General features: G+C 37.8%; 94 protein-coding genes, 13 tRNA genes and 2 riboswitches (2 of these 109 cut by a window edge). Of the genes, 29 read left to right on the top strand and 78 right to left on the bottom strand.

All coding sequences use genetic code 11. The annotated features are described in order from the left end of the window. The 3 genes from AC27E9_RS13610 to AC27E9_RS13600 all read left to right on the top strand — a co-directional run. Positions 1–814 carry the 3' portion of a NupC/NupG family nucleoside CNT transporter gene (locus AC27E9_RS13610; protein ID WP_487131026.1) on the top strand. Its footprint begins 431 nt before the window's first position, so the window shows 814 of its 1,245 coding nt (coding positions 432–1,245); its start codon lies off the left edge, out of view; it ends in the stop codon at positions 812–814. A gap of 80 nt (positions 815–894) precedes the next feature. Further along, positions 895–1,668 carry a deoxyribose-phosphate aldolase gene (deoC, locus tag AC27E9_RS13605; RefSeq protein ID WP_487131024.1) on the top strand — a complete coding sequence of 258 codons (774 nt, stop codon included), beginning with the start codon at positions 895–897 and terminating at the stop codon, positions 1,666–1,668. Positions 1,669–1,712: 44 nt separating this feature from the next. Further along, on the top strand, positions 1,713–2,288 hold the full coding sequence (locus AC27E9_RS13600; protein ID WP_487131022.1) for a thymidine kinase: 576 nt from the start codon (positions 1,713–1,715) through the stop codon (positions 2,286–2,288). Positions 2,289–2,372: 84 nt separating this feature from the next. Here the strand turns inward: AC27E9_RS13600 and deoA are convergent, their stop codons facing one another. The 3 genes from deoA to AC27E9_RS13585 all read right to left on the bottom strand — a co-directional run bounded on the left by deoA (position 2,373) and on the right by AC27E9_RS13585 (position 7,424). Beyond that, positions 2,373–3,689: a thymidine phosphorylase gene (gene deoA, locus AC27E9_RS13595; protein WP_487131020.1), complete on the bottom strand. Its 1,317-nt coding sequence runs from the start codon at positions 3,687–3,689 to the stop codon at positions 2,373–2,375. 12 nt (positions 3,690–3,701) lie between these two features. Then, entirely contained in the window at positions 3,702–4,121 is a 420-nt protein-coding gene (locus AC27E9_RS13590) for a cytidine deaminase (RefSeq protein ID WP_487131018.1), read from the bottom strand. Positions 4,122–4,277: 156 nt separating this feature from the next. Continuing rightward, positions 4,278–7,424 (bottom strand): TonB-dependent receptor, encoded by a 3,147-nt coding sequence (locus tag AC27E9_RS13585; RefSeq protein ID WP_487131016.1) that lies wholly within the window; start codon positions 7,422–7,424, stop codon positions 4,278–4,280. A 685-nt stretch (positions 7,425–8,109) separates the two neighbouring features. Here AC27E9_RS13585 and AC27E9_RS13580 point away from each other — a divergent pair. From AC27E9_RS13580 to AC27E9_RS13570, 3 genes are all read left to right on the top strand, one after another. Beyond that, positions 8,110–8,742, top strand: a complete 633-nt coding sequence (locus AC27E9_RS13580) for a TetR family transcriptional regulator C-terminal domain-containing protein (RefSeq protein ID WP_487131014.1) — start codon at positions 8,110–8,112, stop codon at positions 8,740–8,742. Positions 8,743–8,745: 3 nt separating this feature from the next. Continuing rightward, positions 8,746–9,957, top strand: coding sequence for an endonuclease/exonuclease/phosphatase family protein (locus AC27E9_RS13575; RefSeq protein WP_487131320.1), 1,212 nt, complete (start codon positions 8,746–8,748; stop codon positions 9,955–9,957). Between the two features lie 66 nt (positions 9,958–10,023). After that, complete coding sequence (locus AC27E9_RS13570; protein ID WP_487131012.1) at positions 10,024–11,412, top strand: alkaline phosphatase; 1,389 nt, start codon at positions 10,024–10,026, stop codon at positions 11,410–11,412. Between the two features lie 145 nt (positions 11,413–11,557). Here the strand turns inward: AC27E9_RS13570 and AC27E9_RS13565 are convergent, their stop codons facing one another. Together AC27E9_RS13565 and AC27E9_RS13560 are read right to left on the bottom strand one after the other, a co-directional pair. Continuing rightward, positions 11,558–12,745, bottom strand: a complete 1,188-nt coding sequence (locus AC27E9_RS13565) for a cystathionine beta-lyase (protein WP_487131011.1) — start codon at positions 12,743–12,745, stop codon at positions 11,558–11,560. A 171-nt stretch (positions 12,746–12,916) separates the two neighbouring features. Beyond that, on the bottom strand, positions 12,917–15,409 hold the full coding sequence (locus AC27E9_RS13560) for a DNA polymerase II (RefSeq protein ID WP_487131009.1): 2,493 nt from the start codon (positions 15,407–15,409) through the stop codon (positions 12,917–12,919). A gap of 63 nt (positions 15,410–15,472) precedes the next feature. Here AC27E9_RS13560 and dinG point away from each other — a divergent pair, with 63 nt between their 5' ends. Continuing rightward, complete coding sequence (gene dinG / locus AC27E9_RS13555) at positions 15,473–17,587, top strand: ATP-dependent DNA helicase DinG (protein WP_487131007.1); 2,115 nt, start codon at positions 15,473–15,475, stop codon at positions 17,585–17,587. Positions 17,588–17,731: 144 nt separating this feature from the next. Further along, complete coding sequence (locus tag AC27E9_RS13550; RefSeq protein WP_487131005.1) at positions 17,732–18,607, top strand: LysR family transcriptional regulator; 876 nt, start codon at positions 17,732–17,734, stop codon at positions 18,605–18,607. 29 nt (positions 18,608–18,636) lie between these two features. Here AC27E9_RS13550 and AC27E9_RS13545 read toward each other — a convergent pair whose 3' ends face one another. The 5 genes from AC27E9_RS13545 to pdsO form a co-directional block, all read right to left on the bottom strand. Further along, entirely contained in the window at positions 18,637–19,152 is a 516-nt protein-coding gene (locus AC27E9_RS13545; RefSeq protein ID WP_487131004.1) for a DUF6841 family protein, read from the bottom strand. A gap of 147 nt (positions 19,153–19,299) precedes the next feature. Then, on the bottom strand, positions 19,300–19,671 hold the full coding sequence (locus AC27E9_RS13540) for a VOC family protein (protein WP_487131003.1): 372 nt from the start codon (positions 19,669–19,671) through the stop codon (positions 19,300–19,302). Between the two features lie 89 nt (positions 19,672–19,760). After that, entirely contained in the window at positions 19,761–19,919 is a 159-nt protein-coding gene (locus tag AC27E9_RS13535) for a YqaE/Pmp3 family membrane protein (protein WP_487131001.1), read from the bottom strand. Between the two features lie 126 nt (positions 19,920–20,045). After that, positions 20,046–20,585, bottom strand: a complete 540-nt coding sequence (locus tag AC27E9_RS13530) for a DUF924 family protein (RefSeq protein ID WP_487130999.1) — start codon at positions 20,583–20,585, stop codon at positions 20,046–20,048. A 245-nt stretch (positions 20,586–20,830) separates the two neighbouring features. After that, positions 20,831–21,670, bottom strand: a complete 840-nt coding sequence (gene pdsO / locus AC27E9_RS13525; RefSeq protein WP_487130997.1) for a sortase-associated OmpA-like protein PdsO — start codon at positions 21,668–21,670, stop codon at positions 20,831–20,833. Positions 21,671–21,701: 31 nt separating this feature from the next. On the opposite strand from pdsO, the gene AC27E9_RS13520 reads away from it, so the two are divergent. The 3 genes from AC27E9_RS13520 to pdsS all read left to right on the top strand — a co-directional run bounded on the left by AC27E9_RS13520 (position 21,702) and on the right by pdsS (position 24,853). Continuing rightward, a complete protein-coding gene (locus AC27E9_RS13520) occupies positions 21,702–21,839 on the top strand; it encodes a hypothetical protein (protein ID WP_487130995.1) in 138 nt (45 codons plus the stop codon). 71 nt (positions 21,840–21,910) lie between these two features. Beyond that, positions 21,911–22,627: a proteobacterial dedicated sortase system response regulator gene (gene pdsR / locus AC27E9_RS13515; RefSeq protein WP_487131318.1), complete on the top strand. Its 717-nt coding sequence runs from the start codon at positions 21,911–21,913 to the stop codon at positions 22,625–22,627. Positions 22,628–22,633: 6 nt separating this feature from the next. Beyond that, complete coding sequence (gene pdsS / locus AC27E9_RS13510; RefSeq protein ID WP_487130993.1) at positions 22,634–24,853, top strand: proteobacterial dedicated sortase system histidine kinase; 2,220 nt, start codon at positions 22,634–22,636, stop codon at positions 24,851–24,853. Positions 24,854–24,891: 38 nt separating this feature from the next. On the opposite strand, the gene AC27E9_RS13505 is transcribed toward pdsS, so the two are convergent. The 3 genes from AC27E9_RS13505 to queE all read right to left on the bottom strand — a co-directional run bounded on the left by AC27E9_RS13505 (position 24,892) and on the right by queE (position 26,458). Continuing rightward, positions 24,892–25,323, bottom strand: a complete 432-nt coding sequence (locus AC27E9_RS13505) for a nuclear transport factor 2 family protein (RefSeq protein WP_487130991.1) — start codon at positions 25,321–25,323, stop codon at positions 24,892–24,894. Positions 25,324–25,386: 63 nt separating this feature from the next. After that, positions 25,387–25,635: a DUF3297 family protein gene (locus AC27E9_RS13500; RefSeq protein WP_487130989.1), complete on the bottom strand. Its 249-nt coding sequence runs from the start codon at positions 25,633–25,635 to the stop codon at positions 25,387–25,389. Between the two features lie 148 nt (positions 25,636–25,783). Then, the gene (queE, locus tag AC27E9_RS13495) at positions 25,784–26,458 is read right to left on the bottom strand and encodes a 7-carboxy-7-deazaguanine synthase QueE (RefSeq protein WP_487130987.1); all 675 of its coding nucleotides are present in this window, start codon (positions 26,456–26,458) and stop codon (positions 25,784–25,786) included. Positions 26,459–26,527: 69 nt separating this feature from the next. Between queE and queC the strand changes: the two genes are divergently transcribed. Beyond that, positions 26,528–27,187 carry a 7-cyano-7-deazaguanine synthase QueC gene (gene queC, locus AC27E9_RS13490; protein WP_487130985.1) on the top strand — a complete coding sequence of 220 codons (660 nt, stop codon included), beginning with the start codon at positions 26,528–26,530 and terminating at the stop codon, positions 27,185–27,187. A gap of 191 nt (positions 27,188–27,378) precedes the next feature. On the opposite strand, the gene lysC is transcribed toward queC, so the two are convergent. Next, the gene (lysC, locus tag AC27E9_RS13485) at positions 27,379–28,755 is read right to left on the bottom strand and encodes a lysine-sensitive aspartokinase 3 (RefSeq protein WP_487130983.1); all 1,377 of its coding nucleotides are present in this window, start codon (positions 28,753–28,755) and stop codon (positions 27,379–27,381) included. Positions 28,756–29,019: 264 nt separating this feature from the next. Further along, positions 29,020–29,211: riboswitch (Lysine riboswitch) on the bottom strand. Between the two features lie 286 nt (positions 29,212–29,497). Between lysC and AC27E9_RS13480 the strand changes: the two genes are divergently transcribed. Continuing rightward, entirely contained in the window at positions 29,498–30,250 is a 753-nt protein-coding gene (locus AC27E9_RS13480; RefSeq protein WP_487130981.1) for an ElyC/SanA/YdcF family protein, read from the top strand. A gap of 90 nt (positions 30,251–30,340) precedes the next feature. Here the strand turns inward: AC27E9_RS13480 and AC27E9_RS13475 are convergent, their stop codons facing one another. After that, a complete protein-coding gene (locus AC27E9_RS13475) occupies positions 30,341–31,099 on the bottom strand; it encodes a Nif3-like dinuclear metal center hexameric protein (protein WP_487130979.1) in 759 nt (252 codons plus the stop codon). 65 nt (positions 31,100–31,164) lie between these two features. Next, entirely contained in the window at positions 31,165–31,917 is a 753-nt protein-coding gene (locus AC27E9_RS13470) for a methyltransferase domain-containing protein (RefSeq protein WP_487130977.1), read from the bottom strand. Between the two features lie 59 nt (positions 31,918–31,976). Between AC27E9_RS13470 and gloB the strand changes: the two genes are divergently transcribed. Together gloB and AC27E9_RS13460 are read left to right on the top strand one after the other, a co-directional pair. Continuing rightward, positions 31,977–32,786, top strand: a complete 810-nt coding sequence (gene gloB, locus AC27E9_RS13465) for a hydroxyacylglutathione hydrolase (protein WP_487130975.1) — start codon at positions 31,977–31,979, stop codon at positions 32,784–32,786. Positions 32,787–32,865: 79 nt separating this feature from the next. Then, positions 32,866–34,518 carry a LysM peptidoglycan-binding domain-containing protein gene (locus tag AC27E9_RS13460; RefSeq protein ID WP_487130973.1) on the top strand — a complete coding sequence of 551 codons (1,653 nt, stop codon included), beginning with the start codon at positions 32,866–32,868 and terminating at the stop codon, positions 34,516–34,518. Positions 34,519–34,602: 84 nt separating this feature from the next. Here AC27E9_RS13460 and AC27E9_RS13455 read toward each other — a convergent pair whose 3' ends face one another. Then, positions 34,603–35,796 (bottom strand): hypothetical protein, encoded by a 1,194-nt coding sequence (locus AC27E9_RS13455; RefSeq protein ID WP_487130971.1) that lies wholly within the window; start codon positions 35,794–35,796, stop codon positions 34,603–34,605. A 371-nt stretch (positions 35,797–36,167) separates the two neighbouring features. On the opposite strand from AC27E9_RS13455, the gene asnB reads away from it, so the two are divergent. Then, the gene (asnB, locus tag AC27E9_RS13450) at positions 36,168–37,832 is read left to right on the top strand and encodes an asparagine synthase B (RefSeq protein ID WP_487130969.1); all 1,665 of its coding nucleotides are present in this window, start codon (positions 36,168–36,170) and stop codon (positions 37,830–37,832) included. A 179-nt stretch (positions 37,833–38,011) separates the two neighbouring features. Then, positions 38,012–38,788 (top strand): hypothetical protein, encoded by a 777-nt coding sequence (locus AC27E9_RS13445; RefSeq protein ID WP_487130967.1) that lies wholly within the window; start codon positions 38,012–38,014, stop codon positions 38,786–38,788. Positions 38,789–38,930: 142 nt separating this feature from the next. Here the strand turns inward: AC27E9_RS13445 and pyrD are convergent, their stop codons facing one another. The 34 genes from pyrD to yceD all read right to left on the bottom strand — a co-directional run bounded on the left by pyrD (position 38,931) and on the right by yceD (position 81,644). Further along, positions 38,931–39,941 (bottom strand): quinone-dependent dihydroorotate dehydrogenase, encoded by a 1,011-nt coding sequence (gene pyrD, locus AC27E9_RS13440; protein ID WP_487130966.1) that lies wholly within the window; start codon positions 39,939–39,941, stop codon positions 38,931–38,933. A gap of 116 nt (positions 39,942–40,057) precedes the next feature. Next, entirely contained in the window at positions 40,058–44,899 is a 4,842-nt protein-coding gene (locus AC27E9_RS13435) for an NAD-glutamate dehydrogenase (protein WP_487130964.1), read from the bottom strand. 247 nt (positions 44,900–45,146) lie between these two features. Next, positions 45,147–47,489 (bottom strand): efflux RND transporter permease subunit, encoded by a 2,343-nt coding sequence (locus tag AC27E9_RS13430; RefSeq protein WP_487130962.1) that lies wholly within the window; start codon positions 47,487–47,489, stop codon positions 45,147–45,149. A gap of 5 nt (positions 47,490–47,494) precedes the next feature. Next, entirely contained in the window at positions 47,495–48,517 is a 1,023-nt protein-coding gene (locus AC27E9_RS13425) for a WD40/YVTN/BNR-like repeat-containing protein (protein WP_487130960.1), read from the bottom strand. A gap of 201 nt (positions 48,518–48,718) precedes the next feature. Further along, on the bottom strand, positions 48,719–50,107 hold the full coding sequence (locus AC27E9_RS13420; protein ID WP_487130959.1) for a DUF1329 domain-containing protein: 1,389 nt from the start codon (positions 50,105–50,107) through the stop codon (positions 48,719–48,721). A gap of 22 nt (positions 50,108–50,129) precedes the next feature. Continuing rightward, on the bottom strand, positions 50,130–52,175 hold the full coding sequence (locus AC27E9_RS13415; protein ID WP_487130957.1) for a DUF1302 domain-containing protein: 2,046 nt from the start codon (positions 52,173–52,175) through the stop codon (positions 50,130–50,132). Between the two features lie 310 nt (positions 52,176–52,485). Continuing rightward, positions 52,486–52,701 (bottom strand): DUF2835 domain-containing protein, encoded by a 216-nt coding sequence (locus tag AC27E9_RS13410; protein WP_487130955.1) that lies wholly within the window; start codon positions 52,699–52,701, stop codon positions 52,486–52,488. A 9-nt stretch (positions 52,702–52,710) separates the two neighbouring features. Further along, entirely contained in the window at positions 52,711–55,266 is a 2,556-nt protein-coding gene (pepN, locus tag AC27E9_RS13405) for an aminopeptidase N (protein WP_487130953.1), read from the bottom strand. Positions 55,267–55,400: 134 nt separating this feature from the next. Further along, positions 55,401–56,852, bottom strand: coding sequence for a Na+/H+ antiporter NhaC (nhaC, locus tag AC27E9_RS13400; RefSeq protein WP_487130951.1), 1,452 nt, complete (start codon positions 56,850–56,852; stop codon positions 55,401–55,403). Between the two features lie 241 nt (positions 56,853–57,093). Continuing rightward, positions 57,094–59,130, bottom strand: a complete 2,037-nt coding sequence (gene prc / locus AC27E9_RS13395) for a carboxy terminal-processing peptidase (protein WP_487130949.1) — start codon at positions 59,128–59,130, stop codon at positions 57,094–57,096. Between the two features lie 15 nt (positions 59,131–59,145). Beyond that, the gene (gene proQ / locus AC27E9_RS13390) at positions 59,146–59,871 is read right to left on the bottom strand and encodes an RNA chaperone ProQ (RefSeq protein WP_487130947.1); all 726 of its coding nucleotides are present in this window, start codon (positions 59,869–59,871) and stop codon (positions 59,146–59,148) included. 21 nt (positions 59,872–59,892) lie between these two features. Further along, a complete protein-coding gene (locus tag AC27E9_RS13385) occupies positions 59,893–60,180 on the bottom strand; it encodes a hypothetical protein (RefSeq protein WP_487130945.1) in 288 nt (95 codons plus the stop codon). Continuing rightward, a complete protein-coding gene (locus AC27E9_RS13380; protein ID WP_487130943.1) occupies positions 60,180–60,656 on the bottom strand; it encodes a GAF domain-containing protein in 477 nt (158 codons plus the stop codon). Before AC27E9_RS13380 ends, AC27E9_RS13385 begins: the two co-directional genes overlap by 1 nt. A 94-nt stretch (positions 60,657–60,750) precedes the next feature. After that, positions 60,751–61,539, bottom strand: coding sequence for an SIMPL domain-containing protein (locus AC27E9_RS13375; RefSeq protein ID WP_487130941.1), 789 nt, complete (start codon positions 61,537–61,539; stop codon positions 60,751–60,753). Between the two features lie 20 nt (positions 61,540–61,559). Continuing rightward, a complete protein-coding gene (locus AC27E9_RS13370) occupies positions 61,560–62,249 on the bottom strand; it encodes a DUF2057 family protein (RefSeq protein WP_487130939.1) in 690 nt (229 codons plus the stop codon). Between the two features lie 225 nt (positions 62,250–62,474). Then, positions 62,475–63,653, bottom strand: coding sequence for a 2-methylaconitate cis-trans isomerase PrpF (gene prpF / locus AC27E9_RS13365; RefSeq protein WP_487130937.1), 1,179 nt, complete (start codon positions 63,651–63,653; stop codon positions 62,475–62,477). Between the two features lie 169 nt (positions 63,654–63,822). After that, positions 63,823–66,441: a Fe/S-dependent 2-methylisocitrate dehydratase AcnD gene (gene acnD, locus AC27E9_RS13360; protein ID WP_487130936.1), complete on the bottom strand. Its 2,619-nt coding sequence runs from the start codon at positions 66,439–66,441 to the stop codon at positions 63,823–63,825. A 183-nt stretch (positions 66,442–66,624) separates the two neighbouring features. Beyond that, entirely contained in the window at positions 66,625–67,749 is a 1,125-nt protein-coding gene (prpC, locus tag AC27E9_RS13355; protein ID WP_487130934.1) for a bifunctional 2-methylcitrate synthase/citrate synthase, read from the bottom strand. A gap of 83 nt (positions 67,750–67,832) precedes the next feature. Beyond that, on the bottom strand, positions 67,833–68,738 hold the full coding sequence (gene prpB, locus AC27E9_RS13350; protein WP_487130932.1) for a methylisocitrate lyase: 906 nt from the start codon (positions 68,736–68,738) through the stop codon (positions 67,833–67,835). Positions 68,739–68,803: 65 nt separating this feature from the next. Beyond that, positions 68,804–69,484 (bottom strand): GntR family transcriptional regulator, encoded by a 681-nt coding sequence (locus AC27E9_RS13345; RefSeq protein WP_487131316.1) that lies wholly within the window; start codon positions 69,482–69,484, stop codon positions 68,804–68,806. Between the two features lie 315 nt (positions 69,485–69,799). Next, positions 69,800–71,029 (bottom strand): nucleoside recognition domain-containing protein, encoded by a 1,230-nt coding sequence (locus AC27E9_RS13340; RefSeq protein ID WP_487130930.1) that lies wholly within the window; start codon positions 71,027–71,029, stop codon positions 69,800–69,802. Positions 71,030–71,475: 446 nt separating this feature from the next. Next, a complete protein-coding gene (locus AC27E9_RS13335) occupies positions 71,476–72,252 on the bottom strand; it encodes a TatD family hydrolase (RefSeq protein WP_487130928.1) in 777 nt (258 codons plus the stop codon). Positions 72,253–72,326: 74 nt separating this feature from the next. Then, the gene (locus AC27E9_RS13330) at positions 72,327–72,653 is read right to left on the bottom strand and encodes a PilZ domain-containing protein (RefSeq protein ID WP_487130926.1); all 327 of its coding nucleotides are present in this window, start codon (positions 72,651–72,653) and stop codon (positions 72,327–72,329) included. 2 nt (positions 72,654–72,655) lie between these two features. Beyond that, positions 72,656–73,603 (bottom strand): DNA polymerase III subunit delta', encoded by a 948-nt coding sequence (locus AC27E9_RS13325; protein ID WP_487130924.1) that lies wholly within the window; start codon positions 73,601–73,603, stop codon positions 72,656–72,658. After that, positions 73,604–74,242, bottom strand: a complete 639-nt coding sequence (gene tmk / locus AC27E9_RS13320) for a dTMP kinase (RefSeq protein WP_487130922.1) — start codon at positions 74,240–74,242, stop codon at positions 73,604–73,606. 31 nt (positions 74,243–74,273) lie between these two features. Then, on the bottom strand, positions 74,274–75,338 hold the full coding sequence (gene mltG / locus AC27E9_RS13315) for an endolytic transglycosylase MltG (protein WP_487130921.1): 1,065 nt from the start codon (positions 75,336–75,338) through the stop codon (positions 74,274–74,276). Beyond that, complete coding sequence (gene pabC, locus AC27E9_RS13310) at positions 75,331–76,146, bottom strand: aminodeoxychorismate lyase (RefSeq protein WP_487130919.1); 816 nt, start codon at positions 76,144–76,146, stop codon at positions 75,331–75,333. Before pabC ends, mltG begins: the two co-directional genes overlap by 8 nt. Positions 76,147–76,299: 153 nt before the next feature. After that, positions 76,300–77,532: a beta-ketoacyl-ACP synthase II gene (gene fabF / locus AC27E9_RS13305; RefSeq protein WP_487130917.1), complete on the bottom strand. Its 1,233-nt coding sequence runs from the start codon at positions 77,530–77,532 to the stop codon at positions 76,300–76,302. 164 nt (positions 77,533–77,696) lie between these two features. After that, complete coding sequence (gene acpP / locus AC27E9_RS13300) at positions 77,697–77,930, bottom strand: acyl carrier protein (RefSeq protein WP_077286054.1); 234 nt, start codon at positions 77,928–77,930, stop codon at positions 77,697–77,699. A gap of 164 nt (positions 77,931–78,094) precedes the next feature. Continuing rightward, positions 78,095–78,829 carry a 3-oxoacyl-ACP reductase FabG gene (fabG, locus tag AC27E9_RS13295; protein WP_487130915.1) on the bottom strand — a complete coding sequence of 245 codons (735 nt, stop codon included), beginning with the start codon at positions 78,827–78,829 and terminating at the stop codon, positions 78,095–78,097. A gap of 6 nt (positions 78,830–78,835) precedes the next feature. Further along, entirely contained in the window at positions 78,836–79,771 is a 936-nt protein-coding gene (gene fabD, locus AC27E9_RS13290) for an ACP S-malonyltransferase (RefSeq protein WP_487130913.1), read from the bottom strand. Between the two features lie 107 nt (positions 79,772–79,878). Beyond that, a complete protein-coding gene (plsX, locus tag AC27E9_RS13285; RefSeq protein WP_487131314.1) occupies positions 79,879–80,910 on the bottom strand; it encodes a phosphate acyltransferase PlsX in 1,032 nt (343 codons plus the stop codon). 12 nt (positions 80,911–80,922) lie between these two features. Continuing rightward, complete coding sequence (gene rpmF, locus AC27E9_RS13280) at positions 80,923–81,093, bottom strand: 50S ribosomal protein L32 (protein WP_487081764.1); 171 nt, start codon at positions 81,091–81,093, stop codon at positions 80,923–80,925. A 38-nt stretch (positions 81,094–81,131) separates the two neighbouring features. After that, positions 81,132–81,644 (bottom strand): 23S rRNA accumulation protein YceD, encoded by a 513-nt coding sequence (gene yceD, locus AC27E9_RS13275; protein WP_487130911.1) that lies wholly within the window; start codon positions 81,642–81,644, stop codon positions 81,132–81,134. A 119-nt stretch (positions 81,645–81,763) separates the two neighbouring features. Between yceD and AC27E9_RS13270 the strand changes: the two genes are divergently transcribed. Beyond that, positions 81,764–82,351 carry a Maf family protein gene (locus tag AC27E9_RS13270; protein WP_487130909.1) on the top strand — a complete coding sequence of 196 codons (588 nt, stop codon included), beginning with the start codon at positions 81,764–81,766 and terminating at the stop codon, positions 82,349–82,351. Between the two features lie 145 nt (positions 82,352–82,496). On the opposite strand, the gene AC27E9_RS13265 is transcribed toward AC27E9_RS13270, so the two are convergent. Then, entirely contained in the window at positions 82,497–83,144 is a 648-nt protein-coding gene (locus tag AC27E9_RS13265; RefSeq protein WP_487130907.1) for an HAD-IA family hydrolase, read from the bottom strand. An 18-nt stretch (positions 83,145–83,162) separates the two neighbouring features. Continuing rightward, positions 83,163–84,122 carry a 23S rRNA pseudouridine(955/2504/2580) synthase RluC gene (gene rluC / locus AC27E9_RS13260; RefSeq protein WP_487131312.1) on the bottom strand — a complete coding sequence of 320 codons (960 nt, stop codon included), beginning with the start codon at positions 84,120–84,122 and terminating at the stop codon, positions 83,163–83,165. A gap of 649 nt (positions 84,123–84,771) precedes the next feature. Between rluC and rne the strand changes: the two genes are divergently transcribed. After that, positions 84,772–87,795: a ribonuclease E gene (gene rne / locus AC27E9_RS13255; protein WP_487130905.1), complete on the top strand. Its 3,024-nt coding sequence runs from the start codon at positions 84,772–84,774 to the stop codon at positions 87,793–87,795. A gap of 122 nt (positions 87,796–87,917) precedes the next feature. Here rne and AC27E9_RS13250 read toward each other — a convergent pair whose 3' ends face one another. After that, positions 87,918–88,400: a low molecular weight protein-tyrosine-phosphatase gene (locus AC27E9_RS13250; RefSeq protein ID WP_487130903.1), complete on the bottom strand. Its 483-nt coding sequence runs from the start codon at positions 88,398–88,400 to the stop codon at positions 87,918–87,920. Positions 88,401–88,793: 393 nt separating this feature from the next. Here AC27E9_RS13250 and AC27E9_RS13245 point away from each other — a divergent pair, with 393 nt between their 5' ends. Then, positions 88,794–91,331: an EAL domain-containing protein gene (locus AC27E9_RS13245; RefSeq protein ID WP_487130901.1), complete on the top strand. Its 2,538-nt coding sequence runs from the start codon at positions 88,794–88,796 to the stop codon at positions 91,329–91,331. An 8-nt stretch (positions 91,332–91,339) separates the two neighbouring features. Here the strand turns inward: AC27E9_RS13245 and AC27E9_RS13240 are convergent, their stop codons facing one another. The 6 genes from AC27E9_RS13240 to AC27E9_RS13215 form a co-directional block, all read right to left on the bottom strand. Then, positions 91,340–92,239, bottom strand: coding sequence for an ABC transporter ATP-binding protein (locus AC27E9_RS13240; protein WP_487130899.1), 900 nt, complete (start codon positions 92,237–92,239; stop codon positions 91,340–91,342). Continuing rightward, on the bottom strand, positions 92,236–93,051 hold the full coding sequence (locus AC27E9_RS13235) for a hypothetical protein (RefSeq protein WP_487130897.1): 816 nt from the start codon (positions 93,049–93,051) through the stop codon (positions 92,236–92,238). The genes AC27E9_RS13240 and AC27E9_RS13235 overlap by 4 nt, the downstream gene beginning before the upstream one ends. Before the next feature lie 129 nt (positions 93,052–93,180). Further along, on the bottom strand, positions 93,181–95,586 hold the full coding sequence (locus AC27E9_RS13230; RefSeq protein ID WP_487130895.1) for a DUF748 domain-containing protein: 2,406 nt from the start codon (positions 95,584–95,586) through the stop codon (positions 93,181–93,183). Positions 95,587–95,731: 145 nt separating this feature from the next. Next, positions 95,732–96,406, bottom strand: a complete 675-nt coding sequence (locus AC27E9_RS13225; RefSeq protein ID WP_487130893.1) for a DUF2959 domain-containing protein — start codon at positions 96,404–96,406, stop codon at positions 95,732–95,734. After that, on the bottom strand, positions 96,403–96,633 hold the full coding sequence (locus tag AC27E9_RS13220; RefSeq protein WP_487130891.1) for a hypothetical protein: 231 nt from the start codon (positions 96,631–96,633) through the stop codon (positions 96,403–96,405). Before AC27E9_RS13220 ends, AC27E9_RS13225 begins: the two co-directional genes overlap by 4 nt. Positions 96,634–96,911: 278 nt before the next feature. After that, a complete protein-coding gene (locus tag AC27E9_RS13215) occupies positions 96,912–97,724 on the bottom strand; it encodes a PEP-CTERM sorting domain-containing protein (RefSeq protein WP_487130889.1) in 813 nt (270 codons plus the stop codon). Between the two features lie 398 nt (positions 97,725–98,122). On the opposite strand from AC27E9_RS13215, the gene prsT reads away from it, so the two are divergent. Continuing rightward, on the top strand, positions 98,123–100,966 hold the full coding sequence (gene prsT / locus AC27E9_RS13210; RefSeq protein WP_487130888.1) for an XrtA/PEP-CTERM system TPR-repeat protein PrsT: 2,844 nt from the start codon (positions 98,123–98,125) through the stop codon (positions 100,964–100,966). Positions 100,967–101,128: 162 nt separating this feature from the next. On the opposite strand, the gene AC27E9_RS13205 is transcribed toward prsT, so the two are convergent. The 14 genes from AC27E9_RS13205 to AC27E9_RS13140 form a co-directional block, all read right to left on the bottom strand. Next, positions 101,129–102,448, bottom strand: a complete 1,320-nt coding sequence (locus AC27E9_RS13205; protein WP_487130886.1) for an outer membrane protein transport protein — start codon at positions 102,446–102,448, stop codon at positions 101,129–101,131. A 195-nt stretch (positions 102,449–102,643) separates the two neighbouring features. Then, positions 102,644–102,719, bottom strand: a tRNA-Gly gene (locus tag AC27E9_RS13200). Positions 102,720–102,761: 42 nt separating this feature from the next. Next, positions 102,762–102,846, bottom strand: a tRNA-Leu gene (locus AC27E9_RS13195). 58 nt (positions 102,847–102,904) lie between these two features. Next, a tRNA-Gly gene (locus tag AC27E9_RS13190) sits at positions 102,905–102,980 on the bottom strand. A 40-nt stretch (positions 102,981–103,020) separates the two neighbouring features. Then, positions 103,021–103,105, bottom strand: a tRNA-Leu gene (locus tag AC27E9_RS13185). A gap of 64 nt (positions 103,106–103,169) precedes the next feature. Next, a tRNA-Gly gene (locus AC27E9_RS13180) sits at positions 103,170–103,245 on the bottom strand. A 49-nt stretch (positions 103,246–103,294) separates the two neighbouring features. Then, positions 103,295–103,370 (bottom strand) — tRNA-Gly (locus tag AC27E9_RS13175). A 67-nt stretch (positions 103,371–103,437) separates the two neighbouring features. Next, positions 103,438–103,522: transfer RNA gene (locus AC27E9_RS13170), tRNA-Leu, on the bottom strand. Positions 103,523–103,526: 4 nt separating this feature from the next. Continuing rightward, a tRNA-Cys gene (locus tag AC27E9_RS13165) sits at positions 103,527–103,600 on the bottom strand. Positions 103,601–103,657: 57 nt separating this feature from the next. Beyond that, positions 103,658–103,733: transfer RNA gene (locus AC27E9_RS13160), tRNA-Gly, on the bottom strand. A gap of 157 nt (positions 103,734–103,890) precedes the next feature. Next, on the bottom strand, positions 103,891–104,469 hold the full coding sequence (gene pgsA / locus AC27E9_RS13155; protein ID WP_487130884.1) for a CDP-diacylglycerol--glycerol-3-phosphate 3-phosphatidyltransferase: 579 nt from the start codon (positions 104,467–104,469) through the stop codon (positions 103,891–103,893). A 93-nt stretch (positions 104,470–104,562) separates the two neighbouring features. After that, positions 104,563–106,416: an excinuclease ABC subunit UvrC gene (uvrC, locus tag AC27E9_RS13150; protein ID WP_487130882.1), complete on the bottom strand. Its 1,854-nt coding sequence runs from the start codon at positions 106,414–106,416 to the stop codon at positions 104,563–104,565. A gap of 2 nt (positions 106,417–106,418) precedes the next feature. Then, positions 106,419–107,063, bottom strand: coding sequence for a UvrY/SirA/GacA family response regulator transcription factor (gene uvrY / locus AC27E9_RS13145; protein WP_487130880.1), 645 nt, complete (start codon positions 107,061–107,063; stop codon positions 106,419–106,421). 137 nt (positions 107,064–107,200) lie between these two features. Continuing rightward, on the bottom strand, positions 107,201–107,455 hold the full coding sequence (locus AC27E9_RS13140) for an anticodon-binding domain-containing protein (RefSeq protein ID WP_273208095.1): 255 nt from the start codon (positions 107,453–107,455) through the stop codon (positions 107,201–107,203). Positions 107,456–107,632: 177 nt separating this feature from the next. Between AC27E9_RS13140 and fabA the strand changes: the two genes are divergently transcribed. After that, a complete protein-coding gene (gene fabA / locus AC27E9_RS13135; protein ID WP_487130878.1) occupies positions 107,633–108,148 on the top strand; it encodes a bifunctional 3-hydroxydecanoyl-ACP dehydratase/trans-2-decenoyl-ACP isomerase in 516 nt (171 codons plus the stop codon). A 177-nt stretch (positions 108,149–108,325) separates the two neighbouring features. On the opposite strand, the gene gltX is transcribed toward fabA, so the two are convergent. Further along, a complete protein-coding gene (gltX, locus tag AC27E9_RS13130) occupies positions 108,326–109,738 on the bottom strand; it encodes a glutamate--tRNA ligase (RefSeq protein WP_487130876.1) in 1,413 nt (470 codons plus the stop codon). Positions 109,739–110,018: 280 nt separating this feature from the next. Between gltX and AC27E9_RS13125 the strand changes: the two genes are divergently transcribed. From AC27E9_RS13125 to AC27E9_RS13110, 4 genes are all read left to right on the top strand, one after another. Next, positions 110,019–110,094 (top strand) — tRNA-Val (locus tag AC27E9_RS13125). Between the two features lie 32 nt (positions 110,095–110,126). Further along, positions 110,127–110,202: transfer RNA gene (locus AC27E9_RS13120), tRNA-Val, on the top strand. 30 nt (positions 110,203–110,232) lie between these two features. Beyond that, positions 110,233–110,308: transfer RNA gene (locus AC27E9_RS13115), tRNA-Val, on the top strand. Between the two features lie 30 nt (positions 110,309–110,338). Next, positions 110,339–110,414, top strand: a tRNA-Val gene (locus tag AC27E9_RS13110). Between the two features lie 317 nt (positions 110,415–110,731). Here the strand turns inward: AC27E9_RS13110 and AC27E9_RS13105 are convergent. Beyond that, the gene (locus AC27E9_RS13105; protein WP_487130874.1) at positions 110,732–111,076 is read right to left on the bottom strand and encodes a DUF3718 domain-containing protein; all 345 of its coding nucleotides are present in this window, start codon (positions 111,074–111,076) and stop codon (positions 110,732–110,734) included. 59 nt (positions 111,077–111,135) lie between these two features. Continuing rightward, a riboswitch (cyclic di-GMP riboswitch) is annotated at positions 111,136–111,219 on the bottom strand. Between the two features lie 188 nt (positions 111,220–111,407). Between AC27E9_RS13105 and AC27E9_RS13100 the strand changes: the two genes are divergently transcribed. Further along, positions 111,408–111,791: an RNA-binding S4 domain-containing protein gene (locus tag AC27E9_RS13100; protein WP_487130872.1), complete on the top strand. Its 384-nt coding sequence runs from the start codon at positions 111,408–111,410 to the stop codon at positions 111,789–111,791. Between the two features lie 28 nt (positions 111,792–111,819). Here the strand turns inward: AC27E9_RS13100 and AC27E9_RS13095 are convergent, their stop codons facing one another. Together AC27E9_RS13095 and AC27E9_RS13090 are read right to left on the bottom strand one after the other, a co-directional pair. Continuing rightward, positions 111,820–112,683 carry a DMT family transporter gene (locus AC27E9_RS13095; protein WP_487130870.1) on the bottom strand — a complete coding sequence of 288 codons (864 nt, stop codon included), beginning with the start codon at positions 112,681–112,683 and terminating at the stop codon, positions 111,820–111,822. A 22-nt stretch (positions 112,684–112,705) separates the two neighbouring features. Then, on the bottom strand, positions 112,706–113,188 hold the full coding sequence (locus tag AC27E9_RS13090; RefSeq protein ID WP_487130868.1) for a GNAT family N-acetyltransferase: 483 nt from the start codon (positions 113,186–113,188) through the stop codon (positions 112,706–112,708). A 255-nt stretch (positions 113,189–113,443) separates the two neighbouring features. On the opposite strand from AC27E9_RS13090, the gene AC27E9_RS13085 reads away from it, so the two are divergent. Beyond that, entirely contained in the window at positions 113,444–114,526 is a 1,083-nt protein-coding gene (locus AC27E9_RS13085; RefSeq protein WP_487130866.1) for a Kelch repeat-containing protein, read from the top strand. Positions 114,527–114,650: 124 nt separating this feature from the next. Next, positions 114,651–115,343 carry the 5' end (the start) of a proline--tRNA ligase gene (locus tag AC27E9_RS13080; protein WP_487130864.1) on the top strand. Its footprint extends 1,020 nt past the window's final position, so only the first 693 of its 1,713 coding nucleotides appear in the window; it begins with the start codon at positions 114,651–114,653; its stop codon lies beyond the right edge, outside the window.

The raw sequence follows: 115,343 nt of genomic DNA, 5'->3' as shown, positions 1-115,343 counted from the left end.
TTCTGCTACAGCTAATATTTTTGTAGGACAAACTGAAGCACCTTTAGTTATTCGTCCTTACATCGCCAAAATGAGCCAATCAGAATTATTTGCAATTATGGTGGGTGGTTTAGCATCTGTCGCTGGCTCGATATTGGCAGGCTATGCGGGGTTAGGCGTTAAATTAGAGTACTTAATTGCCGCATCGTTTATGGCGGCACCTGGTGGCTTGTTAATGGCAAAAATATTGCTGCCAGAAACCGAAGAAATTAAAAATGATTATTCCGACGTTGAGGTTGACAACGAAGGTGACAAACCTGCTAACGTTATTGATGCTGCGGCGTCTGGCGCTGCTTCAGGGTTAAAGCTTGCAGTAAATGTTGGCGCAATGTTACTAGCCTTTATCGCTATTATTGCCCTGCTAAACTCTATGGTGTCTGGCTTTGGAAGCCTACTAGGCTTTGAAGGCATCACCATTGAATGGATTCTAGGTTACTTATTCGCACCTTTTGCTTTCCTTATTGGTGTACCGTTTGACGAAATGTTACAAGCCGGTAGTTTTATTGGGCAAAAAATTGTTGTAAATGAATTTTTTGCCTATGTAAACTTTGTCGAAATAAAAGATACCTTATCACCAACAACACAAGCAATCATTACCTTTGCTTTGTGTGGGTTTGCTAACTTATCGTCAATTGCAATTCTACTAGGTGGTATCGGTTCGATGGCACCAAATCGCCGCCCAGACATCGCTCGTTTAGGCATGAAAGCGATGTTAGCGGCAACAATGGCAAACCTTATGAGCGCAGCAATCGCTGGGCTGTTTGTTAGCCTATAACCAAAACTACAAAACTTTTATTAGCCTAAATCAACTCGTTTAGGCTAATTAATACTCTCTTTTATAATATGAGGCATATCATGAGTACAATTGAAAACTACGCCCAACGCGCACTTCATATGATGGACTTAACAAGTTTAACCGATAGCGAAAGCGCCGATGATATAATTTCACTTTGTAAAAATGCAAAGTCAGCAAAAGGTAACACTGCCGCTATTTGTATCTTCCCTCGTTTCATACCCTTGGCAAAGAAAACACTTGCGGCACAAGGAACACCAGAAGTAAAAATTGCCACTGTAACCAACTTTCCACATGGCAATGATGATATTGATATTGCCGTTGCTGAGACTAAAGCAGCGGTTGCCTATGGTGCCGATGAAGTTGACGTAGTATTCCCATACCGAGCATTAATTGCAGGCAATGAAACTGTCGGCTTTGAACTTGTAAAAGCCTGTAAATTAGCTTGTGGTGATAATGTACAACTAAAAGTAATTATTGAAAGTGGTGAATTAAAAACTGATGTATTGATTATCAAAGCCAGTGAGTTATCGATTGCTGCCGGTGCTGACTTTATTAAAACCTCAACAGGTAAAGTTGCAGTAAACGCAACGCCAAAAACAGCTGAACTCATGTTAAGTGTTATTAAAAACAAAAATACCAAAGTTGGATTTAAGCCCGCTGGTGGCGTTAAAAGCGCTGAAGATGCGGCTGTATATTTAGATTTAGCTGCAGACATCTTAGGTGCTGACTGGGCTAGCAAAAATAACTTTAGATTTGGTGCAAGTAGCTTACTAACGAACTTATTGAATACTTTAGGCGCAAGTAACGACGTCGCTGATCCAAGTAGCTATTAATTAACTATTACTTAACAAAAATAATAACAAAGGTTTAAAGTGATATGGCGCAGTTATACTTTTATTATTCAACAATGAATGCTGGTAAATCGACTCACTTGTTGCAATCTTCTTATAACTATCGTGAGCGAGGTTTAAATACCTTGCTATTTACGGCACGGATTGATGATAGGTTTGCAGAAGGTAAAGTATCATCTCGACTAGGTATTCATGCTGATGCGCAATTATTTGAAGAAACAACCAACGTTTTTTTAGAAGTTCAAAGCTATGTTCAAAATAATAAACTCGCTTGCGTATTAATTGATGAAGCGCAATTTTTAACTAAGCAACAAGTTAAGCAGTTGACCGATATTGTCGACGAACTTAATATTCCAGTATTAGCCTACGGTATTCGTACCGACTTTCTTGGTGAAACTTTTGGCGGTAGTGCCGCACTTCTGGCATGGGCTGATAAACTAGTGGAACTTAAAACCATATGCCACTGCGGTAAAAAAGCTAACTTTGTTATTCGCTGTGATGCAGAAGGTAATGCCGTCAAAGGCGGTGAACAAATTGAAGTGGGCGGTAATGAACGCTATGAATCATTATGTCGCCGTCACTTTAAAGCCTTGGTTTGGTAACACCTATTGAAAAGAAAAGAATAAAAAAGGAGATGAATAATTCATCTCCTTTTTTATTAATGAAACATCGTTAAAGGTATGATGCTAACCTGTTATTGTTTGGTAAATAACAGGCTGCTCATCTGCATATTTTGAATTAATAACCAAAGCCGCAATATATTGTTCACTTGCTACTTGCGCCGCAGTATTATCGCTGGCATGAACACGAGCAACAACATCACCACGATTTACTAACGTACCAATTGGTAAAATTCGATCAAATCCAACACTATGATCAATCGCCTGCCCATTAGCGGTTCGCCCACCTTTTAAACCTACAACTGACATACCAATGTCTCTGGTTTGCATACCAACTATATAACCATGCTCTGGTGCAATAACATCAACAATAACATTCGCACGCTCCATCGATTTCCAAGGTTCTTCAATAAAATCACTTGGGCCGCCTAGTATATGAATCATTTTTCCAAAAATTTCTGCAGCTTCTCCAGAATTTAATGCGTGATTAATTTTCTCCAAAGCAATCTCTTCATTTTCAGCAACTTTTGCACTGATAAGCATAGCTTTTGCTAACGCAACAACAACCGCATGTAAACGAGGCTCGCGCAAAGTTCCGGTAAGATACTTTACGGTTTCTGCCATTTCCAAGGCATTACCAGCAGTAGCACCAAGCACTTGGTTCATATCTGTAATAATTGCTTGTGTCGGCACTCCTGCACCATTTGCAACATTAACAATACTTTGTGCTAATGCACGGGCGTCATCAATGTTGGACATCATGGCACCATTACCGACTTTAACATCCATAACTAAAGAATCTAAGCCTGCAGCAAGCTTTTTGGACAAAATTGAGGCGGTAATTAACGGAATAGATTCAACCGTCGCTGTTATATCACGAATACCATACAAACGCTTATCAGCAGGAGCCAAATTATCGGTTTGAGAAATAATAGCAACACCAAGATCTTTAACAATACTCTTAAAGTCGTTAATGCTTGGCTGAACGTTAAATCCAGCAATACTCTCAAGCTTATCTGAAGTGCCGCCAGTGTGACCTAGACCACGACCAGATATCATAGGGACGTATGCTCCACATGCTGCCACAATTGCGGCAAGCATAAAGCTGACTTTGTCGCCAACGCCCCCTGTTGAGTGTTTATCAACAATCGGACCATCAAGCTCTGGCCAACTAAGAACATCACCAGAATTTTTCATTGCTAAAGTTAGGTTAACAATTTCAGAGGTTTCCATACCCTTTTGAAAGATGGCCATGGCCATAGAACCTACTTGTGCATCATTAAAATTTTTTGTTACTAAACCATCAACAAAACTTTGTATCTGTTCTTGGGAGAGTGAACCACCATTGCGTTTGGTGCGAATAATTTCTTGTGGTAGTAACATTAATTTTAATCCTTATTGTTCAAGTAGATCTTTAGGGGTAAAAGCATCCGGTAATAACTCACTAACTGTCCATTCCTTAGAGTCATTATTATGATTAACAGCTTTAACGAGCGCTTGTGGCGATAAAAACTCTGCTATCACCTGTCGACATGCGCCACATGGCGGAGTCAATTTATCTTGATTGGTATAGATAACAATAGCTGAAAATTCTTGTTCACCTGCAATAACTCCCTGTGCTAAACAATTACGTTCCGCACAAATCGTTAAGCCATATGATGCATTCTCAACGTTACAGCCTTTAACAATATGCCCATTAGTCGTTAATGCGGCAGCACCAACATGGAAATTGCTATAAGGCGCATAAGCGTTTGCAAAACCTTCTTTAGCTTTCTCTGCTAATTGCTGCCAGTCGATATTGTTATTATTTACCATAAAACATAAAACCCTATTTGTTGACCATTTGGTCAGTAATCGTATGCTAATTGACATTTGCTTTTAGGTCAAGCGTATAACATGTAAATTAGCAAATTTCAGTAAAAAAAAAGCCAACATAAATGTTGGCTTTTATATTATTCACTTAGCACAAAATTAGAATGTGTATTTAACCCCAATTTTAATGCGGTAGGTAGATTGTTTAGCTTCAAATCGTAAATCATCTTGCACTGGTGCACCATAGATGTACTGACCAGTTACTCTATCAATATCCATCTGAATTACTTCGCGAGTACCAAATTCTTGACGGTATACTTTACCTTGCGAAGAATCAATCAAGTTAAGTAAGTTATTTACTACAAAATAAACTTCACCTTTATGATCTTCACTAAAACCAGGAATTTCTTGTGAAACAAATAAATCTAAACTGTTCGTCCAAGGAGCATTACCTTGGCCACGGTCAACTAATTTTCCTGCAGATCCAGATAAACCTAATGAATCAAAGTAAGCTAACACTTCTGCTTCTGTTGTTCCTTCGTACCGTACATTTGCATCGCCAGCTGTTGGTACGTAAGCTAAGTAGTTGCCACCAAAGGTTGAACCGAAACCTGAAGGTTGAATCAAGTCTTGGTCAAAGAAGCGACCACCTTGTAGGTTAGTTAAATCAACTAAGTGGCTATAAGGAGAACCTGACTTACGCTCAAAGAATAAGTTAAAGCTTGTTTCATAACCTTCAAAAAACTCTGTATCGTAACCTAAGCTTGCCACTAAACGATGCTTAGTTTCGTAAGATGAAGTACCTACTTGAGTTTCTTGGTGATCTGAAAAATGACCAAATCGGTAATTACTACGTGCAGTAGAAGACCCTCCTGGGTTACCTTCAGTAATGTCTTGGTATGTGTATGAAGCATTGAAGTTGATACCATTATCGAAATTCTTCGCTAAACCTGTACTTAAAATAACTGAACGACCATCTTTTTCAGCATTCGTTAGCATGATTTCTAGCTCACGCGTATCATAAAATGGTAATGCACCATCTTTGGTGCTACCAACCACATCACCTTGTTGTAATAATGCAGCATTTACCCATTCAGCAGAATCTTCTTTGTCAGTGTAAATTGCCGTAGTTGTCCAAGCAAAATCGTCACCTAACATTGGAATATCAATGTTAACTTCAGTGTTTAACATGTAAGTCCACTGTGAAGGGATGTCAAAGTTAGGATCGATTAAGTTAGAAGTACTATTCCCTGTGCCACTGTTTACAGCATCAATTGCCTCCTGCGGTGGAGTAGTAAGAATGTTACCTTCGGCGATAAAATTACGTCCTGATACACCCAACTTACTAATACCGTCATTTGAATATGAGTTTGAAATCCAAACATTTGGATTACCACCAGCATAACGGCCTGCACTACCGCGTACAGTTACATCATCATTTACTGTATAAGTGAAGCCTAAACGAGGTAATAGAATATCAACACCATCTAGGTTGTATGTATTATCAAAGCCTGTACGATCGTATACGCCTGGGTTAAACCTTGGCTTATCATCTGAAGACAAGCGCTCATAACGTAAACCAAATGATAATGTTAAATCGTCGTTATAATCCCAAGTATCATTGATATAAAGCTTTAAGTCTTGACGTTCAAATGCAGCAGCTACAGCTAATGGATCATTACCTACACCATTTTCATATGTATAACGAGATACAGCTCTATTCTCGAAATCTTCAATGCTGTTAAATTCTACAGTACCTCGTGAGTTAGGTAAAAACTGGTTTTCAACTTTAAGAATTTGATAATCAATACCGAAATCAATTACATGATCTTCATATAAGTAACTTGCATCAAATTTAGCAATTAATAATTCATTATCAAGTGAGTTTGAATGGCGGAAAGCATCTGAACCAAATGCTAGTGAACCACGGTTGTCACCAATATTTCTAATTGTAACGTCACCTAAACCAAGATCTTTCTTAAGTGAAACTTGCCCTGTTTCAACTTTTTTCTTCGTTAAACTAATTTCAGTTGAAAAGTCATCAGTCCAATCTGAGTATAATTTGGCGCTGAAGTTATTTAACTTTTCAAACTTGTTATACCAATGAGTGTCTAAACGTAATTCACGGTTGCTTGATGTCGTGTTGCGAGTATTGTTACCTTCATTGAACATGTAAACAAAGTTTGCACGATGTTCGTCGTTAATGTTCCAGTCTAACTTGATGATGTACTTTTCATCTTCGAGTTGTGGTTGAGAATCAAACTCACCAATTTCAGATACGCCGTAAACACGATTAGCAATTTCTTTAATACGGTTAACTTCATCTACTGTTACTGATGTTTCGTTAGATCCGATACCAGAACCACCAGCGCCGAATTCGATAACTTGCGGAGATTCAAACTTCTCGTAAGCACCGAAGAAGAATAATTTATCTTCGATTAATGGAGCACCTAAAGTAAAACCATAATTTTTTTCTTCAAAATCAATAGGACGTTCTTCGCCATTATCTTTTGGAGTGCCTGCAAGACTATCGTTTGTTTTTTCGTAAAAAAAGTTACCGTGAACTTCATTCGTACCTGATTTGAATACCGCATCAACAGCACCGCCAGTAAAACCACCTGATTTTGCATGTGTAGGCGCGACATTTACAGTAACTTGATCAAGTGCATCTAATGGGAATGGGTTACGTTGCGTTGGGTAACCATTATTATTTAGACCAAAATCATCATTAAGTGGAATACCATCAATACTGATAGAGTTAAATCGAGGGTTTGAACCCGCAATTGTCATTGCACTATCATCGCCCGGTTGAATAACAACTAATGGGTTATTACGAACTACATCTTTAAGGTCACGATTTAAGCTTGGTGTTTTACCAATCTCCTCTGAACCATAATAGCTATCATTGGCATTTGAATTAAAAAAAGTACGGCTACCGGTTACAGTAATAGTTTCAACGTTATCAGATTGTAACTGTTGATCTAAGCGTCTAGTTTCACCTAAAGAAAGGTAAAGGTCAGAAACTTCAGCATCTTTAAACTTATCAGAATCAATAACAACTTTATATGGACCGCCTACACGTAAACCTTTAACAAAAAAGGCACCTGATTCATTAGTCGTAACAGTACGTCTTGTTCCTGTTGGCTCGTGGATAATAGTCAATGATGTATTTTCTGCGGCGTTGCCTTGTGGACCGACAATACTGCCTCGAATACTTGACGATGTATCAGCTACGGCTGATGTTGACAATCCAAGCGCAAGTACAACCGCGCCAGTAATGCGTGAGAGACGATGATTTTTCATCATTTAGTTCCTTGGTAGAAGTTTTATAATGTTTTGTAAATTGTTTATTTTTAGTTTCACTTAGCTAATTTTTAATTTAATTATTATTTTTTAAGTGTATTTCAGCAGAAATTAGACCAGAGTTTTATTACATTTTCATTACATAATTTTACAGTTACTATTTTAGTAACTAAATATTTTTTTTAATTTAAATTATTAAAACACAAGCAGGAACAAATAATGCAAAAAAAACAAACACTTAAAAACAAAATACAAACAAGACAAAAAATCACTTATAACAATAAATGTTTCAAAAGCCATTTACCATAACAAAAAATGATAAAAACAAACCATATGGTCAGGATAAAACCTTGTATGCTTCTATAGCCTTTTTTAAAGGCTTATATTTTATTATATTTATTAACCAATGGAACAATTAGGATAATTATTCCGTGATGGTTATTAAATAAACAGACAAAACGTATTAAAACAGTGCCTTAACTACGTAATTAACTTAAACTAGTTGATAACTAATGAATATGAAATAAAATTATGACTAAAATGCAGTATTTTATTCGTATCAATAGCCAAAAGTTGAATTTTCATAATCAAAGCTAGCTCTAAGCATAGAACAAGTTCAAAAATATGTAATATTAGTGTAATAAAATCACCCTAAACAAATAAAAATATAATTTAAAAGGTTATTCGTGTGAGCAACAAAACAACAAATGATAAGCAAGGAAGCATAAGAGCGAGAAGTGAAGCCGTCATTTTAGCAGCCGCGCAAAAAGAATTTATTTTACAAGGTTATAAAGGCGCTACTGTACAGTCAATCGCTGATTCTGCTGGTTTACCTAAAGCCAATGTTCTTTATTATTTTAAAAACAAAGAAAATATCTACCACGCAGTTTTACAATTAACATTAGATACCTGGGATCAAGGTATTGGTGACATTGATACAAGTGAAGGGCCAATAATAGCGATAGAGAAATTTATTGCCGCAAAAGTAAAAATGTCTTTCGAGCATCCTCAAGCATCTAAAATATATGCGATGGAAATTATTCAAGGCGCATTGCACTTGAAGGAGTTTGCCCGCACTTATTTACGTCAATGGGTTAGAGAAAAGGCAAAAACATTTCAAGTTTGGATAGATAATGGTGAGATGGCGAATGTCGACCCTGTAAAACTTATTTTTCTAATCTGGTCATCTACGCAACATTATGCTGACTTTGAACAGCAAGTTCTTACGATAATGAACCGTGCCGATTATGAAGAAGATGACATTACACAAGTGACTGAATTTTTAACCGATTTTATTTTACGTGGCTGCGGCCTAAAGTAAGGAATTAATGTGCGATTATTAACAGCTGCATTAGCAACTACCCTTTTGTTTTCAGCAGGTAAAGTTATGGCTCATCAAGAACAAAGTAGCGTACCTAAACTTCGCATTGCAACATTTAATGTCAGCATGGAAGCACTTAACTACCACTCAAGTCAGCAAGATAAAGCGGTTAAAGTAACAGGCAAAGAGCTTGCAGCAGCACTTAAAGATAATCGCCAACAGATCAAAAACATTGCAGAAATTATCCAGCGAGTAAATCCTGATATTATTTTACTTAATGAATTTGATCGCTTTGATGAATCACATCAGTCATTACAGCAGTTCATTAAGAGCTACCTAAATAAGTCTCAAAACGGTAATGCTGGCATCGATTACCCACACTATTATCAAGGTCCTGTTAATACCGGTGTTGCGACTCAGTATGATTTAAACAATGATACTAAGTCAGGTGTTTTGCCAAATGATGCTTATGGTTTTGGTTATTTTCCTGGCCATTTCGCGATGGCGTTGCTTTCAAAATACCCAATTAACCAAGAAAAAATCAGAACATTCCAACAGTTTAAATGGCAAGATATGCCTAATGCCTTAGTACCAATTGATCCTGAATCGAAAACACCTTGGTATAGCGAACAAGCTTGGAATAATTTTCGCCTTTCATCAAAATCGCATTGGGATATTCCAGTCAATATTAATGGACAAATACTACATGTATTAGCGAGCCACCCAACACCTCCTGTTTTTGACGGACCCGAAGATAGGAACGGCAAACGTAACTTTGACGAAATTCGCTTTTGGATAGACTATTTAACACCAAGTGCTGCAAGCTATATTTATGATGATAATAAGCAATATGGCGGCTTAGCCAAAGATAAAGCCTTTGTTATATTGGGAGATTTAAACGCTGATGCTATTGACGGTAATGCAATAAAATCGGGTATCCATCGCTTAACACATCATCCACGAGTTCAAGATCCTAAACCAGAAAGCGAAGGCGGTAAGCTTCATCGCGCTGATAATCCAAATGCGAAAAATCATACAGCGTTTTGGGGAATGCGAGCAGATTATGTGCTGCCTGCCAAATCACAAATGTCAGTACTTGACTCCGGCATATTTTGGCCAAAAGCAGATGAGGCTGAATTTAGATTAATTAAAGATCGCGCAGCTTCTTCAGATCATCGACTTGTATGGGTCGATGTTGAATTAAAAGCGAAGTAAAACCTTTCATTGGACAAGTGCAGATACTAGCACTTGTTCATAAGTATATTAACCGGAAAAACAAGCATGAAGAAACTCGTTCCAACTATTTTAACCAGTTTAATGGTTATGTCATGTAGTCAAATTCAGACCAATAACGACATTACAACTATTGCTAAGAATGACGCCCCTAAGAACATTATTATGATTGTTGGTGATGGCATGGGGCCTGCCTATACCACAGCATATCGCTATTTTAACGACAATCCAGATACAGCAGTTATTGAACATACTGTTTTTGATCGCCATTTAGTTGGTAGCAGCAGTACGTATCCTGCAAGAGTGTCAGGTTATGTTACTGATTCAGCTGCGGGTGCAACAGCACTTGCCACAGGCACTAAATCATACAATGGTGCTATCGGTGTTGATGTTAATAAAAAACCGATTGAATCTGTTTTAGTGTGGGCGAAAAAACAAGGTAAGAAAACCGGAATGGTAGTTACCTCACAAATTAACCATGCAACCCCTGCTTCTTATTTAGCGCATAACGAAAGTCGTCATAACTATAACGAAATAGCTGATAGCTATTTAGCAGCACATGAAGATATCGATGTATTACTTGGTGGTGGTTGGCAATATTTTATCCGTGAAGATAAAAATTTAGTTGAAGCATTTAAAGCTAAAGGTTTCAAATACATTGATAATTACCAGCAACTTGCAGCACTACCAAGTAATGAAAAAGTACTGGGCTTATTTGCAGATAAAGGTTTACCTTGGGCATTAGATGACAGTAATAAACATCGTCTATCTACTATGGTAAAACCTGCAATTTCTCAACTAGAAAATAAAAATGGCTTTTTTATGCTAATTGAAGCCAGTCAAGTTGATTGGGGCGGTCATAGCAATGATATTGCCGTAGCTATGGCGGAAATGGACGACTTAGCAAAAACACTTGAGTATTTAGAATTCTATGTAGAGAAAAATCCAGATACATTGGTTATACTCACTGCAGACCACAGTACAGGTGGCTTTACCATAGGACAAGGTGGCAAATACTTATGGCAACCTGAAGTACTGCGCAGCATGACCATGTCAGCAGATGCAATTGCTAAAAAGTTAGCTATACAAGAAATAACGGCAAAAAATGTGAGTGAATTACTTAATTTTGAAATAACTGAAGCAGAAGCCGCACAATTAATAGCAACAAAAAAATCTTTAGCTGATGCTTTAATCACTTATAACAAGCTACCAAAAGCAGAAAAAGTTAAAATGAAAAAGCCAACGGCACAAAAGTTATTACGTCAACATATCAACCGCATTATTGACCAACGCAGCATTACGGGTTGGACAACCTTTGGCCATACTGGTGTTGATGTGCCCGTATTTGCTATCGGACAACAAAAAGAACTATTTAATGGCCACATCGATAATACAGAAGTAGCTACTAAAATATTCACATTACTAGGTAAAAAGTAAACTTAGCCTTTCTGGCAATAGCTTTTATTTAGTAATAATTAACTGCTTTAGTTTGAATTTAATTACAGCAAATTTAACACTGTTATTAAAACGCCGAGTTATACTCGGCGTTTTTGTTTCATGTGCTCAGATCAAATACTTTACACTAAATGCTAGTAGCGGATAAAACTTCATTAAAACGGGCAAAACCACGTTCTAGATCTTCAATTAAATCATCAACATTTTCTAAGCCAACATGTAAGCGAATCAATGGGTGCTGATATGGCCATTGTGTTGCAGTGCGCAATTTGTTTACGTTAGCAATGCCTAAAATTAAACTTTCAAAGCCGCCCCATGAGTAGCCCATTTTAAAATGTTCCATACCGTCCAAAAAAGCGGTTAGTGCTGCTTGATTACCTTTGTTTAAAACAAATGAAAATAAACCATTCCCGCCAGTAAAATCGCGAATAAATTCACTATGTCCAGGGCATGACGGAAGTGCTGGATGTAAAATGGTTTCAACTTCCGTGCGAGTTGACAACCAATTTGCAACTTTTAAGGCACTTTCTTGATGCTGCTTTAAACGCACCGGTAAGGTTCTAATGCCCCGCATTGCCAAATACAAGTCATCTGGCGAGGTGCATTGTCCCATGGTATAACTGCTTTCTCGTAATTGTGGCCAGTGCTCAGCAGTTGCCGTAGCTGTACCTAACATAACGTCAGAATGCCCTACAATGTATTTAGTTGCAGCTTGCACAGAAACATCAACACCAAAATCAAATGGCTGAAAATTTACCCCTGCTGCCCAAGTATTATCGAGCATCACAATACAATTATGGCGATGAGCAATCTCTGCAATCGCAGGAACATCTTGTACTTCCATGGTAATCGAACCAGGCGACTCAAGAAAAACTAATGAGGTATTAGGTTTGATTAAATGTTCAATATCGCTGCCGATAAGTGGGTCGTAATAGCTCGTTTCTATTCCTAGTTTCGACAGTATCTTATCGCAATAATCACGAGTAGGCTCATAAGCGGTATCCACCATTAAAATATGATCACCAGATTTAACAAATGCTAAAATAGCATTAGTAATTGCTGCCGTACCTGACGGGTACAACGCACACCCTGCACCACCTTCAAGCTCAGTCATTGCATCACTAAAAGCAAATGAAGTGGAGGTACCACGGCGACCATAAAACAATACCTGATTAGCCTTATTTGCTGTTGCGTGCTTCATTTCTTTTACAGAATTAAATACCACGGTCGACGCTCGTTCAACCGGAGGATTAACAACACCACGTGTCCACTGACTTTTTCTGCCAGCGTTGATAATTTTGGTTTCTTTTTTCATTTGCTCAATTATTCCTAAGAAATTACCACAACAATTATTATGGCTATCTAGCCATCCATAAACTAGTTATATCATTGAATAATGATAAGAAGCACGCATTATTTTTTCATGCAATAGTTTCATTTGTTCTAGATGGATATTCTATTGAATATAAACGGTACTATTGAATGCTTAATAATCAAATAAATTCATTTGTGCATTAGTAATTTCATCAAAGCTGGTATTGATAAAAGGTAAAATTGCATCAGCAACGGCATGTAGCTGTCTATCTATATATAGTTGATAATCTAACGGCGCATTTTGGTAACCTTTTGCTTGCGGACCATTCATTGTCATTACGTATTCTATCCAGCCCTTGTTTTGATACTTTAACGGCTTACCTTGAGCTTTATTTATTTCATCAGCTAATCTTGCTGCACGTACATGTGGAGGTACATTCTTAACATAAAGCTCTAATTTTCGCCGCAAACGTTTTCGATAAACTAATTTACTGTCGTGCTCTCCAGCTAAAGTTTCCGCAACTACCTGCTTAATGTAGCTTTCAACTGGCTGGCCATTAAATACCATGTCATATAACTGTCGTTGAAACTGTTTCGCTAACTCTGTCCAATCTGTGCGAACACTTTCTAAACCTTTAAACATTAAAGTCTGTTTTCCATTTTTAAGCACAAGGCCCGCATAGCGTTTCTTAGTACCCACATCTTGTCCACGTACTGTTGGCATTAAAAACTTGCTAAAATGGGTTTCAAACTCTATTTCAAGCTCACTGGTAATATTAAATTGCGTTTGTAGCTGCGCTTGCCACTGTTGGTTAATATAATCTTGCAGTGCTTTGCCTAATGCCCTACTTGATGTTTCAGTTTGATCATCTCCAATATGAACAAAAATCGAATCAGTGTCACCGTAAATAACTTGATAACCTTTGGCTTCAATCCATGTTTTTGTCGTTTTCAAAATACTGTGGCTACGCTTTGTGATGGAGCCGGAAAGTCGTGGATCAAAGAAACGGCATCCCGTTGAGCCTAAAATACCGTAAAACGAATTCATGATAATTTTTATCGCTTGCGATAAAGCTGCATTGTTATCACGTTTAGCAATGTCTCGCTCTTTCCAAAGCTCATTAATAATATTAGGTAGAAAGTGCTGCTCTCTTGAAAAATATGCACCATCGAAGCCTTCAATCGAAACCTCTGGTGATTTTAGCCCTTCAATCAAGCCCATAGGATCAATATTAAAGCTGCGAATTATGCTCGGATACAAGCTTTTAAAATCAAGTACTAAAACGTTGTTATACAGTCCTGGAGTTGAGTCCATAACAAAGCCACCGGGCGACTCAAAACCTTGATCACCATCGCCCATATTCGGCGCAACATATCCACTTCGATGTAACTTGGGTAAATATAAATTTGTAAATGCTGCAACTGAGCCACCAATACGATCAATTGCCAGCCCTGTTAGCTGTGCTCGCAACATGGCAAACTCAAGTAACTGCGTATGCTTAAATATTTCTAACACTAAGCGGCAGTCTTCTAAATTGTAAATTGCGAGTGCCGTTTTATTATTATAGAAATTGTCGGTGATTTCTTGCACTCGATTGTCAACATCATCTACTTTTTTACCTATACCCAGCAATGTGTTAGCAACATTATCAAGTGAAAAGCTAGGAAAGCTATAAGTCGCTGTTTTTAGCAAGTCTATGCCGTCAAGGATAACTCGGCCATTTATTTCAATAAACTGTTGTTCACTGTTCTTATTTTTACGCCAGTGTGGTGCTTTACCGTCACGACCAATTGAAAACTTTACACCATGTAAATCATAGCGTTTTTGCAATAAATTAAAGTCGAAATTAATAACATTCCAGCCAATGATAATGTCGGGATCGTGTTGCGTAAACCAATCAAGTAAGGCTAATAACAGTTGTTGCTCATTAGCTAACCATACAATATCGAAATCAGTCTCATTTGTTCTTTTTTGTTCAAGCGCTATTTCGTCATCATTAGCTATCATTAACACTTGCTGGCAAGATTCACTATACAAGCCAATTGAATAAAGCTCCCCCGCCATCGAACATTCTATATCTAATGAAACTGTGCTTAATTCAATATCCGTTTGCTCGGCTTTATTAACTTGTTTACATTTTACTTGCTCAAATTTTTGATAAGTAGTAGAAAAACTTTGCTGTGCAGTTTTAGCTTGGGTGCCGCTAAAAATCATATCTGCGGTAATAAAGCGCTCCATTAAAAAACGATCGTCCGGGCGAAAATCATCTTCGTAGCATTTAATACCTCGTTGTTTAAGCACATCCCTTGCCTGATAAAATTCACGCAAAGTTGCAAAGTATACTGCTGTAACTTGTTCTTGGTTAAATGCTTTTAATGGAACGCCTTTAATATCTGCGGCAGGTAGTTTTTGCTCAATAAGAATCTCTTCTACTTGCTGAGCCACCCTACTTTCAACAAATAATAATACCCGTTCATTATTAACAATCAGTTCAACAGGGCCATCAGGTGTTTTCAACCACAAGGTAATTTCAATTTCATTACCACGATCTCGTACCGAACGCGTCAATAGAAATCCACGGAAAGTGTTCGTCAGGTTTTGCTGTTTAGTGTTTTTAGGCGAAGGAAATTGCATTAAGGCGTTAATACCAAGTGGATTAATCACAACAAACTGTTAATATATACAGCAGTGTAAACCATCTATTGTCGATAGGAAACTTAAGCCGCGATGTTAAGCGAAAAAATAAAACAAATTATCCGAAATTCCTATAAAAGCATTGGTGAGAACTTAACAAACTTTAATCCCCGTAAACAACAAACATTTCTTATTGCAGAAATAGCGAAAACACTTGCTGGTGAATACGACAAGCAGCGAAAAATTATCACGATAGAAGCAGGTACAGGCACTGGTAAATCACTTGCCTACTCTTTGGGCGCAATTCCACTGGCAATAAGTCGTGATAAAAAAGTTTGTATCACAACAGCAACGGTGGCATTACAAGAACAACTGGTCGACAAAGATTTACCTTTTCTAAAAAAACATAGCGGCTTAGATTTTAATTTCACCTTGGCCAAGGGTCGACAACGTTATGTTTGTCGACAAAAATTAACGCAAGCGGTTGCTAATGATGACAGCCCACAAGTTGGTTTTACTTTTGCTGAAAAGCCACAAGCACATGATATTAGAATGCTAAATAGTATGCATAAAGCATTAACTGACAACTCATGGTCTGGTGATATTGACTCTTGGCCTGAGCCTGTAAATCACATTATTTGGCAACAAATACAAGCTGACAAACACAGCTGCTTAAAGCACTTATCGGAACATAGTCATTGCCCTTTTCATAAAGCAAGAGAAACCATGGACGCGGCTGATGTCATCGTAGTTAACCATAGTTTACTACTGGCTGATTTAGAGTTAGGTGGTGGAAAAATTTTACCTGCGCCAGAAGACACTTTTTATATAATTGATGAGGCACATCACCTGCCAAAGGTAACGCGTGACCACTCTAGTGCAAGTCTAACCACCAAGGGAGCCACTGACTGGCTTGGAAAGTTACAGGAAACCGGTGATAAAATAGCAAAGTTGGTAAAATCACAAAGTGCGATTTCACCTTCTATTAAATTAGCGGATGATTGCCAAAATATTTTGACAGATATGCAAAAAGTATCGGCTTTTATCGATAATAATCGCAGTGTTTATTTCCAACAATCGGCCAATAGTGCAGGTAAAAATCACAGCAAAAGTAACGAGCCTTTATATCGATTTGAAAATGGTATTATTCCAAAATCATTAAAAAATTGGGCTGAAGATTTATCAGAAAGCTCTAAAAAATGCTTAAGCCAATTGAGCAAGCTTTATAATTTATTGATGGAGTCTGTTAAAGATGGCGATACGCAAATGTATCTTGCTGAACCATTATTGGCTGAGTCAGGCTTTATGATCCAACGATTAGAAAACTTCAATGCCCTTTGGCAAATGTATGCCAAAACCGACAGTGAAAAAGGTGCGCCAATGGCACGTTGGATGGAGCAAATAGAAGGGAAACGCAGCGATTTCTTATTATCAGCCTCCCCGATAGAAGTTGGTTTTACCTTGGAAGATATGTTGTGGTCAAAATGCGAAGGAGCCGTACTTTGCTCTGCTACCATTTTAGCCTTGAATTCATTTGATCATTTTCGCCGCCAAGCTGGCTTGAAAACCAATGACGGTAGCCAATACCAAAAAGTTGACTCGCCATTTGATTATCAAAACAATGCTCAACTTATGATTGCAAATATGGATTATGAACCCAGTGCCGATAATTTTACCAATGAATTAATTGAAAAACTGCCTGCAATAATAAAGCGTGGCAAAGCAAGTTTAGTACTATTTTCATCATATTGGCAAATGGACAAAGTGGTTACCGCATTGCGTGATAAACATAAACTCAGCGTACTAGTGCAAGGCGAACAATCACGACAAAAAATAATTGAAACACATAAAGCCTTAGTTGAAAAACAACAAAGCAGTATTATTTTTGGCACGCAAAGTTTTTCTGAAGGATTAGATTTACCAGGAGAATACTTAACTAACGTTATAATAACCAAATTACCCTTTTCCGTGCCGTCATCCCCTGTTGAGGAAGCGCAGGCAGAATATATTACAGCAAAAGGAGGCAACCCTTTTATGTCAATATCTGTCCCCGAAACATCAAAAAAGCTTATTCAAGCAACGGGGCGGTTGTTAAGAAATGAAAAAGATCGCGGCATAATTACCCTGATGGATAAACGCGTGATCAGTAAACGTTACGGTAAAGATTTACTGAATTCATTACCACCATTTAAACGGATAGTTGAATAGAGAATAAATCCATTCATGATAGCGAAATATAACAAAAAGTAGTTTTGTCATATTTTGCAATGATATAGCTGCTATTTTGTCTTTCATTAGTCTTAAGTTTTCCCGTATGATTACAACAGCAAACAACGATGATTTAGGTGTTTTATGGAAAATTGGGACGATTACCGTTTAATACTTGCGTTACATCGTGGTAAAACACTGAGAAATGCTGCACAACAATTAGAATTAAACCACAGTACGGTGTCACGTCGACTCGCGAGCTTGAATCAAAAATACGGCTCTGATGTATTTGATTTCACGCAAAGAGGTTACGTTATTACCACCTCAGGTAAAACTTTATTAGCCTCTGCTGAAAAAATTGAGCAGTTAACAATTAACGACAACCGTTTAAGGAAAGTACACCAAACCGATTTGTCAGGAGATATTAATCTTTCTATCCCGCCAGCGATTGGTCAGTTTTTATTATTAGAGGAATTATATCAGTTTCAAAAGCAATACCCTCAGATCAACTTAAACATGCAAACATCATATCAATTAGCAAATTTAGATAAGTCTGAAGCTGACATTGTTATTAGAGTGTCAAACCAACCGTCAGAGCATTTAGTAGGCCACAGGCTGTTTCCCATCGCCTTGAGTTACTATGCTAGCCAGCAATATCTAATGAATAAAAAAGAAAATAATTTTCAATGGATAACAAACGTAGCTAGTGCTGGAAAACCAACTTGGATTGATAACTCACCATACCCAAACGCTAAAATTGTCATGAGAATTGAAGATTTGGTTTTAAGACATTACGCCGCAGCTCAAGGACAAGGTATGATAATGGGGGCATGTTATATTGCAGAATCTATTGACGGCTTGCAGCGTATTGAGCCAAACAGAGTATTTCCACATCAAGATATTTGGGTATTAACACACCCAGATTTACGTAATGTGCCTCGTATTAAAAGGTTGATGGAGTTTTTAACACAAGCTTTAAGAGCAAAAGAAAAGCTAATTACAGGACAAAAAGATTTATAGCCTCCTTAATTAACTTTTCATTTAACCTATTAACTTTCAGATGAAAAATTAATTGTTTTATCAGGAGCGTGCAGCGCAAAAGCTGATATTTCCCAACCAGTTTCGGCTTTATTTAGGAAATAGGTAGCACCGGCCCGATCGTACACCTCACCATTAGCTAAATAACGCACGGCAATATTACTCGCTAAAGCGATATTATCAGTTAGCAATTTAATCTCGACTGCTTCCCATGCAATTTTATTTACACCTTTGCTTTTTAGCTGTGTTAGAAATCCAGTAACGCCTTGGTTCATTTTTTCTGGCGTCAATGTTGTAGATTTGCCATTGCCGGTCATCAACATCACTTGCTTCGCATAGAGTTCTGGCGTTAGCTTTAATTCTTGTTTGGTAATAAAGTGATTGTATTTAATCATATAATTTTTAAATACTTTTGCTATTTGTTGTTTATTAGTGCGCTCTTTGCCATTTTTCATTTCATTAGCCAATGCCCCAGAACTTATCGACAGACAAAGCATAATTGGCAATATATTTTTAAGTGCTCTCACATTTACTCCTATTTCATTCAAATGTTTACGATATTTAGTTTGATAACTAAACACTAGCATTAGCTCAGAATGGTGTCGTGGAGTAAAATGTTTGCTCGATGTTGCAAAAATGCACCACCGAGCAAAATTTAATAATTTATTGAGTTGTTATCTGTGCTGATCGATAAGAATGGCATTCCCATCTGGGTCGACAAATGAAAAACTTGCAGGTCCTTGTTCACCTTCTATAGCTTTATGGTTCACATCTATACCATGTTCTTCAACGGATGCTAATAATTCCCTTACATCGGTAAACGAGTCTAGCGCTTGCGCATCTTGATTCCAGCCGGGGTTAAAGGTGAGAATATTTCCTTCGAACATCCCCTGAAACAAGCCAATATTAGTTTCGCCATTTTTCATAATTAAATAATTATGCGCCATATCACCAGCAAAAACAGTAAAACCAAGGTTTTGATAAAAATCTCGAGATTTCTCTAGATCTTTCACCGCCAAACTGACTGAAAAACAATCTAATTTCATTACAAATTCCTTTACCTAAATAGCAATAAAACGCTAAGTCCCACATACTAGGCTTAATTACATAACTTAGCGTTATAGGCGCTTAAGCTTTATTTTGTGATCAACCAAATAGCGTGTAATACACCCGGTATAAAAAAGAACAAACATAAAATAATATTAATGACTAAATCTTTACCGACCCCAGACTTTAAAAACACTGCCACAGGGGGTAACAATATTGCCAAAATGATGTGCACTAATTTATTCATACTAACTTCCTATTTTTATTTATTGTTATATTCACACGAAATACAAAACATATTTCATCTATTAATTATTAGCACAAGTTAAATTTTTTGTTTAAGTAACTTGCCGTTTAGCCAGATAAATTTTATCTAAAATGAAGAATTAGGCTGTTGCAAGAATGCTAATTCTTCAGCGCTAGATTCCCGCCCTAAAATAATATTGCGATGAGGATAACGACCAAACTTTGAAATAATGGTTTGGTGGCGCAATTCAAAATCTAAACTAGAGCTGTTACTAAGCGCAGAATATAACGTAACCGCTTCTTTATGAATAACACTCGACTCACTATGCATATAAGGTAAATAAATAAAACTGCGCTTATTTTCTGCTATTTCTTTATCGATACCTAACGCTACCGCTTCTTGTGCTAATACTAGTGCTAACGTATCCGATGCAAACGCTTGTGGCTGATCACGAAAAATATTGCGAGAGAATTGATCAAGTACAATTATTTCTGCTAACCGCCCTTCAGCGCACTCTCGCCAAGAAAATAGCTCCCCTTTGTTTGCACTTTGATGTAACGCTAAAAACCTGTTTTTAATTTCCTGATCAAATTCAAGATCTTTAAGCCACCATTTTTCTGGTGATATTTCGTTAAACCAAAAGTCAATTACCGCACTATAGTTCATACTTTTCTCTATTTCTGTTTAATGGCTTCCTTGAGCATAGGCAAAGTGACCTAGCTTTGTCTATAACAATTAGCTTACTTTTTATTGCGTTAGGAAATAAAAAGCCAAGGCGGGAGACCTTGGCTTTACAGTAAACTTTAATTCAATTACTTGGTTTAAAAACTATTTAATCATTATTTTGAATTACCTCACCTCCTTAATATTTTAACAAGAAACATTGACTAGTTATCGTATACTCTATTTTATTAAAAGTTTTTAGCCACTTGTGCATCGCCAGTTGCTTTAATTGTATTTACAACAGCTTCATTTTTTAATTTAATAACAACACGACGATCATAAAAGCTCACCTCTTTCTCATTTGAAGCGACAACGGGTTGCTGCTCGCCAAAGGCAAATAAATTAATTCGCTCTGCTCGCACACCTTGATCTATTAAGGCATTTTTAACTGCGTTGATACGCGCTAACGACAAAGCCTGATTTAATTCGTCGCTGCCTTGCTTATCGGTGTAACCGGACAGATCTATAGTTAATTCAGGCGATTGCTGAACAATATTAACTAATGCCGTTATTTGCTCTTTATAATGTTCTTTAATTTCACTTGATCCCGTTGAAAACTGTAGGCTCATCAATAAGTTTTGAGCTTGCAATAAACTTGCTGATTGATAGTTTCGTTCTAGTGCCAATAAGTCTTGCTGATGTGCTTGCTCAGCGTCAGCTATTTTTTCTTGATAAGCAATTAAAGCTCTGTCGTTACTTTGCTTTTCTTGCTGATAAGCAATAGACAAGGTTTCGATTTCTTCTTCTTTATTGATGGTTTTAGCAATAAGATTACCCGCTAATCCTGTTATAAAAGCGCCTGCTGGACCACCAAATATTGCACCAATCACCATACCTGTACCAAAGCCAATTTCTTCTTTAAGCTGAGCGTCCTCTGCTTGCGTACTAACTTCTTGTTTTGGCTCTTCTTGCCAGTTTGTATTCTGTGGATTCGCAAAAACAGGGCTTACCGTTAATACCGACACCAATGCTGCGGTTACTATATTGTGCGTTAATGTTTTTTTATTGGTTAATGTTTGAGTTGTCATTGTTATGCCTCTCTATTAAATCATGATTAATGTGCAGAATATAAATGTGTTTTCTGCACTGCTTTATTTCGATAATGCTATTAAACCTCATGAAAACGACGACTTATGGACGCAAAAATGGCAATACCCTGAGCAAATGTGGCAACATTATGGCAATTGCAACAATTAGCAGCATCACAGTGTTTTATTCGCTATGATGCCCATGTTGGATACGTATTTATTAGAAGGTCACACGCTAAAATGTCAAAACGGATCGCCATTGTTGAAGATGATGCAGCAATTAGAGAAAACTATGCAGATGCTCTGCGACTTCAAGGATATCAAGTTCAAACTTATCCAAATAAAGCAACGGCAATACAAGCCTTTAGCTTACGCTTACCTAATTTAGCAATTTTAGATATAGGCTTAGAGCACGAATACGATGCAGGCTTCGAACTTTGCCAGTGGTTAAGATCACAATCTAATACTTTGCCGATTATATTTTTAACCGCTCGCGACAGTGATGTTGATACGGTTTCTGGTTTAAGAATTGGTGCCGATGATTATTTAACTAAAGATATTAGTTTGCCTCATTTAGCAGCACGCATTGCTGCATTGTTTCGACGACAAGATGCCTTAGGAAAACCACAACAGTCAGATCATTTGTTGACCCTTGATGCCTTAACCATAGATAGTCAACGTATGAGTGTTGAATGGAACGGTTGCAATGTTGATTTAACCATTACAGAGTTTTGGATGCTTTATGCCTTAGCCAAACATCCTGGCCATGTAAAGAATCGCAGCCAATTAATGCAAGACTCAAAAATTTATGTTGATGACTCTACTATTACCTCACATATTAAACGTATTCGTAAAAAATTCATGCGCTTAGATAGCAGCTTTAATTGCATCGATACTGTATATGGAATGGGCTATCGTTGGAATCAAACGGCTAACCAAAACAGTGCAGGTCAATAGTTCACTATGGCGATAAAGTGGCGTTTTGGCCTAAGAAGTAAGTTACTACTTTTGTCTGGTTTTTTGTTTACTATTCCCTGGTTTGGCTATCAATATGTTTGGGAAATGGAAAAATATCTGCGCTACGGTCAAGAGCAAACCATAATAGGAACTGCTAGAGCTTTAGCAACCGCAATGCACGAACGGGCAAATCTATTCAATAACCAAGCAAGTTTTTTACCCAGTGTTGAGAAAGGCAAAGACTTATATAGTTATAGTTTATCAGCGCCAATACAACTTGACGGTTTAAATAATGATTGGCCTGACTTTGCCAATAAAGCGCACTTTTATCAACAAAAAAATCAACTCTACACCAATCTTGCGCCTGAGCAATTATCAGTAAACTTTACCGCTGCGGTTGGCACGTATGGCAAGTACCTTTATTTGTACTTTTCCGTTATCGACAATGAAATAATTTACCGTAATAACAATGCCCGCAGTATTACCAATAATGATCATTTAGAACTTGCCTTTATTAACCCTAAAGGAGTATTCAGTCGCTTTATTATCAGTAATAAAACCACTGGTTGGATAGATGCGTACCGCATTACCGATATAGAGAACGACATTCCTGTACCTGCAAAGCAAATTCAAGGGCATTGGCGTGATACCACCCAAGGTTACAACGTAGAAGTTCGCGTGCCATTAACCGAATTTAATGACCATATAGCTTTTGCTGTTCATGACGTTGATAGAAGTTTAGGTAAGGTTGTTGCTTCATTGGGCTCCGCTGATCCAAGTTCGGCAGAGACACTAGGTACCATATTAGTGCCCTCTCCTGAAATTGAACGTATTGTAAAAGGGATGAGTTATACCAATTCGAGTATTTGGGTAGTTGATCAACATCATCGTGTACTCGCTAAAACCGGTGATATAAAGCAAGCAAGTGGTGTATGGAACAAGCGCGTTAGTAATAATATTGAATCAAGCAATGTTATTCTACGCACATTAGAAAATACATGGCATAGCATAGAGAAAAATTGGCTAAAGCCGTTTTACGAAAGAATATTAACTCAACCACCGAAAAACTTTATTGATCAACTTTACGACGCAGAAAACCTAACAGGTAAGCATATTGAAAGTGCATTAGCGGGTGAGCCAATGTCACAATGGCGCTTATCAACGGATCAACAAGCTGTTGTACTTTCTGCTGCTTACCCTATTTTTATCGATGAAAGAGTTAAAGGTGTGGTGATAGTAGAAGAAACCACAAACGGTATTCGCACTTTGAGAAATCAGGCACTAGAAAAACTCTTCAGTTCAATACTTGCCATTATGCTATTAGGCGCTTTCGCATTTTTCTTATTCGCTTCACGTATTTCCAGTCGTATACGCACGTTAAGTAACCAAGCAGAAATGGCTATTGACGAGCACGGCAGAATTAACGGTAACGTAGATACATCAAATACCAATGACGAAATTGGTGATCTATCACGTAGTTTTTCCACTGCCGTTAACCGCTTAGGGCAATATAATCATTATTTAGAAAATATGTCATCGCGACTTTCCCATGAATTACGTACCCCTATAGCTGTCGTCCGCACCTCTTTGGAAACACTGGCAATGCAACATCAAAGTTCACAAAGCCATAGTCTAGTTTCTGATAAATCGGAGAGTAACGAAGAAAATCCTTATTTAACGCGAGCGCAACGAGGTATTGAACGCCTTAGTCTTATCTTAACGAATATGAATGAAGCAACACGCATAGAACAAATTTTGCAAAACACCGAAAAGCAGCCGTTTAGTATCGGCGAAGTAATCAGCGGCTGTATGCAAGGCTATCAGTTAATTTATAAAAATATTGAATTTAATTTTGCCAATGTTATTGAGCAAGGTTTAACGGTTATGGGGTCTCCTGAGCATATAGCGCAGTTACTCGACAAGGTTATTGCTAATGCCGTGGAGTTTAGTGATGATAATAAAGTCACGGTGAAATTTAGCCATACTAAGCAAGCTTGCGAAATTATTATTGAGAATCATGGTGCCTTGTTACCAGAGCAAATGAATGAAAAGCTTTTTGATTCTATGGTGTCTATCAGGCAGCAACACAATAATGAACAACCGCACCTAGGATTAGGGCTATATATTGCGCGCCTTATATGTCAGTTTCATCAAGGCACGATAAGTGCGGTGAATAACAAATTAAATAATGGCGTAGAAGTTAAAGTTATTCTGCCGTTAAAATAATATTTAACGGCAGAATGGATAAGTACTTTGATTATTAACTATTTTTCTGCAGGAAAATAATAAACACGCTTAATTTTATCACCAGAAAATTCATAAACAACCAGTGCTCGTTGCGATTTCAGACCGCTTTTCCCTTGCCAGCTTGCGATTTCAACAGCGCTAACTCTACCTGACGTAGATATAACATTTTCGAGTTTAGAACGACAAGTTGAGCATGATTTAAAATAGCTATTCATGCTGACAATTAAATTGTCTTTTCCTTTAGCTTCAACCGTCACTTGTTGGCCGTTAATGCTTAACCATTCAACATCTTCAGCAACAAAACTTGCCATCGTAGCGCTATCTTGGGCATTAAAACTAGCAACAAATTGCTCAACAGTTAGTAGGTGATTTGCTTTGACGTTATTGGCATGAGCTTCTGAAAAAAACATGATAAAAAATGTTAGCAATATCACCTTTAATAAATTCATACATTACCCTTTTTATATCTTTTGTCAGAAACTTAATATTTAAGTGAGAAGAACAGTTATTCTTTAACTGTAATACGCTTCAACTGTACCTTTCATTTTCATCAGTAATGGTTGACCACGGCGGTCTAGCGCTTTCGGTGATGGGATTTTAACCCAGCCTTCACTAATGCAGTACTCTTCAACATCCGTACGCTCTTTACCGTTTAAACGAATACCAATATTGTGTTCAAAAATTTCAGCGACATGGTATTTGCTGCTAGGGTTACCTGACAAGCGATCCGGTAATTCGGGAAGTGATGTTGTATCGTTCATGATATTGACCTAAGTTTAATAAAAGTGCGCCATTCTAGACAATATGAATCTAGTACTCAAGGAGTTATAAATTGCTGTTCACTTGATTTTACTGGAGTTCATATCTATCGAAAATATATTTACGATAGAATAGCGCTTAAGAAATTGACTATTCAATTCCTATATATTTATGAACTTGCACCGACAAACGCCAATTATTCTCGATACATGTTGCGATAGCTAACTCAGTAGCGCGTTGTTTTTGGCTAATAGGTTGTAAATAAACTTGTTTGTCTTCAACATTGAATTTAGTTAATAGTGTTTTCAAGTCATCAATATGCTGCTCTGTGGCTACTGGGTGTTTAATTTCATTCGCACGCGCTATGGCACTCGCTAAAATATCGTAACCACCTCGCATATTTACCTTAGGTGAAACAGTCACCCAACAATCAGACGAAACCTTAATTTCAAATGTACCTGATGTTTCCACCTGACAACTATAACCTTGTGCTTCAAAATAATGACATAGCTCTGTTAAATCAACCATACATGGCTCACCGCCGGTAATAACAATATGTTTAGCTTTAAAGCCCTGTTGATTAAATATTGTTGCAATATCATCTAGCGATAAATTTGACCATTGCTCGGTTTCTTCAGACTTACTTAATAACTGCTTGCTAGAAATTTCTAATTCAGGGTGAATATCCCATGTATGTTTAGTGTCACACCATGAACAGCCAACAGGACAGCCTTGTAACCGGAGAAAAATCGACGGTTGGCCAGTAAAAGAGCCTTCGCCTTGAAGAGTTTCAAATAATTCATTTATTTTATAACGTGTGGTCATTACTTTAATGCTTAGATAATTTCGAGTAGAATGCGCAAGTTTTTATTATACCCCAAGAGATAGACAAATATGAGTAATAAAGTTGTGGTAATTTTTTCCGGTGGCATGGATTCATTTACTGTACTTAATCGTGCCTTAAAAGACGGTAAGGAAGTATATGCTTTAACTTTTGACTATGGTCAAAAGCATGTTAAAGAAATTGATTGTGCCAGCAAAGTTTGTCAACAACTAGGGGTTACGCATAAAGTTATTGATATTTCAGCAATTAATCAATTGTTAGCTGGTTCTTCGTTAACTGACGATATTGAGATCCCCGAAGGTCATTACGAAGCTGAAAATATGAAATCAACGGTTGTGCCAAACCGGAATATGATTTTATTGTCTTTAGCGGTTGGTTATGCAGTATCAGTAAAAGCATCACAAGTTTATTATGGTGCCCATTCGGGTGACCATGCCATTTACCCTGATTGTCGTCCAGAATTCGTTATGAAAATGAACGACGTATGTCAGATTGCTAACTACGAGGCTGTAGAGATCTTCAGCCCTTATTTAACCGTAAGTAAAACCGATATTTTAAGCGATGGATTAAAAATGGGTTTAAGCTATGAAGACACATGGACTTGTTATAATGGCCGTGAAAAAGCCTGTGGTAAATGCGGCGCGTGTCAGGAACGTTTAGAGGCCTTTACTGATAATAATGCTACAGACCCATTAGCGTACGAAGCATAATTGATATCACAATTTATAGAGAAAGTGACCTTACACGCTCTTTAACATTCATGTGACCGCGTTATACCGTACATCTTTTACATACAAGCTTCTGTGCATCCATGCTCTCGCATCCTGTACATAAAAAAGGGACGATAATACGTCCCTTTTTATTTCTGCTAGCAAAAGCTATCATAATTAAGTATCAATATTTAGCGTGTAAACAAGGTGTCGTGTAAACGCTCAACGACTTGGTTAGCATCTTCTTCTGGTACTAAAAAACATAAATTATGTTCACTGGCACCATGGCAAATCATACGAATGTTAAACTCATTTACTTTATCGAAAATACTACTGCCAACACCCTTTGTGCCATGAATTTTATTCCCGATCACCGCTATTAAACTTAAACCATGCTCTACTGACACCTCACACAATTGCTCTAATTCCTCAACAACTGCCTTTGTTAATAAGGCTTGAGTAGAACCGAGTGGATTATCAAACGTTAACGCGACACTAATTTCACTGGTAGTGATTAAATCAACACTGAGTTGATGCTTAGCTAATACTGTGAACACTTTCGCCAAAAAGCCACTGGCATGCAACATTTCAGGACTTTTTACGGTAACAAGTGTTTGTTCACGACGAAGTGCAATTGAGCGATATGTTGGATTAGAATCAACTTGGCGTTGTATTCGGGTACCACCCGCATCAGGCTCTTTGCTTGAACCGACAAAAACTGGGATATCTTGGCGCATCGCCGGAATAAGTGTTGCTGGATGCAATATTTTTGCACCGAAGGTTGCCATTTCAGCAGCTTCGCCAAAGCTAATTTCATTAATAGAACGGGCTTGTTCAGTAATACGAGGATCCGTTGTGAAAATACCGACAACGTCTGTCCAAATACTTAAATTATTTGCTTTAATTGCTTCCGCCAATAATGCGGCGCTGTAATCAGAGCCACCACGACCTAGAGTTGTGGTTTCGCCCTGTTCATTACTGCCGATAAAGCCTTGAGTAACTACAACCTTGTTAACCAATTGCGGTGCAAGCATTTCTTGTGCGGCAATTGCTAACTGCGTTAAATTAACCTGCGCTTTACCAAATAAATTATCGGTTTTCATTACCTGCCTAACATCAAAGTAACGACCATTAACACCAGTGCTTTGCAATACTTGCGCAAAAATACGCGAACTAAACTGTTCACCAAAACTGAGTATTTCATCACTGTTTTGTAAACTATAATCAATCGCCTGTTGCTGCGCACATAGCGCAAGGGCTTTTAGAAGTTCATTTATCTCAGTATCTAATTCATGTCGTTCTGCTAAGTGTTCAGTAATAGCAAATTGAATTCTACCTATATCAGCAAGTATATCGGCGCGTTCTTTTTCTGGAACATTTTCTTGGCTAAGCCTAACTAAATGGTTTGTAACACCTGCGCTTGCAGAAACAACAACTAAACGATTACCATCGTCCTTTTTAATGATTTCAGCACAACGCAGCATTGCTTGATAATCGGCAACACTAGTACCACCGAATTTTGAGACAGTAATTTCATTGATACTTGCTTGGTTTAACACGGCAGACATGCAAGTTCTCCATGACGGTGAGATTGAATGAATATAAACCCAAGACTAGCTTGAGAGTTTTTTACAGATACTGATACTGATACGACAGAAATGCCGCATTTGTTTAGTCGACGAGATTCTAACATAAAAATTCTCCCTAATAGCTTATCAAGCAGTAATTTAATTAAATAAAATGACTGAAATAAACTAATAAAATACAGGAAGAGCATGACTGAGCGTAGAGAGAATAACAGTTATTAAAAATGATTATTCACGTGATACTTTTCAGCCAGAAGCTCTCCACCCAAATCTAAAAAGCTTCTGCTTTCTAGCGGTGACAGCCCTAGGGATTCAGCCCTAGTGACCGAACGCGATATTCCACCCATACCAACGTTCTCGGCAATTGTCCCCATTAATAACTGTCAACGGATGTGGACCTCATGTTACCTACCTGGCAATTGCACCTCTTCTGGTGTGTAAAACAAAAAATTTACCGTTCAACCGCATCATATAAGTATGGATACCAATATGAGTTGAGTAAAAGTTCTAATTTACAACAACGCTATTAAAACCCATTTAATTATTAAGGTCAATAGACTTTTAGATGTCTAAAGAAGAAATTTAATAACACTAGGTATTTGACTAATTTAAAAACCTAAATGTTGCTTTTATGCAATTAATATTAAAAATGATTAACTGAAAAATTCATTAACTTGTTATCATTTATGAGGAAGTTCTTACATGGTAAAGTATTGGAAAATTTATGGATTTGTTTCTTTTAAAAAAAATAGTCGCGTGGTCATTAATGCCACTTAGTATTATTGTTATATTATTACTTATTGCGATTTTGTTTTACCGCAAAAAACCAGGTTTGAGTTTTAAAGCATTACTTTTTGCCACCCTACTCTTAATTCTAACAACTTTACCACCAGTGTCAGATTCGCTGATGGCGCCATTGGAAGATAATTACCAAGCATTTACCCGCAGCGTCGTACCTATTGACTATATAGTTGTGTTGGGTTGTGCTCATACTACCGTTCATAGTTTACCTGCTACCAGCCAGCTGAATTCATGTTCACTTGAACGTTTAGTTGAAGCCATTCGAATTTTCCGTATTCATCCTGAGGCACAAATAATTACCTCAGGTTATGCGGACAATGATGAAAGCTCAAACGCTAATAAAGTCAAACAAGCTGCTATACTGTTAGGTGTGCCGGCAAATAAAATATTAACTGAAAACTTCCCACAAGATACCGAAGAAGAGGCGGAATTAATTGCCCCGCGAGTACACAATAAAAATGTTGTTTTAGTGACAAATGCCGCACATCTGCCACGTGCAATGAGATATTTTCAAATGCATGGAGTGAATGCCATTCCTGCACCTGCAAGCCCTTGGGTGAAAGAAAGTGCCAATAAAAATTGGCAATATTATTTACCCAGCGCTCGAAAGCTACAGCAAACCACGCGAGTTTGGTACGAAACCTTAGGGCAAATTGTTCAGTGGTTTAAAAACTAAAAATATAATTAGCTATAACAACAGGTCCTTAATTGGCTACTTCAATTAAAGACCTGTTTCATAATAAATCGCTGAAAAAGTATTGAATCTTTAAGCTGGGTTATCAATATCAATAAATTTAGCTGCAACTGGCAAGTTTTCATTAAAATGTTTTGCTAACGCTTTTGCGCCATAACGCTCAGTTGCGTGATGACCAGCACAATAAAAGTGAATATCCATTTCTCGAGCAACATGAGTGGTCTGCTCAGAAACTTCACCGCTGATAAATGCGTCAATACCTTGTTCAGCAGCTAGTTCTATATAACCTTGACCACCACCACTGCACCAAGCCACCGTTTTAATTACCTTGTTTGATGGCGCAGCAATATGCATACATGTGCGTTCAAGTTGCTCACTAATGCGCTGCTGTAATGCCTCACCTGATAATTCAGTGCTAAAACCTCCGCGAACAGGAACACTTAGCTCATTACCCACTTCAAGAGGTGCTACATTGTCAATTGAAAACAATTCCGCTAGTTGCGCGTTGTTACCTAGAGTCGGATGAATATCTAACGGTAGATGGTAAGCAAAAAGGTTAATATCATTTTCAAGCAAGGCCTTTATACGTTGATGTTTCATGCCTCGAATAACATAACTTTCATTTTTCCAGAAAAAACCATGATGCACGACTAAGGCATCAGCTTTTTCAGCGATAGCTTGCTCTATTAAAGCTTGTGTTGCTGTAACCCCAGTGATCACTTTTTTAATGTTATCACTGCCTTGAATTTGCAAACCATTCGGACAAAAATCTTTAATTTGATTTGGTTTTAATAAATTATTGAGATAACTCTCAAATTCATGACGTTGCATGTATTTTTCACCTGTTTATAACTTGATAAGTATTAAATGTATTGTTAATAAATTTATTAAAAATACTACTTATGTTTTTGTTTTCTAGAAGAGTTCATACTTGGTACTTTAACCGGTTCAAAACGCGGCCTAAGCTGCCACTTAGCTTTAATGGGTGTTAATGGTAACACGCGTTTTTTCGCAACAATAATATAAACAGAGCCAAAGCTTGGGAAATAATGTTCGGCTAGTTTTCGCCATTGCTCACTTACTATGCCATCACTTTGTGGCTTTGAAAGCGAAGAGTGCAACACTCTGTGATCTAGCTGAATTTCATATCCCATTAAGTGCAACCAATCTTTAACACGCATTGGCGAAAACAATCGCTCATTCCAAGGTGTTTTCTTACGGCGATAGGGAATAAATTTATTTACACCAACTAAACTAAAGGGGTTAAATCCTGTGATCACTACGTAACCATTTGGTATTAATACTCTATTTGCCTCTCGTACAACATGGTGTGGGTCAAGCGAAAACTCTAAGGCATGTGCCAAAACACAAACATCAACGCTATGCTCTAACAAAGGTAGATCATCAATTTCTGCCACTATACTTGCGGCATTAACCTTATTTGTTAATGTTAACTGATGTTTAATTGGGCTTGAATCACTATTAAGTTCTCCACTTAATGCTCCAATTTTTAACAAGTGATAGCCGAAAAATTTTGGCCACCACGGCGTTAACGTTTGTTCTATATTTTTAGCGATTAATTCACCGTTTGGCAGTGCTTGCCATGACTCAGGCAAATCAGGGTGCCGAATAGCAAGTGCCGGTTTCATAGTTTAAACTTGTAAAAAAGTCAGTATAATCATACCTTCAGTATACTCAGGAGCTAGCCATGCTGCAAAGCCAAACCACATCGAATATGCAAGTTTCAATGATTAAAGCCTTTTCTGACAATTATATTTGGGCAATATCATCGGTTAGCAATAATGCATTAGCAATTGTAGACCCTGGAGACGCTGATGTTTGTATTACCTTTATCGAAGAAAATCAAAAGCAGCTTACAGCAATATTAATTACTCATCATCACCCTGATCACATTGGCGGCATTAAAAAATTAGTTCAGTATTGTCAAGATAACGGATGGCCGCTGACGATATATGGTCCGGAGAACGAAAACATTCCCCACTGTGATATAAAATTGAATGAGAACTCAACAGTTGAACTCGCCGACTTAGCTATAACATTTTCCATTATTGATTTGCCTGGCCATACAAGCGGTCATATCGCTTATTTAGTCCAAGATAATTTATTTTGTGGCGACACCTTATTTTCTGGCGGCTGCGGTCGATTATTTGAAGGTACTCCAGAGCAAATGCTATCGTCATTAGGTAAATTAGCGGCACTACCTGAAAAAACTCATATTTACTGCGCTCATGAATATACTAAAGCTAATTTAGATTTCGCACTTACTGTTGAACCGTGTAATAGTGAATTAGTTTATTACTATAATCAGGTACTCAATAAACGCGCACAAGATATTGCAACCATTCCTAGTTCAATTCTTCAAGAAAAAAAGATCAACCCGTTTCTACGCTGTCATCGTGAGAGCTTAATGGCTAGTGCTAGTGAGTTTAGTGGCGAGACAATTAACGATGCACTTTCGGCTTTTACCGTTATCAGAGCGTGGAAAGACAATTTCTAGTAGAATTTTCGGATGCAAATCTTGAATATAACGGTTAAATAAGTGACACTGACCGCAAGTAAATCTAAATAGACCTTTCATGAAGTATATATCGTTATCAGCTGCAGTCACCCTTATCTTATCTGGCTGCCAATTACCTTTAAGTCAATCGACATCAGAAAACCCAGAAACAAACCAAACAGCGCAGTTTCCTAGCAACATTGCCTCAGTTAATGATATTAACCAAGCACTGTTAGTAGATGAGGCCATTGATGTTATTCACCCAGTTGCCGATGTAAGTGTTGATTTAGGAAACGATAAACCAGAAAACTATTTAGCTGATGATGTCTGGCAAAGAATTCGAAGCCAGTTAAATTTTAACGTGCCAGAAAATCGCCGTATAAAAAGCCAACGTGATTGGTTTGTTAAACATCCAGCCTATTTAACTCGTGTCGCCAAACGTGCTGAGCCATTCTTGTTCTATATTGTTAAAGAACTGGAAGCGAACAATATGCCACTAGAAATTGCTTTATTGCCTATTGTTGAAAGTGCCTTTGATCCTTTCGCTTATTCTCACGGTAGAGCGTCAGGTATGTGGCAATTTGTGCCTGGCACTGGCAAACGTTTTGGTATGAAACAAAATTGGTGGTACGACGGTAGACGTGACGTTGTTGCCTCAACTCAAGGAGCAATTAAATATTTAAAGTATTTAAATAAGTTTTTTGATGGTGATTGGATGCTTGCCCTCGCCGCCTATAACTCAGGTGAAGGCCGAGTGCGACGTGCGGTTAACAATAATAAAAAGAAAAATAAGCCAACTGATTTTTGGTCACTTGATTTACCAAAAGAAACACGTGCTTATGTCCCTAAATTATTAGCTCTCGCAGATATCGTAAAACGTAGTGATGAATTAAAAGTTAAGTTACACAAAATAGATAATGAAGCGGTACTTAGCCAAGTTGATATTGGCTCACAACTTGATTTAGCCAAAGCTGCCGAACTTTCTGACCTGTCCCTATCACAGTTACAACGCTTAAATCCCGGCTTTAACCGCTGGGCAACGGATCCTGATGGACCACATTATTTATTATTACCAAACCATAAAGTGGCAGCATTTAACGAAAAACTAGCTAAGCTCTCGAACAACGATCGTTTAGCTTGGCAACGCTATAAAATTAAAAATGGTGATAGTTTAGGTAAAATAGCGAAAAAATTTAATACTGAAATTGCCTTAATAAAACAAATTAACAAAGTTAAAGGCACGCAAATAAGAGCGGGAAAATTTCTACTTATTCCTGTCGCTACCGCGTCATTAGACAGTTATATTTTATCTCAAGATCAGCGCCTAGCTAAAACACAAAATCGTCAATTGGCTGGTGAAAAACGTGTTCATATAGTCAAATCTGGCGATACCCTTTGGGATTTGAGTCGTAGTTATAATGTTTCAACCCGCAGTATTGCCAAGTGGAATGGTATGGCGCCAAGAGACACTATTAAACCAGGACAAAAGCTGGTTATTTGGCAGAAAAAATCAATTAAAAGCTTAGCTAATAGCCAATCTACACCTAATGAACAAGCAATAATGAGGAATATTAACTACCGTGTTCGTAAAGGTGACTCTTTTGCACGAATAGCTGATAAGTTTAATGTCACAATTCGAGATATTGAGCGTTGGAATAGCTTAAGTCGTAATAAATACCTGCAACCAGGGCAAATGTTAAAGCTCTCAGTTGATGTTACCAATAATATTTAACGATTAAATCTTTCATTTATCTAATAAAAAAGCGCTAATTAAATTAGCGCTTTTTTTATTAGTACCGACGGGTTATTTAACCGACTATAGCTTAGCAACCCCTTGCGTAATAATGTTTTTAGTTTGATTAACAATGTCCATTAATTCTTGCTGATCAAAAGATTTAATTCTCGGTGTGTGAATATGCCCTACTGGTAACAACGGATTATATTTATCTCGTAAAAAGATACTACGATAGGAAATCTCATTTGAAAGATAACCTCCACCCGAACCACTTACTGATGTTTGCTTAACAATACTTGCTAGCGACTGAGCAGCAAAAGTTTTCGGCTTTGATACTGTACTTACATTGCGATTATCGTTTACTTTATATTTACCAGCACCTTTTTGCATTGCCGTAACTGGTAAACTAAATTCAACAAATTCAGCACCGTCCAGTTCTCTTTCTTTTAATAATGGTAACAAAGGGTTTTGTTTTGATGCACCAGTATAGGCATTTAAGTTATCAGGGGCCTTGGCACTTCGTCGCAGTGCAGGGTATCGTTCTAAATCAAAGTTTTCTCTTCCCATGCTAACGGTAATGACCATATCGACATCTTTACCTGCTATATAAGGCGTTAAAAGCTCTTCTATCATACCTTGATCAAAATCAGCAAAGCGCACAGGAACAATTAACACTTCTACCTCTGCTGTTTTTCCGTCGATACTTAACACCAAATCATCTAGTGATAATGCTGCAACACCCGATGGGTTACTTTGTTCAATATGACGATCTAGAAAAAACGGATCAAATCCAGTTATTAGAATTTTCTTTTGAGTATTTTTATCAAACTTTATATCGGATTGACCACGCGATAACAATTCGAATGTAGTTAGCAACTTTTGCTGCTGATTAGCAAAAAGTTTACCGAAGCCAGGTGATGTACGCAACGCTTTGGTCATTTGCAAACGCGCCCAATACAAGGGCCTATCATCAAAATCTGTTAATTTACGATAAGAATTTTTTGCATCTAACCATAAAGCGGGCGCATGGCGTAAAATCAATTGCGTTAGCACAGTATAATTATTATCTTGATTAACTTGCTGTGTAAACTCATTCACCCGTGCTGACAAACGATCAGCGACATTAGGCATAGCTGCTATTGCTTTTGATATTCGAGACTCTTCTACTGTAACCGCAGTCATTGCATTATCAGCGGTATATCCGTAATTACTCAAACCAAGTGAAGTTGCTAGAATTAGCGCATTGAGCTTATTTTCTTTAATTATTTTTAACATAAATGTTCTTTTAATTGTTATAACGTTATTGAGCCGTTTAAAACTTTAAGATTCATAATCTATCGCCATAGTAATGTATGCAAAATATTAAAACCAGTAGTGAATAACGCAAAGTCATAATTTCCCTTCTACCACAAAAAGCTCACTTCACTTAGCATGGCATTCATCTCTTTATAACCGTTTTGTAAAATTAGAGTAAAAATACTATTGATTTTTTATTAAATGCTGTCAAAGTGTCTAGGCATTGTTTTTTAATCTTTCTGTTTAAGAGACTAATATAAATTTTAAAAAACAAACGCAATGATACTAAGTTTTTATTTATTATCATTCTCACAATTTGTCATTTTTAAATATAAAGGGGTAGCACTTCAATGTGTTCGATTTTTTGTATATTAGATATTAAAGCAGGTGCAGATGCACTGCGTCCAAAAGCATTAGAGTTTTCTCGTTTACTTCGTCATCGTGGTCCTGATTGGTCAGGTATTTTTAATAACGATAACGCAATTTTAGTTCATGAACGTTTAGCAATAGTTGATACTGAGCATGGTGCTCAACCACTATATAACAGTGATAAATCACTTGTGCTTGCCGTTAATGGTGAAATCTATAATCATAAAGCTTTAGCAAGTCAGCATACTCCTGATTATAGTTTTCAAACCGCATCAGATTGCGAAGTGATTATTCCTATGTATGAAAAATACGGCAGCGACTTTGTTGATAAACTTCAAGGTATGTTTGCGTTTTGCTTATACAATGTTGAGGATAACAGCTACCTAGTTGCTCGTGATCATATGGGTATTATCCCTCTGTACACTGGTTATGATGTTGATGGAAACTTTTATGTTGCCTCGGAAATGAAAGCATTAATGCCAATTTGTAAAACCGTTGAGGAATTCCCTCCTGGCCATGTGCTTGATAGCAGAGACGGTAAAATTAAGAAATACTACAACCGTAACTGGCAGAAGTACTCAGCAATAAAAGATAACAACACCAGTAAAGAAAAGCTGCGTGAAGCGTTAGAAGATTCTGTGAAAAGCCATTTAATGACAGATGTTCCGTACGGCGTGTTACTTTCTGGTGGCCTAGATTCTTCTTTAATCTCCGCTATTACACAAAAATACGCCTCTAGGCGCATAGAAGAAAATGACTTATCTGAAGCTTGGTGGCCTAAAGTACATTCTTTTGCTTGTGGTTTAGCAGGCTCACCTGATTTACTTGCCGCACAAACCGTTGCTGACAGTATAGGAACCATTCATCACAGTGTTGTTTTTACTGAGCAAGAAGGCATTGATGCATTACGTGAAGTTATTTATCACTTAGAGACTTACGATGTAACGACAATTCGTGCGTCTACACCTATGTATTTGATGGCGCGAAAGATTAAAGCCATGGGTATAAAAATGGTACTTTCTGGTGAAGGGGCCGACGAAATTTTTGGTGGTTATTTGTATTTTCATAAAGCCCCTAATGCGCAGGAATTTCATGAAGAGTTACTACGTAAGCTAGATCGTTTGCATAAGTTTGATTGCTTACGTGCCAATAAATCTATGTCTGCTTGGGGAATAGAGGCACGTGTGCCCTTTCTAGATAAAGGCTTTATGGATGTTGCTATGCGTATAAATCCTGAAGATAAAATGTGTGGCAATGGCAAAATGGAAAAAGCCATTTTACGTGAATCGTTTGAGGGATACTTGCCAAAAGAAATTCTTTGGCGTCAAAAAGAGCAGTTCTCAGATGGTGTCGGTTATTCATGGATAGATGGTTTAAAAAGCTATGTTGAAGCGCAAGTAACTGATCAACAACTTGAAAGTGCAAGCTTTAGATTTCCAGTTAATACACCAGATAGCAAAGAAGCCTATTTTTATCGTTGCATTTTTGAAGAAAAGTTCCCTGTTAACTCGGCAGCGGATTGCGTTATCGGTGGCAAGTCAGTGGCTTGTAGTACACAGGAAGCTCTTGCCTGGGATGAAAGTTTTCAAAATAATGCTGACCCTTCAGGTCGAGCAGTACAAAGCATCCATAATGACAGTTATTAACCATAAACTAGTCTGAATCTAGTCGTATTTATTCAAGAATAAATACGACTAAAATGATATAGATGTGAAAACCTTAATAAAACCGACTAATTTTGTCGGTTTTTTTGTACAAAATTTTCTAAATATTATACAGTTGCTAACATTGTATTTTTATCTTTTATTGTTAGTAGGACATTCTTTTGTCAAATCGTGTAGAACCTGAAATTCCAACAATTACCTTAGATCATGATCAGGTAAAATCATCACGTGGTAGTATAGAAAATAACATCGCAACTAAACAGAAAGTTGTCAGTAAAGCTGTAGAAAAACCACCTTCATCTATCACTAAATCAATATTGATATTAATACCTTATATCGCAATAGTTGGTAGTGGCTGGTATTTTTACCAACAACAAATTGCACTAACCTCTGCATTAAATAGTAGCGTTAACAGAATACAGCAACTTGAAAACCAACTTTCGGCCACTGGCGAAGAAATGGGTGAGTCAACTATAGCGTTAAAGGTTAAACTTGAAGCTATTAGTGAAAAAACCGAACTACTACTTACCGAAATGGATAAGCTTTGGGCGTCTGCTTGGCGACGAAATCAAAAAGAGATTAAAGAGCTAAACTCAAAGAGTATAAAACTCGCCTCGCAGCAAGGAAAAAATACTAGCGCGATGAATACGCAAAATTCTTCAATTAAAGAACTAAGCGACAAAATTACCGCCACAGAATTTTCAATTGACGCAGTATCAGAGCAAATTGTCGCGGCGAATACCGTAAAAGATCAAATCAGTAAGCTAAGTTCACAATTTAATGCCTTAGACACCAATGCAAAGACACGTGACAAACAACAAATGGTAACAGCAACTAGTATTAATGAGTTTGATACCTCATTACAATTACTAGTTGAACGCCTAGAGCGCATTGAAGCAAAACTTACTAGTAGTACAACAACGGCTATAAAGCCCTAGAATTTAGTTTGGCTTAGTTTAGCAAAACAAAAATAATCCCCCAATAAAAAACGGTGTTCATATTACATTAACACCGTTCTCTTATTAAAACTCAATATTTGTTACGTTGTTAAATAACCAATCTTTTACACTCTTCAATAACTTACAAAGATTTTACAATGTCTTTTACCAACTCTGGGCCTTGATAAATAAAACCAGTATAAACTTGCACTAATTTAGCGCCAGCAGCTATTTTCTCCTGTGCATCAGCACCTGAAGCAATACCACCAACACCAATAATAGGTAATTTATTATCAAGTGCTTTTGCCAACAATTGGATCACCTTGGTACTTTGTTCTTTCACTGGCGCGCCACTTAAACCGCCCTGCTCATTACCATGTTGTAGATGACTAACTTTATCTCGTGCTAAGGTGGTGTTCGTGGCAATAACACCATCAATATTATTCGCAATTAAACACTCAGCAATAGACTCAACTTCTTCCTCTGTTAAATCTGGTGCAATTTTAACGGCTACTGGCACATACTTTCCGTACTGCTCTGCTAAAGATTGTTGTTCAGCTTTTAATGCCGATAATAATTCATTTAATGCTTCACCATATTGTAAAGAGCGTAATCCAGGCGTATTTGGTGATGAAATATTTACAGTAATATAAGTAGCATAATCATAAACTTTACGCATGCAGTGAATATAATCGTCTTTTGCGTTTTCATCAGGCGTATCTTTATTTTTACCGATATTAATGCCCAATACACCGCTAAATTTTGCCTTAATAACTTGATCAACTAAATAATCAACGCCTTTGTTATTAAAGCCCATTCTGTTAATTATGGCATTTGCCTCAGGTAACCTAAAGATACGTGGTTTGTCGTTACCTGGCTGCGGACGCGGCGTTACTGTACCAATTTCAACAAAACCAAAGCCCATAGCTTCAAACGCTTTAATGCCTTCACCATTTTTATCAAGCCCAGCAGCTAAACCTACCGGATTAGGAAAAGTGATTCCCATTACTTCTACTGGCTTATTAGGTACGCTCTGCTTGTATAGTAAATTTAGTGGTGTTGCTCCGGTGGCTTTAAAGCCTTTGATCGTCATTTCATGAATAGCTTCCGGATCAAATTTGAAAAACACTTTACGAATAGCTGAGTAAAACATAATACCTCTTTAACAACATTTAAATATTTTACGCGCAGATTTCGCACTTATAGCGTGATCTGCAAATAAATTTTGGAGACAAAAAAATCCCCACTCAATGGCGGGGATCTTAACACTTATTTGACCGTGTCGCAGTGTAAACTTAGCAACATTAGCTCTCGCAATGCCACCGAGAATTTAGCGAACTCATGGGTTTTACCCATTCTGAACTCAGCAAGAATATGCTGCCAGCGCTCTAATGGTTGAGCACTTGCTTCAAACCAAGCTTCTAACATTTCGTCAACATCTGTTGAGCTCTTACTACCACTTAATATTACAGAAGTAAGTGAGCGTTGCTGCCAATCAAGCTCTTCACGGAATGAAGCCCTTGCTAATGCTTGCCAATGGTTCGAAACCGGTTGAGAAGTAATTTGATCCAAGAACCAATGTAGTTCTAACCTTGCACCTAACTTAAAGTAAAGATCGGTCACTAAATCGATTGAACGTTCATCAGACTGAGAAATTTCCGCTAAGTCCATTGCTGAGAATAATGTACTCAATAGTGAAATTCTTAATGCTAACTCTTTTGGCACACCTGCTTTAACTAAGTCATTTTCAACACGCTTTAATTGTGCTGCTTCATCATCAACCATAAAGGTAGTGATTTTGCTCGACAAGGCTGCAAACGTTGCATGATAGAACTCAATTGACTCAGCAATATTAAGTGACTTATTACGATGACGTAAGAACCAACGAGTAGCACGACGTACAGTACGACGTAACTGAAATAACATTTCGGTTTGAATTGACGTAGAGAGTTTATTGTCTAAATCACTAATTTGTGACCAAACGTCAGATAATTCAAATACCGCACTAGCCATAGAATAGCAGTTTGCGATTTCTGCTGTTGTTGCACCCGTTTCTTCTTTCATTCGGTTAACGAAATTAAAGCCCATATCGTTACCAATATTATTTGCTAATTTAGTTGCAATAATTTCGGCACGCAGCGGATGCTCTTGCATTTGCTCGCTGTACTTTTCCTGTAATTGTTTAGGGAATGCTTCAATCAGTAAACTTTGATGATATTCATTATCAGTTATTTCTGGACAAACTAGCTCTTCTTTTAAGATCATTTTGCTGTAAGCAAGTAATACCGATAACTCTGGACGAGTTAAACCTTTGCTTAATGCTAAACGTTCGGCAATTTCTTCATCACTTGGGATAAACTCTAATCCACGATCAAGTTTACCAGCGCGTTCAATTTCATGAATGAAACGTGCTTGCTCTTTTAACTGGCTACCACCACGTAATTCAGTAATAGATAATGAGTGTGTTTGACGGTAACAATCTTCAATAACAATATCACCAACTTCATCAGTCATATCATAAAGAATTTTATTACGTTGCTTAACCGTCAAATCACCACTTTGTACTAAACCATTTAGTAAGATTTTAATGTTAACTTCGTTATCTGAACAATCAACACCACCAGCATTATCAACCGCGTCAGTATTAATTCGGCCACCTTTAGCACCAAATTCGATACGGCCTAACTGAGTTAAACCTAAGTTACCACCTTCACCAACAATTTTCGCATTTAGCTCTGAGCCATTAATACGTAAGGCGTCGTTAGCTCTGTCACCTACTTCTAAATGACTTTCTTTGCTGCCTTTAACGTAAGTACCAATACCACCGTTCCACAGTAAATCTACCTGCATCTTCAAAATTGCCTGCATCAAATCTGTCGGTGACATACTTTGCTTTTGCGTACCGATCATTTTCTTAATTTGCGGCGTTAACTTGATTGATTTCGCATGGCGGCTAAATATCGCTCCGCCTTCAGAAATAAGTTCTTTATTATAGTCTTCCCAAGTACAACCAGGTAAGTTAAATAAACGCTCACGCTCAACATAAGAACTAGCAGCATCTGGATTCGGGTCAATAAAGATATGCATATGGTTAAATGCAGCTTGTAAACGGATATGTTTAGATAACAACATACCGTTACCAAATACATCCCCTGCCATGTCACCAATAGCAATACAGGTAAAATCTGTAGTCTGACAGTCAATATCCATTTCACGGAAATGACGTTTAACCGACTCCCAAGCACCTTTTGCTGTGATGCCCATCGCTTTATGGTCGTATCCAACACTACCACCTGATGCGAATGCATCACCCATCCAGAAGTTATATTCTTCAGAGATAGCATTAGCTACGTCAGAAAATGTTGCAGTACCTTTATCGGCGGCAACAACTAAATAAGCATCGTCTTCATCATGGCGAACAACATTTGCTGGTGGAACAATTTCACCGGCAACAATATTATCGGTAATATCTAACAAGCCACGAATGAAGGTGCGGTAACATTCTTTACCGGCTTCAAAAATAGCATTTCTATCACCACTTGGCAGCTGTTTACAAACAAAACCACCTTTTGCACCAACAGGTACAATAACCGTGTTCTTAACTTGCTGCGCTTTAACTAAGCCAAGTACTTCGGTTCTAAAATCTTCTCGACGATCAGACCAACGTAAACCACCGCGAGCAACTTTACCACCACGTAAATGCACCCCTTCAACCTGAGGAGAATAAACAAAAATTTCAAATGCAGGTACCGGAAGTGGTACGTCAGAAATTTGTGAAGGTAAGATTTTAAAAGAGATATATGATTTTTCGCCAGTAACTTCGTGAGGTTGGAAATAGTTTGTACGAATTGTGGCATTAATCATTTCAACAAAACGACGAATAATACGGTCGTCATCAAGGTTAGCAACGTTATCTAACGATGATTCAATATTCGCTAATACTTTATCGATTGCTTTTTGATTAAGCTTCTTCGCTGGCGAGAAACGTAAGTTAAATAAACTAATTAATAACTCAGCAATGCTTGGGTAACGTGCAAACGTATCTTCAATATAACTTTGACTAAATGTACCGCCTATTTGACGCTCATATTTTGCATAAGCACGTAAAATTGAAACTTCACGACCACCAAGCTCAGCACCTAAAATCAAGCGGTTAAACCCGTCATCTTCAAGTTGTCCTGACCACACTTTCGCAAATGCGTCTTGGAATAAACTCTGTACAACTTCTAAGTTAAATTTACCTTTGCCAGTAAGTAACATTGAGAAGTCTAAAATCCAACATACTTCACCGCTTTCGGTTCTTACCGCATATGGGCTTTCACCAATAACACGTAAACCGAAGTTTTCCAACATAGGTAATACATCAGATAAATGTAATGGTTCGCCTGAGTGAAATAGTTTTAATTTTACAAAACGGCTATTGGCGTCTTCTTCTTGTGGTTGATAAAACAACATTTCTAACTTGTTGTCAGCAGATAAAGATTCTAGTTTTTCAATATCAACAATGGCAGTACCAGGAAGTACTTCGTCTTTATAAGCTTGTGGGAAGCTTGCGTATTTACGGCTTAACGCTTTCCCTTGTGCTTCACCTTTGTGTGAGTTTAAGGCTGCAGCTAAATTATCATCCCAGCTACGTGCGGCATGATTAAGATTCTTTTCAATTTCTTTCACATTAATATCTGCTTTGGTCGAGTTAACTCTTACGATGTAGTGTGTTCTTGCTTGCGCAGACTCAGAGAAGAAAGTGGTAAACTCAACCTCTTCTGTGCTACCCAAGGCTTCTTGTAATAATTTTTGCGTATTAATACGTAGCGCGGTGTTATAGCGCTCACGAGGTACGTAAACCATACAAGAATAAAAACGGTCAAATGCATCACGGCGCATAAATAAGCCAGAATAATCTCGCTCTTGCATTTGGAAAATGCCCATCACATTTTGCAATAACTCTGCTGGAGAGCTTTGTAAAATTTCATCACGAGGGTAAGTTTCTAGGATGTTGATCAACGCTTTGTATGCGTGAGTACCTTTTGCGTAGCCTGAGTCATTACACACACCAGCAACTTTAGATTTGATCAATGGTAGGTCTAAGGCACTATTGGTGTAATACGCTGAGCCAAATAAACCAACAAACCTTTCTTCACCAATGACATTGCCTTTATCATCAAAGCGCTTAATGCCGATATAATCTAAGTGTGCTGGACGATGAACACGAGATTTAGCGTTAGTTTTAGTTAATATTAGTAAGTTATCACCTAAAGCAATTTCACGTGCTGATTCACTCAAGCCTGAAATTAAACGCTCTTTGGTACCATCGTACTGATTCATCAAACCTAAGCTTGACTTAACATCAGCTGATAACGCCATATCACCTTTTAAAGTTTTAACATTGTATGAACGATAGCCAAGTAAGGTAAAGTTATCAGCTAAAATCCATTCAAGAAAATCAATACTTTCTTTATGTTCAGCTTTCGAGCAAGGAAATTTACCCTTTTTAACTTCATTAATAACATCGCGTAAACGTGTTTGCATTGGCTTCCAGTCATTAACAGTCACGGCAATATCACTAACCACTGAATGCAACTCTTTAGCAATATTTTCTAGCACAGCCGCATCGTTTTGACGATCGATCTCGATAAAGAATACCGTTTCTACTGAGGTAGATTTAAATGTTTGATCCACTGCTGAAGAAAGCTGACTAATGTTTTTATTTTTATCGCGAATAATTTTAATTGGCGAATTTAACATTAAGTGCGGTGTTAGGTTTAAACGACTTAAAGCAATTCGCACAGAATCTACGAGAAAAGGCATATCTCGAACAATAATTTCAATAATGGTGTGGCTTGATTTCCAGCCATTTTTTGAAACCTGAGGATTAAACACTTTAATCACAGGTTTATCGTCTTGATGATCGTTCAATGCATTCCAAAGACTTAAGGTTGCACCATACATATCACTGTCGTTTCTATGGTCTAAATCTAAGGTTGAAATATTGTTGTAAAGCAACTCTGCAAATTGATTAACAAGAGGAGCTGTTGCCGCTGGAACTTTTTGTTGTATTAACTGTGCTACGTTCGAAAGTATCACTGAAGGTAAACCGTCTACTAACGCCATGCCTTTTTCCTTTTTGGATAAAACGCTTGAAATAATTGCTGTATTTTTAGTCTTTTTAATTAGATTAGACTATTGAGGCGATTTTATTAATAAACTTAAGCGATTGCGAGTACTATTTTAGATATATTACTTTAAAAATTGTGCTTTTATGTAACTAGTTTGATTACAATTAAGTGTTTATTCATTAGTTATAAATAGAAAATGACCTTTCGGTCATTTTCTTGTTTATTTATGCATAAAATATTTTTTAATTTTTAGTGTCTTTTTTTCGCTCAGGCCAGAGAAATGCGGCGATAGCAGGTAGTACCAGTACAGCGGCAATCATATTCACTAAAAACATAAAAGTTAATAATATGCCCATATCAACTTGGAATTTTAAATCTGAGAAAAACCAGGTTGAAACACCAATCGCTAAAGTAACGCCAGTAATTAGAACTGCGCTTCCTCGTTCTTTTAAGGCATCAAAATAAGCACTTTGTACACTAGCGCCATTTCTCAGTTTTACGCTCATGGTCGATAAGATGTAAATACCATAATCAACCCCAATACCAACCCCTAAAGCAATTACAGGTAAAGTAGATACGGTTAGGCCAATATTTAGCTCGGTCATTAGCCATTGCGCCAATGTAGAAACAACGTATAACGGCACAACGACAGCAATGGTTGCTCGTAAGCTTCTAAAGCTTAATAAACAAAGTAAGATTACCGCACCGTAGACATATAACATCATAGGTATTTGTGCCGCTTCTACCGCTTCATTTGTTGCTGCCATAACGCCGACCGGGCCAGAAGCAAGTTTAAACGATAAATTGTCATTTTCTAACTCGCTAGCTACCAGTTTAGCGGCATCAACAACGCGATTAATGGTTTCTGCTTTATGATCTTCTAAAAACAGAATAACGGGCATTACACTACAATCACTGTTTAGCAAACCACTTGATGATGGCACTCTTGCAATAGATTGCACTAAGGTTTGCTGATTGCGAGACAAAGCACGCCATTTAGGATTACCTTCGTTATAACCTGAATTAACAATTTTAGCGATTGACGCCAAACTTACCGCAGATTGCACACCTTGAATATTTTCCATACGCCACTGGAAGCGATCAATAACGTCCATGTGATCATAATAGGTACATGCGTCAGCACTGGTTTCAATAATCACCGACATATAATCAACACTAATGGCATATTTATCGGTAATTAAAAATGTGTCTTGGTTATAGCGAGACGTTTCATGTAAAGAAGGTGCACCTGCATGAAGCTCACCTATTTTCATGTTTTGAGCTTGTTGATAACCAACAGCATATAATGCCGCAGTAATAACGAGAACTATTAAGGCATACTTGCGTGTCCCAAAAGCCGACATAAAGTGCCAAACACCATCACCCTGTTCAGAATCTACGTTTTTATGTTTACTTACTTTCTTTTCAGTTCTTGGCACATGAATATAAGAAATTAGCAAAGGTAGAAGAACTAAGTTAGTGAGAATAATCATCGCGACACCTAATGACGCGGTAATTGCTAATTCGCGAATAATACCGATATCAATAGATAATAAAGTCATAAAGCCAACGGTGTCTGACAATAAGGCGATGCCACCTGGCACTAGCAGCACTCGGAAGCTAAATTGTGCTGCTTCTTTGCTTGTTTTGCCATTATTTACCATTTTAGAGACGGAATTTATCATTTGCACGCCATGACTCACACCAATAGCAAAGACTAAAAACGGTACGAGAATTGACATAGGATCTAAACCAAAACCTATGGTTGATAACATACCTAACTGCCAAACCACAGCAATTAAAGAACAGGTAATAGGTAACACCGTTAACGCTATTGAACGACAAAACCAAAAAACCATTAAGGTGGTAATAGCTATTGCTACACCAAAGAAAGTAACTACCCCTTTAGCTCCTTGCGCTACATCACCAACCATTTTAGTAAATCCGATAATATGTACCGAAATATTACCCGTTTCGAATTCGCCGCGTATTTCATTTTCTAGTTGTTCAGCAAGAACAATACTATCAAGCTTTTCACCAGTGTTAGGGTCAATCTCCATTAACGAAGTTTTTACCATAGAACAGCTATAATCATCAGCAACAATGCTACCGACTATACCTGCTTTTTCGATATTACCTTTAACAACCGATAAACCGCGGTCATCGGGTTTAAAATCAGCAGGAATAACAGGACCACCAGCAAAGCCATCTTCAACGATTTCAACAAAGCGTGTACTTGGTGAAAACAATGACTTAACTTGAATACGGTCGACGCCTGGGATAAAGAATAGTTTGTCATGAACCCCCTTTAATGCCGTAAAAAACTCAGGGTTAAAAATGTCTCCGCTAGCATCACATACTGAAATTAAAACATTGTTTGCACCACCGAAGTTGGCTCTATGTTTTAAATAAGTTTTCATATAGCTATGGTTAAGCGGAATATGCTTAGTGAAGGCGGCATCAAGCTTAATTTGGCTAGCTTGAAATAATAGAAAAATACTCGTCAGAGCAAAAATGACCAGCACCGTTAAACGACGACGGAAAAGTGTTGCTTCAACAACATTTATAAAAGAATTCAATTTCATGAGTGCTACTTCGTTACGTTAATAGTTTTAATACCGACATCAGAGACGGCTACTATTTTATTGTTAAACCATACACCGCTAATGAGTGCTTTCCCGTCTTTTTGCGGGTGCTCAATAAATGTTACACCGTCATCTTGGCTTTCAAGTAAAACGCCATTATTGCCTAAAATAAATATGCGCTGATCGTCAGTTAGAACAATACTACTTAAAAGTGCAGTAACTTTACTGTCGCTTTCTTGCCAAGGGGTACCATTTTTCAAGCTACGAAATATATGTCCTCGCAAACCAACAACCACTAAATTGCCTTCTTGAGTGCGATTAATATCATAAAAAGAGCCAGGATATATCTCATCAAACTTTTGCCAACTAACACCAAAGTCGTTACTTTTTGCGATTAAACCAATTTCCCCTACCAGATAAAGTGTACGCCCATCAGCTACCACACGATTAAAATGCGGTAAAATGCTACTTTGCTCATCTAAATAGGCTTCTTCATCCTGAAGTTTTAATTCTGCTAAATATTCCTGATCTTCTGGATATAAAAACTCATTGTGGTATTCAATAGTCCAATGTTGCCCGCCGTCAATGGTGCGATAGAACAAACCATAGGCACCAATAGCAATACCATTATTTTCATCTGTAAAAAGCACATCTAATAGTGGCTTTTCAACTTGTGGTAAGTATTGCTGAACTTGCCAAGAACTGCCGCCGTCAGTTGAGGCTAAAATAGTGGCATCATGCCCCACTGCCCAACCATGAGTTTCATTGACAAAATATACTGCGGTGAGTGTAGACTGAACGGGAACTATTGACTGTTGCCAATTCTGGCCATCAGAAGACAAAAGAATATGTCCACGCTCTCCAACAGCGACTAATTTTGATGGTGCGACATGCGTAATGTCGAGTAAAAGTGATTGGCTCGCCAATGGCGCTTGCCTTGCATTAAGCTGCTGAGCACTAGTTGCGTTAATAAAAAGAAAACTGAGTAAAATAACGAAAAGACGCATAATTTGAAATATTAGCTCCATGGGTTTTTACTATGAGGCCTAGCCCCAGTGCGAGGTAGTGATGTTTTGGAAAAGTTATGTTTTAAAATACACATCAATACACGATAAATCTTATTCATTCTTTAGCTTAGCTAAAAATCATAGGAATGAAAATTTTAATTATTTGAATACGTTGAAACAAAAACGGCTAGCATTTGCCAGCCGTTTATTAATTACAACGATTTATCTTCGGCCCTCACGGCGTAATGCTGAAGAAGTAAAGCTAACGTCTTTCAAGTCTGCAGAAAAATCATACATTTTTGCTTCATTATCTAACCCCATCGCGATATAACGACGAGATTGTAAATCATGAAATACTTCTAACGTTGACCATTGTGTTGGTACTTCATAGTAATTGATGCCATGTGCAACACCAACACGGTATAACTCGTCACGGTTGTCATAAATATCCGTTACCGCTACTTGCCAGCTATCTTCATCGATATAAAACACACGTTTCTTATAAGTATGACGTGTATCCGACTTCAAATTAGCTTCAACAACCCAAACACGATGCTTTTCATAGCGCACTAAATCAGGGTTAATATGACCTGGTTGTAGTATTTCGTCATATTTAACATTGTCGCTATGTAAGCGATAGTCGTTATATGGAATAAGTAATTCTTGCTTACCTTTAAGTTCCCACGTGTAACGGTTTGGTGCACCGTTAAACATATCAAAATCATCAGTTGTTCTTAAGCCATCAGACGCTGTGCCTGGTGCATCATAGGCAACATTTGGCGCACGACGAACTCGACGTTGACCTGTATTATAAGTCCATGCCTGACGAGGTGTTTTAATTTGGTCCATTGTTTCATGAACTAATAAAGCCGTACCTGCTAAACGTGCTGGTTCAGTCACCTTTTGCTTAAACTTAAATAAAATATTAGTTTTTTGTAAGTCTGCCGCTTGCACACCCTTTACACCGTATGGGATCAATAACTGATCATCAAAACCCATATAGGTATAATCGCCAGAAGCTGTAGGGGCTGCTTGACCACCTTCACGTTTAATCTTCTCACCGCGATAACGTAGGATATGATTCCAAATAGCTTCTAAGCCATCTTTTGGTACTGGAAATGGCACACCTATCGCCGCTTCAATAATACCGTTACCACCTTCAACTAATTCAGCTCTTGTTGCATTATCTAGCGTCGCTTGATAAACGTGCTCAGGATAAGAGGCAGAACGTCGAGTTTTATATACACTCATTTTGTAGGTATCTGGATAAGTTTCAAATAACTTAACTTGCCCCGGCGTTAGTAGCTCTTTATATTGCGCTAAATTTTTAGCCGTAATGGTATACAGCGGCTTATCATCAGTAAATGGGTCAATATGATGATCACCAACGTTATACCCAGCAGGTGCTGATGTTATACCGCCCGTCCACTCTGGAATTGAGCCATCAGCATTCGCGCCTCGAACCGCACCAAAAGGTGTTAATTCTTTACTAAGCTTAGCAGCTTCTTGCGAAGTAATTTTTGCAGAAGCAGTTGTAGATGCTAAAGCAACAGTCACCGCTAGCGATACTAGCGTTGCCTTTTTAAATGAATTTTTTAATAAATTTTTCATGACAATAATCCTCAAACTTGCCTTAAATAGAATACTTAATGTTAAAAGACACGTAATCGCGATCTTCCATTTGGTTAGTCGTTCCTACACCGCCGAAAAAGCTGTTGTAGTTTAAATCGGCTGACCAACGACTTTGATAATCAAAGCCGAATCCGACTGACATTGATTTTCTATCTTCAACAAATAAGAACAACGGATCTGGTGTAATACCATTAACGTCATGCGAGAAAACAACTTTTGGTGATACGTTAATACCAGCAAACACGTCGTTATAGTCTAATTTAGCTACAAAACGGTAACCCCAGGCAAAAGCACTTGGGAACGGATTAGTTTCCACACCGTCTTGTAAGGCAATTTCTAAACCTTCTTTACCAGCAATGCCACCATTTCTAGCGGTACCTGGGCCATTTAAACGTAATACATCTTGATCAGGCATATCACGAATATCGATACCACCTACTTCGAGTAAAGTTGTAAATTGACTAGCGCCTGCTGTAGGTCCCCAAAGATTAGTAAGGGTAAACTGTGCTTGCAATGTATCAGATAAAATAAAGCCATTAGCACGTGAACCACCAGGGAAAACTGGCATTTGAGAAACACCATCAAGATCATCACGGCCTAAATCATTCGCTAACTGCTGAGGCATTGCAGCAAAAAGCAACTCTACATCGTCAATTTGTAAAGGTTCATCTTGGCGATAACTCACTTCACCAGCAACCGATGTTTCACCAATAGCGGTATTAAAGCTTAATGCGTAAAGCTTAATGTCTTCAATATAATCAAGTTCAACTCGAGAAAAAGCCTTTAAGTCAGTATAGTTGTCATAGGTTATGTCAGAAGTAACCAACATACCAACATCATGTGCTAATGCTTCTGCACTAAAATCCGCAGTGATACCAGAAAATACCGGACGACGACTGTGATAATTCATGTGGTATAAACTAATTTCTGTATCGTTTAGCTCAGGTAAGAACCATGATAAGCGTATACCATATTGACCGCCATCATCAGGTTCATTCTCGGCATCAGCTTGACGCAATGTTAATTTCGTAGGGAAGCCACCAACATATGCACTACCGGCATCAGCCATAGCAACATTACCATTTAAAATATTAGCTCTTAACGCGTTTAAATCGGTAATAAGAGAATCTAAATCCATGTCTGGGTTACTAGCAAAATTTAACTGTACGTTGTTAAATTGGCCACCGTCGCCAGCAAAATCATTAGTTGAGAAATAACTACCAGGTGCAGGCAATACTGTTTTTTCCCAACTGTATTGATAAAACATTTCAACGTTAAAGTTTTCACTAATACCTAATGAGCCCCAAACGGCACCGAAAGGAATAAAAGCTTCTTTTAGTTCTGAGCCTGGTGCCTTTAAACGCGCAATATCAACAGGGTTTAATTCACTGATACCATGAGAAATTAACGTACTTTCACCCCAACTAATGACTTGTTGACCAACTCGCACTGAAAACGGCATCTCGCCAATATCAAAGTCACCATAAATAAACGCATCAAGTAAACGAATATCACGACATAGCTGATCACGTGCTTCATCATCACGACACGGATCGTTTACTTTACCAGAATGAGGATTAGTCCAAGCTCTATTCTCATCCATCATTTCAAAATCATAAAAATACATGCCACGAGCGAAAAAGCCTAAGTTTTCGTATCGAACATCCAGTTCATGAGAGCCTTTTATTAATTTAGAAAAAGTCTCGTTAGCATTAAAATTTAAGTTACCGTTATCGCCATTGGTAGAATAACTACCTGCGCCGTCCCAAACAGTTGCTGCATTAGGGTTAACATTTAAGATGGGATGATATTGACTAAAATTAAAACCATTATTGACATTATTCGATTTACCAACGTTGTCATTCCAGTTGCGGTCTTCAACACGCCAGCTAGCGCCAGCAGAAAATGTTGAATCGAAACTGATATCGAAATCCCCTAACTGAAAGTTGGTGGCCTGTGCACTAGCGCCTGCTAATGTCATCATGGCGGCAGCGATACTCAAAGCTAGTGGCTTTTTGTAAAACCCGTTGCGAAGGTTTTGTTTCATTTGTTATCTCCCCAGATGCGATTCTGCATTTTTTATTTTTATAAATCCACGTAAATGGTATGAAACAATAATTACATCATTTCAGCAATGAGGCAAGTGCTAAAACATCAGTTAAAGCCCTTTATTTTAAAGACTTGAATCAAGTCATCAGATGAGAAGAAAAGCCCGTTTTAAACAAGTGTTTAAAACGAGCTTTTCTAAAGGTAAGAAAGCAGCAAAGAGTGAACAAAATTAACTGTCGTAATAACATCTACAATTTATTACAAATCAAAAATAATGGTCTGACCACTGTTTAAAGCAAAGACTCTAATCAAGTGATTTTTTGCAGTGATAAAAATTTATTATCTTTTGTTTGCAAGCAAAACTGCCCTTTTATGCCACTTGCAGTGACATAATTACGCAAATGCATTGCTGGAAATTCTACGCGAACACCTGTATTCGACCTGACAACAATGCTTTGCGCTTGCCCTTGATAGTAAGGCAAATACTCTTGGCTCGACATGTTGAGCGAGAAGTAATATTTCATAATTTTCGTTTAACTCATTAATGCCGCATCAAGTTTTTCTTTTAGATCTTTTGATAGGTCTGTCTGCTCAGACAGCTCTATCAAAAGAGCCTTAATCATACCTTGACGTGCCTTATCTAATGATGAAAATTGAATTAATGGGGTTATTAATCTTGATGCAACCTGCGGGTTAATATTATTCAATAATTTAATTTGTGCGATTAAGAATTGATACCCTCGACCGCTGATACAGTGAAAAAATCTTGGATTGCTCATAGTAAAGGCACCAATTAACGCACGAGCACGATTTGGATTACTCAAGGAAAATTGTGGGTGCTTAATTAAACTTGCCAAGTTATCGTAAATAGCAACATCATTCACTGACGCTTGAATGGCAAACCATTTATCCATAACTAAGGTTGTTTGCTGCCATTGCTTTTCAAAGTCCGCCATCATTTTAGTAAAGCCATTACTATTCGTTTTTGCCGCACACGTTAATGCGGCTAGGCTATCAGTCATATTATTGGCTGCTTGATATTGCGCAGTTATTACTGGATGTTGTTCTGTCAAGCAGCTCAAATATGAAAGACAAATGTTTTTCAGAGCCCGCTTGCCAATGGCCTCTCCACTATTTTCAAAATTACGTTGAATATTTCCTTGATAATGCTGTAAAAACAGCGTTTCTAACTGTTTTGCTAACTCTCTCTTTACCTTGTCAATTGCATCAAGTAGAGCAATTGGGTCTACTTCTTCAATACTGTCTGCTAATTCATTAAAACTCGGTAACGTTAACTGTTCAGCTTTAAATGCCGGTGAAATATCTGCGATTAATATTTCTTTAAATGCTTGTACTAAGTTTTCAGGTAATGGTAACTCAGGTGCTCCCATGACATTTTTAATATGATTAGATAGCAGTACTTGCCCCGCATCCCAGCGACAGAAGTCATCGTTAGCAAAATTTAACACCGTTGCTAAATCATCATCCGACTGTACAAAATCAGTTTTTACTGGAGCAGTAAAACCCGTTAATAGTGCCAATACTGGCTTTTCTGTATATCCGTGAAATGACCAGGTTTGGTCTTGTTCAGTTAATTGCAACAATTGTTGTTGGCTTTGCTTACTCCTGCTATCAATAACCTCTATGCCAATTGGAATATGCAATGCCGGTAATTGTTGGTTATTTTGCGTTATTGAAACACTATAAGTCTGCCTAACAGCGTCAAAACTTTCCGTTACTTTTAGTTCAGGTGTACCAGATTGTTCATACCAACGTTTAAACTGCTCAAGGTCAACACCTGAAGCATCTGCCATGGCATTGATAAAATCATCGCAGGTTACCGCCATGCCATCAAAACGTTGGAAGTATAAGTCGAGCCCTTGTCTAAACTTTTCAGGCCCCAGCAACGTGTGGATCATACGAATAACTTCAGAACCCTTCTCATACACAGTTAATGTATAAAAATTATTCATTTCGACAACTTTCTCTGGTCGAATCGGGTGCGCCATAGGCCCTGCATCTTCGGCAAATTGCATTGAACGAAGTACCCGAACATTTTGAATGCGAGTAACTGCTGCAGAATGCATATCAGCACTAAATTGTTGGTCGCGAAATACCGTTAATCCTTCTTTTAGGCTCAATTGAAACCAATCACGGCACGTTACTCGATTTCCCGTCCAGTTATGAAAATACTCGTGAGCGATAACTGCTTCTACATTGAAATAGTCAGTGTCTGTGGCACTTTTCTCATCAGCTAAAACAAATTTACTATTAAAAACATTTAAGCCTTTGTTTTCCATTGCGCCCATGTTGAAAAAATCGACGGCAACAATCATGTAAATATCTAAGTCATATTCAAGACCAAAAGTTTTTTCGTCCCAGTCCATTGAGTGCTTTAATGATGCCATAGCATGGTGAGCTTTATTTAAATTACCTTTATCAACAAATATCTCCAATACTACATCTCGATTTGAAGAAGTAGTAAAACTATCTGTTAATACCTCGAAATCTCCGGCAACTAAAGCAAAAAGGTAAGCAGGCTTTGGAAATGGGTCATGCCACTGAACAAAGTGGTTACCATTAGCTAACTCACCCGTTGCTACTTTATTTCCGTTCGACAATAAATACGGAAATTGCTTTTTATCAGCAATGACTTTAGTAGTAAATGTTGCCATAATATCAGGTCGGTCAAGGTAATAGGTTATACGTCTAAACCCTTCTGCTTCACACTGGGTACAATAAGCGTCACCAGATTTAAATAATCCTTCAAGAGCAGTATTTTCTACAGGATTTATTTCAGTGACAATTTCCAAAACGAAGCTACGCTCGGAAACAGGGATAGTTAATGAATTATCATCAAGTTGATATAAACTTTCATTTAGCTCTTTTTGATTATAAGAAACAGCTAACAGTTTCAAATGTTCACCGTCTAATACTAAAGGCTCGTCATTAATTTCTTTTCTAGAAATTTCCATTCGGTTTGTAACCCGAGTTTTATGCTCATCAAGTTCAAATGTTAAATCAACTGTTGCAATAGAGAAGTTTGATGCTTGGTAATCGGCCAAATAACGCGGAGTAAAATCGCTCATGAAATTCCTTAAATGAAAATGTTCATCTTTGTTAGTAATTTGCTCTAACAGAAAATAGTAAAAAGCCTGTTGTAAACAGGCTTTATGAATAATTATTAATTTTGAAAAAAATTTAACTTTTTGTCATTAAAAATTTAGCTTGTTGTGACTAATTTTTTAATTTTGAAACCCATATAACCATAAATAACGGCTAACACAGGATTTAATAAATTAAAGAAACAATAAAATATATAGTCTAATGGGTTAACTAATAATACCCCATACATATAAGCACCACAGGTGTTCCATGGAATTAGCGGCGAAGTGATCGTACCAGAATCTTCCAATGTTCGACTTAAAACAACTGGGTCTAAGCCACGACGTTTATACTCTTCTTTATACATGCGCCCTGGCATAACAATCGCCATATATTGATCAGCAGTGATAAGGTTGGTACCGATACAAGTACCCACAGTGCTTGCAATTAAACTACCTGTAGATTTTGCCGAGGCTAAAATAACGTTAACAAACTTACGTAACATACCCAAATGCTCTAACACGGCGCCAAAACTTAAAGCACACATAATAAGCCAAATAGTATTAAGCATACTTGCCATGCCGCCACCACTTAGTAACTTATTGAGCTCGTCATTACCAGTTTCCACCGCAACACCATCGTAAAAAGCGCTCCAAACAACAGTAACATTAGCTGTCATAGAATCTAAACCATCGGCAGCTAAACGGGCAATTAAGTCTTGCTGAAAAACAATTGCCCATAATGCGCCCATCAAGGCACCAATTGAAACGGCAGGAAATGCGGGTACTTTCTTAATTGCTAACGCCAATAAAATAACTAAAGGCAGTAAATTAAAAATACTTAATTCAAATTGGCTGGCAAGTTGTTCATTTAAAACCGCAATTGAATTATCACTAGCGGTAGCTGTTTCCGTTAAACCTAAAATAATAAATAATATTAACGCAGTAATAATTGAAGGTACTGTGGTCCATAACATATAGCGTATATGAGCAAATAATTCACTGCCAGCAACCGCTGGTGCTAAGTTAGTGGTTTCAGATAATGGTGATATTTTATCACCAAAATAGGCACCAGAAATAACCGCTCCAGCGGTAATTTCTGGTGATAGCCCTAACCCCTGCGCAATACCGAGTAAAGCTACACCAATAGTGGCTGCAGTAGTCCAAGAGCTACCAATGCTCATAGCAACTACACCACAAATAACACATGATGCAGCATAGAACCACGTAGGGTCTAATATTTTTAAACCATAATAAATCATGGTTGGTACAGTACCTGAAAGTAACCATGTACCAATAAGCGCACCGACAGAAAGCAAAATTAATATCGCACTAAGCGATAACGAAATTCCTTTAACAATAGCTTTGTCTATTTCAACCCAAGTAGCACCATTTTTTAAACCAATAATAATAGCAATCCCCATACTGGCAAGTAAGGCTATTTGATTTGGTCCATATGATGAGTTATCGCCAAAAAAGGTAACTGCCGCCGCTAACATAGCAATTAGAGCAATAATTGGAATTGATGCGTCAAGCATTGAGGGCTGTCGTAAAGATTGAGGTTCAGACATAGATAAATTTACACCTTATTATCTTATTTATTATAGTGATTTTATTTTAGTGGTAGTTAACATGCCGACTGTTGACAAATAGTGCAAGTTTTATATTTTACTTTATTGCTAAACAGCCCTTTATAAATAGGCTATTCAAGAATAAATATGCAAATATTTTAATTAAAACAACCAGCCTTAATTAACTTAACCACATTAAAAAGCCACCCTGAGGTGGCTTGATTAACTAACGTATATTAATTTATTTTTTTGCAACCTTACCTAAAGAGACTAAATCAAATGTTATTTTTGCCGTCTCATCTAAAAACGGATCTAATTCATCTAATTCGTCAGGTAAGTCATCTAAGCTGGCAACTTTTTCTTTGCCCATTAAAGCAAGACGTTCATTAGCTCGCACTAATTGCTTAGCTTTACGTGCTTCTCTTTTTGCTTTCCTAGTTGCTAAATTCAACGATATCGTTTTATCGTCTTTTTCAATTTTATATTCTTCGATATCAGACAGTAAATAATTAAACTCTTGGTTTTCTGCTACACGAGAACTGTGTAAAGAGTTTAAATATGATAAATCTTGGCTAATATCGTTAAGTTTGTTGTAGCGTGCCTTGGGGATTTGATCCCATGGCAAAGCATTTTCTTCGCGACTTTCACCCCAGTCAGCAGGTTCAACGGCTGACGGGAAATTAATATCAGGTAAAACACCACGATGCTGGGTACTACCACCATTAATACGGTAAAATTTTGCAATCGTAAATTGAATGCTGCCAAATGGGTTATCGTATAAGTCGTAAACACGACCTAAACCACGATGTTGCTGCACTGTACCTTTACCAAAGGTATGTTCGCCAACAATCACACCACGGCCATAATCTTGAATTGCTGCAGAAAATATTTCAGACGCAGAAGCACTATAACGATCAACCATGACAGTTAAAGGACCATCGTAAAAACTCACGCCATCTTTATCACTGTTTACTTGTACACGGTTAGCGCCGTCTCTAACTTGTACAACAGGCCCTTTATCAATAAATAAACCTGTTAATAAAGTTGCTTCGGTTAACGAACCACCACCATTGCCACGTAAATCAACAATAATGCCTTCGACGTTTTCTTCTTTAAGCTTCGAAATCTCAAGTTTTACATCACGCGATAAGTTATTGTAAAAACTTGGAATGGTAATAACGCCAAGCTTTTTACTGTTTTCGTCGCCTTCTTTTTCAAAATAAACTTCAGACTTTGCAGCTCTATCTTCTAACTTTATGGTATCTCGGATAATTGATACCACTTTAATGCTGCCATCATCTTCAGATTCTGCACCAAGTACTTGCAAACGCACCTTGCTGCCTTTAGGACCTTTAATTAATTCAACAACATCATCAAGACGCCAGCCAATGACGTCGACAAAATCTTTATCGTCTTGAGAAACACCAACAATGCGATCTTTAGGCTTTAATTCGTTAGATTTATCAGCTGGGCCGCCCGATACTACACTTTGAATAACGGTATAATCTTCCTCGGCACGCAATACAGCACCAATACCTTCAAGAGAAAGATTCATTTCCATTTGGAAACGTTCAGCATTGCGTGGTGATAAATATGAAGTATGTGGCTCAACAACACGAGCAAAGCTATTCATAACAACTTGAAAAACATCTTCACTTTCACTTTGTTTTAAGCGTTTAATAGCATAACGATAGCGTTTACTTAGAACTTCTTGGATTTTTTCCCAATCTTTACCAGCAAGGGTTAAGTTTAAAGCATCGTATTTAACTTTCTTACGCCATAATTCATTTAATTCATCAACTGATGTTGGACGTTCGGCATCTTCACGATCAAAATTATATGATTCTTCTAATTCGAAGTTAAATGGCTTTTCGCTTTCCAATAAGCTTAACGCAAAATTATAACGCTCAAGGCGGCGTTGAAGGTTAAGATTATAAATTTGGTAGGCGATGTCTAACTTGCCGCGAGCAATAACAGTGTCGAAATCATCTCGATACTGTTCAAAGCCTTGTACATCAGACGCTAGAAAAACATTGCGAGCATAATCAAGTTGCTTGATGTAGCGATCAAAGATTTGCTCTGACAATAAGTCATCTATTTTTATTTGCTTGTAATGTGCACGGGTAAATTGTGCCGTAATTCGCTTTGTGGAAGTTGCATGTTGGCTCTCTGGAGCTAATATCGGAAGCACTTTATTCTCTTCCTTAGTTTCGGCCAATGCCGATAAACCAACAATTGATAATGATACTGCAATAGCTATACGACAAAATTTATGCATGCACATACTCCAAATTTATTCAGTAAATATATTTTTAACTTGTGTTTTAACAACCATACCTGAATTCAACTGCACGCTCACATCATTACCTGAAACTTCAGTAATTACCGCGTCCATCGATGATTGCCCTAGTTGCACTTTGATATGCTTACCAACAACAACGTTACTTGTTTCTACCGGCTTAAGTTTAACAGCAGCTTTAGGTGCTGATCGTTTAGTTGACTTAACGGCATTAAACTTTTCTTTGCGGTTATTATTATCTGTAGAGTCTTTCTTAACAGACTTAGTTCCCTTATTAGCATTGCCTTTATATGGTTTTTTCGCAACTTTATCTTTGCTATTTTTGTTACCAAACTTTTCTTGGCTCTCTTTTAGCGTTTTACTTGCGTAGTCGGCTTGCTCTTGATCGATTTCTGCTGCATCTTTGCCATCAATATCTACACGAAAGCTGCCAACTTTAATCGCTTTCAAGTAACGCCAACTGCTTGTGTAATGTCTAAGTGCTTGACGTAAACGTGTTTTACTCACCTTTTCATCGTCAACAAGTTTCTCAGCTAGATCTTGAAAGATACCAATTTTAAGTGGTTTTGCGTGACCTTCTGTCGAAAAACATGCAGGAAATTTCTCTGCTAAATAAGCGATAATTTCTTTTGTGCTAATACGTTTAACTTCAACATTCTCAGTTGACTCAGCCGCTGTGTCTGTCGCTACTTTTACTTCACTTTCTGTTTTAGATTCCATAAATACAACTTTTAAAAATTTTTAACTCTGTTCTGAAAGATACTGTTCTCGGTTTTCCAGCACATGGCGGCACCAATCATAAATATCTTCACTTTCAATTTCGGCTAAGGCTTCTTGCCCTATCCACGTATCCCACACCAAAGCTAGCAACTGCTCTAAAACTTCCGGTGCAATATCTTCTTCAGCTAAGTCGTAAACGGTATGATAAATTTCGTTAATACGCTCAGCGACAACTTCTTCTTGACCGTCCCAGTCTCCAACTACGGCTTCCGAGACCAAATAATCATGAATAACAATAAACTCTTTCATTAGTTTATCACGCCATGTTTGATCATGGTATTTTCAAATAAACTAATTATTTTTTCTAATCCGGCTTGGTCTTCGCTGTCAAAGCGATTAAATACCGTACTATCAATATCTAACACCGCAATAACTTTTTCATTCAAAGTAACAGGAATAACAAGTTCTGCATTACTTGTGGCGTCACAAGCAATATGTCCCTCAAACGCATGTACATCATCAATACGTTGAGTTTTATTATCACCCGCGGCTGTTCCACAAACGCCACGGCCAACAGGAATACGAATACACGCTACTTTGCCCTGAAATGGCCCAAGTACCAGTTCATTATTAACCATTCGATAAAAGCCTACCCAATTAACTTCACTTAATTGCTCAAATAATAAGGCGCTGACATTTGCCATATTGGCAATTACATCAGACTCATCACTGATTAATGCCTCAACCTGAGAGTATAATTCTTGATAAAAGGTATTTTTATTCATTAATAATGCTGCCGAAGATAAAAACGCATAACATACCTTGATAGCAGGATAAATTAAAGCGCTATTGACAGTAATTAGCAATTATATCGTCAATTTATTGTGGTTTTATGGCAAATATCACTTTAACTTGTGCATTTAGTATCCGGCGGCCATTTTGTTTATTATTAACATGTAAATTTTCACTATCAAATGCTAATGATTTTTCAGCTTGATTATCTGCAATTATTTCTTGCACGCTAACGACATTTGTCACAGAAACACCTAAACTTTTAGCAATTTTGTTTGCTTTTACCTTTGCATCTGACAGCGCATTATCAAGTGCCTGCTGATAAAGCTGTTGGTGCGCTAACATTGAGAGTTCGTTCGCCAATATCTCATTGACACCTATTTTAAATAAATAATCTAAAAAGCGTTGATAGGCGATCACATCCGTTACTGTCACTAAAATACGTTGATTTGCTGATACGTTAGTATTAACCGTGAGGTTTTGAACCTTGTTAACTTTGGTATTAATTTTTGCTGGTAATTTATTAGGTAAGCGGCTAAAAACATCAATCTGCTCAATAGCATTATTTTGTAAAGGGTAAATAACTTTAAGCTCTATTGGGCCGCTGGAATTAAACTTTATATCTTTGGCATTATTTTCAACGAAATTCTCTATAAGCGCTAACTTATGTTCGACACTCTGTGAAGTTTTTATCGCGCTTGTACCCTGTTGACTGATAATAACAGTCAAATTGTAATTTGGTGCTTTTACCTCAAATTGACCAAAACCAAAAACTTCAATAGTGCGTTCATAGCCACTAATAGCATGGTTTATAGTAGACTTATCAGCGAAAGACTGACAACTCAAGACTATTAATAATAAAACATAGTAACGCATGTATTACCTCTACTAATTTATTACTTAGTATTTAATGCCGCCTGTTGCTGAGCTAAAACAAAGTAAACAAACGCTTCTTGTTCACTTTGACTACTTAAATTCCACAAACATTTAAGCTGCTCTAATCGTGAATCATTTTCTTTACACGCAATATTCGACAACGTTGGCGTCGCTACAGCAGTCTTTAATCTCGTTGAGCCATCGGTATTGGCAATTATTGTATGCTTTGAGGCTGAATTAGCCGAATGAGCGTCTTTAGCTTGATTAACATTTGATAATTGTTGAAACTTATTTGCCGCATTAAAAGACAGCAATGATTGATTAATTGCACTTATTTGCTTGCCACTTGCATTAACCAAATTAATTTTCGGATTTTTAGCAAATCGTTTGGCATCGCTTAGCTCATCTAGGCTTGGGGTACTTGCCGTAATGTTCTCTTTGGCTTGAACTGACGTTAAAGTAAAAAGCACCACAAAAGGTTTCGACCTCACTTTGGTATGATCGTCATCGCCATCAAATAAGTCTTGGTACTTTAAAACTAAAACATGATTACCCGCTGCTAATTCAATCCTTGTTTCCTGTGCAAAAAAATGGCCTGATTGTTCAATACCATTAATACTTTCAACTATTAGATTTTCTGGAAAGCTAACGACACTCGCTTTAACGGTTAATGAAAAGAGAAATACGAGAGAAAACAATACAGTGCGCATAACAAGCCTTAAAATTGAATTAATATAAACTTTTACTAAATTAATTTAGTTTACCAACCCCTGTTACTCGATTTATCAGAATAATAGTAATTAGTATACCTAAAGCTCACTATATATTAGTTCATTGGTTTTCTCTTAATAATTTTACTATTAGTAACTTAAAAAAAATGCGAACACTTTAGTCAGTTGTTCGCATTATTAATTGTTTAAAGTAACTAGGGCGTGTTAGAAGCTATCGCTAGGAATGCGCACCCAACCTTCCATTAAAACTCTTGCACTTCGACTCATAATCGCTTTATCTACCGTCCAACGCCCTTCAAGGTATGTTGCTTGCGCACCGACTTTAAGTGTACCGGAAGGATGACCAAAGACGACTGATTCACGGTTGCCACCGCCAGCAGCTAGATTAACTAAGGTACCGGGAATCGCCGCTGCCGTGCCAATTGCAACCGCAGCAGTGCCCATCATCGCATGATGCAATTTACCCATAGAGAGTGCACGTACATGCAGGTCAATATCGCTGGCTAAAACAGCTTTTCCGCTAGAGGTAATATAATCTTTTGCTGATGTTACGAAGGCGACTTTTGGTGTATGTTGACGTGCCGCCGCTTCGGAAATGTCAGCAATTAAGCCCATTTTTTTCGCGCCATAAGCACGAATTGTTTCAAAACGTTTTAAGGCTTTTTCATCGCTATTTATTGCTTCTTGTAACTCTGTACCGGTATAACCAATATCTTCAGCATTCAAGAATATCGTAGGAATACCGGCGGTGATCATCGTTGCTTTAAAAGTACCAATTTCTGGTACCTCTAAATCATCGACAACATTACCAGTGGGAAACATAGCTTCAGATGGGTCGACAGGGGCAATAAATTCAACAGGAACCTCTGCTGCCGGAAAAGTAACACCATCGAGTTCAAAGTCACCGGTTTCTTGTACCTGACCATTAATAATAGGTACTTGCGCAATAATGGTTTTAGCAATATTTTTTTGCCAAATACGAACAGTACAAACACCATTTTCGGGAATACGACTGTTGTCGACCAAGCCAGAATTTATCGCAAAAGAGCCAACAGCGGCGGTCAAATTTCCACAATTACCACTCCAATCAACAAATGCTTTATCAATAGCAACTTGACCAAATAAGTAATCAACATCATGGTCAGCTTGTTCACTTTTGGCCAAAATCACGGTTTTACTGGTACTTGACGTTGCTCCGCCCATACCGTCCGTTTGTTTACCGTAAGGATCAGGGCTACCAATAACTCGTAACAACAATTTATCACGGGCTTCACCAGGCGTTTGACAACGCTCAGGCAAATCGCTCAAATTAAAAAAAACACCTTTTGATGTGCCACCACGCATATACGTTGCGACAATTCTTGCTTGCGGAGGGAAAGACATTTAAATCTCCTTAATTATTTATTAATGCATAAAATAAAAAACAGCATTAGATTGCTCTTTTGCTGCTTTATCATGCATATCAATCTCTGATCAAAAGCTAGCTTTAGCGCTTATATTCGATGAAAGCGCTAAAGTTATTTTCATCCTAGATAATTGAGCTAATGTGCATTTACGCATTCGACTTTAAAAAGTCTTGAGCAAAACGTTGCAATACACCGCCGGCAGCATAAACTGAGATTTCCTCTGCGGTATCTAAACGACATTTAACAGGTACTTCTACTTGCTCACCATTCTTACGATTAATGATTAAAGTTAATATTGCGCCTGGCGTTCTTTCACCGACAACATCAAAAGACTCTGTTCCATCAATATTGTAGGTATGACGGCTTTCACCATTAGTAAACTCAAGTGGTAACACGCCCATACCAACTAGGTTCGTACGGTGAATACGTTCAAAGCCTTCAGCAACAATCACTTCAACACCAGCTAAACGCACGCCTTTTGCGGCCCAATCACGTGAAGAGCCTTGACCATAATCAGCACCAGCAATAATAATTAATGGCTGTTTACGTGACATGTAAGTTTCAATAGCTTCCCACATGCGCGTTACGGTACCTTCAGGTTCAACACGAGCAAGTGAGCCTTGTTTAACTTCACCGTTCTCATCGCGGCACATTTCATTAAACAATTTAGGGTTAGCAAATGTTGCGCGTTGTGTAGTTAAATGGTCACCACGATGCGTTGCATAAGAGTTAAAGTCTTTTTCGGGTAAGCCCATTTTATCTAAATAAGCACCTGCAGCACTATCGAGTAAAATGGCATTTGACGGTGATAAATGATCGGTTGTGATATTATCACCCAACACAGCTAATGGACGCATACCTTTCATGGTACGTTCGCCCGCTAGTGCCCCTTCCCAGTATGGTGGGCGGCGAATATAGGTGCTCATTTCACGCCAGTCATACAATGGACTTTCTGCTGGTTCAAATGCACCTAAGTCAAACATAGGTGTATAAATCTTCTTAAATTGCTCAGGCTTAACACTGTTATTAACTATGGTGTCAATTTCTTCATCTGATGGCCAAATATCTTTTAAGGTAATGTTATTACCGTGTTGATCTTGCCCTAAAATATCTTGTTCGATATCAAAGCGCATAGTGCCAGCGATAGCATAAGCAACAACTAACGGAGGTGAAGCTAAAAACGCTTGTTTGGCGTAAGGGTGAATACGGCCATCAAAGTTACGGTTACCAGAAAGTACTGCTGTTGAGTATAAATCGCGCTCAATCACTTCTTGTTGTACTTTCGGGTCAAGTGCACCTGACATACCGTTACAGGTAGTACATGCATAACCGACAATACCAAAGCCAAGTTTTTCCATTTCGGGTAATAGCCCTGCTTCTTCAAGATATAACTTCGCAACTTTAGAGCCTGGCGCAAAAGAAGACTTAACCCAAGGCTTACGTACCAAACCAAGTTCATTCGCTTTCTTAGCCACTAGACCTGCAGCAACAACATTGCGAGGATTTGACGTGTTGGTACAACTGGTGATTGCAGCGATGATCACTGCGCCATCTGGCATTTCACCAGATTGTTCTTGTGCTTTACAGCTATCTAATTCTTTAGCTATGCCTTTAGATGCTAAATCCGCAGTAGCTAAACGACGATGTGGGTTAGATGGCCCCGCCATATTTCGGCCAACGGTTGATAAGTCAAACTCAATAACACGGGCATACTCAGCTTCGACTAAATCATCAGCCCATAAACCCGTATGTTTTGCATAAGTTTCAACTAGCTCAACTTGCTCAGGGTCACGTCCTGTTAGCTTCAAATAATCAATGGTTTGTTGGTCAATGTAAAACATACCTGCTGAAGCACCATATTCAGGTGTCATATTCGATATAGTAGCCCTATCCCCAATTGTTAAATTAACAGTACCTTCACCGAAAAACTCTAAGTAGCTAGAAACAACTTTTTCATTACGTAAAAACTCTGTAATTGCTAAAACGATATCGGTTGCTGTTATGCCCGGTTGGCGCTTTCCGGTAAGTTTTACACCAATAATATTCGGTAAACGCATCATAGATGGTCTGCCTAGCATAACGGTTTCAGCTTCTAAGCCGCCGACACCTATGGCAATTACGCCTAAAGCATCAACGTGCGGGGTATGAGAGTCAGTACCGACACAAGTATCAGGGAACGCAACCCCGTCTCTTGACTGAATAACAGGCGACATTTTCTCTAAGTTAATTTGATGCATGATGCCATTACCTGCCGGAATCACATCAACATTTTTAAAAGCAGTTTTGGTCCACTCAATAAAGTGAAACCTGTCTTCATTTCGGTGATCTTCGACAGCGCGATTTTTATCAAAAGCGTCAGGGTCAAAACCACCATGTTCAACCGCAAGCGAGTGATCAACAATCAGTTGTGTAGGAACCACAGGGTTTACTTTCGCAGGGTCACCACCTTGCTCAGCAATTGCATCACGTAAACCAGCTAAATCAACCAAAGCCGTCTGACCAAGAATATCATGACAAACAACACGCGCAGGATACCAAGGAAAATCTAAGTCTTGCTTACTATCAATAATTTGTTTTAAAGAGTCTGTTAATGTCGCAGGGTCACATTTACGTACAAGTTGTTCGGCAAGAACACGAGAAGTATAAGGTAGTTTTTTATAGGCCCCAGGTGTTATTGCTTCAATGGCTTCACGGGTATCAAAAAAGTCTATCGGGGCACCATTTATTTTATAACCTGGTAACGGTTTGCGGTAATCGTAATTCATAATTTGTTCCACTTTCTAGAAAAAGGAGTACAGAAAAGCTATTCACTTAATGTACCCCTCTACTAAGATAATCTAGTTAATGACGAAGGAGTTTTTTGCTAATTCAAGGCAGAATGTTCAACACATAGTATGTTCTTTACGAGAATATTCTAACGATGAAATAGTAAAAAATAACCAGTCAAACTATCTTTCTGAGATCGCAATAACCTTACGTGGCTCAGCACCCGTGTAATCGGCCGATGGGCGAATAATACGGTTGTTGGCTCTTTGCTCCATTACATGAGCTGCCCAGCCAGTTAATCGTGAGCATACGAATATTGGCGTGAAGAGTTTTGTTGGAATGCCCATATAGTTATATGTTGAAGCATGGAAAAAATCGGCGTTACAGAATAATTTTTTGGTGTCCCACATAAATTCTTCACACGCCACTGAAATATCGTAAAGTGAAGTATTGCCATTTTCGGCCGCCAACTTTTCTGACCAAGCTTTGATAATGACATTACGAGGATCTGAGGTACGGTAAATCGCATGACCAAAGCCCATAATTTTCTCTTTGCGCTCTAACATACCAGCCATTTGCTCTTTGGCGTCAGCTGGTGAGTTGAACTTTTCAATCATGTCCATTGCTGCTTCATTAGCACCGCCATGTAATGGCCCACGTAATGTACCAATAGCACCTGTTACACAAGAAAACATGTCAGAAAGTGTTGAAGCACAAACACGTGCAGTAAATGTTGATGCATTAAATTCATGCTCAGCATATAAGATTAATGATACGTCCATTACACGACGATGTTGCTCTGATGGCGTAGTACCATTTAATAATCGTAAGAAATGGCCACCTAATGAATCTTCGTCAGTTACACAGTCAATTTCAACATTTTCATGGCTGAATTTATACCAATAACACATAATTGCTGGGAATGCGGCAAGTAAACGATTAGCAGCTTTTCTTTGCTCAGAAAAATCATTTTCTGGTTCAAGGTTACCTAGAAAAGAACAACCAGTTCTCATCACGTCCATTGGGTGAGCACTTGCTGGTATACGCTGTAAGACTTCTTTTAATGACTGAGGTAAATCACGCATTGTCATTAACTCAGCTTTGTAACCGGCTAATTGAGCTTCATTCGGTAATTCGCCGTTAAAAAGTAAGTAAGCCACCTCTTCAAATGTTGCGTTATCAGCTAAATCTGCAACATCATAACCACAATAGGTTAAGCCACTGCCTGATTTTCCAACTGTACATAACGCTGTTTCACCAGCACTTTGTCCACGTAAGCCTGCGCCTGATAGTTTCTTATCTGTCATCATTCTTTCCTCTATTCCTTTGGTGGCATTTATCTCACTACCAAAATATAAATTATAATTTTATTTGTTACTGGTTTTTCAATTTACTTGTTTTTGCCTTCAGAAAATAAAGCATCAAGTTTTTGCTCATAGTCGTGATAGCCTAAGTAATCATAAAGGTCCATGCGCGTTTGCATATTATCGATTTCAGCTTTTTGGTCGCCGTCAGCTAACAGGGTTTTATAAACCGATTCGGCCGCTTTGTTCATGGCACGAAAAGCTGATAACGGATAAAGCACCATGGCACAGCCCCATTCACCTAGCTGCTCTTTATTCCACAACTCTGTTTGGCCAAACTCAGTAATATTAGCTAATACAGGTACATCTAGTGCTTGAGTAAAAGCACGGTAATGCTCTTCCGTTTTTACTGCTTCAGCAAAAATGCCATCAGCACCTGCGGCAACATAAGTTTTAGCACGCTCAAGTGCAGCTTCTAGCCCTTCCTGAGCAAAAGCATCAGTACGTGCCATGATAAAAAAGTCTTTATCTGTGCGAGCATCAACAGCCGCTTTAATACGGTCAACCATTTCTTCAGTTGAAACAATCTCTTTATTTGGGCGATGACCACAACGTTTTTGCGCCACTTGATCTTCTAAATGAACCGCAGCAGCACCGGCTTTTTCCATATCACGAATTGTTTTGGCGATATTAAATGCGCCGCCCCAGCCTGTGTCGATATCAACTAATAAAGGTAAACTAGACGCTGCTGTTATACGTTGAACATCGGCAATAACATCATTTAATGAGGTCATTCCTAAATCAGGTAAACCGTAGGACGCATTAGCAACCCCACCACCTGATAAGTAGATTGCTTGGTGACCAAGTTGCTCTGCCATCATGGCGCAATAGGCATTGATAGTACCAACGACCTGAAGAGGTTTGTTTTTAGTAAGTGCTTGGCGAAACTTAGCACCTGGAGATAATGTACTTACTGCTTGTGATATAGACATAGCATTGTCCTTTTAAGTATTAATGTTGTAATAATTCTATTTAACGCTTTTGCTATATTACTGCGTTAACGTTGTTGATTAATTTTGTTTTCTATATTTTTTCGTGACGCTGCAATGTGTCTGCGCATTAGCATTTCTGCCAGTTCGCCATCACGGTCGGCAATCGCTTCAATAATACGAGAATGCTCATCAAACGCCTTGGTCGCTCGTGGACTATTCATACCAAATTGGCAACGATACATGCGAACAAGGTGATACAACTGGCCGCATAAAATATTGATCAATTGCTGATTATGACTACCTAATATCACTTTATAGTGAAAATCTAAGTCACCCTCTTCTTGATAATAAGAAACTCCATCACGTAACGCTTTAGCGCTCGCATGTTTAGCCAGCATAGTTTTCATATCAGCAATTTCACTATCTGTCATATGAATTGCCGCTTGACGACATGCCATACCTTCAAGTGCTTCTCTGACGATATAAATTTCTAATAAACCTTCAGTGGAGCATTCAACGACACGAGAGCCTACATTTGGCTTTCGTTCGATTAAATGACATTTTTCTAATCGGTTTAATGCTTCTCGTAAAGTCGAACGACTAATTTGATAACTTTTTGCCAATTCAGGTTCACTGATTTTACTACCCGCTTTAATGCTGCCATCGACAATGGCATGGAGCATTTGATCAAATACTTTATCTGCCGTTGTTACTGCCGTTTGTGATGTGGGATTATCTAAAGCCATTATTGTCGACACTTTTAAATTCAGTGATGCTAATAATAGCGACATATTGCTATTAGTCAATGTAGAAAACCAAATATTGTCGACAATACATGTTAGACATTAGTCTAGACCAACACCTATTAAGTAACTAGTGAAAATGCCAAATAATCACACAGCGTCTAGCGTTAGCCGTTATATTTGGACTCAGTAAGAGAGAGAGCGGAAAACTATATCGATAAAAAGCACAGAAATATAAATCTATGCCCTCGAAAAGTGTCGACAATATAAACAAGTAGTATAACGCTTAGTGATCTACTTAAGGTAAGTTCTAAGCTATCAACCGAAGAACCAGTAACAGACACCAATAGCGGCACTAATGCCAGCAAAATCTGCAATTAAACCGCATGCTAAGGCATGGCGACTATAACGAATACCTACAGAGCCAAAATAAACCGCTAAAACATAAAAAGTGGTTTCCGTTGAACCTTGCACAATTGATGCTAGCCTACCAGCAAACGAGTCAGCGCCATGGGTATTCATAGTTTCAATCATCATAGCTCTAGCGCCAGAGCCACTTAATGGATTCATAAATGCTGTAGGCAAGGCATCAACAAAACGCGTATCAGCATTAAAAAATGTCACAAACGCTCTGATCGCCTCTACTATTAAGTCTAACGCGCCACTCGCTCTAAAAACGCCAATCGCGCAGAGCATTGCCAGCAAGTAAGGGATCAGCTTAATACTTGTTTCAAAACCCTGTTTCGCTCCTTCTATAAAGCTGTCATAAACATTCACTTGCCGTTTTAAAGCAAAGAAGATAAAGCAAATTAAAGTTGAAAAGATAAGTAAGTTGCCCATAAGCGATGATTGTTGCGCTAATAAATCAGCGCTAAGAGTGGCAAAATATGCCGCTACACCACCAATAATTGCTATACCAGCAGAAAGGTAAAGCACTATGGTTTGTTGATACAGTTTAATTTTTTGTACAAACGCTACCGCAAATAAGCCTGCTAACGTAGACGCTGTCGTCGCTAATAAAATAGGCACGAATACATCAGTTGGATTTACCGCTCCTTGTTGCGCACGATAAACAAAAACAGTAATTGGAAATAAAGTAACGGAAGAGGTATTTAGAACTAAAAATAATATTTGGGCATTGGTCGCGGTATTTTTATTGTTATTAAGCGATTGCAAATCTTGCATCGCTTTTAAACCTAATGGTGTCGCAGCATTATCTAAACCGAGAAAGTTAGCTGATAGGTTCATAGTCATTGAGCCTATCGCAGGATGGCCTTTGGGTACCCCAGGCATTAATCGCGTAAATAAAGGTGAAATAAATTGTGCAAGCTTGTCGATAATACCGGCATGCTCAGCAATTTTCATCATGCCTAACCAAAAACTGAGTATCCCAATTAAGCCAATGGCAATATCAACGGTTACTTTCGACATATTAAAAATAGCATTGACAATTTGCTCAAAAATTAACGCTTGATCGAAAAACCACCATTGGATGAGAGCAGAAATAAAAGCAACAAAGAAAAAGCCACTCCAAATACGATTTAACAAAATTATTCTCTTATTTTTTATTATGAAATTATCATGACATAGAAAATGGTTAATGCCCAGAAACCCGAACACAACACTGTGATAAACCTGTGCACAAGCTATGGGAAAGCGGTACACAAACACTTAATAAATCATTAACACTCAGCCGTCACCACCAACATTGAATAACAAATAAAACCTTAATAATCATACAACTAAAGCCTTTGAAAATAATTTTGCATTTAAAGCACTATACACTACACTTAATTCTACAGGTAAGTTATCAACCTGTTGCTCGCAATATTATCTCTATTGTAATTAAATAGAGTCAGTTTTAAAAAGTAGTTGAGATTTTAACGGTTATCGTTAATTTGATTTGACAGTTTATTAGCGCAGGCTCATCTCCTTTTGAGCCATCCCCTGAGCCCAAAATCAGCAGTGATTTTGGGCTATTTTTATGGTCATTATTATTTTTTAGTGCTTGGAAACAAACGATGGAAATTTTCAGTTGATTGCTGGGCAATTTCGGCAACCGAAGTACCACGAATGCTGGCAAGATGCTTTGCCACTTCTACAACATATGCCGGCTGATTTTGCTTACCACGATGTGGTACAGGTGCTAAATAAGGCGCATCTGTTTCAATTAAAAACCTATCTGCTGGTACTTTTTTCGCCACTTCTCTTAATGCGCTAGCATTTTTAAAAGTAACAATACCGGAAAAAGAGATATAAAAACCCAGCTCAATAGCTTGTTCTGCCATCTCCCAGCTTTCAGTAAAACAATGTAAAATACCACCGACATTAGCTGCTTTTTCTTCACGTAAAATTGCTAGAGTGTCATCTTGCGCATCGCGTGTGTGAATAATTAAAGGTTTGTTTAATTCGTTGGCAACACGTACATGCTTGCGAAACGAATCTAACTGAACTTGCTTAGTTTCGGGGGCATAAAAATAATCTAACCCTGTTTCACCAATAGCAACTACACGAGGATTCGTTGCTAACTGTTGCAATAGTGCAGGATCGATTTTATCATCTTGATTAAGTGGGTGGGTACCACACGTTAGCCAAACATGATCATATTTAGCCGTTTTTTCTGCCATCGATGGAAATTCTTCAAGTGTGACACTAACACATAGTAAAGTATCAACATTATTTTTTGTTGCCGCATCAACGACATTATCTAAATTATTATCAAATTCTTCGAGCTTTAGTCGATCTAAATGACAATGGGAATCTATAAACACAAGGTTACTCCGCACGAAAGTGCTAACTAAATTCTTTACTACGATTTCGTTAATATCTTTAAATACAACGAAGTTTACATTGTTAGTGTTGGCTCAGAGGAGTTTAACAAACGACCGATAGCTTTATCTATTTGATTTCGGATATTATCAGGATCTTCAATAAAACTAACACCAATACCCGCTGGCGTACCATTTTGCACACCAATAGGTGTTACCCATGAGACTTTGCCAATAATTTCTGAAGACTCTAGCGAGTCAGGTAATGTAACAATCAGTTTAATATCCGTAGCTAAATCAAAATGTTGTGTTGTACGAACAAACAAACCACCATTTTTCATAAACGGCATATATGATTGGTATAAGTCACGGTCGGATATAAATTCAAGCGTAATGTTTTCCAAAATCATCCCTCTGCTTTATGCACTATATTGGCGATATTAACTAATAGCTTTTCACTAATAAATTGTTGATTAACTTGGATTAGCGTTTTTAGCTTAATGTTAGCAGCTTGTATTAAACGATAAACCTGCCACAAAGTTTCGTTGTCTAAATCATGCTGGCCTTGTGCTGACTCATTAACTTGCCAATGCCAGTGGCTACGCATTAAATCAACAATAATTTTCTCAAACCAACGCATACCATTGCTATCATTTACAAGTACGCTTAATACAGCGGACCTTTGTTGATGATAACATAGGTATTGCATGATATTCTCACGAAATATTTCGAAATCCTGCGCTGTGTCGTTATTCGTTAACTCATTATAATGGCTAAGATTAGCAAATAAGTCTTTACCTGCCATTGTATTATTATTGCTTGCACATGCTACTAACAATTGTTCTCCAACGGGCGGTCTTATTTCAAACTGTTGGCAGCGGCTAATAATTGTTGGTAATAAGGTATCGGCACTGTCGGTAGTGAGAATAATAAAGCTATTCGCGGTTGGCTCTTCTAGGGTTTTTAATAAAGCATTTGCAGCTGAAATCGTCATCGTATCGGCGCGCTTTACTAATACTGTTTTTGCTGCACCGATATGGGCGGTTTTCTCAAAAAAACGACTAAGAGTTCGTACATCGTCAACACCTATAGTCGCTTTGTCAGTTTCTAATGTAATGTGATCTGGATAACTGTCACTGGCAAATAGCATACAGGTTTTACAGCTTCCGCACGGTTGCAGTATTTTCTGACTATCAGTGGAATAGTTTTGACATAACAAGACCTTGACTATCCATAATGAGACTTCTTCATAACCGGCACCTTTAACACCTGAAAGCAGCAAACCGTGAGGCAGCTTGTTTTCTTGTATTTGTCTGGATAATTGTTGCTGAATACCTTGTAGCCAAGTTTGCATTTATCGACCTTGCTGCTTTGCAATAAATTTTTCGATTGAGTTTGCCACATCTTGGTGCACTAACGCCATCGTTTGGCTAGCATCAATAGTGTCTGTACTTGTGGAAGCAGCAGCCAAACTTTGGTATTTATTTCTCACGCGCTCGAAAAATTCAATTTTTTCTAATTCAATTCGGTCGAGCTCGCCTCGCGCTTGCGCTCGGCCTAAACCAAGTTCAGGTGCGATATCTAAATAAACAATTAAATCTGGTGTAAAACCTTTTAGCGTGACATCAGCTATCGCATTCATTACCTGGTCATCAAACTGTCGCCCACCGCCTTGATAAGCGCGTGAAGAAAGATCATGGCGGTCGCCAATAACCCATGTACCTTGCTCTAATGCCGGCAAAATTCTATTAGCAAGCAGTTGACTGCGACTTGCATACATAAGCAATAATTCAGTTTCTTGCGTAAGCACTTCACCATGATTCGCTGATTTTACTATATCACGTAATGATTCTGCTAAAGGCGTGCCACCTGGCTCACGCGTTTTGATATAAGGAATGTTATGTTTTTCCATTACGGCTTCAATAACACTAATTGCTGAAGACTTTCCTGCGCCTTCTATCCCCTCAACAACAATAAATCGACCTTTATTCATGCTTATATTATTCCAAAATTCCAATAGTTAATTATTTCTTTTTCTTAAGCTGATACTGCGCCACTGCACGATTATGATCCGCCAAATTGGTGGAAAAAACATGCTCCCCTGCACCATTGCTGACAAAATATAAATAATTTGTCGATGCCGGTGAAAACGCAGCATCTAAGGCATTTTTACCGGGCATTGCGATAGGAGTTGGCGGTAGCGCTTTTATTTTTCTCGTATTATACGGTGTTTTCGCTCTTAGATGGCTAAATTTAATATCACCAAAATAATTTTCACCTAAACCATATATAACCGTTGGATCGGTTTGTAAGCGCATTTTTTTATGAATGCGATTGATAAAAACAGAAGAGATAATTTCATGCTCGGCATAGCGACCACTTTCTTTTTCGATAATCGACGCCATGGTTAACGCTTCATGCTTGGTTTTATACGGTAAATTAATATCTCGGCTTTGCCAGCGTTTATCCAACTCTATCAACATTTTGTTATATGCACGTTTAAGAATATCGATATCTGAATCACCTAATGAAAAGGCATAAGTATCGGGATAAAAGTAGCCTTCAGGGTTGCCATTTTCTATTTTAAATTGTTGAGCCAGCTGCGCTAATGCAGTCATTTTTTCTGCATTTGTGACGTAAGACACCGAAAACTCGTTTGCCACTTCCTCACTAAGCACGGCAGGTATTTCATGTTTAATATTTTCCGTTTTTGCCAATAACGCAATCCACTGCTTAATAGAAGTTCCTTCAACAAAAGTAATACTAAATTGATGCTCTTTACCAGCAACAACCTGCACCAATAAATCATGCATACTAATATTGGCAGTCACCTGATAAGTGCCCGCCTTTATTTTTGCTAATTCAGGATAAATACGGACATAGCTTCTTAGCCAAAAACGATTATCCAACCAGCCCTTTTTCACTAACGAACGTGAAAATTGGTGAAAAGAACTCCCTTCTTCAACCGTTAATAACTGCGTTTTTGTTAAATTAATAGCTTGGTTAGCTTGATAATGGGTATTAACAACCAGGTAGCCAGTAGCTAATAGTAATAATCCAATCGCGCTTAATAGTATTTTTTTATTCATGACTTACCGTATTCAACGCTATAGCTAGCACTTTACTCGCTTCAATAGATAACGATATATTATTAAAAGTATGCACAGGTATCACATCCATAACACAATTTGTGATTATCATAGCTTGAATGTCATCAAGCTCGTCTAAGGTGGCTTGTCGCTCTTCAAATTGATACAAATGAGCTAATTTACTTATAATTTGCTGGCGCTTTAACCCTTTAACACCTGAATCAACAAGTTTTGGTGTATACCAAACATTATTTTTAAGCCAAAAAACATTAGCGCTACTGCCCCCAACAACGATGCCATTACAATTAGTCACTAATATATCATCTTCAGCCCGAGCATCTAATTCATGACGAATCAACACCTGTTCAAGGCGGTTCAGATGCTTAATGCCTGCAAGATGAGAGTTTATCCCTAATTGATATTCGCTAATCCCCATCGTTATACCATCTTGCTGCCAATCAAGGTAATGCTGAGGAAAGCTTGAAAAACTAATAATCACATTATTATTGGCAATGCCTTGACGTGAATACCCGCGGCCACCTTGCCCCGCGGTGATGATAACTTTAGCTACCGCTCGAGCGTATTGACGGGCGGCAGTAGTCAGTTCCTGTTCAATTGCGTTAATATCAGGTACAGCTAATTTGAGTTTTTCGCAGCTTACTTTTAATCGTTGCATATGTGCATTTAATTGACATATTTTCCCGTTAACGACTTTCGCTGTCGTAAACACACCATCGCCGTATGACAGACCACGATCATTTATCGCTAGCTCGTTTTTGTTTTGCCCATTTACACTGCAATAAAACATTTGAACCATTCAAACAAAGTTATTTGCTTAGCATTATATGTTAAATAATTGTTTGCAAGAATAAAAAAAGCCTGAATACTTAAAAAAGTAATCAGGCTTAAAATACAAAAGATTAAACAGCTTCAGTGTTTATTTCATACTAGAACTAAACAACTACACCTTTTTAAAGATCAGCGAGCCGTTAGTGCCACCAAAACCGAATGAATTACACAGCACGTACTCTAAATCTGCATCACGGGCCGTATGAGCTATGTAATCTAAATCACAGCCTTCATCAGGGTTATCTAAATTGATGGTTGGTGGAACTGCACCATTGGCTAATGCCTGAATACTAAAGATAGCTTCAACGGAGCCAGCTGCGCCTAATAAATGACCGGTCATTGATTTAGTCGAGCCGACCATAACATTTTTAGCATGATCACCAAAAACCGACTTCACAGCATTTGTTTCAGCAATATCTCCTGCCGGTGTCGATGTACCATGTGCGTTAATATAACCAATTTTAGCAATATCAACTTTAGCATCGTTAATAGCATTTTTCATTGCTAATGCCGCGCCCGCACCATCAGCTGGAGGTGATGTCATATGATAAGCATCACCACTCATACCAAAGCCTGAAAGCTCGGCATAAATTTTTGCACTACGCGCTTTAGCGTGTTCATATTCTTCCAACACCAGTACACCAGCACCATCACCTAGCACAAAACCATCACGATCTTTGTCCCAAGGTCGAGAAGCTTGTTGAGGTGCATCATTGCGTGTTGAAAGTGCTCGTGCAGCGCCAAAGCCGCCCATACCTAAGGTAGTCGAAGCTTTTTCCGCACCACCAGCTACCATAGCATCGGCGTCGCCATAAGCAATCATACGCGCTGCATGGCCAATATTATGAACACCACTAGTACAAGCCGTAACTATTGAGATATTAGGACCTTTCATGCCAAACATAATTGATAAATGCCCAGCAATCATATTGATAATGGTAGAAGGAACAAAAAATGGTGATAACTTGCGAGGACCACTTTTTAATAACTTGGCATGGTTTTCTTCAATAAGACCTAAACCACCTATGCCTGAACCTACGGCAACACCTATACGTTGCGCATTTTCATCTGTAATTTCTAAGCCGGAATCCTTAACCGCTTGTACACCAGCGGCTACGCCATATTGAATAAACAGATCCATTTTTTTGGCTTCTTTACGAGCCATATAGTCTTGAGCATCAAAATCTTTAACTAAACCAGCAAATCGCGTTGGATACTGTTCAGTATCAAAATGCGTAATATCTGAAATACCACTTTTGCCAAGTAATAAATTTTGCCAGGTTGATTCAGGGCTGTTGCCTAGTGGGCTAAGCATGCCAAGACCGGTAACTACAACGCGTCTCATGAGATGTGCTGCCTCCGATAGAGTAGAATAATAGCGGTTGTTTTATTTTTGCTAACTTATCGCTTAATTTAACTTAAGCAATAACCTGCTTTTAAATATTTTAAAACGGTAAAAACAAATCAGGCGGTAATTAAACCGCCTGAAATCATCAACATTCGTTGTTATTACTGGTTAGCAGTAACGTAATCGATTGCTGCTTGAACTGTTGTGATTTTCTCAGCTTCTTCATCTGGAATTTCAGTATCAAATTCTTCTTCCAACGCCATTACTAATTCAACAGTGTCTAAAGAGTCAGCACCTAAGTCATCTACAAATGAAGCTTCAACTTTTACTTCGTCTTCACTTACACCAAGTTGCTCAATAGTAATTTTTTTTACGCGTTCTTCGATAGTACTCATTTTTTTTCCTTTACTAGAAAATACAATTTTTCAAAATTGTGTGTAGTTTATTCGTCAAAAGCCAACCATGCAAGCTTCTAATTTTACTTTCTCGCTGGTCTAACCTCTTGACTGTTTATAATTTATTCGAATTTAACACAAAGTCGCCCAAAAGCGAACACTTGTTAAACCATGTACATTCCACCATTTACATGTAAGGTTTCACCCGTAATATAAGCGGCAGAGTCAGATGCTAAAAAGGCTACAGCATTAGCTATTTCTTCTGGCTTACCTAAACGGTTAGCAGGAACTTGTGCAAATATGCCTTCTTTTTGTTCATCTGTAAGTGTTTGTGTCATATCGGTATCAATAAAACCTGGCGATACTGTATTTACTGTAATACCACGAGAAGCAACTTCACGCGCTAATGACTTAGTAAAGCCAATTAACCCCGCTTTAGCAGTAGCATAGTTTACTTGACCAGCGTTCCCCATAGTACCAACAACTGAACCGATGTTGATAATACGACCATGACGTTTTTTCATCATAGAACGCAATACCGCTTTGCTAATCTTAAACACTGATGAAAGGTTAGTATCAATAATATCGTCCCACTCATCATTTTTCATGCGCATCATAAGGTTATCACGAGTAATACCGGCATTATTAACAAGGATATCAACGGCACCATGGTTCTTCTTGATCACATCAAACATAGCACTAATTGAATCATCATCAGTAACATTAAGCACTAAACCGCAGTTTTCACCTAAATATTCACTAATATTTGCTGCACCGTGCTCCGATGTAGCGGTACCGATTACTGTGCCACCTAAGGCTTTTAATTGAGACGCTATTGCTTTACCTATGCCGCGACTGGCACCGGTCACTAATATGACCTTTCCTTCTAATGAAAACATATATTATTACTCTACTGATTCTAATGCTTTAGTTAATGACGCACTGTCATTAACAGATTGACAACTAATGGTTTTGTCGATGCGTTTTAATAGGCCTTGTAGCACTTTACCTGGACCTGCTTCAATAGCTTGCTCGACGCCTTGCTGTGCTAAATATTGAACTATTTCTGTCCATCGTACAGGGCTGTATAACTGTTTAATTAATGCAGTTTTAATAGCCTCTGCAGATGTTTCAATCGCAACATCAACATTATTTACTACAGAAATAGTTGGTGAATTAAATGTTACGTTGTTAAATTCTTCAGCTAATTTATCAGCAGCGTCTTTCATTAATGCACAATGAGACGGCACACTAACAGGCAAAGGTAACGCTCTTTTAGCACCAGCTTCTTTACATAGCTCCCCTGCACGTTCTACCGCTGCTTTATTACCGGCGATAACAACCTGTCCAGGTGAGTTAAAGTTAACTGCAGAAACTACCTCGCCTTGTGCCGCTTGCTCACAAGCTGTAATTATTTTTTCGTCTGCTAAACCTATGATGGCATACATTGCTCCAGTACCAGCTGGTACCGATGCTTGCATAAACTCGCCACGTTTCTCTACTAACCTAACCGCATCAGCAAGTGAAAAAACACCAGCACATACTAACGCTGAATATTCACCTAAACTGTGCCCCGCTAATATTGCAGGTGCCGCTGATGTTGACGCTTGCCATAAACGCCAAATTGCCACACTAGCAGTTAAGAGTGCTGGCTGAGTGAAATTTGTTTGGTTTAACTTTTCAACAGGCCCCTGTTGAATTAATTGCCATAAATCGTAACCTAAAGCTTCTGATGCTTCAGTAAATGTACTTTGTACAACGTCATGCTCAGCAAAGTCAGCTAACATAGCTAATGACTGTGAACCTTGACCAGGAAAGACAAACGCTAAATTGTTTTGCATTGTTAGACCTAAATTATATTAAAATTTAATTTTGTGTAGTATCGGCTATTAGTCCAATACTGAAGTAATTAGTTCAGAAAAGTTAAACATATCTTAAAGCCATGCCATTAATCTTTATGACAAAAGTTATGCTCAAGCTGATCTTTAATTTTTATTGGTACTTGTCGCTCTACTTCCGTAACAGCTTCTAAAATAGCAGTATAAAAAGCGGTAACATTAGCGTTACCATGGCTTTTAACGACAATACCGCGCAATCCTATCAAACTTGCACCGTTATACTGGTCGGGGTTCATGGGTTTAAACAGTTTTTTTAACGTACTTGATAATAATTTACCTAAAATTCGTGCTAAAAAATGTTTTTTAATGATTTCTTGTAACTGCTTATAAACCATTCTTGCCACACCTTCACATGTTTTCAGTGCAACATTACCGACAAAACCATCGCAAACGATTACATCAGCTTTATTAGTAAAAATGTCATTACCTTCAATAAAGCCAATATAGTTAATCTCTTCGTTGCGTGATAAATAGCTCGCCGTTTGTTTGATATGATCGCTACCCTTATTATCTTCCTCACCCATATTTAATAAGGCAACTTTAGGGTTCTCAATGCCATCCACTTCTTTCGCCATTACAGAGCCCATAATAGCAAATTGATACAAAACGCTTGAATCGCAAAAAACATTCGCACCTAGATCCAACATAAAAACATGCTTTTTACTATTGTTTGTTGGCAGTGCGGAGATCAAAGCTGGGCGCTCAACTCCTGGTAATGTCTTTAACACAAAATGCGCCATTGAAAATAACGCACCAGTATTGCCCGCACTAACACATGCTTGAGCTTGCTCGTCATGCACCAAATCAAGTGCTTTACGCATTGATGATTGTTTTTTATTACGAAGAGCAAATACCGGTTTGTCATCCATTTCAACAACTTCTGTTGTTGGGACGATAGTAATTCTTGAATGAGGGTAGTAATTATTTTGCGTAAGTACCTCAACAATGACATGCTCGTCACCGCAAAGTATTAAATGCAGATGTGGTAAATTTTCTACTGCAAGTATTGCAGCAGGAAGCGTTACAAGGGGGCCTTGATCGCCCCCCATAACATCTAACGCTATGGTTAGATTAATCAAAATAATCGTTACAGATTACTTATTGATTACTTTAACACCTTTGTAAAAGCCGTCAGCTGTTACATGGTGACGACGATGAGTTTCACCAGATACTGGATCTGTTGATAAATGCTCTGCCGTTAATGCGTCATGTGAACGGCGCATGCCACGTCTTGAACGAGACTTTTTGCTCTTTTGAACTGCCATTGCCTACTCCTAAAAATTCGGTTATTAGCTAAAATTAACTACTTAAGTTTTTTCAATACATCAAATGGATTCGGTTTATCTAGCTCTTCCGGCAACTCACCCCAAACACTATCAGCCGGAGACTGACAATCTTCAATGGAGTGCCTTGGAATTAATGGAATTGCAAGTAATAACTCGTCTTCCACTAACTCTCGCAAGTTAACTTCACCATTTTCATCTAATTCAATTGCGTCATAATATGACGGCAATTCAGCTTCAGCATCAGCGTCTTTCACCGGACTAAAAGTGAAATTCACTTCTAATGCCAAATCGAACCCTTCAGTACATCGCTGACAAGTTAATGTAACCGTTGCCGATGCTGTGCCTGATATTGCTACCAAACCCTGTTCATCCACACTAAAATTAACATTTACTTGCACTTGCTCACTTCGTGCTTCACACACAGCAAGCAATCTATTCATCCCAGATACTTCAAAGTATCCGTCACACACTAACTTTCGTTGCGCGCTTCTAGATGGGTCTATCGTTATCGGGAGTTTAAGATTTTTCATAAGGCGCGCATAATAAAGTGCCTATCGGCTTGTGTCAAAAGAAAAATAGCTAATTTTGTTTAAAAACTCAAGATAGCCCATATATTAACTGCAATCTGTTTATATTTTGAGTGATATTAATGAAAAAGCTAATTTTAGGCTCTACTTCCCCTTTTCGTAAAGAAATTTTAACTAAACTAAACATCCCATTTGATTGTGCCAAGCCTAATATAGATGAAACTGCCTTAGAAAATGAATCTCCAGTTGAACTTGTTGAAAGGTTAGCCATTGAAAAAGCAAAAGCGGTCGCTACCGATCACCCTGATGCATTAATTATAGGTTCAGATCAAGTTGCCATGTGTGATGGAGAAGTTCTTGGTAAGCCTCATAATTTTGAAAATGCTGTAAAACAACTAGAGAAGTTCAGTAACAAAACTGTTGTCTTTTATACTGGTCTATGTGTTTATGATAGCGGTCTCGATTACACTACAGCATTAATAGAGCCGTTTTTAGTGCACTTTAAAGAGCTTTCACTAACAGAGATTGAAAATTACTTACATGCGGAACAGCCGTACAACTGTGCAGGCAGTTTTAAAAGTGAAGGCTTAGGTATTTGTTTATTTGAAAAGCTCGAAGGTAATGATCCGAATACATTAATAGGTTTACCTTTAATAAAGCTGGTAGAGTTATTAAAACAACACGATGTGGATGTATTAGCAGAGCAATAATTAAACGGCTTTAATGACCAATAAAAAAGATAGCGCCTTTATTTACTAATTGCCTGCTTTCTTGTTATGGCATCATGCAATAATTGCTGCCTATAAAAAGCCCGACTTAAATAAATCGGGCTTCTTCTATCATTCTAAAAATAATTTAGCTAAAGATAGCTTGAAGCTCTGATAAAGAGTCAACAATCGCTTTCGGCTGATATAATGCTAGAGTTTCTTTATCATGCACGCCGTAAGTTACACCAATGCTGTCAACACCAGCTCGACGAGCCATTTCTAAATCATAACTTGTATCACCTATCATAATAGCTTTATCAGCGGAAATTGATAATTCAGCTAAAATACTCTCTATCATTTCCGGATCTGGCTTAGATAAAGCTTCATCTGCACAACGGGACGTATGAAAAAAGTGTTTGGTATCACTTAATTGCCATACTCGTTCTAAACCGTCCCGTGCCTTTCCTGTTGCCACTGCTAACAATTTATTATTACCACGTAATAAAGCTAACAAATTAATTGCATCACTGAATAAAGGCGTCGGTGTTTTATCAACAGCAACATAATGATGCTTATATTGCGCTATAACTTCTTCCGCCTGTTGCTCATTGCAATCTGGAAATAAAGTGGTAACCGCTTTAGGTAAACTTAAGCCTATAATATTTTTAACGCTATCAGCACTTGGAGTAGCTAATTCAACTTCTTTCGCTGCTGATTGCATACATGAAACAATACGTGCCACCGAATCCATTAAAGTGCCATCCCAGTCAAAAATGACCAGTTCATAATTATTCATATAATTACCTAACCTTTATTAATGTTGCGCTTTTGTTAGTTTTGATAGCAGTTTTTCTAATGACGGCTCTAACGGTGCTTCAATTTTAATACGCTCATTACTTAATGGATGGGTAAACTCAATACTCGCAGCATGTAAAAATAGGCGCTTTAGCCCTAGCGTTTTCATTTCTTGATCGAAATCTTCATGACCATATTTTGCATCACAAGCAATGGCATGACCTTTTGTCTGACAATGAACACGAATTTGATGAGTACGGCCTGTTACCGGAAAAGCTCTTACAAGTGTGGCGTTTTTATAATGCTGAATAACTTTATAGCGAGTTTCAGACTCTTTCCCGTTAATGTTATCAACCACCACTACACGCTCACCTGATTTTAAATCATTCTTCTTCAAACTTTCAGTAACACGAGTTAATTTATTTGACCAGCGCCCTTTAACTAGCGCATGGTAAAATTTTTGGACGGTTTTATTTCTTAATTGCTCATGAAGGTTGCGCAATGCTGAACGTTTCTTAGCAACAACTAAACACCCTGACGTGTCACGATCAAGGCGATGAACTAACTCTAACATCCGAGCATCAGGACGAAGCGCCCTTAAAGCTTCAATTAAACCAAAACTTAAACCACTACCACCGTGAACTGCCATACCTGAAGGTTTATTAATAACAATTAAACGCTCATCTTCAAACAATATTTGTTTTTCCAAATTTGCCACAACATTTAATTGCGTTGACACTTCATTGGTATTTTCAGCAACACGAATAGGCGCAACGCGAATGATGTCTTCATCAACTAATTTATATTCAGGCTTTTTACGCTTTTTATTAACACGTATCTCGCCTTTTCTTAGTAAGCGATAAATCATGCTTTTTGGTACACCTTTTAAGGTTTTTAGCAAAAAATTATCAATACGTTGTCCGGCATCTTCACTATCTATCGTAAAAAATCTAACTTGAGGTTTTGGGCTATCGGTCATAAGGACTATACAATGAACATTAATTGCCGACAGTTTACCATAGTTTTTTTGCTTTTCGGGCAATTAAAAGCTCGATTTAATTGGCTTATCTGGAAATAAAGTGTGATAATAGTGTGGTTACCGCTATATTTTAGCCGTAATGATTAAAAAGGATGCTTTAAGCGAAACGTAAGAGGCAAAATGCGGCCACGTTAATATGAAACAGTTTGAAAATCACTTTTATAAGTGTTCAGTGTTGAGATATTAAATGTAAGGCCTATTGCGAGATTGACGCGAGTAACTTGTCAAAAACAACGCATAAACATATTGTCCGGCGCAATAAAGCGATTATGTAATTAAACAGGAAATACAAGTAAATCTTTATTGTTAATTGATTAGAAAACACGATAAAACTATCGAACTAACATTAGCAATAAACTTGATTTCCTGTTGCGCACAGCACACTGGCTGAGCACATAAAGAATCAATTTCACTAAGGTGTATAACACCTTAGTTATATTAGACAATCAGAATTTTTAACAGCTTGCTGCGTAATATGGCGCAGGAAGATTGACACCCGTGAGGCTGACAAAACGCTGTTACCATAGCGATAGATTACTTTGTGTTTTAGGCAATGGTGTGTTGTGACTAAAAATGAGTCACACAAACTATGAAACGTATGTTAATTAATGCTACACAGTCAGAAGAATTGCGTGTAGCACTTGTTGATGGCCAACAACTTTACGATTTAGATATCGAAAGCCCAGGTCATGAACAAAAAAAATCAAATATCTATAAAGCTAAAATCACCCGTATCGAGCCGTCTTTAGAAGCTGCTTTCGTTGATTACGGCGCTGACCGTCACGGTTTCTTACCAATGAAAGAAATCGCTCGAGAATACTTCCCTAAAGGCTATAGTTTTCAAGGTCGCCCTAACATTAAAGAAGTGTTGCATGAAGGCCAAGAAGTCATTGTACAAATTGATAAAGAAGAACGTGGTCAAAAAGGCGCGGCCTTAACCACATTTATCAGTCTTGCCGGTAGCTACTTAGTATTAATGCCAAACAACCCTCGCGCCGGTGGTATTTCACGCCGTATCGAAGGTGACGAACGCACAGACTTAAAAGCCTCATTAAGTAAATTGGCTTTGCCTAAAGGTATGGGCTTAATTGTTCGCACCGCTGGTGTTGGCAAAGATTATGAAGAGCTAGAGTGGGATTTGAATGTTTTATTACACCACTGGAATGCAATTTCAGAAGCTGCCGCCAGTCGCCCTGCTCCATTTTTAATTCATCAAGAAACTAATGTTATTTTACGCGCCATTCGTGATTACTTGCGCCGTGACATTGGTGAAGTATTAATTGATCGCCCTAAAACTTACGAAAGCGTTAAAAAGCATATCGAAATTGTTCGTCCTGACTTTTTAAGCAAAGTAAAACTTTATACCAATGACGTACCATTATTCACACATTATCAAATTGAAACGCAAATAGAATCAGCGTTCCAACGTGAAGTTCGTCTTCCGTCAGGTGGCTCAATTGTTATTGACCCAACTGAAGCTATGACTTCAATTGATATCAACTCCGCTCGTGCCACTAAAGGCGGTGATATTGAAGAAACAGCTTTTAATACTAACCTTGAAGCCGCAGAAGAAATTGCTCGTCAGTTACGTTTGCGTGACTTAGGTGGTTTAGTGGTTATCGACTTTATCGACATGACCCCAGTGCGTCATCAGCGTGAAGTAGAAAACCGTATGCGAGACGCTGTTCGTCAAGACAGAGCGCGTATTCAATTGGGTCGTATTTCACGCTTTGGTTTGCTTGAAATGTCGCGTCAACGCCTACGCCCTTCTATTGGTGAAACCAGCCAAGGTGTATGTCCACGCTGTAACGGTACTGGTCATGTGCGTGGTGTTGAGTCATTAGCATTGTCGGTATTGCGTTTAATGGAAGAAGAAGCCATTAAAGATAATACCCAGCAGGTTCAAGCTCAAGTACCAGTGCCAGTAGCTACCTACTTATTAAATGAAAAGCGTCGTTCAGTATTTCATATAGAGAAACACCATAGCGTACATATTTTGATTATTCCAAATCCAAATATGGTCACACCACAATATGAAGTAGTTCGCGTAAGAAAAGACGAAAGTATTGAAGAAGCTAGTTATGAAGTAGATGTTAAGCAAGCAGCACCGGAAGAAGCTGTTATGCCTAAGTTTGATAAAGAAGCTAGCAAACGTGATGAACCACTATTACAAGGAATGTCTGCGCCTAAGCAAGCACCAAAGCAGGCTGCGACTCCACAAGTTAAAGCAGAGAGCACTGTTGAATCTAAAGGTCTATTTTCAGGTATTGTTAGCTGGTTAAAGTCGCTATTTACGACTGAAGAAGAAGTTAAACCCGTAGCGCCTAAAAAACCACAGCGTAACAATAAAAATGGTGAGCGCCGTCAACAACGTGGTCGCCAAGGTCAACGTCGCAACAATCGTAACGATAATCGCGGGGATAACCGTTCAGACAGTCGCAATAACGCACGTAACGACAAACGCAAGCAACAAGACGCTAATGACGTAAAAGATAACAAGCAAACTAAAGCGGCTAAGCCACAGAAAGAACGTGTGCAGAAACCGAAAGAAGAAAAAGTTGCTGAGCGTCGACAACGTCGTAATAACCGCAAGAAAGTTCGTGTTAATAACAATGAACAGGCTGCGATTAATACTGACAATAAAAATACGGCGGTGACAACTCCTGCAACTAAAGAAAAGCTAAAGCAAGAGAAGGCTGTTACAGAAGAAGTAGCTAAAAATGTAGAAGGCGCTAATGTTGAGCAATCTGCGAGTAAAACGAAGGAAGAGCAACGTCCAAGAAGCCGCCGTTCTCCTCGTCATATGCGTGCACACGGTCAACGTCGTCGCCAAAGTGCTGAAGTTGTTGATGCTAAAGCTGAAATTACTGAAGATCCAGTAACAACGCGTTATCCTGAAAAACAACACGTTAACTCTTTTGATGAAGCTAACGAAGCTAAGCCAGTAACTGAAGCTGTTATACAAGCTCCTGCTGAACAGGCAGAGACTCAAGCGCCAAAAGTGGACGCTGAAGTCACTAACGAATCTGTTAATGAAGTTCAGCAGAACTTACCTTTTGATGAGCCAGAAGTAACTCAGGAAACCGTAAAGGAAGAAGTTGAAGTAGCTCAAAGTGACGTTGAAGAGACTGTTAGCACCGTTTCTGAAACTGAAATAAAGGAAACGCCGGTCGTAGATACAGCAGAAGTAAAAGTTGTGGCGCCAGTGGTTGAGACAACAACTGAAACTGTTGAAACCGAAGATACTAGTGAAGTTATAGCAACTCAAGAGTCAACAGAGAAAGAAGCTAGCGACAATGTTGTGAATACCGATCCGGTAGATGAAACTCCAGCGGTCGAGGAAAAATCTGACAATACAGAGAAAAAACCGAAAAAGGTGCGCGCTAAAGTTAAAAATATTAAGCGTAAAGTAAAAGCTGAGTCAGGAAAAGCGCCAGGAAAAGCATCTGCTCCTATGACTAAGCCAGAAACTATCATCAGCAACGGTACTATACCTAAAGATTTTGTTGCTAGTGAACAACGTCTTGCGCATAGTAAATCTGAAAAGTCAGCATTAATCGCACATGTAACTAGCCGTCATTCTGCTGGCCCAACAAAACCAAGTTTGGATTAGTTGATTAGGTAATATAGAAGTACATGATATAAAAAGGCTAATTGCAGTATGCGATTAGCCTTTTTTATTACTATTTTTACATGATTTAACTTTCAGCAAAGTGAGGGGTTATCAAACTCTCCTCACTCGTTTGATAGGCGCTTAATAAGTCCATCACTGGCGTCTTCAACCAAATCTAACACATATTGAAAACCTCTAGCCCCCCCATAGTAGGGATCAGGTACTTCGGTATCTTCAAAATTTTCGGCATAATCTAAAAATAATTGTATTTTATTACTGTATTCTACGGGAGCCACTTTCATTAAATCTTTAACATTTTGTTCGTCCATAGCTAATATCAAATCAAATTGCTGAAAGTCTTTTACAGTAACTTTACGAGCCTTTATTTTATCAAAGCTATAACCGCGAGCTACACCCGCTTTTTGTGCTCTATGATCGGGCTTTTCTCTGGCATGTGAGCCTATGGTCCCTGCTGAATCTATCGTCAAAGACAAAGATTTGGCCTTTTGACGAAAAACAGCTTCAGCACTAGGCGAACGACAAATATTGCCCATGCAGACAAAAAGTATTGATTTTACGGCCGTTATTTCAATTGTACTATTCACAAATAAGATCCTAACTGTGCATTAAAAGTTTTCAAATAACTGTTCATGTTACTGAGAGTTTATATTAAATGACTAACTAGTGAATTCAAGTGTAGATGTCATATGCAATGAAAATATTTCTTAGTTTAATGTCCTTAAAACTAATAGTACTTACATATTTATTGCTACTAATTTTGCAAACTAAAATTTTTCTTTAACTATCTTTAAAAAAGACTCTTAAACTGCCACTACTATCAGTATTTCTGCTACATTATATATATAGAAAATATAATGATTTTTGATAATTACAAATTTAAATAGGTAACTTTTTTGCAATTCTTTAATGTGAGTAAATGGCTCTTCACAACATTAATTTCTTTAATTTTAATAGTCGTTCTCTATCACTTAGTGAATATGGTAAACACTATAGATAAAAAAAATATAACTGAGAAAAACAGCTCTTTTAGCATTATAAGCAGTTATTACATTGATAAAAGCCATGACACTAAGCTTGATTCTATATTAAGAAACGCTAACTTTATTAACAGTAAATTAGATCAAATACCTTATACGTTAGCTGAGCAAAGTTATTGGGTTAGATTAACAGTACGGTACCCTATTCCATCAGCGCTCACATCAGATGAAAGCACTCAAACGATTACTCAGCCTCCACTAAAAAGTAAGGTTGAGAATAAGCTTATATTGATGGCCGAGCATAGTATGCTGCAGATATTCGATGTTTATCGTTTAGATGTACTAAATAGTTCAGAAAAGATATTTTCTAAGTTGCCGCAACCAACAGATACTGCAAAACAAGTATACCCTTATGCACAGTTACAGCTCAGTCCCTTTGGCGAAAGTAATTTTCTCATTCATGTTAGAAATTCGGGTCCACCAAATATCCCATTGTTACTATTTAAGCCTGCAGAATTTGAACAACGTTTAATGTTTTCTCAACTTGTTTACGGGGCGTTTATTGGCATATTACTTATTATGGCCATTTATAATTTAGTATTATTTTTTGCCGGAAAAGACAAAGTATACCTTTTATATATCAGCTATTTATTGTCAGCATTTTTTGTTCTGTCATCACTTACAGGTTACGGATACTTTTTATTTTCTCGCAATATTATGATGCTGCTGAATCAATATCTGATCTTTATTGATTTTCTTCTGATCATTTCTTTATTACTGTTTACAGTATATTTTTTAAGGTATGAGCGTTTAAATCATTGGGCATATAAATTATCCATTGCCATTACCGTTGCCCTCGCTAGTATTGCCTTATACTCCTTATCACTGGATGAAATAGCACAAACAAAAGTATTTTTCTCACTACAGCCATTATTTTATGTACTTGCCCTTTATTTAATTATTAACCGATTAAAGAGAGACTTTTCTTGGGCTCGCTTTTATTTTCTGTCTTGGGTTCCACTATTAATTGGAGCTGCTATTCAGCCAATGGTTTTACTAAATAAACTTGAATATAGTTTTTTCACTCGTAACGCTTTTTTATTTGCCATCATGGTAGAAGTTACGTTTATGGCATTTGCACTTGCAGAGCGAATCCGTCGCAATGAGAAAGAAAAACTTAATATGATTGCATATCACCAAAGTAATCATTTACCTAGGAAAACTAACCTAGATCACACCATAAAGCTTTTGCTTGAAAGTAATTCAGCCAAGCTAACCGTTGCAGTAATCAAGCCTGAGCAATTCAATCGCATAGAGTTTTATATCGACGAAGCTACACGAATTAAGTTCTTTCAAAGTCTTAATCAAAAACTATCATCTTTATTTCGCTTTAATGATGCCATACTTCAGATTACAGACCAAAAAGAGAAACTTTGCTTTTTAGAAAGTAACAGTTTGGCATTAGTCATTGACAATAACATCAATCAACAAGACATGACCCTAATTGTTCAATCAATCCAGGAAGTTGCCAGTAAGGTATTTTATCTAAAGGAATTAAACTTGCCGTTGTCTGCTTATGTTGGCTTAGCAAACTATCCAGAGCATGGTAACTCAAGCGACGCATTGGTTGAGAATGCTTGTCAGGCAGCAAAGAGCGCTGAATTATGTCAAAATAAATGGCAGCTTTACCGTGCCGATATCCACCAGGACTCACCTTCTTCAATGCAACTGGCAATTGACTTGCAAAACGCGATAGAAAATCAAGAATTCGAATTGTTTCACCAACCGCAAATCGATCTAAAAACCAATAAAGTGTGTAGTAGTGAGTGTTTATTGCGTTGGCGACATAAAACTTTAGGCTATGTTTCCCCTGAAATGTTTATTCCTATTGCTGAAGACTTTGGACTAATGCCAACACTTACCTTATGGATAATTGAAACAGCCTTGCAGCAGCAGGTGTGTTTATCTGAGAAAACAGGCCTCAATCATATGGTTTCAATTAATATCAGTGGTAAAGACCTTATTCAGCCGAGCTTTTTAACGGATGTGTCTGAAATTATTCAACGTAGTGACATCAAAGCTGAAAAAATCATTTTCGAGTTAACTGAGTCAATTTCTTTTTCACAAGACAGTATTGCAATTCGAACTATCGAAAGGCTTATTGATTTAGGTATAACTATTAGTATTGATGACTTTGGTACGGGCTACTCCTCAATGTCACAAATTAGTCACTTACCTTTTCAAGAATTAAAAATTGATCGAGAATTTATTGAAGATGTATGTAGTGATCATAAACGAAAAATTATTGCAGAAACTACTGTAAGGATGGCAAAAGGGTTAAATTTAGAAGTTGTTGCCGAAGGTATAAACAGTGAACTAGATGAGAAAACCCTAAGACAATTTGGCTGCGATATTGGCCAAGGCTATTATTATGCTAAACCAATGTCGCACGCCGATTATCTAAATTGGCTTAATGAGTTAAGTAACGGCCAAATACCAGCGAGCCTAGAAGGTGAGTTTATTCCAGCAGATAAATAGCAAGTAGATTAAAACAATTGATTTTCTAATGTTTTGCCATTAATTAACTGTGCATAATGCCAATTGTTTTTCTGCAATAAAGCTAACAACGCCACTTCAATATCAATATTGTTGTGGTTCGAGTTTATCGAAATAAGATATTCTCTGTCTTGGGTGACAGCTACATTTATAACATCAGGAATTGTCATTAATGCTGGTGTTATATCAGCATGACCTTGTTTCATTCTCAGCGTAATAAACCTTTCATCAGTACTAGTATTTAATTTTTGGTGTTGTTTAAGTTGTCCAGACTCCAAATAAAGTACAGTTTCACATAAGCGCTCAAGTTCACTTAAATCATGTGAACTCAAAATGAAGTTTACTTCACTGGCATGTTCCGCAACAATTGCTCGTATTTCTTTAGCGTTAATAGGGTCTAATCCCGCGGTTGCTTCATCTAACATAACAATTTCTGGTGAGCCTAATAATGCTTGTGCAATAGTCGCCCGCTTACGCATGCCATGTGACAATTCACCAGGGCAACTATCAACGACGTCTGATAAACCAACCATTTCTAATACTCGTTGAGTATCTTTTCTTGCGTTAGCATTACTCATTCCCTGTAAACGAGCATAAAAACTTAACTGAGAAGCAATTGAAAAACGAGGATCTAACTGAGCATCCTGTGGTAACGCGGATAATCGTCCAAATAATTCGGCACTTGCAGGTTTATGGCCGAGAATTTTTATTGTGCCTGAGCTTGGTTGCATATAACCGCATAGCAAACTAAAAAGTGTTGTTTTACCCGCCCCATTTGGACCAACCAAAGCTACAGGTGCACCACGCGATAAGGTAAAATCAACATTTCGTAATGCTTGCTTTTCACCGTATTGTTTGCATAGATTTTTTACTTCAATAATCGCACTCATATTGCAGCCCTCTTCATTAATAGATGACTGACAATAAGCAATATAAGTGTTTGAAATAATGGTAACATATAATGGCTTCCGCCAAGATTGGTTTGCGCCAAAATGCTATTTATTTGTCCTCCTGGAAAAATTAAGTCTAAATATAAATTATGGCCAACTTGGTAATTTATAAAAGCAATAATAAGTGGACCTAAACCAAAAAATAAAATTGCCACAACGATAGCAAGCCTTGCTGAGCTAACCCAAGTGTTTAATAAGGACATTAACGCAATAAATGGCATCACTACTATCAGTAGCTCCAAAATCAATTTGACGCCAATAAAAGCACTTATAGCAAGCAATGCGCCATCCCGTACGCTAGCCAAAATGGTGGTAGCAACAGCTGTTAAAGTTATTAATATTGCGATAATGAGTAGTTGTCCTAAATATCGCCCAAGTAACAGCTCTAAACGTGTTGAACGCAATGATATAAACCTAAGAGTTCCCCGCTGCTTATCTGAACATATCTGGTCACTACAAACTAATAATGAAAATACCGGGAAAAAATAGACAGCAACTAACCAGTAAATAGCATATTCGGCTACTGGCCACTCTAACAATGCAGACAAACCTAGTGCGCCAAAAAGCTCAGAAGCCATACGTTCAAACGACGACGATGTCACTATTCCCGCCGCTGAGCTGACAAAATAATAAAGGATAATAAACCAAATAGTGGCAAAAGCCAGTAATGCCAATAAGCCACGCTTTGTACGAAACAACCGAACGATTTCGAAAATGATAATATGTGATAGTCTTGCGAAGTTAATATGCACGTGGCACCAATAAGCTTAAGTTTTGACTACCATAAAAGGAATATACTTAAAAAGCGAGCTTTATCATGGGGATATTATAACTTTCAACACAAGTTCTCTTGAACTTGCATTGAAAGTCTTCATTGCTGTCTAAATAACAAACTCTATTCGAGATACAGCATCAGCTGAGGTGTCAATTTGAGGTGTGCATAACAATAATTTAGCAGACGGAACTTGTAACTCTTCCACCATATGCGCTTTAAATAAATCTACCCTTTGCTGTGAAATAGCCTTTAAACGTTTTATGTTTGCTTCTAGATGTGCTTCATCTGCACTATGTACCGCAATATCAGCAGAAGTCGCTATTGCGCAAAGTTTAACATTGATATCAGCTTGGTCTTGCAGCATTACCGACATCTGTCGGCTAAACTCAATCTGCTCAGCATTTAATTCTACTTCAGTGGGCAAATAATTTAAGTCATTAATTCGTAACTTCAACGCATATTCACCTGCAGCCATCGCTACTTTCATAACACTCGCGTAAGGAACGAAAGTCGTCAGCAAATAATCTTTAGCAGCTGACATAGTCGCTTGTTTAACCAATAATGTTAAAAAGCCAGAAAAACCAAAAGATGGTGAACTCGTATCACCCGACAAAGGTACTGACAATTCTACATTACCGTCTGAATCTTTTAACATACCTAATGCCACATTAAACGGCACACTAGTTTGATCAGTAACAGTTCCTGTCTCATGATCATCCGCAGCAGTAAACTCTACTCCCCGTAACAATAAATCAACATCGCCATCAATTTCAGTGCCAATTAGACCAGCGTTAATGTTCACATCGAGTTGACCACTTTCAATCTCATATTTTAGCGCTTCTTTTATATAACTAGACACGCCAGGTAAACTCACTTCCTTTAAATTCGCGTCTACAGTAAAAGATTTTGACTCTGCAAATGGTTGACCTCGTCCATTTACAGTAAAGTTTGCATATTTATCGCTCTTACCCTGTAAATTAAATATACTTTCTAAATCAGGCTTTAGAGTGTCAATTGAGGCTAATGACAACTGGCTAATATTAATATTTCGCTCGTAATGTGGGTTCACGCTAGTGTCTTTAAAGTCAATAATCGCATTGTCGAGTAGTTTAAATTCACCTAACTTAAAGCCAAACATAGGCTCAGTATGCGCACCTTTGGTTTCAGTGCTGTTAGTTTGCTCACTCTCATCTTTTCCAGCAACAACTTCTACCACAGCAGTTTCACTTTCTTTATCAGTCAAATGAATCAAAGTTGAAAGTTGTTTATTCTCACCCAAGAATATATTGCTTACTAAGCCGGAAAGCGTAATATCTTGAATGGCAATCCCACTTGGCTGGTATTTAATATCGTTAATAGCAAGCTCTTGAAAAGCAGCTAAGGCCGGTAGTTCTTTTGTTTTACTTTCTGAAAACATGCCTTCGCTTACGTTTAAACGACTAACCGTCACATGCGGCCTATTTTCTTTCATCATTAACGAAATACCATTGAAGGCAATATTAGCAACCTTCACTAATGATTCATCGTTAATTTTTGTTTTGACAAAAATATCGCTAATGTCAGCGACAAAAATTGCATCTATGCTAACGGGTTTTTCAGGAGCTAAAGTAATAGACATGTCGTCACTTTGTATTTGCTTATGCGCAACATTAACGATTAAGTCGTTTTCTTGAACGGAGAAGTCATCAAGGGAAAGCAAAAGCTGATTAACATTCACTAAGGTTTTATCTGAGAATAATTCGACTTCTAACTTGTTCGAGTAGCTTAGATCCCCATTTAAAGCTTGTAGATTTTCTGGTAAAAATACTTGCGCATGATGCAACGCAAACTTTTCAATACTAACGCTAAGCTCTAACGAGCCTAACTGCTGAACTAACTCAGTATTAATTTCAACCTCTACTGGCGCTTGGTTAATTTTACTTTCCAATATCAACGCCAAAGATTGCTCTTTTTCAGAGAAAGCAAAGCTACTAATTGATAGTGAATCTATTTCAACTTGATGGTTTTTTCCTAAATGGGCAATATCAATTTTAGAATCAGTTAAATTAAAGTCAGGTAGCACTATTTGATACGGAAATTCTTTTTTAACTGTTGGCGTATCATTTTCTTGAGCAACTTCGGCGTCGTCTGTTGCTTTATTCATTAACTCAAAACCAGCAACCTTTAACGAGTTTTCACCAGTAATCACCGGAATATACATGCCTGTAATATCAAACTCTGCAATATAAATAGTGTCAAATAATAATTGATGCAAGTGTAACTCAACATCAAGAGCCTTCATTCTTAAGGTAATATCGCTTTCATGTTGCAGCTCTAAATCATTAACCGTCAAATGTGCTGTGAACGGGTTATAACGAATACTAGAGTTTGAGGTAAGAGCATAACCATTAGGAAGTGCATAATTGTTGGTAACATAACTTGTGATTATTGGAGACAGTACCCAAATTAAACAATAAAGGGTAAAAAAACTAATAGCTAAAAATTTACTTAAATTTTTGAGGTGACGCCTCATCTTATTTTCCTATAAATTACAAAATTCAAAATCTTGACTAAAACTGTTTTGATTAAAACTATTGATTGATAATTTAAATTTTTAATCATCCAAAATAAAGAAACCATCGCAAAATCTACGATGGTTTCTTAATACAACATTTATATTATTCAGGCTGTAATAAATCAATGAACTGCTGAGATTGCTCAATTGCCTTACTCATTTCGGCAACCAACGACTCAACATCACGTTTAATAGTTTTATATTCACCTTGCAGAGCGCCAATGGCTTGTGCATTTAAGTTATGTTTTAAATACAAGCTATTGTCCTTAAGTGCTGATAATACGGGCGCCATTCTATTTTTTGCCCTATGCATCGACTTAATCAAACTTTGATAATTTCGCTGTGTTTTTCGCAGTTTTTGCTGACTTTGCTGCTTCAAACTTGCACTTGAATATTGCTCTATTTCATTATTCCATTCATCGAACAAAGCTTCAGCAACATTCTCTATGGCAGTAATACGAGCAGCTACCTCTTCAGCTGATGATTTACTTGCTTCATATTGATCGTTAACCAACTCGTATTGCGCAGCTAAATCACCACCATCATAATTTATTAACTGTGAAAGTTGATCTAGTGCAGATTTGAATTGTTGTTGGGCATCTTGCTGAGCTGTTTGCGCATTTTCAACGCGGTCAAGCATAATATCACGTTTATGAACACCAACTTTTTCCATTGCAGAATAATACGCAGATTGGCAACCTAACATTAATGTTACTGTGAATAGCAAAGTAACAAGCTTTTGTACTTTTTTTACGCTAATTACATTGGCTATGGTCATGATCCACCCCCGCTTGTATAACGTGCTGCATCAATAATACACCAGATATACACTATCGGTAATAATATCCAGCCAATACCGACCCACATCAATGCCCCAGCAATTGTCCAAAATATAAAAAACAAAATGGCGGGCATAATGCGCCCTTGTACCAATTGCCCTAAACCAGGAATAAAAATACTACAAAGTGCCGCTAAAACATTACCACCAGAACCTTGCTGCGCCATGTAAACCTCCATGCGTTAAATTTTTGTTATTAAAATATCGTTTTATTGTCAACAGTATAACATTACCTTTATTTGTAATGCTTGTGGTTATTTCAAACCACCAAGATAAATTTATAAAAAATTTCTTATAGTTTATTAGAAATAAGGAGGCATTGTAGTAAAAGAGGTACTGTTCATGCTATATCGTTAAGGTTGAAGTAATTCACCCGAAATACTATAAAACAAAAAAGCCAAATGCATATGCATTTGGCTTTCCTTAATAATTCTATTTTCAGGTACTATGCTGAAAAATCACCCTTCTTTTTCTTCTGACTATATACAATACCTGCTAATGCCAAAAGCATAAGCATAACTGTCGTAGGTTCAGGTACGTCCGTTGGTGGTCTATTCTTTCTTGTCAATGCAAACGTATCGTGTACAGCATCATTATAACAAGACATTGCCCAACTCAATGATAATGACGTTGCCTTTTTAAAAGCATCAATGCCACCAACATTAAAACTAAAACTAATTTTTCCGGTATTTGCGCCTCCAGATACAGACCAAAATGAAGAAACAGCATTTTGTTCTCCACCTATAGTATTTCCAAATACTGAGCCTTTATCTCTTCTATAACCGTGATATTCTCCCGCTTTAGTGGTTCCGTCAATAGCATATAACCCACCCGCCTTTTCATTAGAAAGATTACTCCAATCAAATCGCGTTGCACTATTATTCATAAAATTACCAAGAGAAAATGCGTAATTATAACCAGAGTCATTACCTTTATTGGCACCAATAAGTAAATCACCAAAAATTATATTTTTGTTATATTGTCCTGATGCATGGTAATTATTTTCCCAACCATCTTTTCTAGCAAAATTAGTAAACACATCAACAGTTATCGTATCATCAGATGCCCAATTAACGTCCATTTGATTTATATTATACAAATAGCCATTACTTGATGTTCCGCCTTGACCTCTATCCGCCGTATCATCTACCGAAACAGTAGAGCCACCAACAGTAATATCTGTGGCGTAAATACTTGTACTAGCCAATAGCGTAGTTAAAGCTAATGTTTGTAAACCTTTTTTAATCATCGACATCATAATATTCCAATTATATGTTGTTACAACTTTCAACCGTATAAAAATTTGAATTATCTATTTTCACAAAATCATTAAGCAAAACATATACCAAACACAAAAAACCCAATTCAAACATACACTTAAATAAATTTTCATGTTCATTTTATTTTAATACTTTACCCATTGTAAAAATATTCGACATTCAACTTTCACATGTTTAACAATACTTTAACACATATAAGTAAAAAGTCTTACTTGTAGATATAGATATTCACCTACTGCTTATCGTTAAGTATTAAAATATATACAATAATTTTAATTTATCTGGCTTAGAGAACTAAAAGTTATTAACATATTTATAAACTAGGATTTTTCGTGTAAATCAGCGTTAACGCCAATAATATTGCTAAGGTCTAAAAATGAAAAAACTCTCCTCTGACACTATTTTTTTATCAAATAGTAGGAAAAATCCAATAAAAGCTATTGGCTCTATTGCCGTGCTACTGAGCGCTCTCTCACTACATAGCTATGCAAATGAAGCGGTAAACCAACAGTATGAAGATGCGCTTATTGCTTTTCATAACAATAAGATTGACACATCAATAATTCATCTTAAAAATGTTTTGCAACAACAAAGCGATCATTTGCCTTCGCGAATATTATTAGCTCAAGCGCTGTTAGCACAGGGAAACGGCGATTTAGCTGAAATTGAACTTAATAATGCGAAAGCAAACAATGCGGATAAAAACCGTCTAGTAACATTGTTTGCCCATGCCTATTTATTACAGCATAAGTACGATGAGGTTATTCGGATAACTAAAGCAGGTAGTCGTGGCACTAAAATTGAAACTGAGCTACTTGTTTACAAGGGCCAAGCTCAAATCGGCCAGAAGCTTTATCGCTCTGCAGACATTACCTTTGAAGAAGCTTTGATTTTAGCGCCTAAAAACCAGCTAGCTTTACTTGGTCGAGCTCAAATTGCACAGATATCCTCGAAACCTCAGCAAGCATTACAATTTATCGAACGCTCTCTTGCGCAACCAAAACCGTTTATTAATGGTTGGATTATGAAAGCCAATATTTTAGCTCAACTAGGTAAACAAAAAGAGGCATTAGTAGCGATTGATAAAGCAATAGAAATTGATCATAGTCATTTTGCAGCCTTATTAACCAAAGCTATGTTGCATATAAATTTGAGTGAATACGCACTTGCTGAACCCCACATCGATATTATTCTCAGCGAAATACCGAATGAACCACGAGCGGGCTATCTTAAAGCATTAATTAATGCAAATTTAGATAATTCTTCTGACCAATCAGGAACAAAGAAACTCACCGAAGTCATCACAACTTTGGCAGCTGTGCCAGATGAAATTATGAAAACAACACCTGATTATTATTACTTAGCAGGGTTAACTAATTTTCAATATGGTAATTTATTGGATGCGAAGCGGTATATAGAAAAATATCTAACTTATGTCGATTCACATCTAGATTCTATTCGCATGATCGCACTAATAGAATTACAAACAGGTAGCGCAATTTCTGCAAAGAACTTGCTAAAAAAAGCTAATTTAACTCATCCAAATAATGTTGATATTTTAACCTTACTCGGTATGACATACTTGCAATTAAAAGACGCAAATAAAGCAGAGAGTTATTTTAAAGAAGTATTAAAGATCAACCCTAATTCTGAGCGAGGTATTAGTAATCTCGCCCGTAGTAAAATGCAATCAGGAGAGTATAAGTCGGCAATTGATGCGTTGCTGACTATTAAGAATAATGAAGTAAATAGTATACAAGTAAAGCTGCTATTAATTGATTCATTCGAAAACAACCAAGATATAGATAAAGCAATTTCTATCGCCCAAGAACTAATTACTCAATACCCGAACGATAGTTACTTTCAACAACGCATTGGCTCACTTTACGGCTGGAACAATCAGTTTGCACAAGCACAAGAAGCTTTTCAAAAAGCATTAAATTTAGATAATACAAATATCGCTGCTATCGTGCATTTAGCTAGAATGGACATTATTAAGAAAGACTATGTAAAAGCTCGTAGCTTCTTACAGGATAAGCTTGAAAAATTCCCACAAAACCCGCTTATTATGGCTGAAATCTCAGATACATACTTATTTGAAGGTAATATAATAGAGACACTATCATGGACGAGTAAAGCATACGCTCTTGCCAATAATAACTACTATATTTTATCTAAATATGCCAACGCATTAACCCAAAGCGATCAGTTAGAAAAAGCGATAGAAACTGTTGATTTTTTTATCGGCCAAAATACTAATTCAGCGGGTGCATTAAGATTGATAGCACAACTTTACCAACAGCAAAATAAGCATCAACAAGCGATTTTAGCACTGCGCGACTATGTTAGAAAAGCCCAAGATAAAGTAGCTGCATCGATTTTGCTCGCTCAAGCACAAATTATTGCTGGCGATTCATCTGGCGCAATTCAGTCTTATAAAAAAGCGATTGTCGAAGATCAAAATTCAATACCTGCACATATTGGCTTAGTGAATTTAGTGATAAAAAACAAAGATGAATCATTCGCACTAAATTTAATTTCAAACATTAATAAATTAACAAACAGTAATAGCCTAGAACAAGTATTATTAGGTGATCTTTACTTAGCACTCGATAACACTAAAAAATCAATATCTCATTACTTAGCTGCTCTAAAAATTTCAGCACAAAAACAAGCCATTTTAGGCCTTTACCAAAGCTTTAAAAAAGAGCAAAACTTAGCATTAGCAATACCGTATTTAAAGCAGTGGCTAAAAAAGCACCCTAATGATTTAGTGGTAGAAATTTCTTTAGCGGATAGCTACAAACACGCAAATAAATTAGAGCTTGCTGCAACACAGTATGAGCAACTAATTTCAAACCACGGCAAGATGCCAATTTTATTAAATAATGCTGCCAATATTTACTTTGATTTAAATAACCATCAAAAAGCTCGAGAATATGCCAAAGAAGCCTACAGCTATTTACAAGATAATGTTGCAATTATTGACACTTATGCTTGGATTGAAAGTCGACTAGGTAATCACAAAGAAGCGCTTGCATTGTTTAGATATGCGCTAACCAAAGACTATGACAACGCTGAAATAAAGTATCACTTAGCAGTAACATTACAAAAACTACAAAGAGTAGATGAAGCCAAAGGTTACTTAATAGAAGCAGTTAATAGTCCCCAACACTTCTCCGAAAAGGCGCAAGCTAAAGCGCTATTATCAAATTGGTAAATTCGTTGAAATAATACTTTATAAGTCATTTCAATTTACAATGGCAATTAGCAGACAATAAAAGGCCAACCATGACTATGGTTGGCCTTTTATCTTAACCCGTACTAAATTAGCTATTTATAGTATAAAGCTAAGCTTAATAAATAATTACTTAACAACTAATTAAAAGCGTTTGTTGTATTGTAGGGCTACCAATAAAGCATTACCTTCTGAAGTAAAGCTCCAGTCTTTATTACCTACTAGCGGGTCTAAAGAAGCAGGTAACTGCCCTAACAAAGCATCTTCTTCGGTAACAATAACATTATCACCATTAATATACGAAATGCCAAAATCAATGCTCTCAGCGTTGTTTAACATGTATGTCGCACCTGCGCTGTACCATAACCTGTCACTGTCTGGAATAGAGATCGAGCGATAATATTCAATAGCAGCTGATTGATCGTAAGCAATGCCAGCTCTAAGTTTTAACGCCTGATTGACATCAAATGTTGCACCTAAAGCAAAACGATAGGTATCTTCAAAGTTCTCTTGTTTTTCAAAAACTAACTCTTCACCTGTATAAGCTTCTAACTTTTCAAAGCTCGACCATTGCGTGTACAACACACTGTAATGCACAGCCCACTGCTGAGTAAATTGATGAAAGCCCGAAAACTCAGCTCCTGCTGGCATATCAATAATTAAGCTACCTGCCTCAGTTAGCGTTCCTAGGCCAGTAAAGTCGCCTTCAAACGCTAATTCAACTTTACTACGATATGTTAATGCAAAGCGATGTTCTGCATTCACTTCATACACAACACCAAGATTCCAGCCATAGCCAAAATCGTCTCCTGACATATTAATAATTTCAGAATTTGCAGGAACAGGTGGAACAACTAAGCCAACGCCAGGTATGCTAACGCCATTCTCTAACACACTACCAGCATGCCTAATGAGCTCAGCTTCCCCATAAACAACATTTAGACCTAAACCTATACTTAGCTGCTCATTAACACGATATGAGCCGCTTAAATTGGCATTTACTGTTTTTAAATCAGTTTTTCCGCCAATCGAGCCGGCAGCGTAGTCGTTATCATATTCACTTTTAAGGCCAAAGTTTGAGTTAATGCCAAAACCATAGGCAAATTTATCATTGACCGGGTTAATAAAATACATTGCCGGAATAATCGCAGCTGGTACAACACCATCTTGATCGAGTTTACTAATATCATAATCAGCGCCAAGCATATCAGGTGCGTCAACGCCTTTAATATCAACACCAGGATCAACATAGGTTGCAGCAACTGAAAATGCGGCTTTATCAAATAACGCCATCGCAGCAGGGTTACGTGCTAAAATGGCAGCATCATCGGCAATAACAGCATCACCAGCAAAGGCTCTGCCCAAGCCGGAGGCACTTGTTTCATTTAACTGAAAAGATGCTGAGTGTGAATTGAAGGCGGAAAGTGCAATAGTTGCTGCAAGAGTTGATCGTCTAAATATCATTCTTTGTTCTCGGTAATTTGTCAGGAAATTAAATTTTTATAATAGTGTCATTCAAATGAGGAATAATTTACACAAACGTTATTATACGTGACTTTCAGATAAGACGAGCAACTAAAGTGTAATGAAAATGTATGTGAAAATAGCAGAAATTTAAGCTAAAAATATGGGAAGTAATTAACAAGATAATAAATAGATTGGAGCGGCTGACGAGACTCGAACTCGTGACATTCACGTTGGCAACGTGATGCTCTACCAGCTGAGCTACAGCCGCTTCGAAGAGCTTTATAATTTTTCAATACTTCATTTTATAAAATGGTACCCGGGGCCGGACTTGAACCGGCACGCTGTTAGGCGAGGGATTTTAAATCCCTTGTGTCTACCAATTCCACCACCCGGGCAACGAGAAGTATTTTTATAGTAACCTTGGAAGCTACTTTTTCTTTTAAATAACACTAATGGAGCGGCTGACGAGACTCGAACTCGTGACATTCACGTTGGCAACGTGATGCTCTACCAGCTGAGCTACAGCCGCTTGGAAGAGTTATTAAATACAGCTACTGATTTAACAGTAATGGTACCCGGGGCCGGACTTGAACCGGCACGCTGTTAGGCGAGGGATTTTAAATCCCTTGTGTCTACCAATTCCACCACCCGGGCAACGAGAAGTATTTTTTAACGTAGAGATTGGTACCCTACTCAGATGAAGCAATTCATCTTGATTTGGAGCGGCTGACGAGACTCGAACTCGTGACATTCACGTTGGCAACGTGATGCTCTACCAGCTGAGCTACAGCCGCTTCATAATTTAGCAAATTTATATTTACTAAATGCATAATAGTTAGATTTTGGAGCGGCTGACGAGACTCGAACTCGTGACATTCACGTTGGCAACGTGATGCTCTACCAGCTGAGCTACAGCCGCTTCATAATTTAACTTTCATTCTATACACATGCCAATGCGTATTAACAACCCTACAGTAATGATGAAATGGTACCCGGGGCCGGACTTGAACCGGCACGCTGTTAGGCGAGGGATTTTAAATCCCTTGTGTCTACCAATTCCACCACCCGGGCAAAATGGAGGCGGGTCCCGGAGTCGAACCGAGGTCCACGGATTTGCAATCCGCTGCATAGCCATTCTGCCAACCCGCCATTTTCATCATCTACGAGTAAGGTAGTATTCCTTAGAATCTTCTCTAAAAGAGAATTTGGAGCGGCTGACGAGACTCGAACTCGTGACATTCACGTTGGCAACGTGATGCTCTACCAGCTGAGCTACAGCCGCTTCATCTGTTGACTCCCTATCAACTGGAAACGCATTCTACATTGAAAAATTCATGAGTCAACCATTTAATTTCAATTTTATTTCGACTGCTCAAAAAGCGACTAATCTGGTGTTTTTTTAACTAAAACTCCCCTCTTTACACCTATTTAGTCAAATATTACTTAGTTAATTCCGGCCATGCTGCTTTAAAGTAAATAACCATTGACCAAAAAGTCAGCACAGTCGCAATAGCATAGAAGCTATATGCAGCAAAAATTAAAATTTCATGAGGGAATTCAAATAATATTAATGGAATATCATAAGTGGGATACCAAATTAATCCCATAATGCCGAGCATTTGTGCTGCCGTTTTATATTTACCTAATTGAGAAACAGCGATTTCGTCTCGCTTACCACGTGACGACATAAACTCTCGTAGCGCACTAATAAAAATTTCTCGCGCAATCATCAGTATAGCTGATACTGAAATCCACCATACCTGCAAATCTTGAATCAATATAACTAAAGCAGCAACAACCATAAGTTTATCGGCGACAGGATCAATAAATGCGCCAAATGCTGAAGACTGATTTAACTTTCGTGCTAAATAGCCATCTAATGCATCGCTTATCGCAGCAAACCAAAATACGGCGAAGGCGCCAAAATGATTCCATGATACCGGCAAATAAAAAACCACAATAAAAACTGGGATTAATATAATTCTAAATAATGTTATTTGATTGGGGATTGTCCACATAGTAATTCTAATATCTATTCTTATAGTTATCTGATCGAATAAGTTCAAATCGAGAGTAATTGACGCTAAAGCCCATTTTACACAGATTGCTTGTTAATTGTCATGCAAGGCATCATAAATATTTTCTGCTAGTAACTTACTTATACCTGGCACTTTTTCAAGGGTTGCTTTATCAGCTTTTAAAACTTCTTGCAGGCCACCTAAGTACTGTAAAAGTGCTTGCCGTTTTTTAGCACCAATACCAGGTATTGCTTCCAATGTTGATTTTTTACTGGCTTTTTGACGTTTTGCTCTATGACCTGTTATCGCAAAACGATGTGATTCATCACGAATATGTTGTACTAAATGTAAAGCGGGCGAAGTGGCGGGTAATGAAATTAGCTGATGGCTACCCGCCAAAATTAAGGTTTCTAAACCAGGCTTTCTTGACTCCCCTTTAGCAACACCAACCAAAAGAGGTGTTTTTACTTGTTCAATATTACTAAAAAAAGCTTCTGCTTTTGCCAGTTGCCCTTTTCCGCCATCAATAAAAATAATATCTGGCATTTTTTCTTCGCTATTAACCTTGCTATAACGCTTATCTAACGCAAAGGCCATTGCTGCATAGTCATCACCTGGGGTTATACCATGAACATTATAGCGCCGGTAATCGCTTTTTAATGGCCCTTCCTGATTAAACACCACATTAGAGGCGACGGTTTGTTGCCCCATGGTATGACTAATATCAAAACACTCAATTCGCGAAATACCATTTGGTAATTCAAATACTTCATTCAACGCAGAAAACCGTGCTTGCATCGACTCTTTATGAGCGTTTCTAGTCATCAACGCAGTTTCTGCGTTGGTACAAGCCAATTTCAAATACTGTGAACGTTCTGTACGAACATTGTGTGATATTTTTACCTCGTGCTCTGCTTGGGCACTTATTACCTGAATAATATCTTGCTGGTGCTCAATCGCTGTTGTTAAAACTATTTCTTTAGGAATAGCACCAGAGTTGAGCTCATTACCTATATAGTGTTGACTAATAAATGCTGCAATTATCTCTGCGTCACTGGTATCAACAGGAACTGTAGGAAAATAACTTTTGCTCCCCAATATTTTTTGCTCACGAACAAATAATAAATGTATACAGGCCTGTGATTTATGACGAAACAAGCCAATCACGTCCATTTCTGCTGCTGAGCCACTGACAAACTGCTGTTGCTGAACTTTTCTTAAGGTAGCTATTTGATCACGGTATTTTGCTGCATGCTCAAACTGCAGCTCTTGACTCGCAGTTTCCATTTTTGCGACGAGGTGTTCAATTACCGTTGAGCTCTTGCCTTTTAAAAACATTTTCGCGAGCTGAACTTGTTGTTGATAATCTTGCTGAGAAATCTTATCAACACACGGCGCAGAACAACGTCCTAATTGAAATTGTAAACAAGGTCGACTGCGCGCACGATAATAACTGTCTTCACATTGCCGCAAAGGAAATAACTTTTGCATTAAACGTAAACTTTCCCAAACCGCGCCAACTGTTGGGTATGGGCCAAAGTATTCGCCTTTAATTTTTTTACCACCACGGTGCAAACCAAGCTTGGGGTGCTTGTGATTAGTAATTAATAAATAAGGATAGGATTTGTCATCACGCAGTAAAATATTATATTTAGGTTGGTACTTCTTAATATAATTATTTTCGAGGATCAGCGCTTCACCTTCAGTATGGGTAACTGTGACATCGATGGCGGCAATTTGTTTGACTAATGCGCGAGTTTTGTTACTTCCAACATCTTTACGAAAATAACTGGCGAGACGTTTCTTAAGGTGCTTAGCTTTGCCAACATAAATAACTGTTTGGGTGATATCGTACATACGATACACCCCTGCTTGTTCGGAAACGACTGCGAGGAAAGCTTTATGATCAAACGTAATATCTTCATTTGATAATGATTCTTCAGACAAAACTACAATGCTTCAGTTTTCAACATACCATGACGGATAGCTAAATGCGTTAGCTCAACATCATTACCAACATTGAGCTTTTCAAACATACGGTAACGATAACTGTTAATGGTTTTAGTACTTAAAACAAGCTGCTCTGAAATATCAGGCACTTTTTCACCACGTGTGATCATTAACATGATTTGTAATTCACGCTCTGACAAACTGTTAAATGGGTTTTCTTCTGCCGTTTTAAATTGGCTTAATGCCATTTGCTGAGCGATTTCTGGCGTAATATAACGCTGGCCACTATTTACTGCACGAATAGCATTAATCATTTCATCTGGGCCTGCACCTTTAGTTAAGTAACCTGCAGCACCAATTTGCATAACTTTGGTAGGAATAGGATCTTCACAATAAACTGTTAACACGATAACTTTAACGTCAGGCGCATAACGAATAATTTTCTTCGTTGCTTCTAAACCACCAATGCCTGGCATATTCATATCCATTAGCACAACATTAGGCTCAGTTTTTCGACAAAACTGCACAGCTTCTTCGCCCGTTTTGGCTTCACCAATAACCTTAAGTCCTTTTACTTCGTCTAGGATTTTTCGTATTCCAGTACGAACCAACTCGTGATCATCAACTAACAAAACATTTATCAACGTAAAATTACCTTAGAATTTCTTAAGAAACAGCAAAATATTAGACAAAAAGAATATAGCGAATCAGTCATTAACACAATCTAAATTACCGCTTTTTCTTTAATTCAGTCAGTTATTAAACAAATATTAAGCAGAGGTTATAACTCATTCTTATTTAACCAACTATTTAATAAGCCAATTTGACCATTTTTATAGGCGGCATAAGTTAATCGCACAGCATTACTTAAAATAATGCTGTCATTCCATTTTGTTTGTTCAGCAATTAATTCGTAGCATTTTTGTGCTTCTGGTGACAAATAACCTCGCATTTCCTTTTTGCCACGATCTTTTTGGCGCTCACGGTAACGCTTTTGCTTTTCAGCATTTGTTAATGCTTTCTTTTTTATGTTCATCAATATCTTACCTATCACATTGCACACAACCGGACTGGTTACGCATAACCGATTCTGGCAAATTTTAATACAGAAGTTAAGTAAAAACTCAATTTATTTAACTGTTCGGAGTTGTTTAGCGTACAAGTGTTCGCTAAAGTAACGCCTTTCAAATTCTCAATAGATGTAAGTGATCCCATGGAACAAAAAAATTCGTTCACAAAAGAAGACCTAGTTAAAGCGGGTACAGGTGAAATGTTCGGTGCTGGTAACAGCCAATTACCATCAGACAATATGTTAATGATGGACAGAATTATTAGCATTAACGATGACGGTGGCGAGCATGGTAAAGGTGAAATTATTGCCGAGTTAGATATTACCCCTGACCTTTGGTTTTTCGATTGTCATTTCAAAGGTGATCCTGTCATGCCAGGTTGTCTTGGTTTAGATGCAATGTGGCAATTAACTGGCTTCTATTTAGCATGGTCTGGCGGTCCAGGTCACGGCCGCGCATTAGGTGTGGGTGAAGTGAAGTTTACTGGACAAATTTTACCAACAGCAAAAAAAGTAACTTACAAAATTACCCTTAAGCGTGTTATCAAACGTAAATTATTTATGGGTATTGCAGATGGCACTGTTTCAGTTGATGGTCGCGTTATTTACACGGCAACTGATTTAAAAGTTGGTTTATTTACTGATACCACTAAGTTTTAATAACGAATAATAAAAGACAGAGTATAGAACAGTATAAAGTGGCATATGTGGCTGCTTTATAGTATTCGTTCTGAATATATACGCTCATTCACATAATTGTGACCGCGTTATACTATTTATTCTGAATATAAAAAAGCCAGCTGTTCAGCTGGCTTTTTTGATAGCAAATTACAAGTACTAGCTATTAGTAATACGCGCTTCTACAACAACCAATGCTTGGTCAATTCTATCAAGCACCTTTTGTTGGTCTAATAAAGCTAACGTAATATCAAGTGAAGGCGAGTTGCCGCCACCAGTTGCTGCTACGCGAAGTGGCATGCCAACTTTCCCCATACCAACTTCTAGCTCTGTAGCGGTATCATTAATTGCTGCGTGAATAAGCTCCGGCGACCATTCAGTTAGTGCAGCAAGTTTACTTTTTACCACTTGTAACGGCTCTTTAACCACTGGGCGTAAATGCTTTTTAACTGCTGTGGCATCTAATTCGGTAAAATCTTCATAAAAATAACGACTGATTTGCGCCATTTCTTTCAATGTTTTTACGCGATCAGCTTGCACTTTAACAATTTCTTCAAGCGCAGGGCCGCTCTCAACGTTAATGCCTTGCTCAGCCATATGCCACTCTAGATGAGAAGCTACATAACTTGGCGCTAGTGTTTTCATGTAATGCTGATTAACCCAAATAAGCTTATCAGTATTAAACGCTGAAGGAGCACGGTTACAGCCGGTTAAATCAAAAAGCTCTATCATCTCTTCACGAGAGAAAATCTCTTGATCGCCATGAGACCAACCTAAACGTACTAAGTAGTTTAATAATGCCTCTGGTAAGTAACCGTCATCGCGATATTGCATAACACTTACCGCACCATGACGTTTTGATAAACGTTTGCCGTCATCGCCCAAAATCATTGGAATATGTGCGTATGCAGGAATTGTTGCACCTAACGCTTTTAGAATATTAATTTGTTTCGGAGTATTACTAATATGATCATCACCACGTACTACGTGACTAATCTTCATGTCTAAATCATCAACAACAACCGTTAAGTTGTAGGTTGGCGTACCGTCTGAGCGAGCAATAATTAAGTCGTCAAGTTGGCTATTACTAATTGTAATATCACCTTTAACGATGTCATTAATGACAACATCACCGTCTAATGGGTTTTTAAATCGAATAACAAAAGCCCTATCTGCGGGGTGATCTGTACGGTCACGCCATAAGCCGTTGTACTTTTCAATTTCACCTTTGGCTTTCGCTTCTTCACGCATCGCTTCAACTTCTTCTGCGGTGCTATAACAACGATAAGCATTACCAGATGCTAAAAGCTCTGCAATAACTTCTTTATAACGGTCAAAACGTTGTGTTTGAAAATAAGGGCCATGTGTCCATTCAAGGTTTAACCAATTCATACCATCCATTATGGCATCAACAGAGGCTTGAGTTGAACGTTCTAAATCAGTGTCTTCAATACGAAGAATAAAGTTACCGCCATTTTTTTGGGCATATAACCAACTGTATAAAGCAGTACGTGCGCCACCAACATGCAAATACCCTGTTGGACTAGGAGCAAAACGAGTTGTTAAAGTCATAAAAATCTCAACTAAGATGTTTAATTGCCCAAGAAAGCAATAAAAACAAAAATTATGGTTAATAAAGTTGGCTGCATTTTATCAGGCAAAGATATGAAATACACCTACTCGTTGGCTTAATTCATTTCAAATAACGCTTAGTCGGCTAAAAAAGTTCACAAATCCATCACTATGATGGAAATTGAAGCGGTTGAACTAAATAGTTAAAAAAATAGCAAAAAAGTACCGAGTTTTTGTTGACAGCTTTTTCGTTCTCCCTATAATACGCCCCCACAGAGACGGACGATTAGCTCAGTTGGGAGAGCACCGCCCTTACAAGGCGGGGGTCACTGGTTCAAGCCCAGTATCGTCCACCATATCTCTGTTTGTATAAGTTATTTTCTTATATGGACGATTAGCTCAGTTGGGAGAGCACCGCCCTTACAAGGCGGGGGTCACTGGTTCAAGCCCAGTATCGTCCACCATTCTTTACCATAAAGAATTAAAACCAAAATGGACGATTAGCTCAGTTGGGAGAGCACCGCCCTTACAAGGCGGGGGTCACTGGTTCAAGCCCAGTATCGTCCACCATTCTTTGCCATAAAGAATTAAAACCAAAATGGACGATTAGCTCAGTTGGGAGAGCACCGCCCTTACAAGGCGGGGGTCACTGGTTCAAGCCCAGTATCGTCCACCACTATTTTTAAATCCTCAAAACCTTTTTTTTGAACCTTTTAGCTTTTCTTTATAAAGCACCTACTACTCTTTATAATCTGCGCCAAGTCACTGATTCAAGTCCAGTATCGTCCACCACGAGTATTGTTAAGCCTTTAAGCTTTTGCCAAAACTAAACAACTGCAAAAACCACAAAGGGTAATTCTCTATTCGATACACCATTTACGAAGCTTTGCTCACTGTTATCAATTCCATACCTTGTAAATACATTACAAGAGAATTCTAGGCAATAAAAAAGCGAGCCTATGCTCGCTTGATCAAAATATTATATTTTAACGATTAGCCATTAATGCGCTTCTGTGCAGCTGCTGTTAATTCAGGAGATGTGATCGTTGCTAAAATACCTTCAACTTTCGCTTTTGGTAATTTACCTAACATTAAAGTGCCCGTTTTAATTGCGTTTTTCTGACTAGCAAATGCAACTAAATTTTGGCCGTTACATTGAACACCGTCGAATACTTTACGAATTTTTAATTTATTAGACTTTAGAAATGAACGAAAACGTGATTTATCATCAACAGAAACGTATTCACATAGAGTTTTAGCTACATTTTGGGCTTGTACATTTGACGAGTAAGTAGAAGTTAATAATACAAATGAAATAGCTAATATGATGTTTTTCATGGTGTGCCTTAATATCAATAAAGTAAAAACTGTGAAACGAACTATCGATACTAAATCGCATTGGAAACCCCGCTGTCATAGGTAATACCCGTAGACCGGTAGTTTTGCGTAATACCTTTTCAAGTATCTTGCCGTTTCTGCCGAGGCGCATTATACAGAGACATTATTGTTACACAAGGTTAATTTTTGTAATGTGACTATTTTTACTACAATACAAATAGTTAAAGCTAGATTTACTGTGCTTTAACTAAAGTGTAATAAGTATCAGCGGAGGACATTAGTTAGTAACTCAGTTATAATTATTTTTTAAATTTTGCTTTAAAGACTTTTCATGATTGACGACATTCCTTTAATTAATATTTCTGTACAACCCATTGAATTATGTAAACTACTTAAAATAGCAAATATGGTTGGTGGTGGTGGCGAAGCCAAAATTGTCATCAGTGAAGGCTATGTAGCTGTTAATAATGAAGTTGAATTTCAAAAACGTAAAAAGATTTACCATGAAGACATTATTGAATTTAATGGCGAAATTTTTCAGGTTAACTTTGTTGAAGACCTAACAAAACCGGAGCCATCAATACAACCACTTGTATCGAAGGTAAAAGCGACTAAAAAGAAGCAAACAAAGAAAAAAGTAAAACAAAGTGCCATAGAAAAAGAACAAACTACTGAAATGCCGGCACGTTCAAAGCGTAAACCAATCTCCTTTTAGTATTCGCTATAAGTTGGCTTACTAATGCTTAAATACTATCAACTCCATTACCTTGACGTATTCTTAAATTGGCAATAATTGCACCTGCAACAATAAGCAGCATTGCGGTAAAAACTTGCTGACTAAAAAGTGATTCACTAAATAGTATTAACAGTAGAGTTGATAACAGGGGTGTAAAGTATGACATTGTTGCAATCACCCGCGGATCACCTTTTTTGACTGCGGCATCCCAACAATAAAAAGATAACCCCATTGGCCCTACCCCTAATAAAAAAATTAAGCCTAAATCAGAACTACTAATAGTAGGTATTTCTTCAGCTATAATATGAGCAAGTGCTGCTAATACACCAGAAAGTAAACAAAACAGTCCGACTGTTGCAGAGCCAAATTCAGTGTATTTAATAATTAATTTTTTAGATAACAACGAATAGCATGCCCATGTAACTGCAGCCATGAATGCTAAACTATAACCAAGTAGATGCTCAGATGAGAAATCCAAACCATTGGCTGCGACAATTAGACCAGCACCAATTAATGATACCAAAGTACCCAATACTTGCCGTTTCGTTAAACTTATATCCTTAAAGAACAATGGAGTAAATAACAAAATGAATAGTGGCCATAAATAATTAAGTAAGTTTGCCGCGACAGGTGGTGCCAAACGTAACGCCATAAACAGCAAAAAATGGTAACCAAATATACCGCCAACTCCAACCAATAGTAATGTAGGGCTAAATTGCCACTTTTTATACTGAAAAATAGATAAACTGCCACCAACTAATAAGCAGCTAGCTAAAAGAAGAAAAGGCGGTATGTGACTAAGCTCGGCAACCAGTAGCGCCAAACTACTCCAAAAAAATATTGCAATAGCAGTTAATAGTAAATAATGCATATCGAGTTCAATAGTTTAGGTTTTAAAGTTGTTTTTGCCAGAATACTGCCTGCCCCATTTCAGGATCCAGCTCGTAGCCTGCAAAACCAACTTTTTCATAAGCTTTCTTAGCAACTGTATTCCCTTCAAGTACTTCCAGCGTTAGCTTACAACAGCCCTTGTCTTTGGCTATAGCTTCAACATAATCAAATAAATATTGGCTTAAACCTCTACCTCTGTATAGCTCTAACACCACAATGTCATGAAAGTTAATTAATGGTTTTGCACTAAACGTTGAAAAGCCTTCCACGCAATTTGCCAATGCCGCAACTTTACCGTCAACATAGCACAAAACACTAAAGACATTTGCTTGCTGCTGTAATTGTGTAATCAAATTATTTTGAACATATTCAGATAACGCTTCTCCACCGCCCATAGGATCAAGCGCATAGGCTGACAAACAAGTTAATACATCATTTGCTTGTTGCTCATCATGATAATTGGCAGTAATGACTGAAATACTCATTATTATTATCCTTATCTAACCCATTTATTTTTCACCGTCATGCTCAAGACCAAACAGTTTAAGTTATGTCTTATAAACCTTGGTTACAGCATAAAACACTAGTTAAAAACTAGAGCTTTGGACTTTACCTTATCTCAGCATTGATAGCAGCTAAGATCATAAAAATAAAAGCATATAGCACTTAAAAACAAGAAAAACACACGAATATTCGTGCTAGCATAAGCGACTATTTTCACAACTTTGCTTGGGTGTGTTATGCCTAACTATTTTATCTCATTCTTATTAATCAGTCTGTGTTTTGTATCTATAACGTCAAATTCAGCTGCAAAGACTGATAAGCGATATAACAAATTATCAGAACCGGTCAGCAACAACGCCGTTGCACAAGTTAGAATAGATAATGAAGAATATCTTATCTCTTTCTCAGGGCTAACCAATGGCAAAAGTTATCAAGATGTTCACAACAACACATACGTTTATGATGTAGCACATAATACTTGGCTGATTAAATCTCCAGTACCTATTGCACAACCAGTAAATGGACTAATAGGTAGGTTAGCAAGTGTCGCCACAGCCATTAATGAAACCGCATATGTTTTCGGTGGTTACACTGTTGCCAAAGATCATAGTGAGGTCTCTGTACCTGATGTTTACGCCTATCATGTATTATCAGATAGCTACCAACAACTTGCTCCTATGCCTGTTCCTGTCGATGACAGCATCGCTTTACCATACCAAGGTCGTTATATTTATTTAGTAAGTGGCTGGCACAATGACGGTAATGTAAATTTAGTGCAAGTATATGATACTAAAACTAATCAATGGCAACAGGCGTCGCCTTTTCCAGGTAAAGCAGTATTTGGCCACGCCGGCGGTATCGTTAATAGCACACTACTCATTTGTGATGGTGTCAGAGTCGACGTTCATCTTAATAAGCGCCGCAGTTATGCTGCTGAAAGTGCTTGTTACCGTGGCGAGATAAACCCTAAAAACATTGCTAAAATATCTTGGTTTAAGGTTGACCACCCAACAGGTGAATCTCGCTATCGTATGGCCGCAAAAGGTGTGATTAACGCTAAGGAAAATAGCAAAAAAATTGTTTTTATTGGCGGCAGTAATAACCCATATAACTACAATGGCATCGGATACAATGGCAAGCCCGCAGCACCAAGTAATGAAATTTGGCACTATAACGTCGACACCGCAACATGGCATATTACTAACAGCAGAAACGCCACAATGGACCACCGAGGTTTATTAGAACTTAATGGCAAACTAATAACCATAGGCGGTATGTCAGAAAACCAGCAGGTGTTAAATACAATAAACCAATATTAATTTTGTAAACCAACAATTTTATAAATGTTTTTCACAATTGGGCAATTTAAACCTTTGTTGCATGAAATTGCCCTGTTAGAATACGGCTCTTACTTATTATTCGCTCACTAGGAATTTTTTCTCAATGCGTACCAGTCAATACTTACTTTCAACTTTGAAAGAAACCCCTGCTAGCGCTGAAGTTATCAGTCATCAATTAATGTTACGTGCTGGTTTAGTACGTAATGTCGCATCAGGCTTATATACTTGGTTACCCACGGGCTTAAAAGTATTACGTAAAGTTGAAAATATTGTTCGCGAAGAAATGGAACGAGCTGGCGCATTAGAAGTATTGATGCCGATGGTACAACCGGCAGATTTATGGGAAGAGTCTGGTCGTTGGGATGATTACGGTCCAGAATTATTGCGTTTAAATGATCGCCACAAACGCCCGTTTGTTTTGGGTCCAACACATGAAGAAGTTATCACCAAGCTTGTCAGTAACGAAATCAGTAGTTACAAACAGCTACCATTAAGCATGTTCCAAATCCAAACTAAGTTCCGTGATGAAATTCGTCCTCGATTTGGTGTTATGCGCGGCCGTGAATTCCTAATGAAAGACGCTTATTCTTTCCATTTAGGTCAGGAGTGTTTAGCAGAAACTTATCAGATCATGTTTGATGCATACTGCCGTATATTTGATCGTTTAGGCTTAGATTACCGCCCTGTTATTGCAGATACTGGTTCTATTGGTGGCGATGCATCGCATGAATTCCACGTACTAGCTGACTCTGGTGAAGATGATATTGCTTTTAGTGATGCCAGCGATTTTGCTGCC

Source organism: Colwellia meonggei, from assembly GCF_057537295.1.
This window is presented reverse-complemented; position numbering and strand designations above follow the sequence as displayed.

Bases quoted from the DNA above. Each gene is read 5' to 3' on its own strand.
- prpF (WP_487130937.1), bottom strand. From the start codon at position 63,653: ATGTCTTTCCCTCCGCAAGCAAGAATTGTCGCAACGTATATGCGTGGT.
- AC27E9_RS13565 (WP_487131011.1), bottom strand. From the start codon at position 12,745: ATGAAAAAAGAAACCAAAATTATCAACGCTGGCAGAAAAAGTCAGTGG.
- yceD (WP_487130911.1), bottom strand. From the start codon at position 81,644: ATGAAAAATCTTAAACTCCCGATAACGATAGACCCATCTAGAAGCGCG.
- AC27E9_RS13085 (WP_487130866.1), top strand. From the start codon at position 113,444: ATGCCTAACTATTTTATCTCATTCTTATTAATCAGTCTGTGTTTTGTA.
- acnD (WP_487130936.1), bottom strand. From the start codon at position 66,441: ATGAATTACGATTACCGCAAACCGTTACCAGGTTATAAAATAAATGGT.
- AC27E9_RS13385 (WP_487130945.1), bottom strand. From the start codon at position 60,180: ATGAAAGAGTTTATTGTTATTCATGATTATTTGGTCTCGGAAGCCGTA.
- AC27E9_RS13410 (WP_487130955.1), bottom strand. From the start codon at position 52,701: ATGAAATATTACTTCTCGCTCAACATGTCGAGCCAAGAGTATTTGCCT.
- AC27E9_RS13500 (WP_487130989.1), bottom strand. From the start codon at position 25,635: ATGAACGATACAACATCACTTCCCGAATTACCGGATCGCTTGTCAGGT.
- lysC (WP_487130983.1), bottom strand. From the start codon at position 28,755: ATGTCTGCCGTGTTAAACCAAGCAAGTATCAATGAAATTACTGTCTCA.
- queE (WP_487130987.1), bottom strand. From the start codon at position 26,458: ATGACCACACGTTATAAAATAAATGAATTATTTGAAACTCTTCAAGGC.
- gltX (WP_487130876.1), bottom strand. From the start codon at position 109,738: ATGACTTTAACAACTCGTTTTGCTCCTAGTCCAACAGGGTATTTGCAT.
- AC27E9_RS13100 (WP_487130872.1), top strand. From the start codon at position 111,408: ATGATTGACGACATTCCTTTAATTAATATTTCTGTACAACCCATTGAA.
- AC27E9_RS13105 (WP_487130874.1), bottom strand. From the start codon at position 111,076: ATGAAAAACATCATATTAGCTATTTCATTTGTATTATTAACTTCTACT.
- pabC (WP_487130919.1), bottom strand. From the start codon at position 76,146: ATGTTTTATTGCAGTGTAAATGGGCAAAACAAAAACGAGCTAGCGATA.
- proQ (WP_487130947.1), bottom strand. From the start codon at position 59,871: ATGGAATCTAAAACAGAAAGTGAAGTAAAAGTAGCGACAGACACAGCG.
- pdsS (WP_487130993.1), top strand. From the start codon at position 22,634: ATGGCGATAAAGTGGCGTTTTGGCCTAAGAAGTAAGTTACTACTTTTG.
- AC27E9_RS13270 (WP_487130909.1), top strand. From the start codon at position 81,764: ATGAAAAAGCTAATTTTAGGCTCTACTTCCCCTTTTCGTAAAGAAATT.
- AC27E9_RS13600 (WP_487131022.1), top strand. From the start codon at position 1,713: ATGGCGCAGTTATACTTTTATTATTCAACAATGAATGCTGGTAAATCG.
- AC27E9_RS13245 (WP_487130901.1), top strand. From the start codon at position 88,794: ATGGTAAACACTATAGATAAAAAAAATATAACTGAGAAAAACAGCTCT.
- prpB (WP_487130932.1), bottom strand. From the start codon at position 68,738: ATGTCTATATCACAAGCAGTAAGTACATTATCTCCAGGTGCTAAGTTT.
- pepN (WP_487130953.1), bottom strand. From the start codon at position 55,266: ATGAGCGATTTTACTCCGCGTTATTTGGCCGATTACCAAGCATCAAAC.
- nhaC (WP_487130951.1), bottom strand. From the start codon at position 56,852: ATGTCTGAACCTCAATCTTTACGACAGCCCTCAATGCTTGACGCATCA.
- AC27E9_RS13570 (WP_487131012.1), top strand. From the start codon at position 10,024: ATGAAGAAACTCGTTCCAACTATTTTAACCAGTTTAATGGTTATGTCA.
- AC27E9_RS13590 (WP_487131018.1), bottom strand. From the start codon at position 4,121: ATGGTAAATAATAACAATATCGACTGGCAGCAATTAGCAGAGAAAGCT.
- fabG (WP_487130915.1), bottom strand. From the start codon at position 78,829: ATGTTTTCATTAGAAGGAAAGGTCATATTAGTGACCGGTGCCAGTCGC.
- AC27E9_RS13345 (WP_487131316.1), bottom strand. From the start codon at position 69,484: ATGGCTTTAGATAATCCCACATCACAAACGGCAGTAACAACGGCAGAT.
- fabF (WP_487130917.1), bottom strand. From the start codon at position 77,532: ATGAGACGCGTTGTAGTTACCGGTCTTGGCATGCTTAGCCCACTAGGC.
- fabD (WP_487130913.1), bottom strand. From the start codon at position 79,771: ATGCAAAACAATTTAGCGTTTGTCTTTCCTGGTCAAGGTTCACAGTCA.
- AC27E9_RS13460 (WP_487130973.1), top strand. From the start codon at position 32,866: ATGAAGTATATATCGTTATCAGCTGCAGTCACCCTTATCTTATCTGGC.
- AC27E9_RS13585 (WP_487131016.1), bottom strand. From the start codon at position 7,424: ATGATGAAAAATCATCGTCTCTCACGCATTACTGGCGCGGTTGTACTT.
- AC27E9_RS13215 (WP_487130889.1), bottom strand. From the start codon at position 97,724: ATGATGTCGATGATTAAAAAAGGTTTACAAACATTAGCTTTAACTACG.
- tmk (WP_487130922.1), bottom strand. From the start codon at position 74,242: ATGAATAAAGGTCGATTTATTGTTGTTGAGGGGATAGAAGGCGCAGGA.
- mltG (WP_487130921.1), bottom strand. From the start codon at position 75,338: ATGAATAAAAAAATACTATTAAGCGCGATTGGATTATTACTATTAGCT.
- dinG (WP_487131007.1), top strand. From the start codon at position 15,473: ATGTTAAGCGAAAAAATAAAACAAATTATCCGAAATTCCTATAAAAGC.
- AC27E9_RS13550 (WP_487131005.1), top strand. From the start codon at position 17,732: ATGGAAAATTGGGACGATTACCGTTTAATACTTGCGTTACATCGTGGT.
- AC27E9_RS13435 (WP_487130964.1), bottom strand. From the start codon at position 44,899: ATGGCGTTAGTAGACGGTTTACCTTCAGTGATACTTTCGAACGTAGCA.
- prsT (WP_487130888.1), top strand. From the start codon at position 98,123: ATGAAAAAACTCTCCTCTGACACTATTTTTTTATCAAATAGTAGGAAA.
- gloB (WP_487130975.1), top strand. From the start codon at position 31,977: ATGCTGCAAAGCCAAACCACATCGAATATGCAAGTTTCAATGATTAAA.
- deoA (WP_487131020.1), bottom strand. From the start codon at position 3,689: ATGTTACTACCACAAGAAATTATTCGCACCAAACGCAATGGTGGTTCA.
- fabA (WP_487130878.1), top strand. From the start codon at position 107,633: ATGGAACAAAAAAATTCGTTCACAAAAGAAGACCTAGTTAAAGCGGGT.
- AC27E9_RS13415 (WP_487130957.1), bottom strand. From the start codon at position 52,175: ATGAAACAAAACCTTCGCAACGGGTTTTACAAAAAGCCACTAGCTTTG.
- AC27E9_RS13530 (WP_487130999.1), bottom strand. From the start codon at position 20,585: ATGAACTATAGTGCGGTAATTGACTTTTGGTTTAACGAAATATCACCA.
- AC27E9_RS13370 (WP_487130939.1), bottom strand. From the start codon at position 62,249: ATGCGCACTGTATTGTTTTCTCTCGTATTTCTCTTTTCATTAACCGTT.
- acpP (WP_077286054.1), bottom strand. From the start codon at position 77,930: ATGAGTACTATCGAAGAACGCGTAAAAAAAATTACTATTGAGCAACTT.
- AC27E9_RS13240 (WP_487130899.1), bottom strand. From the start codon at position 92,239: ATGAGTGCGATTATTGAAGTAAAAAATCTATGCAAACAATACGGTGAA.
- AC27E9_RS13475 (WP_487130979.1), bottom strand. From the start codon at position 31,099: ATGCAACGTCATGAATTTGAGAGTTATCTCAATAATTTATTAAAACCA.
- prc (WP_487130949.1), bottom strand. From the start codon at position 59,130: ATGCATAAATTTTGTCGTATAGCTATTGCAGTATCATTATCAATTGTT.
- rpmF (WP_487081764.1), bottom strand. From the start codon at position 81,093: ATGGCAGTTCAAAAGAGCAAAAAGTCTCGTTCAAGACGTGGCATGCGC.
- AC27E9_RS13095 (WP_487130870.1), bottom strand. From the start codon at position 112,683: ATGCATTATTTACTATTAACTGCTATTGCAATATTTTTTTGGAGTAGT.
- queC (WP_487130985.1), top strand. From the start codon at position 26,528: ATGAGTAATAAAGTTGTGGTAATTTTTTCCGGTGGCATGGATTCATTT.
- deoC (WP_487131024.1), top strand. From the start codon at position 895: ATGAGTACAATTGAAAACTACGCCCAACGCGCACTTCATATGATGGAC.
- pdsO (WP_487130997.1), bottom strand. From the start codon at position 21,670: ATGACAACTCAAACATTAACCAATAAAAAAACATTAACGCACAATATA.
- AC27E9_RS13090 (WP_487130868.1), bottom strand. From the start codon at position 113,188: ATGAGTATTTCAGTCATTACTGCCAATTATCATGATGAGCAACAAGCA.
- pgsA (WP_487130884.1), bottom strand. From the start codon at position 104,469: ATGTGGACAATCCCCAATCAAATAACATTATTTAGAATTATATTAATC.
- pdsR (WP_487131318.1), top strand. From the start codon at position 21,911: ATGTCAAAACGGATCGCCATTGTTGAAGATGATGCAGCAATTAGAGAA.
- AC27E9_RS13505 (WP_487130991.1), bottom strand. From the start codon at position 25,323: ATGAATTTATTAAAGGTGATATTGCTAACATTTTTTATCATGTTTTTT.
- AC27E9_RS13470 (WP_487130977.1), bottom strand. From the start codon at position 31,917: ATGAAACCGGCACTTGCTATTCGGCACCCTGATTTGCCTGAGTCATGG.
- AC27E9_RS13420 (WP_487130959.1), bottom strand. From the start codon at position 50,107: ATGAAAAATTTATTAAAAAATTCATTTAAAAAGGCAACGCTAGTATCG.
- AC27E9_RS13455 (WP_487130971.1), bottom strand. From the start codon at position 35,796: ATGTTAAAAATAATTAAAGAAAATAAGCTCAATGCGCTAATTCTAGCA.
- rluC (WP_487131312.1), bottom strand. From the start codon at position 84,122: ATGACCGATAGCCCAAAACCTCAAGTTAGATTTTTTACGATAGATAGT.
- AC27E9_RS13325 (WP_487130924.1), bottom strand. From the start codon at position 73,603: ATGCAAACTTGGCTACAAGGTATTCAGCAACAATTATCCAGACAAATA.
- AC27E9_RS13140 (WP_273208095.1), bottom strand. From the start codon at position 107,455: ATGAACATAAAAAAGAAAGCATTAACAAATGCTGAAAAGCAAAAGCGT.
- AC27E9_RS13225 (WP_487130893.1), bottom strand. From the start codon at position 96,406: ATGACCATAGCCAATGTAATTAGCGTAAAAAAAGTACAAAAGCTTGTT.
- AC27E9_RS13265 (WP_487130907.1), bottom strand. From the start codon at position 83,144: ATGAATAATTATGAACTGGTCATTTTTGACTGGGATGGCACTTTAATG.
- asnB (WP_487130969.1), top strand. From the start codon at position 36,168: ATGTGTTCGATTTTTTGTATATTAGATATTAAAGCAGGTGCAGATGCA.
- AC27E9_RS13230 (WP_487130895.1), bottom strand. From the start codon at position 95,586: ATGAGGCGTCACCTCAAAAATTTAAGTAAATTTTTAGCTATTAGTTTT.
- AC27E9_RS13430 (WP_487130962.1), bottom strand. From the start codon at position 47,489: ATGAAATTGAATTCTTTTATAAATGTTGTTGAAGCAACACTTTTCCGT.
- AC27E9_RS13380 (WP_487130943.1), bottom strand. From the start codon at position 60,656: ATGAATAAAAATACCTTTTATCAAGAATTATACTCTCAGGTTGAGGCA.
- prpC (WP_487130934.1), bottom strand. From the start codon at position 67,749: ATGACAGATAAGAAACTATCAGGCGCAGGCTTACGTGGACAAAGTGCT.
- AC27E9_RS13540 (WP_487131003.1), bottom strand. From the start codon at position 19,671: ATGAAATTAGATTGTTTTTCAGTCAGTTTGGCGGTGAAAGATCTAGAG.
- AC27E9_RS13205 (WP_487130886.1), bottom strand. From the start codon at position 102,448: ATGATATTTAGACGATCAACTCTTGCAGCAACTATTGCACTTTCCGCC.
- pyrD (WP_487130966.1), bottom strand. From the start codon at position 39,941: ATGTTTTACTCAGCTATTCGTAAAGTGTTTTTCAAATTTGATCCGGAA.
- AC27E9_RS13480 (WP_487130981.1), top strand. From the start codon at position 29,498: ATGGATTTGTTTCTTTTAAAAAAAATAGTCGCGTGGTCATTAATGCCA.
- rne (WP_487130905.1), top strand. From the start codon at position 84,772: ATGAAACGTATGTTAATTAATGCTACACAGTCAGAAGAATTGCGTGTA.
- AC27E9_RS13220 (WP_487130891.1), bottom strand. From the start codon at position 96,633: ATGGCGCAGCAAGGTTCTGGTGGTAATGTTTTAGCGGCACTTTGTAGT.
- AC27E9_RS13375 (WP_487130941.1), bottom strand. From the start codon at position 61,539: ATGCGTTACTATGTTTTATTATTAATAGTCTTGAGTTGTCAGTCTTTC.
- AC27E9_RS13535 (WP_487131001.1), bottom strand. From the start codon at position 19,919: ATGAATAAATTAGTGCACATCATTTTGGCAATATTGTTACCCCCTGTG.
- AC27E9_RS13425 (WP_487130960.1), bottom strand. From the start codon at position 48,517: ATGGAGCTAATATTTCAAATTATGCGTCTTTTCGTTATTTTACTCAGT.